Raw genomic sequence first — 115343 nt, forward strand, 5'->3', positions numbered from 1 at the left:
TACTATATTCGAACAACATATTTCACAAGATGCTAATGTAGTTACAGATAAATGGAGAGGGTACAATCCTTTGAAAAAGAAATATAATATTACTCAAAAAGAAAGTGATAAAGGAGCTAATTTTAAAGAATTACATGTAATAATTCACCAACTTAAGTCGTGGATTAGGACAGTACCTTCACATATCAATAAGAAATATATCCAAGCTTATTTTAATGAGTTCGTATATAGATTAAATAGATCCGTATTTAAGGAAACAATTTTTCATAACACAATTGTTAAGATGGTTAAGGCAAAACCAACTTCTTTAAATATGATTAACGGAAGCTAAACAGATAACTCAATACTTCTTAATACCCTTCTCCAAAACTCCAATCATTCTCCCCGTCTTTCACAGCCTGACAAGAACTACAATAATCATCATATCGTTCTTTACTTCCTCCACAAGAAGGACATACTTTCTTTTTCATTTCATAAATACAGTCATCACAGTAATCATCCCAACTATACTTTCTCCCCCTACACTCAGGACAAACTTCTTTTGTTTTTTTATAAGTACAGTCAGGGCAATACTCATCCCATTTATCCTTATCACCACCACAGTCAGGGCAAGTAGATTCCTCTATATCCGCATTGACATCGCGCTGTAAAGCATGACCACTGCCACAACCTCCCCCTTCACTTAATAAAGTCACAGTGTACTCCACTCCTCTATCACTACTAAAACTACAGCTACCAGAAGTTATATCTTCTGATGTAAAGTGCGTCTCGTCTAACCACCCACCATTAGGCCAGTTAATCTGTACTAAGTTACCATCCTCTACTTCTACATCTAACTCATATGTGCTTGAAGTACCTGTCCTTGGATTATAATATTCTACCTCAGCACAATAGGTACCATCACTATATCCATCTGTATAACTGCCATAATAAGAACCACTGTTCCTACTGCCTTTATTACATGAAACACCTATTATACTAATGAAAATCAACAATACTAATCTGCGAACTAAACTTTCCATAAAACAGCTTTTAAACTACTTACAAAAGTACAACCAACAACATCAAGAGTGTTACGGAAATCCGTAAACCACAGCATTATGTGAGTGAACAACCACACCTCCTTAAGAGAAACAACCACCCCGCCCTTTCCCCTATCGTAGTAAAGTGACTAAAGGATGAAGAGTCATCCTAAGTAAAAACAACCACCCCGCCCTACGGGCACCCCTCCTTAGGAGGGGAATTAAAAGCGGGATGTTCTTCTAGGTAGCACATCACCTGATGTAGTTCAGTCTTCACCTGTATATCTGTAAATCGAATGACAGTCAATCCAAGGTTCTCGAGATATAGCTGACGCCTAGCATCATATTCCTCCTTGCCAACATGGCTATTGCCATCTATCTCAATTACAACTTGATAATTAGCATTATAGAAATCAACGATATAATTACCTATTATCTTCTGACGATCAAAGTCTAAACCTAAAAACTGCTTATTGCGCACTTGCTTCCAAAATAGCACCTCAGCATAGTTACCTGCCTTGCGCAACTCTTTCGCACGCTGTTTTAACTTCGGGTTATATGGTAACCTCATATACCCCCTCGTATCTCTCACATTCCCCTCCTCTGGAGGGGTGCCTGAAAGGCGGGGTGGTTCTACCTCCTCTGGAGGGGTGCCCAACACCCCGTTTTCCGGCCACCCCTCTGAAAGATGGGAATGGCGGGGTGGTTCTACCTCCTTATTAATAGCTGAATCATCAGATACTTGTTCTTCCTCATTTCCCCTTTTACTATACAACTTCTCACGCTCTTTGTCCATATAACCTAGCTTAGTAATTACCCTCCTTAAGTTAGAGACAATAACGCGCTTAGTCTTACACATATCAAACACCAAAAGCTAAACAATAAACACCCCTAATTTTCTATCTTCCACTCCTTGATTCCTACTTTTTATTCCTTAGTGGCATTGAGTTTTGTTCGAGTCTTGTTCGAGTCTTGTTCGCAAATCGCTCCCGGAGGCTTCGCAAATACAGAGATTTTGGGAACAACTCGGGAACAAAAACCAAAGATGAGTGAAACAAAACTAATATTACACATTGTAAATTAGATACTTAAGTGTTTTTAAAAGCATTAACGATACTCTCTATATAGGTCATTTATGGTCATTTGCTCTTGTTTACTCCTATTCCTTCCCCTTTGTTCCTTTTTTTGATGGATAGGGGAACGGAGGACTTTAGAATGTGGAATGTAGAATGAACAATCAGGAATAGTTTGCCTCTAAACAGTTTCTTGTATGTGACATAATGGACTTGGATTGTAGATCTATAGAATGGGATCCTTCCTGTCATCAAGATGACAATGTTTGCGTACAAAAAAAGCATACACGCGAGGGCTTTAGAATGTGGAATGTAAAATGAACAATGAGGAATAGTTTACCGTAAACAGTTTCTTGTATGTGACATAATGGACTTGGATTGTAGATCTATAGAATGGGATCCTTCCTGTCATCAAGATGACAATGTTTGCGTACAAAAAAAGCATACACGCGAGGACTTTAGAATGTGGAATGTAGAATGAACAATGAAGAATAGTTGCCTCTAAACAGTTTCTTGTATGTGACATAATGGACTTGGATTGTAGACCTATAGGATGCGATCATTCCTTTCATCAGGACAACGTTTGTATACAACAGACAAAATCACAGAAGACAAAAAACAAAATCACAAACAGCAAAATCACAACAAACCTACCTATGAAAGTACCACTGATAGAAATCAGTATTATACGTATCGATCTTACAATTTGGAATAATCTGTTTTAACACCCCTTCTTGGTGTTGTTTACGAAGGAAACGATTAAATAGTACTGGATGAGGAAAACGTTCCTTCAGCGCCTTATTTTTGCGTATTTCGTCATATAGATCTGTTGAGCGCAGTTCTACTTTCGTAGGTTGGTCAGCAAAATATTGATTTAACTGGTCGCGGATGGTTACCAAAAGCTTAATATCACTAGGCATTCTAGTAAATACCGTAGGACGAGTGTGACTCTGACTCTCTTCAGTCTCTTCTTCCTCTTCATCGTGCTCATCCTCTATCTCGTCTAATGCATCATACACAGGCTCATACACAATAGTTTCGATAGCCTCAGCAGGCTCTTCTACTACATCTAATGCAGCTTCTTCTACAGTGTTTAACGCAGGTTGGTCTGCATTGTCTAATACTACCTCAATTTCTTTGACATAGTGTTCATCTATAAGGTTGTGTAATTTATACTGTAGTTCTTCTAAGTAAGCTCTATACACCTCATCGATTTGAAGATTAGGTTGTAACAAGATTGCCGCTCCTATCTCTCTACATTCTACTAGTTGAGGATATTTCTTGTAATTAGCAACATACTCAAAGGTTAGTTTATGACGTTGCATTTGCACAGCAAAGCGCATCCACAAGTCAACGTTCAATGGTGGCTCCCCATCAGCCTTTAGCCAATCGTTATACTTCCAGTTTAGCACCCAACCTTTCTCAAAGGTATTCTTTACATACTTGGAAGTCACATAAATCGTTACCTCTGCCCCTACTTTGATCTGCTCTAACCCATTGACAATAGCCATTAACGAAATACGAGACTGCGAGTTCTCAACAAACCCTTCTGCGAAGGTCTTACACTGATCATCTATACACAGCATATTAGCGTACGCCTTAGCATCGCTAGAAGTGTCTATCTTAACTCGAGTATATAAGTCTATCTTGTATTTCATCGTTTTAATGGGGATTTATGGATTAAAAACATTTGACTACTTAAAGATAAGTACTTTTTGAGAATTATCAATGAAGAATGTTTTACAGCTAACGGTTAATAGTTTTTGTCTTCGCCATTAGGAACTTTGATAGCATATCTTCTGAATAATGTAGTTGTGTTTCACAAAAAACAATCTTACTTCTTAGTATACTGCATCAACCAATTATAAAGGTCGATATGACGGTATAAGTCTTCTACACTACCATGTGTACCACCTTTAACTACTTCTAGTTCTACAGGGGCGTTCTTATCACAGTTCTGTATAGCAGTCATAATCTTCTTAGATTCTTTTAAAGGAACGATATGGTCTTTATCTCCGTGGATTAGTTTAATAGGAACTGTAGTTGAGGCACAAGCATCGCGGTCTTCTCCACCACCACAGATAGCAATAGCTGCAGCTACACGATTAGGATATTTACCTACATACTTCATCGTACCATATCCACCTAAGCTCATTCCAGTAACATAGATACGGCTTTCATCGATATTGTAATTCTCAATCATATAACTTACGATTTCGTCTATCTTATCCGCATTCCAAGGGCCTGATGGCAACTGTGGAGCTACTAAATAACCTGGAATATTAATTCCCTTCTCAACTCCCTTAAGAGCACCATAACGCTTTACTCTATCGATATTAGTTCCTGATAGGCTTCTCCCATGTAAGAAAATAAACAAAGGGTTCTTCTCCTCAACAGATTTAGGCTCATTAAGCCAAAATTGGTAAGTCGTTTTGTCCAAAATAGCTTTGGGTTGGGCAAATGAGGTTAGGGATACTAAACAGATTAAAACAGTAAGTAATTTCATAGCTTTTTTTGAAAGTAAAAGTAGTTGAATTATGTTAAAATCAAAACAAAAAAATGCGGTAAGTACTGTCAATACTATACTTTTTGGAAATAAAAAAACACTGAACTCTCATTCAGTGTTTTGCAAAATCTTTATTTATTTAATATCTCCACAACATTAGTCCTGCTTGATATCCTGCTCCTAGTGTCCACATCAAAAAGTAGTCTCCTTCTTTTAAAGGTTTTACCTCTTTTTGATACTGGTGCAATGCCAGAAATGGACTAGACGCTCCTGAATATCCTAACTCTTTAGAATAAAAAGGAACTTTCTCCTCTGGCAATCCATAATGTCCTTTAATTGCCTTGATATTCTTTAACGATAGTTGAGAGAATAAGAACAAGCTTATATCTGCTATCGAAAGTCCATTTTTAGCGAGAAAATCATCTATCTTGTCTAAGGCAAACTCCACGCTACCGCTCCCGTCAAAGGAAGTATCCCACATGGTTAATTCCTCTGGTAATGAGCACGAATGCCCTTGAGGTGGAAATAATACGGTATCACAAAAACTACTATCTGTGTGGTAAAGCACATCTACTAGTCCTGATGTAGTCTGGTCTTTCTCAACTATAAAGGCAAAAGCTGAGTCTGAAAAACAAAAGGCTGTAACAGGATTTTTACTATCTAAAATACGCGATAATTGATCAGAACAAATAACCAGTGCTTTCTGAGCTGTAGCACTACTGTTTAAGTAATGTGTCACTTGATCTAATGCCACAAAGGCTCCAATACAGTTAGCATTGATATCATAACACATAGTATCGCGCTTTCCTTTTAACGCTTGATGGATAAAGATAGAATCACATGGTATCTGATGCTCTGGTGTACAAGTAACAAAAGCAATAATATCAATGCTATCCATAGATATACCACTCTGCTTTAAAACTCCTTTAGCCGCCTCTATTCCCATCGACACTGTTGTCTCCTTAGAATCTTTTGGAATAACAAAACGGTTATTTCTACCTAGCGCTTCTTGTATTTTTCTCATTGACACCCCTTGGCTCTCAAATTGTTCAATTACACTTTCATTGCTTTCAACATGAGTTGGGTGATAAAAATAAGTGTGTTTTAATTTCATTTTTTTTGGACTGTTTTTATGGTTAATAATAGTCGCTTATTGCGAACCTAAAATAAAAACAAATCCTCTTTTTTCAATATTAAAAAACGGATCAAAAAATCTAAAACAAAAACTTTAACAATTAATAATCAACCATTTATAAAAACAAAAAAGTGTAATAAATATAAATTACACACTAAATAACCAGAACATTATTTAATACAAATCATTCATTTAGATTTTTAAGAAATATTCTTTAAAAAATAACCAATTCTCTTTTTATCCAAAAACGACTAGTACAAAGAAGGTCTAGGTGACACTAACTGTCCTTTTTTAACAATTATTGCTCTTATCCTACATCAAATCTACATACGAATTACTCGCTTTTTATCATTCTACTTAATACTATCTAACTTACAATAGCTCTCTCTACAAATAAAAAACCCAATATCTAATGACATTGGGCTTAACTTATATTACTCTTGAATAGTATCTAATTTATAACTGTCTTCTAAGAAGTGATATTTAGTAATCTTTCCATTGATTACTTTAAAAACTCCGACAAAAGAAGAGTTGAATATCTTATCGCTCTTCAGTATTTTAGAAGACAAATATCCTGTGGCAGTCGCATTCACTCCGTTTATGGCGATAAACTCTACTTCGAACTTGATAGGCTCTACATACTGTGGATGAAGATCAAAGAATCCTTCTTTTACTTGTTGTTTAGTAGTCTTCTTCCCTAGCCAAGGAAACTTGGTTTCATTACCTGGTAGATCCCAGTCTACCTCTTCGGCAAATAGATCCATTATATCACCTTGTACTTTACCTAAAAGTAAATCATAGAACTGATTAACTACCTGTTCTGTCTGTTGATCTACAGTAAGAAGAGATTGATTATCTAAGTCTTCTTTAAACAATCTTGTGACCATCTTATCTTGACCTGCTAAATCTGGATCTACATAACAGTGCATTCTCTTTATCTGTCCATTCTCTACATCAAAAACAGAAACAAACTTCCCAAAGGAAGTCGTGTGATTAGGAAAGTCTACTCCATTGCTAGTTTGTCCAAATTCATGTCCTTCGACTGTGACATAATTATCCTTTGCAATAAAGTTAAACTTGTCCATCTCGAAGGTCAGCGCATTAATTACCTGCTTAATTTGCTTAGTGAAGCGTTTGATGCCTTCTCTGCCTTTATCATACCCAAACTTGGGATAGAAAAGCTCTACATCCTCTGCAAACAACTTGTAATAAGTATCTTCACCGAAATCTCCTTTATTTACGAATTCATAGTACTTCTTTACTATATCTAAACTGCTATTAGTCATTGTGCTTTTTTACTTTTTATCATCCGAAGTTATACCTTATCCTTCTATGATTAGTTATTTTATACTTTATTTAACCCCAGAGAAAGCCCACCTAGTTCTGAGCTAATACAAGGCCTAGATCATATCCGTAAAAAAGAAAAAGCCCAGCACCTACAGGTACTGGACTTAATCATACACTTAATCTAAAATTTATAGAGACTACACTCTATTTACTCTTTTCAATTCTATAGGTTTGCTTTTTAGTATGCGATCGACCAAACATATCAGTCACCTTAATCTCTACTGTGTGCTGACCTAAACCAATATTAAAAGGCAATTTACCACTCCATAAATGAGAGGATACTATAGGATTAGACGGTTTTCTACCTGTTAGTAAAGTTTCTGTCAAATCATACTTCTGAACCGATGCATAAAAAGCAGGATCTATACTCTGTTCCTTCTTCATTTTCTTCCACTCTCCAGTGTCTATTCTATACTCGACTACATCTAGCTCTGTTCCCATAAATACATTTGCGTATACGCTATAATTACTAGCTCTTTTATCCCCTATTACTTTAGGCATAAACAGCTCCATCTTATACTCTTCTGATTCTCCAGACACCTTATAATCCAGTTCGTATTTATTACCTTTTACCACTAAAGTAGCATATCCTCTAGGTGTACCATCGCGCATTGTCGAATTAGGCACGCCTAATTGGTTAAACTCTCCAGAGTACCAGTCTCCAGAAGTAGTACCTACATTGTACTCATGAATAGGCTTTATACCTGACCAGCCCTGTTCTTTAGTATAGAACTGATGCATCTGATAATGCGTATGAGCAGACAACAATAGGATATTCTCATGTTCACTTAATAGATCTAATAACTGTCCTCTAGACGCCTTGTCAAAGTGTTTTTCATTTCCTACAAATAAGGGAATATGGAAAGAAACAACTATCAACTGATCTTTAGATACATGTTTTAAGTCGTTTTTGACAAAGTCTAATTGATCTTGTCTTAACCCACCTAAATACCCTTTACCTGTAATAGGGTGTGGATATAAGATATTATCTAATACAATAAAGTGAGCCTTCCCATAGTTAAAAGCATAGTTGGCAGGTCCAAAGTTCTTTTCGAAGGTTTCATCTGAGTAAATATCCTGTTTTGCTTCATAGTTCATATCGTGGTTCCCCATAACATTATACCACGGCAAACCTATCTGACTCATCACTTCTTTATACGGTGTGTGTAAGTCTAACTTATCTCCTACTAAATCCCCTAAACTAATTCCAAAAGAAATACCTTCTTTATTGTTTTTTACCTCATCTACTACTGCCTTCTTAAAGTAATCTAACTCTTCTAAACTATAAGGTTGTGGATCTCCGAAGATAAATGCTTTAAAATCGTCTGATTCATTCTGTTTTATCAATGCGAAGTTGACCTCTTTAGGCAATTTACCTGTAGGTGCTACTCCTTCATATTGTGTTCCCTTAGGCGAACCATTAGGCTTATGAGTTACATATGTTTTAGGTAAATTATACTGATCTAAAATAGCTGTGTATCCGCTAGGTTTAATTACAAATATCTGGTTATCCCCTGTCAGAGGTAATTCATACTCTCCCTGCGTATTGGTTAATACCACATCTACTCCATTAGATACAGATACTCCTATTAATCCTTTCTCTGTTTTATCTTTTTTACCATTTTTATTAGCGTCTTCAAATACGTATCCTTTCACGCTATTTTGTCCAAAAACAACAGCGGCTGTTAATAAAAAGGTTACTGTAAAAAGTCTTTTTTTCATGAGTTCTTTACTTATTTGTGATGGTTATTATCTGGTACTGGTCTAGATACTCCTAATTTATAATTAAGGAGAGAGCATCCTAACTCTCTCCCTATTTATGATCTACTCTAAAGAGAAGTCTGCTATGATCATATTGTGATCAGATAAACTCTCTAAGGAGTAAACAGATTGTCTGTGAAATAAAATAGCACTGTTTAAAGCTTTGACTATAAAGTCAATTTTCTTTGTGCTAGTCTGCGTCGGTATTGTGAGTTGATTTTTAAATCTACTGTCAAATTCAAACCCTTGCTTTAATACCTGTATTGGTTCTTCTTTTTCAGTTGCATTAAAATCCCCTGTTAGAAGATCTATCTTATTCTCTTTAGCTAACTGAATAACCTCTTTAGCTTGTAAAACTCTACTTGCATTACTTTGGCTTGCTAAATGAGTAGTAGCCACTGTCAGCTCTCTCTCATGGCCTAGATCTAAAGTACATACTAATAGTCCTCTTTTTTCTTCTTGTTCACTACTGCTTGAGAGTGGATAAAAAGCGCTTTTCACAATAGGATATTTAGACAATATACCTATGCCGTAATCACCTCCTGCATAATCTATAGTCTTGCCAAACTTATAAGACATCTTAGTGCGTTTAGCTAATTCTGCTAGTTGATCTAGAGCAATACCTGAACGTCTGGTATTTACATCTAGTTCTTGAAGTGTCACAATATCTACTTCTTGATTATTAATCAAGCTCGCTAAGGAATTAATATCCACAAAATGATTTACATCATTAGCTCCTACAAAGTGATGAACGTTATAATTAAGTAGTCTTATCTCTTCTTTTTTTTTTGAACTAAGTCTACCTTACTCACCCATCTAAATTCTGTCATTACAGGATAGTGGTCTGAAGCAAATCTCGCACCTCGTTGAATATCTAATTCTTGGTATTTCCAAACAGCTAAATCACTTCCCTTGCTAAAGATGTAATCTATTCTATTTGTCGGCTTAGCTTCTATATCCCAAGAGTTAAATGTATATCCTAATTCAGCTCTATTAGTAGCTACTTCTCTAGTATCTAAGAATCCTAGATCAACGATTTTCTGATAAGGAGTATCTGTAGGTGGTAGATTTAAATCCCCTGTTAAGATTACAGTCTCGCCTTTTACTATATTCTTTAATTGAGTCTGAATTACCTCAACACTTTTCTCTCTCGCTAGCTTTCCTCTATGATCAAAATGAGTGTTGATAAAGACAAAGGTTCTCTTAGTATTCTTATCTTCAAGTCTAGCCCAAGTAGCGATGCGAGGCAGAGACGAATCCCACGAAATCATTCCTTTCTCAGCCGGATTCTCTGCTAACCAAAACGTTCCACTCTCTAGAAGTTTAAAACGCTCTTTCACATAGAATATCGGGCTAAACTCTCCTTTATTACCTGATTCTCTACCCTCTCCCACATAATCATAGTTAGGCATTAACCCCTGTAAATCTACTAGTTGTCCATAGGTTACTTCTTGCATACCTACTACATCTACATCGTTAAAACGGACAATCTCAGCTACCCATTCTTTGCGGTTACTCCATTGGTTAATACCGTCTTTAGGGGTATCCATTCTCACATTAAAAGTCATCGCTTTTAAGGTTTCTGGTTTTTGCACTTGTGCAAAGAGGTTGCATGTAAACAATACAAACAACAAGGCTATATTTCTTACCATCCTGGGTTCTGTTTTAAATTAGGGTTTAACTGTAATTCTTGAATCGGAATAGGATATAGATAATCCTTTTCTTCTTTAAACACACGTGTTCTAAATGTAGGGTGGGGTTCTACTAAGCTATTTGTACTTAAGTTTAAGTCTCTACCTAACTTCACATAGTATACTCCTTTTTGATTCTCATTTGGCTTCTGTCCGTCATAGATATGAATATCTACTGTACCATTTTGGTCTAAGTCATAAGACCCTGTATTAGGAAAATACATTCCTTCTATAGGTTGAGTTAGCTTCTGACCTTCTTTCCAACGAACGATGTCTTCCCATCTGTGATCTTCCATATACAATTCGATACGACGCTCACGTCTAATCTCTAAAATAACACCTTTATTAGTATTCTGTACATTTCTATACTGATTAGCTAAATATTGATCAGGAGTAGCGTTAGCGGCTGATAATACCAAAGCAGGCATAGCCACACGGGCGCGAATTACATTGATAGATTTGTCTAAATCTTCCTGAGTTAGTGTGCCTAACTCTGCCTTAGCCTCAGCATAGTTTAACAATACTTCTGCATATCTAAACAAAGGCAAATCTACAATAGAGGCACTATTTGTATCATATTGAGCCTCGGTTACATATTTAATCAACTGGTAACCAGTCACACTCGCTGACAAATCTGGAGCTAATTCAATATTTCCTCCAATACGGGTATACTTAGGTGTTCGAATAGTCTGAGATAAACGCAAATCACGATCCTTAGTCTCCTCTGCAAACTGTATCTTGTTATAATTAGGTTTGTCCGTAAAACGACTACCGTCCTTCATCAAATAGCTGTTCACTAAATCCTTAGGCATACCTGGACGTCCGTATGAAGAAGTAATGGTATAGTAATTAACGTTGTGCTTAATATTTAACTCTGTAGAGTACTCTCTAGCTAAGATTACCTCCTGCTCTACTGCACTATGAGAAGCGAATAAATTAAGGTAGTCTTTCTCAGGTTTACCTGTTGAATACACTTTATATCCCGATTCTTTCATCAATAAATCAGCAGCTTCTACAGCCTGTGTTAGGTATTTCTCATAACCTTTTAACCCTCTGTATTTCATGTAGGTTCCCTCGAATAACCCTACTCTTGCCTTTAGAGCTAGTGCCGTCCACTTAGAGATTCTGTAAGCAGACTTAGTAGGCTTCATATTCTCAATAGCAAAGTCTAAGTCTTTCATAATATTATCTACCACTACACTGCGCGGATCTCTAGGTTTCTCTAAAGAAGCGGTATCATTGGGGTCTATCACATAATCATACCACGGCACATCTCCAAAGCGCTTAACCTTCTCAAAATAAAAATAGGCTCTAAAAAACTTAGCTAATCCCCCATAATGTTTGGTTACATTCTTATCTGGTACACGTTCATAGTTCGCTAGAAAGTAGTTAATATTACGCAAGTCTGTCCAGCTCCAACCTCCTCCTGTAGTAGGTACTGTACGAGCGCCTCTCATCTCTTCTGAAAGTGTATTCTGTATAATATTATCACTGCTACTATCCCCGTTATAAATAGAGGTAGAAGGAAACATGCGGTAAAAAGAATTAGAAAACAGAATTAAATCACTCTCCTTCTGAAAGAAGTTTTCATCTGTTACTTCTGAAAGAGGTGTTCTATCTAAGAAGTCCTCACTACATGAAGTAAGTGTAGTAGCTAATACAGCCAAAAAAAGTATACTATATTTTTTCATTATATGATCTTAAAAATTTAATTGTACTCCAAAAGAAAGAATCTTAGAGAATGGATAATTTTGAGCACTCGATCTAGTTCTAGCTGAGCTAGGGCTATTAAAGTTAAAGCTGTTACTAGCTGCTTCTGGATCGATATAATCAGTTAAAGAAGTGAAAGTAAATAAGTTCTCTCCAGATAGGTATACTCTTATTTTCTCGATGTTAGCTCTCTTAGTTAATGACTCTGGTAGCGTATATCCTATAGTTAGGTTCTTTAATCTTAGGTAAGCTAAACTCTGTAAATAACGATCATTATTCACACCTAATTGGCGGTTAGAACCTAGAGCTGTATAACCTACTAAACGAGGATAATATGCATCTGTGTTCTCTGGTGTCCAAATATCATAAGCCAAATCTTTACGGATAAACGAGTCATAAGGTCTGTTATACATTCCCCAGAATACTCTACTCTCTTCGTTAGGATACCAATCTTGTTTACCTACTCCTTGGAAAAAAGCAGAGAAGTCTATTCCTTTCCATTCTCCTCTTAGCGTAAAGCTATACAAGTATCTCGGCGTAGTATTTCCTATTTTCTTTAAGTCTCCATGATTTGCCAAAGTATTCTCTCCATTGTCTACTTTACCATCTCCATTGCGATCAATAAACATTACATCTCCAGGCTTTAATCCTCCTAATGAATAGATATAAGAAGATACTTTAGACTGATCTGCGTGGTTTTTAATTTGTTCTTCACTTTGAAATAATCCACCTACTTCATATCCCCATATTTCTCCTAATTCCATTCCTTCGTAATAATCTGTCAAGATACCTTTAGGGTTAGAGAATCTAGTAATATGTGTTTTAGAATCAGCAAGTGTACCTGTGATAGAGAAATTAAAATCACTTCCTGCTAATTTAAATGAGTCAGCATAAGTAGCGCTTAGTTCAAAACCTTTAGTTCTTAAGTCTGCTGCATTTTCTTTAGGAGATCCTGTTCCTAATACAGCCGAAAGAGTACGCCCATTAGTTAGCATTCCATTAATATCGCGTTGGAAGTAATCAAAACTCATCTTAAGTCTATTGTCAAAGAAGGCTACATCTGCTCCTATATCATAAGTCTCTACTCTCTCCCATGTGATATCCTTTGGGTTTAACCCAGGAGCTGTCATATAGTCAAGCTTAGCCCCATCTAAGGCATATCCATTATCAATCGCTTTATTTAAAGTAGGTATATATTCATAAGCACCAATATTTTGATTTCCTAACTCTCCGTAAGACGCTCTAATCTTAAACTGATTCCAGAAGCTTAGATTATCTTTAAAGAAAGGTTCATTTGCTACATTCCATCCAACTGAATACGACGGGAAGAATCCCCATCTTTGTTCTTTAGGAAAACGTGAAGTGGCATCGTAACGTCCATTAAGCTCTACTAAGTACTTACCTGCATAATCATAAGATAATCGATAGAAATAACCTCTTAAAGCCCAATCATAAGCACTACCTGTAACCTCAGGATTAGAAGAACCTAAACCAACGTCATTAAGATCATCAGAAATAAGGTTTTGTACACTCGCTAGAATGCTTTGACTCTTAAAGCTCTCTTGGTTAAAACCTCCCATTACCTCAAAGTTGTGATGATTCAAAGAGAACTTATAATTACCATAGATATTAACCGAGTTGTATTCTTCAGTACGATTATTGGTGCTTAATTGATTTACACCAAAATAGTCAACCTGATCAGGGAATATCGTATAAGGAACTTTAGTAGAGCGTTCGCTTATTCCTCTTGTTCCTTTGCGATAAGCATAACTTGCATACACATCTAAATCCTCAACAGGTTTAAAGTGAAAAGTATTAGCTGTAGAGAATTCATCTTTTCGAGCCTCTCTCTGTGACTTACCATGTAATAAAGCAGCAAAGAAACCGTCTCCTACAGTATAATTATTTAACTCTGTACGCCATAGTGCTCCTCCATCAGGATTCACAGGCATATAAGCAGGTAAAGCGTGTACAAGCATTAAGTTACCCCATGGATCTCTCCATCCGTACTGACTACCTCCATGGGCTAAATCATAGGATTTAAAATATTGATTATTGGTTGTAAAATCAATCCAATCATTAATCTTAATATCAAATTTAGCTCTAAAGTTATCTTTCTTGTAAAGATCCTCTTGTACTTTTAATAGTCCATCTTCTTTATAATTTCGATAAGAGAAAAATCCCTTTATCTTATCTGATCCTCCAGATATACTTACGTCATTTATATACGAAAAACGTTGGTCTTTCCAGAAGTAATCCCACCAATCTGTATTTCCATAATGAACGTACTGATCTCTACCATTTCTGTTTTGTATTTCAACTCTAGCTAGTGAAGGGTTTTGAGCTACAAGTTTTAATTGCTCATAATCCTCATCATTATACCCTGTATAACGCTTACCTGTAGCGGCTAAAAAGGAATCATCAACTAACTTAGTAGATAAGTAAGGGTCAGTTAAGAAATCTGTGTTTTGAGTTAGACTCATAGCATTCACAGTAGAGCTGATATTGACCTTTACCTTGCCTATCTCTGGGTTTTTAGTAGTGACAAGCACTACTCCAAAGGCTCCTCTAGCTCCGTAAATAGCTGCTGCTCCAGCATCTTTTAACACACTAATATTCTCTATATCTGCTGGGTTAAGGGTGTTTAAATTTCCCTCTACTCCATCAATTAATACCAAAGGGCTTCCTCCATTAATGGACGTAAAACCACGAATATTAATGTTGACATCTGAATCAGACTTACCTGTACTATTGATAATATTTAATCCTGGTGTACTCCCTTGTAAAGCAGAAACAGCATTAGAACTCGGTCTATCTTGCAGCACTCGTTTATCAACTTCGGCAACTGCTGTTGTTATTTTTTGTTTTTTCTTATCTCCATATCCAATTGCTACAACAGTAATATCATCTAACTGAGTGCTAAATTCACTATTACTAACATGAATAACATTATTTCGATATTCTAGAGTAAGCCCAGTTTGCATAGCTATAGAAGCTAATACATCCTGAATATTCATACTCTTTACATTCCACTGGATAAGAGGAATGTCTTTCTGTGTTATGTCTTGATAACTAAGTTTAGCACCAACTTTAGCTGATAATTCAATTAATACTTTGTCTAATGGTGCGTCTTGTTGAATATTTATAGTTACCAAAGGACTTGTGACCTTAGGTAAGCTTTCTTGAGCCGAAAGTAAACCTGAGCTCAATAGGAATGCTACATAACAACATACCCGAAATTTTTTCATGTCTGTTTGTTTTAAAATTAGTTCTGATAAAACTACTGATAACCAAACACCTAGACATTCTGTGATTTTTTAAATAATCATTAACAAATCATACATTCACAACTTGTACTTAAAATTACATTAACTCTAAATTAACAAACCAGTCGCGTACAAAACGCGTATTACTTGAACGTAACAACCGGGTTATATATTCGCAAAAAGAACTAATTAAACATTTCACGTAGAAAGACATAAAATTTCAAAACACCTATTTTCAGCACAATACACAAACAAAAAAAGCAACCCCTAAGGATTGCTTTTCTATATATTTCTTTTGTATTTATTCTATTGTGGTCTTACAGACTTATTAACGATGTATCCTATGATGTAACCAACATAATTAATAAACCCTTCTAATCTGTGATTATCCTCTACGTAGATCACTGTACTATTAGGCGCATCTTGTTTTACATTGAACTGACTAAAATCAATAGCTTCATCTTCTTTAGCTAGAATAACTAAGGCATCTTCTACCTTGTTTATTTTCATCAAACTATTTTGAAGGTTTTCTGCGAATTGCAATTCTGTATTAAGCCTTTTATCATAATCTAATAATGGACTTGTCAATACTAAGATAGTGCTTAAGCCTAAAGATTTACGAGTCTCTCTAATCTGATAAGCTATATTAGCACCTGTAGAATCTCCTACTAATACGATTTGTTCTATTTCGTTTGTTTGCTCTATAGCTGTCTTTAATAATAATTCGAAATCTGTATGCTCATCCCACTCAAAAACTGCTGCTGGAAAATCTGGTAAAGATTCTTTTAAATTAAAAAACTTACGAGATTCACGATTAGATCCATATCCATGGATATATAATAAAAAAAGGTCCTTCATCATCTATATTTAATTAGGTAGAAGTATATATGTATACTATCTGAGGCTAAATGTACACTAATATCATACATATCCAATCTTTTTTTTGAAAAAATCCCCCTATTTATCCCTATTGAGTATACTTTCAATAATTTGAGATACAACTATATTCGCATTCTTAACATTTCTTACATAAATTAATTTGTATCTTGTATTCAGATTTTCTTATACCACTTAAGCTAACGATAATGTCAACCACAAAACAAAACCATTATGAAAAAAGCTAATCAACAAGTACTACATGCATTACTATCTGGTAAAGAACTCTCTCATGTCTTAGAAGATACTAAAGACACTATACCAGAAGGAGAAATGTTTAACTTCTTAGTCAAAAACAACATTCTTTTTAAAGTAGATGCTAATGCTGCTCATCTAGATAGTGAGGCTATTTCCTTTATCGTCAAAAGGACTAATGCCTTAGGAGAAGAACTCGTATTAGATGAGAAAAAACTAGACAAAAAAGTATCCAAGGCTATTAAAAAAGACAAAATTCACTCTAGTGAGGCTCTTGCTTATATGATTAATCAAATTCGCAAAAAACTACCTAAGAGTTATACTATTTGCAATCTAGAACGTGGTGATGAGGCATACTACATTGGGGTAATCAAGAAAAAAGAACTCAAGAAAATAAATAAGTTAAGTTTAGATTTTGGAATATTTCACAAATTCTCCATTAGTGAAGATCAAGATCCATTTTATGTGATAGAGTGCTCATGTGGAGCTACCTATATTTGGGAAACTCAAGAAGAAGGAGAAAACCACAATACTGGAGTTTGTCACAACTGTGGAAAGAGTTTTTCTGATCTAGCTAATGATGTAACCGTCTAATAAAACGTTTTATATACACAAAGGGAGCTCCATGAGCTCCTTTTTTTATGCTTCACTAAAAAAGACACTCTCTGTCAAATAAAACCTTATAAAAGTAACAAACAAGTATTTAAGCAAATATAAAACTATAAAAAACAAAGTATTTTATATAATTATCACATATAAACACATAATTATTTTGTTAACGTTAACAAAATAAACTACTTTAGGGTTCTATTAAACAATTAGAAACTATGATACGCACCACCATTAAATTATTATGCTTATGCTTTTCTATAGGAATTATTACTACAGCATGTAGTAACGATGACAGTTCTCCTGCCAAACCCCCTATAGTTGACCCTGAGAAACCCGAACCAGAAAAACCCGAACCAGCCAAATCATTGGTTTTTGATTTTAGCAATACTACTACTGTAAAGCAAATCTCTTTTGTAGACAATGCTACTACTGAATTAGGTACTACTATCAGCAAAGAATGGGAACCTACTATTGGTTACTTAAAACCTATGTCTTTAACTTTAGATAAAGAGAAACTTACTGTTACTTACTCAGAAGATAGAAAACAAGAATACACAATCAAGATGAATAATAACGATATCGTTATAGAGTCTAAAGATCATCCATCTTATACATTTGCTACTTTATCTGCTGATAAGAAAGGTTTGGTAATTAATTCTTCATTCTTCCGTATTAAAGGTGCTCATAAAGCGTTAAATGTAAATAATACTGCATCATTACAAGAATATGGAGCAGTTGATCTTACAACGTTTAAAAACAAGTATAATCACTTAAAAAACACTAGTGGTAAATACTTACAAATTACTTTTGAATACAAACTAAAAAACTAAGACATTATGAAGAAAATAATTTATACTCTAGTTGCCTTAGCTTTTAGTAGTGCAACTTTTGCTCAATTTTCTAAGGGGAATGCTGTAAAATCAGATGAATTTTACCCTGGTGCTATCTTTAATGAGAAATCTCTAAAAGGACTTGAGCCACAAAAATTACTTACCGCAACAGAAACAAGTGTAGTAATGCTTCCTAGTTCCCTACTTGAAGATTCTTTTGAAATAAGTGATTACTCAAAAGAGAATTGGCATGCTATTATAGATAAATACTACGCGAAGTTATCTAAAGCAACACAAAACGAAAGCTTTTCTTTCTCGACACCTTCTCAAGTTTACTCTTTAAAATATTTAGATAAGGATTACAACACTTATGAAAGTATAAAAAACTACTTTGGTGTTGATGCTATTACTTCAAAAAATCTATTCTTTGGAAGAAGCGAACAAATTCTTTTTTCTTTTCTAGTTATTGATCCAATAAACAAAGAAGACAGATATATTAGTAAAGAAGCTTTAGAGAAGATAAAAGAACAAGATCCTATCCTAATTCAAAGTGTAAGCTTTGGAAAAAGAGCTGATATCTTAATTGCTTCTAATAAACTAGATACAGAAATAAGAACAGCTTTTAATATCTATAGAAGTAAAGAAACACAACGATACAAAGAAGCTGACCAGATATTAGCTGACGCATCAGTACACATCATCCTTTTTGGAAAGAACAATATAGACACCTCTAATCTTACAAATCAAGAGATAATCTTAGCTTATATCGATTTTATAACTAAGCCTGCTGTAAAAGAAGATTACTACTATCCTATTAAATATGAAGGTCTTCACCTGAATAATAGAAAGATTTATCAAAGTGATATAATGCAAGATAGTTACAAATAACAAGCAAAAGGAGCTCATTGAGCTCCTTTTTTCTATAATATAAATTGCAAACTATAACCCTAGTACACCTTTCTCCATATGGATGATAAGAGAACTCGTGTACAGACAGGTTAACTCTTAAAATCTAATTGACACAACTGAGCATTAATAGCTCGCCCAGCTGCTGATCCTGTAGCTATGGCTGTAGCAACAGATCTAAATGAGGTCATATCTCCACAAGCATACACTCTCGGTATAGTACTCTCTTGTTGATTATCTACTTTTAGCAGCCCCTGTTCAGTAAGTTCACATCCTAATTGGCTTGGAATATTACTTTTCTGAATAACGGCAGGTCGAGAGTATATTACCTCAACTTGTAAATTAGAGTTATCTCTAAAAACAACCTCTGATACTTGTCCTTGTTTGTGTTTAAGCTCAGTAATTGGAGTTTCTATAATCTTAATTCCCTTTCTGTTTATTATGTTTTGTTGTTCTAAGGTAAAATTAGCTTGTCCATTTGTTAATATACTTAGTTTCGTTGTTAATGGAGAAGCCAGCATTAACAGGTGAAAAGCTAAATCACCATTGGCTAAAATAGCTGTTGTTCTATTTATTTGCTCATATCCATGGCAATAGGTACAGTGAATGACACTTTTACCCCAGCAATCTGCATACCCCTTAATTGGCAATAACATATCCTTTAATCCAGTAGCAAACAATACAAACTTAGCTTTATACTTCTTCTGCTCTACGCTGTGAACTAAAAAGGTTTGATTAGCTGTTTTATCTACTTTCTCAACCTGGGTTGAATAATAAAGAACTGTTTCATATTTCAATACCTGTTCTTTGGCTTTTGCGCTAATCTGACCAGGAGCAACACCATCTTGTGTCAAGAAATTATGTGAGTGTGGAGTCATTCTATTACAAGGTTCATTGCTATCTAATATCAAGACCTTGCACATAGAACGCCCTAATGTCAATGCAGCAGATAATCCTGCATAACTACCTCCAATAATAATCACATCAAACAATTCGTCTTCATCTACACTATCTATCACAACAAAAGACTCAAGTGAGTTTGCTACCAATATAGTAGAACTTGCTAAAGTACTTTTCTGTATAAATTCTCGACGAGATACCATAGGCGTTTATTTAGATATTTGAGTGATTAAATCTCTTATTTCCATTATCCCTGTGTGTTTCCACAGTACTTCCCCTGCTTTATTTACCAATACCATTGTTGGGACAGCTCTTATTTGAAACTGTGCAGATAGCGCAGGTTCTTGATCCACATCTATGCGTTTTAATTCTACGTGCTGCGTTACTTCTTCTACTGACTCATCTATAATTCTGGTTAACATCTTACACGGTCCACACCATTCTGCAAAAAATTGAAGTAATACAGGTTTCTCAGCTTGGTTTAAAATTTCCGTTATATTCATATCTATTCTTGTTTTAATTTGAATAAGACAAAGCTAATAAGCCTACAACCAAGAGGTATTATACGAATGGGAGACAAAATAGCACAAAGTACATTAAGCAATATCGAAGAATAACATTCTACTGACACTACATTGTTTATTGAAATAATTTGGCTTAATTTACTTTCACTATTACTATTAACTAACGATCACAAAGTGGAAAACACAATTAACACCACATCAGAACCAACTAAACCGATAGGTTTTGAGAACTATACAATGGAGCAGAAAACCATTGACTTAGGTAAAGCTAATGGATATGCTTTACTTAGTATTATCCCTATAGCGCTAATTAATATCATTCCTTATTACTTCATATGGGGTGAATTAGCTAGCATTTCTAAGCTCAAAGAAACCAATCCTTTATTTATGATAAGTGGTTCGTTTTCGATAATACTAATTATGTTAATTGGTATCGTTATACACGAATTAATTCACGGGCTTACTTGGGCTATTTATGCAAAGAAAGGTTTTAAGTCAATGAAGTTTGGGGTATTATGGAAGATGATAACTCCTTATTGTCACTGTAAAGAGCCTTTAAAGGTTAGAGCTTACAGTATAGGTGCTATCATGCCTGCTATCATATTGGGATTTATTCCTTCTATCATAGCCATCATCATTGGTCACTTTGGTTTGCTATTATTTGGTATATTCTTCACTGTAGCTGCCATGGGGGACTTTATGATTATCTACCTAATCTATAAAGAAGACAAAGATACATGGGTACAAGATCATCCTTCTGAAGCAGGGTATTACCTATTAAAAGAACAGAAATAAGGCAAAAAAGACAGCTAATTAGCTGTCTTTTTCATTTATGAATTAGAGTAAACTGTTGTTATTCCTGAACTCACTATTGTGTTATTCTCCTTGCCCCATTCTACTAAATTAGTATGTCCACTCTCTATCCAAGCAATATAATTGTGTACCAATAACAGTGCTTCTTCTAACTCTTTACGCCAATACTCCCTTCTAGCGTCATCAATAAACTCAGTGATATGGATATATACTTCTTTAGCTTTATCTACTACCTCATTAGGCTCTCCAATAAAGTAATCAGGCAAGTGATGTGTAGAGAACTCAATATGACCTATACTGTCAGATACAATACGTCCTCTAGCTCTATCATCCGTAGCATCAACTTCTAGAGCTTTATAGAGATACTCTAGACGGTAAAAGTAAATACCTAACCAGCGAAATGGTGTACTATCTTCTAACTCTAATTCACACCAGGTCTCTAATGTAGGAACTACCACTTGCTGAGCTAATGGCGTTGGTAGTGGTCCATAATCTGCATCTGGAACTGTCTCACAAAACTGCATTAAGCAAATTACAAAGCTTTTTTTCTGTTCATAAGTCCATTGCCTCACTTCTACTAGAAATTCGTTTAAAACAGTAAAAGAAGCCTTGCGCAAGCCTTTTTCTCTTAGCGTACAATACTCTGCATATTTACGCCATTCTTCTACCTGCCTTGTTTTCTCTGCAACTAATAACAACGCTTTATTTTGACCTTCACTAATCATTAGTGTCTATTTTAATAAAAATCATAGTAGATACTCCAATCTCCTGTTGTGGCATTGCGAGCAAACATAAAACTACCATTATCCACGACGTTTAGATTGACTTTCTCGTTAGTAGATATCTGGAATACAAACTCATATCCTTCTCCATACTCCTCATCTACTCCTATCCCTGACTGGCAATACGAAGGATACCCTCCAAGTTTAGTGTCATAACAATGCGAATCAAATACATCATAATAATCTTCTATTTCGCCTGTATCCTCCATCTCACAGATGCGATCTTCTTGCTCTAGAGTCAATCCTCCTCCATCCCAAATAGGGTAATCTACTTCTTCTAATCTAGGTTTTAACGGAAAGGCTTTTAAGATAGAGTCTTTATTAGTCAGGTCTTTTTGTACAATTCCCTCTAATGACGTGTATTCTCTAATTATCCATTTACTCCCCATAGGTTCTAATTGTTCTGGATATTCATAAGACATAAACACCGTCAATAACTCAATACCCTCTAATGCTTTAGGCACAAAAGGCAAATTAGGTAAATACAGCTGTAATAGAGGAATCATCTCTCTTCCCTTATCATCTAAGGGAATTTGTTCTTCTTCTTTATAAGCTGTTACGCGTGCTATCCAAGACTCTTCTATAGTATCTAATGGACGAAAACCTCCTACTTCAAAAGCAGTAACCTTACGTCCTATTTCTTGTTTTAATTCTTCTAATGTTTTCATTGTATTTAAGAATAAGCATTAAAGCAAATCACTGTATCATCGCTCTCATTGTAATAAAGTACACAATCATTGCCATCTGTAAAGAACTCACATCCTATGGTCATACCTATTGGTGCGTAATTCGTCAAATCTAATGAAGAGTCAAAATCTCCCTGATAGAGCGCTACATCAAAGTCTTCATCTCCTTGACTATACACATAAGGACTTGGATCTGCTTTAGCAAAGCCATCTATTAACTGTCTATACTTAGAGAACTGCCCTGTTCGTTGATACACTAATTTATTAAGTGAATAGGCATAAAAGAATTCAATATACGTATCTAGATCAAAGTCTGCATCTATTTCAGGTAATAGAGCCTTCACTTTATCTGTGTATTCATCTAAAGTTAACTTCGCTTTAAAATAGTGATCCTCATTAGTTTTAAAGTCAGATTCTAGTGTTTTGTGTATCTGCCCAACTACTTCATAGCCTTGATAGATACTTATATCACCGCTAAACGTATATTTATTATCAATTAGCTTAAAGCGATAGTAGTCACTTGTGTTTTGATCAGAATTACTCTCATCAGTAGTCCAAACACCATTATGTGAAACGAAATGAACGAGTTGACCTGATGGTAATACAACAGAGCATAACGGATAAAAAATCCCCTCTAAAGTACTGTCAGAGAACACCTCTTCATATCTAGGATATAGTTTTAACTCCATTACTTTTAATTGTGATAGTAAAAGACGAAAATACTGCTTTTAGTGTAGTTCTGCCCTAATGAATGCAGCTATTTTTGAGCTGCGAGATAAAGCTCTTCTACTAAGGCATCTGTAGGTAATACATCTCCATAATTCGTTAAGATAACGATTACTGTTCCGTCTTCTAAGTCTCGCCATAAGATAGATTTGAAGCCATTTAGTCCGCCTTTGTGATAGACTGTTTTATGATTGTGCTTCGTCACTACTCTCCATCCATATCCATAATTTGCCTCTTTACCTGAGGTAAGTTGAACAGGTGTGTACATCAATACCCGCTGATTATATGGCAACACCTCTTCCTTAGAAAGGCTTTTAGCATAACGATACAAATCAGATGCTGTCATTAGTAACCCTGTGTCTCCATAAGAGATAAGTGTAAAATCATCTACATTGCCATTCTTATCATATCCCACTGCTACCTCTTTTCCTTTTTGATGTTTATCTGTGTATAGCTTCGTATTTTGAATACCTGATTTAGAGAATATATGCTGAGTCAAATACTGTTCATAGCTTACGCCACTTATACGTTCAATAATCTTAGCTAGTAGAATATATCCTGTATTACAGTATTTATGCTGACTTCCTGGAGTAAAATTAAGTCGGTTTTCTCTTTCTAACCATTGAAGAATAATAGCGGTATCAACATCATCAGAAACAGGCATTTCAACTTCATAATCAGGCAATCCCGAAGTATGAGTTAGCAGTTGATGAATCGTTAGGTTATCTGCATAAGCTCCTAGCTCTGGTAGATATGTCTTAATCTTATCTGTATAAGTTAATTGACCTTGAGATACTAACTGAGCCACACTTACGGCTGTAAAGGTTTTGGTAATAGAAGCGCCATAAAAAAGTGTTTGATTAGTATTTAAGATCTTTTGTTCTTTATCACTCCACCCTACTACAGTATCACATAGTACCTCATCTCTATTTCCTACTAGTACAGCTCCATTTATTTTACCTGCTAAAGTATAGCGATTAATAACCTCCATGACTTTTCTCTTTCCTGCCCATAGTGTTATGCTATTTATTAGGCAAAAACCTATAATCACTTTATAAAGTAATCTCATCTTTTTTCTTATTAGAAAGGCAAATTAAAAGAGTTTCCCTAATATGAATATTAAGACAATGTAAAGGATAGACTAGAGAAACGATTAAATTTCTTCTTAGTAATATACCTGTCTTAACCAGTTTCTGCAGACTGCTGAGAATGATATAATGAAAAAAGCCGTAGTCTTTAATAAGGCTACGGCTTTTTATGCGAACTAATAATAAACTTTCTTTGTCTTTTTAACATTTACTAATATAGATAAATATTTTAACATTTCACAAGTTATTATTATTTATTTTTATCCAAAAACCATTTAATTGCTTTAGCTTCTTCTGTTTTTATAAAACTATCCTTTCCACTGTTATAATGATTACCATCCTTCCAATCCATTTGGCTTAACTCTTGTTTTAATTCTTGATAGGCTTGTTTAATTAAAGGATGTGCTCTTAAGTAATCCCTGAAAGCAATATGTCTAGTCCAATTCTCATCATCAGTAGCGATAGCATGTATATTAGCTATTCTGATACCGTGATTATGTAATCCATCTGGTACTGTCTCTCCTATAACTATCTGAGTAGGGAAACCATATTCTTCTGGAGCTTTATCTAACTTGACAAAAAACCTTCTATACGGCATATCTTCATTGTAAATCTCATAATAGATGTACCCTCTCTGTTTCATCAAAACAGGAAGTTTATCTAAGTCCTGCTCAGACTTTAACCCTATCATAATATCTATAATTGGCTTAGCAGATAGCCCTTCTACTGACGTACTTCCGATATGCTCTACTTGTACATCTAAATGGCCTAATACTGAGTCTAGTTCTTGTTTTAAGATTAAAAACTGTTCTTTCCAATCTGGGTTATATGAGGTAAAAGCGACTTTCATGTTACTAAATCTAGGGTTAAGAATAATAGACAAAGATACCTCTAGCCTTGTATTTACTTGCTTTTTAAACCCAAAAAAACGCCAATACACAATATTGACGTTTCAAATAACTTATTCAGAGTATGGAAATGACTCTTCCATTTTCTCATAAGGTATATACTGTTTTAGAATCTGTTGATACTCTATATCTGTAAGTACTCCTCTGCTATCCTCTGACCAACCTTTAATGCGGTAATCAATTAAAGGGCGTTCTATTAACTCTTCTAACAGAGTTACCTTATCTTCTGACAAGTATCTACTGTGAGTCTTTAATGTCGCTCTTAAGTAAGTAATAAACTCCTTATCTGATTGTTTGTTATAAGTATCTAATTGACTCATATCTAATACAATGCGTTTAAAGATAAAGTCTCTTAGATTCTTCGCCTCATAAGTAGCCTCTATATCATCATGCCATACAAATACGATAGGATAATCCCCTTCGACCTCTTCACTCATCAAAAAACAGTACATATCTCCTGCTCCATTTTTAGCAAAGGGAATAAAGTTATACTCCTCTTTTATCTCCATATAATTATCAGGATCTCTTAGCCAAGAGATTTCTTCATCCACATCTTTCAAAGGGCATAACTCAAAATCATCGCTAAAGAGCAATAAGGTTGGATTGTCCTTTAGTTTAGGGAAAGTCTCAGCATACCACGTAGCGCCATACTGTCCTACCTCTAACATCTTATCTAAGGCTAACTGCTTATATAATTCAGGGTACTTAATATTGTATTTCTGTTCTAATTCTTGTATTGTCATCTTTAAAAATCTCTGTATTGGTCAAACCATTTACCTGCTGTTTCTTCCTCTATACTGAAAGTACTAAACGAAACTAATTGCATCACAGCTTCCCAGGTATCTTCTCGTTCTATTGTTTCAATATTAGGCAAGTCATTAATTACCTCCACAAGTATTTTGATTGCCCCTTGAACATCTTCTATACTACTAGCCTTCTTAATTACCTTTAAAGCATCTTTATAAGCCTTTACAGCCACTTTATTATTCTTTGTAGGCCAAACTCCAAATGGAATACCAAACTCTGTTACAAACCATTCTGGCTTCTTTAGATTAGATACTGAAGCATATTTAAAGGTTCTTTCCTTCTCTAAAGTAGCTAATTGCTTCTTTAACACCTTACCTGTTTGTTCTTCTATATTCCAACCGATAAAGTAGTTCAGATTAGCCCAAGTATTTAAAGCAGGTAAAGTGCTCAAGTCTGAAATATATCTTAACTCTAAGGCTTCTAAGGCTGTACAAGATTCAAGCGAACTTAGATTACACATATTACCTGATAGAGCAACAGCTGTTAGATTAGAAAACTGTAATAAACTAGTACAGTCAAAAGGTTGTCCTTTCACCTTAGTTACAATATTGATATCCTTAATATGAGCCGTTTTAGTAAACAATGGAAGGCTAATAGGTGTTGTACTATTAATATCTGGTATAAACGAAAAAGACAAGGCTTCTAAATGATCATAGTTCTCTAAAGTTAGATTGCTGATATTACCTCTAAAGAAAACACTCTTTACTTTCTGTCCTAGAATAATCCGAATTGGCTTATTGATAGTTATGGTAAGTTGACCGATGTGAGCTGTTGTAAAGTCGGCTTCTGTAGTATCTAATGGTGTCCACTCCATCGCTTCCATTTCACGAGTAGCACTCCAAGTGATAAAGGAAGTATCATCTCCGTGATATTCCATCACACGAGGCCAATTACCTCCTGCAGGCACTTGAAATTCGTTAAACACATTCCAATTGATTTGATCTCCAGCATCAACCATCGCATCGCACTTAGATGTAGTCACACCTTTAGTACCAATCGAAAAACGACCTTGACCTGCCGATATCTTTACCTTGTGACTATTCTCTTTAGTCAAGGACATATAAAATGGGGTATCTCTCTGCATAATTACCTATTTAAACCAAACTTCATATCCAAAGCGGCATATCGCCACAAACATGATAAACAAGAAGATATAACGCACCCATACTTGCCCTTTTAAGATTGCCATCTTAGCTCCACAGTATCCTCCTAAACCGTTACATACAGCCATAGGTAAGGCTACTTTCCAGATAATAGCCCCTTTAAGCAAGAACAAACAGATACTTCCAAAGTTAGTCACTAGGTTAATCATCTTAGCATAAGCGGATGCCTTAAAGAAGTCAAATCCCATTAAGAACACAAACCCCATAATAAAGAACGTCCCTGTAGCTGGACCTATAAATCCATCGTAGAAGCCTACAACGATTGAGATGACAACTCCCCAGATATACTTCTGTCTATCTGTAATATTACTTATGGCTTTTCTAGAAAAGTCTTTCTTGATATAGGTAAACACCCATAGTGCTATTAGAATAATAAATAGCAAGGGTTTCATAAAGTCGTTATTGACAATGGTCAGTGTATATGAACCTGCAAATGCACTTGCAAAAGAAAGCAAGGCAAGTAAAGCGAAAAACATCCAGTTAATTTTTGTCTTTTTCATATACTGCCCTACAGCCATCGCTGTTCCTGAAAAGGCAGGTATCTTAAGTGTTCCTATAACTGTTGACACAGGTATTTGAGGTAATAGGGCTAATCCTAGTGGTGTTTGTATAAGGCCTCCTCCTCCTGCAATGGCATCAATAAAGCCAGCGCAAAAAGCTACTATTCCTAAATACAATAAGATGTCTAATTCCATTTGTTTTATATAAGTTCACAAATGTAGAAGTATTACTTAATCTTCTAAAAACATTTCCTGTTTTTTACACTAAAATAGTCCTCTTCAGGCACAAAAAAACCACTGACTCTCATCAGTGGTTTCATTCAAAATTGCTCTAGGCATTTTATAGTTTAATCTTATTCATTTTCTAAGTGTAAATACCCTGTTCTCTTGATCATTTCAGTTCCCTTAGAATCAGTGTATTCGTACATTACTACGTAGTAATAAGTACCAGTTGGTAATTTAGCGTTTTTATTAACTGTTCCGCTTCCTTCAGAGTATCCTTTAAATACGTTTCCATTACTATCATAGTTACTTGTCTCATATACCTTAGCCCCCCATCTATTAAAGATTTGAACTTTATTGTTCGGGTATCTCGTAATATTATCAATGATAAAGTAATCATTCTTACCATCTCCGTTTGGAGAAACCGCATTATAGATAACAACATCTCCTTTATTAATGATATCATTCTTTACAGTTGCTAAAGTAAAGAATCCATATCCGTTAACTGTAGTTGCTGTAGTAACTTCTTTATTCTCTACATCTACCACTCCTCCTTCATCTACCCAGATCTGATTATACTCATCCCAACGAATAATATGTAAGTTCTTCTCTGGATTACCTAATACATCTTTCAATGTAGTCTTATCACTCCAACTAAGGGTTAATAAAACATCTCCTTCCGTATTATTTCCCTTATCAACTAACCAAAACTCATTGGTATTAATAATTTCGATTACACCTGTCTTATTTTTATGAGCTTCAAAGAACTGCTTATCATCATAGATATATCTACTTACATAAGTTGATTTATCACTCTTAGGAGCAGAGATCTTAGCATATCTAAAATTACCTTTATGCCCTTGTGGGAACATAAACGCATCATTACCTATCTTTTCTATTTCTCCATCTGCAAAACTCCTATCACTTGCATTTATTGATTTTGCTCCTTTCTGGAAAGTAAGCATTCCTTGTGACAATCCTGTTTTAGGGTTAATTGTAGAATCAATCTTTACTATACCATCTTGGAAATCCATTGTTCCTAGTATATCAACATTAGCTTTTAAGTCAAAAGCTCCTGATTTTTGAGGATTGTTCAAGACTACATCATAAAATTCTGTAAATGAATTCCCCGAGATAGTCTGTACTCCGCTCTCCTCTTCGTGTCTACTAAATATTACCTTACCTGTCTTAGCATTCTTACTAATACTATAGATACCATCATTTCTAAAATTATTAAAGAAATAAACTGTACCATCGTTAGTAAAATCTCCAGACTCAACATTTATAAACTCCGCTACTGTTCCCATCTCAGTACCTGGCATGACTGAGAATATCCCTTCATTTACTGTCTGTGCTGAAGCTACAAACGGAACTGCAGATAGAACTATTAACCCAATATTCTTCTTTTTCATAACTATTTTATTCATTACAGTAATCAACATCAAAAATACATCTGATAATCAACTACATTATACTTTTATAAAATTCTAAAAACCAAAAACCGCACCAAAGATTATTTCAATACCAAAAAGGTTCTAAAAATATTCCATTACATATAAAACCATCCCTTAAATAGACCCATCTATTGTTTAACAAATAACTAATAAACTTGTATGTATCTCCGTTTAGTGTCATACTACTCATTTAGTGGGAAAACTATAGCTCTTTAAAAAACATAACTAACTAATATACAATATTTATAAAAAGTCGTTGTATGTTATTTTGTTGAATAAATAGTCACCTATCTTCCTTTATTACATCAAACGGACATACGTTTCATGTTTTATTAAATTATAATTTTTCTAACATAAGATTAGAATTATCTAATTGAGGTACTTCTTCAGATAAAATATAACTGGAGACATATCCTCCTCCATAATCATCTATTACAGAAAAATATCCATTTAGATAAAAATAATACATAACTGAATAAAATTCAGAAGAATCCTTCCTCAATAAATTTTCAATTGTGTATACTTTTCCTTACCATCTGGTTATTGAATATTTTGTAAAAACAAAATAATTCCAATAATAACAATTATTATTCCTCCCGCAAATCCCCGCAAATTCATTGATGTATCCCAAGAGTTAGAATCTTCTTTTTTCCTTTTTAATAAATAAATTATATAAACGCTACCACCTAATATACATAATAGCGAATAAATTAATTCCATCAGTTATTTTCTTTTGTTTGATTGTTTAATTTATTAACCTCATTTTCAATTATTTTCAACTTAATTCCAGCTCCTTGTTTAATAATTTCTTTTCCTAAATCATTCTTAGGTCCAGGTAAACTTGTCTTAAATCTTTGTATCACAAAAATAACAAACAATACAATATCTTAAACACTAAACAAAAACTTATACATAAATATCAAAAAACAACTCTAATATCGAGATAAAAAATCAAAATATAACAATTAAACCTTTCTATTAATAATACCTATCCATTCACTTATAGTAAGAACTATACACAAAAAAACAATATACAAACACATCTAGTGATTAATACCTAATTAACAATATCGTTCGTTAACGAATAATGACTAAATGTGATTATTTAATCATTATTTTATTTTATCATTTTTACAGTTAATGCTTATTCTATATTCTCTCATAACTACCTAAAATACTAAGTAAAAATCCACAAATGAGTATTCAATACAATAAACAAGAGGTAATTATATCAGATAACTCTATAAGGTATGAATAAACCATAGGATAATATAATCTTTAATGAAGTGAAAGAAAGAAAAGATAGAACAACGTATTACAACTATTTTGAATCTCGGCGATTGGAGACTACGTGATGTATACATGAAGTATTGGTGGAGAAAAGGCATTTCTAGTCCAGTAAACACGGCGTATTGTCCACCATTAGTCCAACAACTAGTATATCGGACAGTATCTACATAGGGTAAGAGGAGTAACTATCATATTCACATTAGACACAAATAACTTAAACACATAGTATTCAGTGATTTGAAATTGAAATAGCAAATTTTAAAGAATTTAGTTTAAAATAATGTTTGTGAAAGAAAACCAATAAAACTAAATAGGTATGATTATGACATAAATATCATTTTAAAATTATACTTGGCAAGTATTGGTTTGAGGCTCTTTTCAACCCTCCTTAGTTCTAGAAACGAACTTTTCAAGAAACAAACTATGAGCTTTACAAGAAAGTAATATTCCTCCTTCACATCTTACTTTTGCCTTAAACAAATAGAAATGAAAACAACCAAAAACATCAAGCGCTTTCTTAAGATATCAACAAGAATAGCCCTGATTATTTCGGTACTAATAGTTATAATAGCACTTTATATGATGCACCCACAATTTGGCAAAAGACCCTCTGGTATTAGATTAGAAAACATAAAACAATCCGCCCAATTTAGAGATGGAAAGTTTCAAAATACAAACCACACTCCCCAAGTTACACAGAGTCTTGGTGTTGCCTTGTACGATTACCTATTTAATAAATCAAAAGATAGCAAACCGAAAGATAGTATCCCTTCTGTGCCTATCCAGTGGGAAGAAATACTAAAAAAGGATAACCAAATGGTTTGGTTAGGTCACTCTTCTTACTTTCTGCGCATAGACGGTAAGAACATTCTAGTAGATCCTGTACTTAGTGGAAGTGCTTCTCCTATACCAGGAGGAACTAAGGCTTTTAATGGAAGTGATATCACCGCTGTAGAATGGCTACCAAAGATAGACTATCTATTTATCTCACACGATCACTATGATCATATGGATTATAAAACACTAAAGTTCTTACAACCTACTGTATCTAAGATAATCGTAGGATTAGGTGTTGGTGCTCATTTAGAACACTGGGGATATACTACAGACCAAATAATAGAAAAAGACTGGTGGGATCAGGTAGATTTAGGTGATGGGTTTCAAACTATTGTAACTCCTGCAAGGCACTTTTCAGGTAGAAGTATATGGAGTGCTAATACACTTTGGGCTTCTTATGTACTTAAAACTCCTTCTTTTACACTATATTTAGGTGGTGATAGTGGATATGACACTCACTTTAAGGTAATTGGTGAGAAACATGGTCCATTTGACCTAGCTATATTAGAGAATGGTCAATATGACCTTAGTTGGAAATATATACATATGATGCCTGAAGAGGTAGTACAAGCTACAAAAGATCTAAATGCTAAAGTGCTTTTACCAGTCCATTCTTCTAAATTTGTGTTGGCTAACCACTCTTGGTATGAACCACTAGATAGAGTATCGGCTGAAGCCATAAAACAGAATCAAGCGATAACTACACCATTAATTGGTCAGATAATTGATCTAAACAATCTGGATACAGAACCAACTTATTGGTGGAAAAAGTAAATTTATGACTGTACACGACGACTTATATGGAATACAGAAGTCTTGCTATTCACAGAATACTAAGACAGGAGAATACTTTGTCAAAGAGAACGGTATTTCATATATCGTTTCTGGAGAGTTAGAGGCTTTTGATGGGAAAACAGTACATCGCTATAAAAAAGGAGACATTGTATTGTATAAGAAAAATACACTAATACGCTTTGTCAAATATGCTCAACCTACTCATGTCTTCGAAGCAATCTCTGTTGTATTTGACGACACCCTTCTTCAAGAGTATGCACAGAGGTATCATATCTCCTCTGCTAAATTACCAGAACAAAGTCTATATAAAGTAAAGTCAGATGTACTATTAAACGCTTATTTTACAAGTTTAAAGAGTTATTTCTCTAGAGAGATAACACCAGCACTAGCCCAATTAAAGAAAGAAGAGGCTATACACCTATTACTCTTACACAATGAAACATATAGAAATGTCTTGTTTCACTTTGCTACACCTGGTAAGATAGACCTTGAGGCATTTATGAATAACAACTTCAGATTTAATGTTCCACTGAGTCAACTTGCTTTCTTAACAGGTAGAAGTTTAGCTACATTTAAACGAGACTTTGAAAAGGTATTTAAGACATCTCCTAATAAATGGATACAACAAAAGCGCTTAGAAGAGGCCTATTATTTATTAGAAAACAAAAAAATGAAGACAAAGGATGTGTACCTAGAAGTGGGATTTGAGACCTTATCTCATTTCTCTTATGCTTTTAAAAAACACTTTGGTATCCCACCTTCGAATGTATAAAAAGATAAGGGGCAGTATCTCACAGATAACTGCCCCTTATTATTTAATTCTCTTTTTCATTTCTTGTCTTAGTTAAAACATATAATGTCTTAGCGAATGTCTTTAGCATTTTTTTAATCCCTTTTCCGCTAAAAGGGATTAAAAAAACAAAGGTTCTAGTCAGAACAAAGATCTAACTAGAAACCTCTAACAAACAACGTATCAATAATTCGGATAGAACTATATAATTTATCTTTGGGGTTATAAATTTGCTTATTACAATAAATAAGATATGATCTCTTTAATAAGAGAATACATAACTACCACAATAGCTAACATCCATTTGATCATAATACCTTTTTTATAACACTTACATTTCTTCTTACTAAATCAAAACAGTATGCCCATACTTATTACCATCATTTATTGTGTCTAGTTTTTAAGATCTTGAAGAAATTAACAGCGATAGTAATTAGGTCATCTCCAACGTTCTTAAACAATAAATAGGGCATTCTATTCTAATTGATTTACCACAATTATTACGTTTATATTAAATTCAATAAAAACAATAATAATCAATCATTCAATAACAAAACAAACACCAACAAGGCAAATCATCAACCATTATTCAATATAACCAACATTATCTCATCAATTGAATTGTTTTGACAGAGCAAATATATAACAAATCACTAAGCAGTGACTTATAATTTTGTATTTTTGATAAAAATAATTTTCTTAGTTATTATGACAGAAAAAACAGGAAGAACTAGAGAGAGAAACAAAGAAAAAAGCAAAGAAGAATTACTTCAAGCAGTCGGAACTATATTAAAAGAAAAAGGTTACTCAGCCCTTAAAGTAAATGACATTGCTGCCACGGCAGGATTGGACAAAAAACTTATCTATAACTACTTTGGTGGTACTGAGCAACTACTAGATGAATATATCAATTCTCAATACTTCTGGAACAACATAGAACCTAATAAAGTATTAGAAGTAGCTAACAATGATGGTGGAAAAGAAATGGGTAAACAACTATTAGCAGAACAATATGATTTTGTCCAAAAAAACAAAGAATTCCAAAAGCTAATGTTATGGCAATTATCTGAAGACCGTGATTCACTTCGCAATATTGTAGAAAAACAAGAAGAAGTAGGTGAAGTTCTTTTTAAGAATGTATCAGACATACACTTTGGCGATAAAGCTACTGACTATCGTGCATTAATGGCTATCCTAGTTTCGGGTGCATACTACCTTAACCTATTCGCAGAACACAACGGCAGACACTTCTGTGGTATAGACTTACACAGCGAAGAGGGAAGACAACAGATTAAAGATGCGATGAACGCTGCTATAGATAAAATCTACGAAAAATAGTACCCTTTATAAAATAAAGAATGGGAGTAGAACTAATGTTTTACTCCCATTCTTTATTTATGGTAAATCATCTTTTTATTCTATACCCCTCTCCATTTCTAATTGAACAACTGTATCTACAAGTCCGAAACTCTTTAGTAAAGCATTTAGTTCTATAGAGCGCTCATCTACATTATTAACTGAGATTTCTTCTCCATTAAATACTTGAGCGACCTCTCCTATCAAAGCTTTTGCGTATCCCTTATTTCTGTAATTAGAATCAACAGCAAGTTGATATATACGATGTCTTAGTTGATTAAATACAATATAACCTACTAATTTATCTTCTACATATAAACCTAAACTATTGACCTCATCAAGTACTTGCTCAATAAGGGACTCACTACATTGATACGCTGGGGTAATATTCCAAAAAGGCTTTACTTCTGCCCATTTAATCAGGGATAGTGGCCTTATATCAAACGTTTCGCTTGATTGGATATCTTGTCTTAATATTCCGTCATAGCAGTTAAATCGTCTGGATACAGTAAATCCTAAACGTTGGTAAGAACTTATAGCGGCAATATTCTCCTCTATTACTTCTAATATAATTCTCTTGACTTTTCGCTGTTGAAAAACGGGCTCTAAAAAAGCGTACATTTTTTGAACTAATCCCTGCTTTCTATACCCTGGAATAACACCAGTACCTCCATTATAAGCTAATAGATGGTTATTTTCTAACTGAATACCATGTAGTATAAAGGCAACTAATCTTCCATTATTCTGTACTCCCACAGATAAGGACAGATCTACTTGTTCTGCATAGATCTTAAACTCCAGTTGTTCTAAGGTAAGTGAAAAAGGTTCTATATAATCCGCAAAGGAGTCATTGATGACATGATGAATTAAAGCTTTATCAATGTTTTCTAATGTAATAATCTGCATAATATCTTAGCTATATAAGCTAAAATATAGAAAACTTGTTGATCTATGATGTAGCAATCCCCTTTAAATGACTAATGCCATTGGTCAGAAACTATATCTATAAGATAAACTTATGTTTGCGATAATCACTTGGTGAATACCCTGTCACCTTTTTAAACAAACGAGTAAAGTAAGAAGGTGAATTATACTTTAATTCAAAAGCAATACCTGCTATATCTCGTGTTTTATCTTGAAGTAATATTTGACTATGCAAGATACTAATCTCATTAATCCACTGTTTAGGAGGCTTAGTAGTAGCCTCTTTTACACATTTATTGAGGTAGTTCTCCGAGATGTGAAGTAAGTTAGCATAAAACAGTACATTCTTGTGATCTATATGAAACTTCTGCACCAACTCTCTAAAGCGAAAGGCAATATCTAATTGTCTACTCATCGGTGTTTTCTTCTCCATATCCGCTCGTATCACCTTCATTAAGACAGTTTCTAACAAGGTCACACAAATCTCTACATCTCCTGTATCACTTAATGATTCTTCTTCTAATAAATCTAAGATTCTACTAACCCAGTTAGCATTGATATCATTCAGCTTCACATAAGGATTCATGGTAAAGAACTTCAAATCATTCGTTCCCAAAGAAATATCCGTTATAACTTCATTCTCATATACAATAAAATACCCTTTGATATCATCAGATATAGATAAAGTAGCTGTGATATTACCATTTTTTACATTGATGATTTCATTTTTAGTCAATGTATATGCACCACTATCTAAATACTGCATCATCTCCCCTTTTGTCAACATTATCATAAAGTTAAACGTTGTACGATAAGGGATTACAGGCATTAAAATACCTCTTAGATAGTCTTCTAAACGATAAACTTGTATTTTGCTTTCGTTTTTTAAATAACTATCGTCTAAATGAGGTAAAAACAACTTCTTATACTGATAGTTGTTTAATATTTCAATAGATGGTTTTGACATATTATAACCCTAATATTTTAAAGCAAATTTTACAAAATAGTTTCTTAATAATCAAGAAGATATAGCTAATATCTTGCCAATATTTCTTACTCTTTATTTTCTACCCCTTGCTCTGTTTCACTGTAAAACATTTTATTGATAAATTGATTGACACCCAACTCTTCTAACTTGAGTACAATCCACTTATCTAAACGCTTAATCGGATACATAACCCACATCGCAAATACAAACGGGAAAGTCAAGGTAGTCCATCCATACTTAATCATAAAGATATCAAAGTAAGTAGAAATAATCACACTGATTAGCACATACATACCTGCTCTTACTTTATCTTCTCCCATGGCTATACCACATAGTACAGCGTTAAAACTGAAGACTCCTTCATTAATCAAGGCGTTAGATGCATGACTACTGTGTGAAATATAAACACTCACAATAACTGCAACAAAGCCATACAGTGCCTGAATAGGACGACTGATAAATACTCCTAAAAAGAAGACTACCCCTGCAACAAAACTTCCTTGAAATAGAACTTGTCCAAAAGCATGTCCTTGAATTAAGAAGTCATCTAACTCTTCGATATCTACAAAGTGTTCAGGTACAGAGCGAATAGCCAAATCAGGAATACTCAAAATAAACAAGGATACCCATGTAAAGATCACAAATGGGAACGTATAGGCTGGTAACTCTCTCTTAATTGCCCAGTTCATAATTATTGTAGAAACAACAGAAGAAAGTAACATTAATACATATACCCAAATACTTGGTTCGAAGTAAAACATAAGGGCTACTCCAATCAAACAAGCATTAAAACCATATAGTCCATTCTCAATGTTCTGCCTATCAAAATTTAGAAGTTTAGCTGTTAGAATAGCCACTATATTACTCAGAGAGGCAGCTAATGCCATTTCTGTCGAATCGTAATAAATCGCTGCTAAAAACAGTATTCCTGTTATGGCATTTGCTTGTAACATAATTTGCCCAAAACCTCTAAAGAAAGCTTTAAAACAATGAACTATAAGTTCTTTCATAGTATTTTTTCTTTTGAATGTGTAAATGTGAACTAAAGGCGTTGTTCTAAAAACAACTCACCCCATAGTTTCTCTTGAATTTGTTGAAATATTGTATATAGCTTCTCAGCTCCCTGTCCTAATATTCTAATCATAAAGCCATCGCCTTCTAACTGGCTTATACCGAATTGGATATTTTCTCTCTCTCCGTACTGCTTATAGAAATACTCGATATACTCAAGTACAGACATCTTAGCTGTATTGTAATAAATCAAAGTCCCCTGATGTGTAAAGCCTTCTAATATTCCAATGCCTTGTATAGGCATCAAATCAGGTTGTAACAAGACGTTGTCTTTTACCTCTAATCTGCCGTTGACAAAAAGCTCTGTCAAGTTCTGAAAGTGATTATACTCAAATTCTTCTCCTGAGAGCTTTCTTCCACAAGTAATGATATCTGATAACAGAAAGTGACAATCCTCTTTCATTTCGACCTTATTATGGCTAATAAAGGTAGATGAGCTCTGAGGCACTACTGGATGTGGAACATAGGCAAATACACTTGTTCTTTCCATATTGATTAGTGTAGTCTGTGAAGACTTATTCTTCATATGGAATAAGCGTTGATAGGCCTGTGTCTGTAATTGAAGCTTGGTACCTTCTGCCAGGTTAATAGAGATGCGGTGATCATCGTTATCTAACAGCCCTGGAGAAGAACTCATAATCATCAAATAAGCTGCCTTATCGCGTTTATATTGCCCTACTGGTACTATTCGAAAAGGTTGAGTAACATAAGCATCTTTTAAATAAGATACTCCCTCACGTTGCTCAACTTTTATATCTAATGACGAAATCATATTATCTCAATAAATTAGGTTCTTCGATATCTTCTAATAAGGCGTATTTCTTAATCCAACCTACGATATCTTCTAATCCTTCTCCTGTTTTTAGGTTAGAGAATAAGAATGGAGCTCCTTTTCTCACACGTCTTGCATCAGTTTCCATCACATTTAAATCTGCACCTACATAAGGGGCTAAGTCCTTCTTATTGATAAGCAATAAATCTGAACGCGTAATAGCTGGTCCTCCTTTACTTGGCATTTTCTCTCCTTCTGCTACGTCTAGTACGAAGATGGTAATATCTGCCAAATCAGGGCTAAATGTAGACGATAGATTATCTCCTCCACTTTCGATAAAGATTAGCTCTAAATCAGGAAAGCGATCTGCTAATTCTTCCACTGCCTCTAAGTTCATACTTGCATCCTCGCGTATTGCAGTGTGAGGGCATCCTCCTGTTTCTACCCCGATAATTCTATCTTTAGGTAATAAACTATTCTTAGCCATAAACTCTGCATCTACACGTGTGTAAATATCATTAGTGATTACCGCTAAGTCATATTCGTTTAACAATCGACGACTCAATCGTTCTAACAGAGCTGTTTTACCTGATCCTACAGGTCCACCTACTCCTATTTTGATATATTTTCTATTTTCCATATTGTTGTGTTTACTTATGATAAATAAAGTCTTGAATAAAGGCGTTCGTGTTGCATACATCTGATATCAAAACCAATATTACACAGACCGATAAGATTTCTATCCATAACCAAAGACTCCTCACTTAGTTTAAGTAAGTCATCGTGTAGATAATACAGAATGTCTTGTCCATCTAATTGTCCTAATGGCACAAGCTTTACTGCATTAGTTACCATCCCTATAGCTGCATTATAGTAATAAGCGTGCATAGCCTCTACTAAAGGAATATTCATCACTGCAGCAAAAAGACCATACATAATACAATAGTGATTATAGGTTTGCTTTTGCTTAATCAGTTGTTCCCATTGCTCTACTACTGTATGCTCCTTGCTATATCTACTAAATATTTTGTACAAGCGAAGTCCTAATTTCTGACTCCCTTGTCTTATCTCCATTGGCCCTTTTAGCGCATTACATTCTTGATCTAATAAGATAAGCTCTGCAATATTCTCCTGTGCTGTAGCATCATAAGCCAGCTTCATCAATGCCGCATCATTATACTTGAGATTATACCACAGATTATGTCTTACATATTGATCTGCTGAGGCCTTATCACACACCATTCCATTTTGTACATAAGTCTCTAAACCATTAGAGTGAGTATATCCCCCTATTGGTAATGCAGGATCTGCTAAATGCAATAACCTTCCTAAAAATGCTTCTTGCATACTTTATAATTTTAATGATAAACCACCTTTAGGTGGGGTAAACGTGAACTTCTTATGCTGATTAAAATCAACATTTGCATTTAAAGGATTACACAACTGTTTTTGTACTATCTCTGCTTTGTAACCATTCTTTAAAAACCAATCATACATCGCTCTTTCATAAGGCATAAACACACTATTCCCCTCTGCAAAAAGTGGAGTGTGTTTATTCCCTACTTCATAAGCCACTAAACTTAAAACACTCAAGTCAGTAGTAGTAAAAGCAATAGCTTCACAAGGTAAAATAGAGACCATCACCACCTTGTGCCTATCTTCATATAGAATATCTCCATGCTTTAGATCTTGTCCCTTGCCTAAAAAGCGAATAGCGATATCCTCTCCATCTGCCGTCACAAGACGCTGGATGCGCTTAGAAGTCTGATACCATTCTATGTACAGATAATCTATATGCTGTTCTATTTCCTGAGCAGTACTATTTCGAATTGCCTGTGTTACTACCATTTTTACTAAAAGGTGAGAATACAAGTAGTTTTACTTTCTTGTATTCTCGGTTTGGTTTGTTTGCTTGTTGTTTATTGTTGTTGTTCCTATTATAGACTTAAAACAAGAAGTATCTCTGACCTAAAGCTACCTCATCAATTGGTTGACAAGTAATCTTTTTACCATCTATACTTACCTCGTAATTCTCTGGATTAACTGTAATCTCCGGAGTAGCACTATTGTGTATCATATTCTCTTTAGAGATATTACGACAGTTCTTTACAGGAAGTAGTGTACGAGCTACTCCATATTCCTCTTGAATACCTTTCTCTAATGACACCTGAGATACAAAGTTGAAACAAGTCTGAGTCACTGCTTTTCCTAATCCTCCATACATTGTTCTCAAAATAATAGGTTGAGGAGTTGGAATAGATGCATTAGCATCTCCCATTTTAGAAGCAGCAATCATACCTCCTTTGATAATCATCTCTGGTTTTGCTCCAAATAATGCTGGTTTCCAAATTACTAAGTCAGCTATCTTACCTGGCTCGATAGAACCGATATAGTTAGATACTCCATGAGCGATAGCAGGATTGATTGTATATTTAGCTACATAACGTTTAGCGCGGAAGTTATCATTTCCAGTTCCTTCATCTTCTGTTAGACTACCGATTTGTTTTTTCATCTTATCAGCAGTCTGCCAAGTTCTGGTAACTACCTCACCCACACGTCCCATCGCTTGTGAGTCAGAACTCATAATACTAAACACTCCTTGATCTTGTAAGATGTCCTCCGCTGCAATCGTCTCAGGACGAATACGTGAATCAGCAAAAGCTACGTCTTCAGGAATATCCTTGCTCAAGTGGTGACATACCATAAGCATGTCTAAGTGCTCATCGATAGTATTCTTTGTAAATGGACGAGTTGGGTTAGTTGACGCAGGTAACACATTAGGATACATTGCTGATTTGATAATATCTGGTGCATGTCCTCCTCCAGCTCCTTCTGTGTGGAAAGTATGGATAACACGTCCATTAATCGCTTGCATTGTATCTTCTAAGAAACCTCCTTCATTTAAAGTATCTGTATGTATAGCTACTTGTACATCATATTTATCTGCTACAGATAAAGCTCTATCAATAGTAGCTGGTGTAGCTCCCCAGTCTTCGTGAATCTTCACTCCTAATGCACCTGCCTCTATTTGCTCGATAATAGGTTCTTCTGATCCTACATTTCCTTTCCCAAAGAAACCAAAGTTCATTGGCAAGTGATCTACTGCCTGCATCATGCGCTTCATGCTCCATTTACCAGGTGTTACAGTAGTAGCATTCGTTCCATCTGCAGGACCTGTACCACCACCAATCATTGTAGTTACACCGCTGTATAGTGCTGTTTCTATCTGTGTTGGGCTGATATAGTGAATGTGAGTATCTATACCCCCTGCTGTAACGATAAATCCTGCTCCTCCGTGTACCTCTGTAGATGCACCGATAATCATATTAGGAGATACACCATCCATTGTATCTGGATTACCTGCTCTACCTACTCCTACTATTTTACCATCTTTAATACCGATATCTCCTTTTACGATTCCCCAGTGATCAATGATGATTGCACCTGTGATAACCATATCTAATACACCTTCTTCACTTAAGTGATTAGAAGACTGCATCATTCCATCGCGTACTGTTTTTCCTCCACCGAACTTGCTCTCATCTCCATAACTTGCGAAGTCTTTCTCTACTTCGATAATAATCTCTGTATCTCCTAAGCGCACTCTATCTCCTACTGTAGGTCCGAAGATTGCACTGTAATTTGCTCTACTAACTTTTAAACTCATTATGATCTGTTTTTAAAGTATTGTTTCTCCACTTTTTTCATTGCCTTAGCTTTAGCCTCTTCTGAGATTGTCTCTCCATTAGCAAGGTCGTTGTGTCCGTATATCTTGCGCTCTCCAGCATAAGGTACTAAGTCAACTTCTTTCTCTTCTCCTGGCTCAAAACGAACAGCTGTACTGGCAATAATGTTTAGGCGTTTACCAAATGCTGCTGCACGGTCAAACTCCATCATCTTATTCACTTCAAAAAAGTGATAGTGAGAACCTACCTGTATCGGTCTATCTCCTTTATTTACAACTGTAATAGTGGTAATCTCTCTACCTTCATTACAGATAACATCTTCCTCTTTAATAAAATATTCTCCTGGAACCATTGTTTACTGAATTAAATTAACGAATAGGATTATGTACAGTCACAAGTTTAGTCCCATCAGGGAAAGTAGCCTCTATCTGAACATCGTGAATCATCTCTGCAATACCTTCCATCACATCCTCACGTGTTAATAATGTAGCACCATACTGCATTAAATCTGCTACTGTTCTACCATCTCTTGCAGCCTCTAAAAGCTCACTACTGATATAAGCTATCGACTCAGGGTAATTTAATTTTAACCCTCTTGCCTTGCGCTTCTTAGCTAATTCACCAGCTAAGTGCAAAAGCAACTTTTCCGTTTCTCTCGGTAATAAATGCATATATTTTTTAATTAAAATTGAACAATAGATTAGTTCCCGACACAACTGTATCAGTTCTATAGATTGAATAAATTTGCAACTAAGACCATACCACAATTGACTGTGGTACAAAAAAGATTAGACTAAACCGTGAGGAATCTTAAAGGATTGATACAATAAGTATTTTGCTCTATGCTGTTGCAGATAAGCAGAAGTTTGTTGTTTCCCAAAAAATGGTGTGGTTATGTCTAAATCAAAAACTGATGTTAGAAGAAAGCTAAATACATCACCCAGCTCTATTCTGTCTGAATTATTGTCTTGAGCATCGACAGAACTCATTAGCTCTACCTCTACTTCTGTTTGACAATATACTTTGCACGAGTCCTTCTTACATACTTGATCAGATACTGAAGTTTTATCTGATGTAGTATAACCCAACTTTACTTCTCCCTTTTGACTTGCAAATGTCAAGCCAAATTGAGATAGGAAAAAACACAAAACGATAAGACGAAATAATGCTTTCATAAAAGAGTTATACCTTATTTTTAATTACACAACAAAGATAACTCCTATCTCTTGTTCTGAATAGCACAAATCTTGACTATACTACCATTAAATAGGTAATCAGTATCGCATTTACTGATTAGGAAACGCTATTTTTCTGTTTGTTTTAATATTTTTGAAGCAAACACAATTAAATTATGAAAACACACAACTACAAAGCTACTATTGAATGGACAGGTAACAAGGGTACAGGGACTGATAACTACAAGAACTACGAAAGAGATCACACTATTTCAATTGAGCATAAACCTACTATATTAGGTTCATCTGATCCTGCCTTTAGAGGAGATAAGACCAGACATAATCCAAAAGATATGTTTGTTTCTTCCCTATCTTCTTGTCATATGTTGTGGTACTTACATTTTTGTTCTGTCAATAATATTATTGTGGAAGAATACACAGATACTGTTACAGGTATTATGGCGGAAGAAAAAGATGGCAAAGGGTACTTTACAGAGGTTACTTTAAACCCAAGAGTTGTTGTATCTGATATAAGTATGATAGAGAAAGCTATAGAACTTCACCACCAGGCAAATAAATACTGCTTTATCGCTAATTCAGTTAACTTCTCTGTTAAACACAACCCTATAGTTGTTATTAAAGAGTAAACTAAGAAATACGAAGTTAACAAAAACCCCGTTAGGATTATAAACAAGTCCTTATGAAACCTTACTCAACATTATATTTAAAGTACTTTTTATTTACATTATTTAGTCTTTTTATTTCAGCTATAAACTATGCACAAGACTCAATACTAATCAATGATATAAAAGATAAGCAAATAGTAGCATTAGGTGACGCTAGTCATTCAGACTACACTTCTAGTTTACTAAGAGTAGAGTTAATTAAAAAATTAATAGAAGAACATAATTTTAAATCTATCGTTTTAGAATCTAACCTATTTGAAGTTTACCAAGCTTTTGAACAGTATAAGATAACAAATAGCATCGAAACAATTAACGATGCTATTTTTCTTGTTATGAGAAATGAGGCCCTTAATGACTTGTTTATGTATCTAAAAGAACAAAATGATTTAGGCAATCCTATAAAAGTATTTGGATTTGACTCTTCATTTTCAGCTACAGACTCTAATACAGTATTTATCAATGCTATAAAAGAAAACACTAATTATAATAATCTGAACTGTTCTGATATTTCTGATTCTGAGTTTGCAAAACACTTTAAAATGTTAACTCATACTAATTTGAAAGCCCTTCTAAGAAGTAAAAAAGATTACAATGTAGTTTATAACTATCTAATGTGTCAGCTACAGAAAAACAACAGTCATTCTATAATAAACCAAGCTTTATCTAATATTACTAAAACAATACAAGCGCGATATGACAAAGTTGATTCAGATAATTTTAGAGATCAATTAATGTATGAAAACATTGTATTTTTAAAAAAACTATACCCTAATGAAAAGATGATACTATTTGGGTCATCTACTCATTTTATAAAGACTCCTAAGGCTATTGAGTCATCCTTTATGCAAAACAATAGAATTACTTTAGGAGCATTATTAACTAAGCATTTCAGCGATCAATATTCATTTATTGCTTATACAGCAATTAATGGTAACTCTTTAGGTTTTTATAAGAAGAAATATAAATTAAAACAAGCACCTCAAGGTTCAATTGAAAATACCGTTGCACTAAGTCCTAATACTATTTATTTAAACAAACAAAGTACTCTTCTACAAACAGCTAAGTCTTCTCGACTACTAGGAAACACGTTTATAAATATGAATATTAACGAAGTTGTAGATGGGTTAGTTCTAATTAAAGATAACAACCTTTAATTAGAGTTAGATCTGGAACAAACACTAAGCCTAAAGGTTTTCAACTTATCTTGTCTAATTATAACTATACAGTAATAATAGAATTAAAAGATAATTAAGCACAACAGTAATGAGAACTCAGACATATTGCATCACTTGAATTAGTCTATTTCTCTATCAAAAAACCTCAACAGAGATAAGCTCCATTGAGGTTTTATATATTAGAGAAAGAACACTGAGTTCAGTTCCTTGTTTCCTGTTTTCTAAAAATTATATCCTAAAGACACCATCACATTACGAGGTGCTCCTGCAAATACCCTTGTATAATCAAATCCTCCAAGGAAATAGTATTTGTCAAAGATATTATTCACATTCACAGATAGTTTAAACTTGTCTAAGTGGTAATATAACGCTGCATTAGCTGTAGTATAAGCTGGTAAATATCCCCATTGCGCATTACCTTGTGCATCTTTACCTACACTCTCACTTAATCTTCTCTGATCTACATAATATACACCAGCCCCAAATCCTAATCCCTTAAGTGCCGTATCTGAAAATACATACTTAAGCCATACACTTGCAGAGTTTTTAGGTGCTCCAGGTAACAACTGTCCTTCTTCTGATGCGATAGCAGACTCTTTTACTTGTGTATCATTATAAGTATAGTTCGCCATAATCTGGAACTCTTTAGTAATCTGCCCTCTCATATCAAGTTCTACTCCTTGAGAAATCACTCTTCCTGATTGTCTATAGACTGGTAAACCAGCTTCTGTCAACTGCCCTGTTCCGATTAGCATATCTCTTCTCTCAATTCTAAACAAAGACAAGTCCATTTGCAATTGATTATCTAAAAAACCTGTTTTTAGTCCAGTCTCCACTTGGAAGCTCTTCTCTGATTTAAAAGCACTATCTGCCCCATAATCTTTATAGTTAGCAACAAAGTTCGCAGATACAGGTACATACCCTTGAGAGTAGCTTGCGAAATAGTTAATCTTATCATTGATTAAGTATGTTAACCCAACTCTTGGCAACCACACATTCTGAGTAGCTGTAAAAGGTGTTTTAGCATCTGTACTCTCTGATTTATAACTCTCATGTCTTAATCCCAACACCATTTTTAGTCTCTCACCTACAGAGATTTGATCTTGTACATAGATACCCGTACTCTTATATGGACTCATAAAAGGATATTGAGTATTTGATCTCCATACGTAATTATTGATATCAGCTCCTTGATATACAGGGTTGTTCATATCAAATGTTAGTGGCACCACTTCTCCATTTTCTTTCTTGCTACGTGCCTCTCTTTGGTAACTGTTTTTATCGCCTTTATACTGCGCATAATCAACACCTACTACAATATGATGGTCTATATTCTTACCATATTTATCCCATTTTAAATACGATACAAAGTTATCCGTGTACTCCTTCCCGTGACGGTCAAAGAAGCGCAAGTTAACAATAGTATTCTGTGGTGGGTTAGCATATGTATTTAGCGTTCTATGCTCGTTTAAGTCTTCCTCATAGATAGACTTCATGTAGTTTACATGTAAGTTTAGGTTATCTGTAATACGTTGAGTTAAACGCCCACTTAGTGTTGTTGTCTTAGTTTTAAAGTAATCAGAAGGTTGACTTAATGTAAAAGTACGTGGCAAAGCATATAAGTTTCCTCCTTTTGTACTCATTCCTCGATCCAAATATCCGTTGAACTGATCAAATACTAAATCCACATCAAAAGTAGTTCCCTCTATAGGTTTAAACGTAAATGATGGAGCTACCGCAAAGTTCTTGCGATTATTGATATCTCTAAAAGTTTTAGAACTCTCATACCCCGCATTTAAACGGTATAAAATCTTTTTATCCTTATCGATAGGACCACCTACATCTACTGTTGTTCTTAAAGTCTCAAAACTACCTGCCGAAAAGTTAACTAATCCTCTGTGGTTTTCTAAAGGTTTTTTAGTCACCATATTGATAGTTCCTCCTGGTGCAATATCTCCAAATAAAGAAGCTCCTGGTCCTTTTAGTACTTCGATACTCTCAAAGTTAATCGTCATAGGAGAACGGTAATAACTCTCTCCAAAACCATAAGCAGAGCGCATTCCATTGATTAATCTGATACCGTTGTCATAACCACTTTTAAAACCGCGAATAACAAACTCGTCATATACAGAAGCCTGTGTCACACCTGCCAAATCAGGGATTACATCAGCAACTTGAAACACTTGCTTGTCTTCCATTAACTCACTCGAAACAATAGAAATAGACTGAGGCAAGTCTTTAATTCTTCCATTGTACTTTCCTCCTAAAACTGTTGAATTAGTCAAATAAGAGTTATTTCTTCTCGAAGTAACTACAATCTCATCCAATTGACTGGCATCCTCTTCTAATTTTATTACAAATCCTGCTTTATAGCTTTCTTCTGTAAGCGCTATCTCCTTTGATTTATATCCCATAGCATTAATCTGTAATACTAATGGAAACTGTACTTGATCTATAGTAGCAAATTCACCTTTAGCATCAGTTTGCTCTATTTGATTACCAATGCTAACAGTAGCATAAGCTACAGGATTATTCTTTTCTCCTACAAGACGCCCAAATACTCGCTGAGAAGTTTGAGCAATAGTTAGGTAAGGAAGTAATAGCGAAGCTGCTATAATTCCTGATTTGTATAAATATGTTTTCATTTATAATGTGTTATTTAATTTGGGGGAATGAATTGGTTAACTGATAAACTGTAAAATCGTAAACTGTTCACGGTTAACTGTAAACTGTAAACCGTTAACTGTAAACCATTAAACCACCCTATCCATATGAAGTGTTTCAAACTCTCCATACATCGTAGTGGTCACTAACTCAAAGCCCTGTTTTTGCCAATACTCAAAAGCACCAGTCAAAAAAGGGTGTGTATGTAAGTAAAGTACTTCTATCCCTTTTTGGCCTGCCTGTTCTAAAAGAGCCTGAAATAACTTTGTTGCTAATCCAGATCTTCTATACGCTGGCTCTACAAAAAGACGGGCCACCTCTACTGTACGTTTATCTTTATAATCTAAATAATCAAATCGGTAATCATAAGGCATCATTCCTATCACACCAATTAGCTTATTATGCTGATCTCTTGCTTGTAGAAAACAACCATCAGGATGTAAAAGATATGTCTGTTCAAAATCCAGAAGGTCTCGGGGGACTATAGTACTGTCTAACATAGGAAAAAGACCTATTCTGAATGCTTTGACATATTCTTTTATATACTCAGCTTGGTTAAGCTCTACTGCGCTAATCTGAATGTTCATCATACCAATTAAATTAAGGGCATAAACATTGTTTTACCTTGATTATCTATACGGTGTAAGGGCAATTGATACGTTGTTTCTAACAATTGGTGTAATTCCTCCCCTTGTACCTCTTGTATATCGATTAACTGTTTCTCTTGCATTAAGTAAAAGCGCTCTCCATACATAAAGGCAAGATTAGGATCATGCATGACACACAGCACCGTTGTTCCCTCTTCAGCCAACTGCTTAATACACTTAAGTACTGCTACTTGATAATGTAAGTCTAAGTGATTGGTTGGTTCATCTAACATTAATACCTCTGGCTTTTGTACCAATACGCGACAAAGCAAAACAAGTTGACGCTCTCCTCCTGACAATGAAGTATAGGGTTTGTTTATCAAATGAGACAACCCAAAGCGAGATAAGATTCCTTCTACTTCTTCAAAATCTTGTTCTGAAGGAGAGAATTTGGCAAACGAAGCTCTACCTGTCAAAATCACCTCTTTTACAGTAAAGGGGAAAGTAGTCTGGTGAAACTGATTTAAGAAACCAATACGGATGTGTTGTTCCTTACCTGGTTTAATCATTCTGCGCTCTTGTCCATCAAAGGACACTGAACCTTCATACTTTTTCTCTAAACCCGCTAAGATGTTAAACATCGTAGACTTCCCACTTCCATTTCGCCCTAATATGATAGATAGTTTTCCTTGTTCAAATGAAGCGTTTACTCTATCCAACACAATCTCTTTCCCATAAGAAAAGGATAGATCATTAATGTGAATTAACTGTTTCATACACTCCAACTGGTTAAACTTTTCTTCATCAAGTAAATAAATATTGGCGCACCAATAATCATCGTAAACACTCCTACTGGTATTTCAAACGGCATTACAGCACGTGAGAAATCATCAATCAACAATAAGAATGATCCTCCAATGCTAATATTCGCCCAAACACCAATATTGTTATTTGGCCCAAATATCATTCTACTCATATGAGGGACAATAAGTCCAAATAAACTAATCACCCCTACTGCAGCTACAGAAGAAGCTGTAATCATCGTAGCCACACAGATAAGCACTAACTTTAGATACTTAGGGTTTACCCCTACTGCTAAAGCTTCGTTATCTCCAAGAGATAGTAGATTTAGCTTCCATCGCAATAGTACAATAATGAACAAACCAATCAGTATGGGTGCAAATGCTGTATTTACTTTTGACCAAGATGCGGTGTGTAAATTACCCATGGTCCACTGCACTATAGCCTGTAACTTATAAGGATCGCTCATATACTGCAACAAGGTTAAAAGTGCGGTAAACACCCCTGATACAATAATTCCGGACAGAACCATACTTACTATAGAAGTACGACTCCCTACATAGGATACTGTATAGGTTAATACTACTGCGCATATACCAAAGGCAAAAGCAGATAAATTAATCGATATAAAAGGAAATAACATAGCTAAGGCTGCTCCAAAGGCTGCTCCTGAAGAAATCCCTAAAGTAAAGGGGTCAACGATAGGATTGCGAAAAATAGCTTGTAACACTCCTCCTGACACGGCAAGAGAAGCTCCTACTAAGAAGGTCAAGATAATACGTGGCAAACGCACTTTCCACAAAATAGTCTCTATGGGATCTGTTGAAAGTTCAGTGCTATTAATCAACTTGACAATATGACTAAACAATTCTGCAGGTGATAAATTACCTGTAGTCCCAAGCATTAGAGAACCTATTAGTAACCAAATAGGAATAATCCACAATAACCCAACTTTAATGCTATATCTCATATATACGCTTACTTCTGACTTTTTGTATTGTATAATATATTCATCGCTTCATCCAAATCTGCTTTTAAAGCATCTTCTGTGTACTCTGGATAACTCCATTGGCGTACTTGCTTAGCGAATAACAAGAACTTCACTGTATGTGGGTCATACAAGAATGAAGGCTTCATTACTTTTACTTGTTTATTCACTACCGCTGGTAGATTAGCTAATTCGCTTAGTCCATATACATCGCTTTCATTAGAATTCCAAAGAAGGATAATATCAGGATTCCACTTATACAACATCTCTGCTCCAATATTAGGTGCCTGCATTTCTAAAGGGCAAGCATTTAAAGCTCCAGATAAAGTGATAGCCTTATCCATAAGTGTACCTTTACCTGAAGTAGATAATACACGTCCTTTAGACCATGCGTAGTACACTTTCTTTTGATTTTCAATCTTAGTAGCTTTCATTTCGGCTACTTCTTTCTCTATATAATCTGCTATAGTATTAGCGCGCTCTGATTGACCAAGTAGTGCTCCTATTCCTTTAAGTTCTTTGATAATTCCCTCTTGGTCTTCACTTGCAATTGTATACACTGCTATTCCCAAGTCTTCTAACTGAGCTACAGCCTCAGCATCTTGATCAAAAGTAATCACAAGATCTGGCTGTAAGCCTATGATAGCTTCTACATTAGACGACCCTCCACCAAAAGTAGGTGTTGCAATCTCCTTCTTAGCCATACGGTTATCTAAGGTAGACAGGAACTCAAAGGTATCTTCGTTTAAATAGATCTGTTGAGGAATTCCTACAAGCTTCTCTTGAGCATCTAACATAAATACGTCATCTACCAAGGCTTCATATAGCGCTACCACACGAGTAGCTGGTTTTGATAATTTCACTTCTTTACCACGGCTATCAATAGCAGATACAGCAGTATCCGTTGATTCTGCAGTAGGTGTAGTTGTACTTTGTTTACAAGATTGTAATAATCCTACCACAACTAATAGTGATAATAAATATCTTAGTTTCATAAATAATATTATAGTTTACGGTGTACGGTTCACGGTTGACAGTTGACGGTGTACAGTTGACAGTTGACGGTATACGGTGTACAGTTTACCTGTGAACTGTGAACTGTTAACCTCTATCTCCTCTTTTTAAGTAAATTCTTTGCAAGTAGTTGTTTCTTTACTAATACAATTCGAGTAGTGAACTTAGCAACTAATTGCTCATAGAGGTTTCCGTCATAAGGCACTAAGAATGTATTGTCTTTTTCAATAAATACAGGCAAATGTCTATTGCCTATATAAAAAGAAAAGTCAGCTACTTCTTCTGCTTTATCAGAAATGAACTGTATAGTTTGCGTAGGTTTAATTGCCAATTGAGCTATCAATACCCCTTCGCTATACAACTTATCTCCCTGACTCCACTCTCTATTTTCTTCCTTTAGTAAATGAAGTTCAACCCCATTTGTTGTCAATCGATGAAATAGATGCTTCTGTGTTTCGAACCATTCGATTTCGAATACATCTATTCCTTGAGTGATTTCCTCACACGGCTGAACATCATCTATATAAATAGTTTGTTGCATTAGCTGTTTACTCTGCTTCGTTTGCTTTTTTAGCTTTCACGCGTTCTTTTAACCACTCACACCATTGATCAATTCCTTCACCATTAGTAGTACTGATAGTCAATACTTCAATGTTAGGGTTTACCTCTCTGGCATCTTTAGTTACATTCTCTACTGTAAAAGGAACATAAGGAAGTAAGTCAGCTTTAGACACCAACATTAATTCGCTGGTTAAGAACATACGTGGATACTTCTTAGGTTTATCATCTCCCTCTGTAGTCGCTAACAACGTTACTCTATAATCCTCTCCTAAGTCAAAAGCTGATGGACATAGTAAGTTACCTACGTTCTCTATAAACAATAAGTCTGTATCTTCTAAGTCGATGTGATCTAATGCTTGAAGAATCATTTGTGCTTCGATATGACACATACCACCTGTAACGATTTGAAGAGCATTTAACCCTACTTCTTTCATACGCACAGCATCTCTATCTGTCTCTGGGTCTCCCACTAATACAGATATTTTAAGGTCTTTACCTAAGCGCTTACCTGTTTCTTGCATTAAGGTAGTTTTACCAGATCCAGGAGAAGAACAAACATTAATAACACAAACGTTTTTTAAGCGTTCTCTAATAGCATTTGCAACAAAGTCATTTGCTTTTAATAAGTGTAAGGTAGTATTATCACATTGTAATGATCCTACGCGGTTTCCTAAACTTTTTGGATTAGATGCCATAAATAATGATTTATAATGATTGTTTAAATATTACTTTAGAAATATATAGTTCGTTGCCTTGCACAATATCTGTTGATGGGGTACCACACTCACAGACAAATCGGTGATACTCTACCTTAAAATCCTTATCGCAACTATGACAGTGCGCAATGATATCATTTACCACTACTTCTAATTCCATATCTCTGTAAATTAGATTGTCTGCGATAAACGCATCAAAAGCATTCTGTATCAACACAGGTTGTACATTAGATAACAACCCTGCTGTAACCTGTATTTTCTGGATATCCTCTACCTTAGCCTCATAATGCTCTTCAAGGGTAGAAAAGATATCTTTCACGATTGACAATTCATGCATCGCTTAACGTTTTTAATTCTATATAAAACTCTACTATATCAGATAAAAAAGTATCTACAATTTTTAGACCCTTTTTTTGCTTGACTATCAACTGGAAGTAATTCGCCTTAGTCAAAACCTTTTATTAGTGTGGATTCTCGCTGATCAAGTCAGTACTATTCTTTTCGGTTTGAATAGACACTAATTACACTTTTCTGTACTAAACACTCTTAAGTAGCATTCTCAAGAAAAGTGCTTGATAATAATCTCAAATCAGCTATACATTAGCTATTTCTGCATTATTAACGGGGCAAATGTAGTAAGTGTTTCTCTACAAGAATAGCACAAATCTTGACTATACTACCATAAAATAGGCATTTACATTTCTTTAAGAATCCCTATATCCTCAAAGAAAATACTCTTATACAAACAAATAAAAAGAAGTCAAAAGTTTCCTTTTCTTCTTAATTTTGCTTTTTAACTAAATGAAATAGCATGAAGGTCAAAGACAAAGTAGTCGATATAGAAACAAATGAAGAATATATCATCAAGGATATCATAGAGAAAAACAAGTTTATACCTGAGGATTTATATAAGCTTACTTCTATAACTACTAAGAAAGAAATTCAAGTATTTAAAAGTACTTTCGAAAGTAGTTTTAAATAGTCTCTAAGGTATCTTACGTCTATAAATCAAAACAAGGATATCGCATCTCTGCAATATCCTTGTTTTGATTTCAAATACCACTAATGACAGTTGACTTCTATTTTATTCTTTCTTATTCCCTTTAATTCTTCTGTTGTAATCTCGAAATGCAAAAACGAGTAGTAAGATATAACCTCCATAGATTAAATACTTCTTATCGCCAATTTGTTCTAAAAATTCCTTTGTTCGATTTCTTTGTAATTCAGGAATGACTTCATTTGTCAAAGGATCGATAATTTCAATATTATCAAAAAACTCTAAATGTTTATTATGATATATTTCATTGATAAAGAGTATTTCATCACTAAACAATAACGTCTCTCCACGTTTTGTCAAAAGCAATTCTAATATCCTAATATAACTCGAGTACTCCATATTTTTACCTAATACAATCTTTACCCCTTCTTTCTGATTTTCTAATTTATCTATCGTTTCCACAATATTTTGTACAACAGCAGCATCTCCAATAAGAGTGCTATTCAACTCGAATACTGTAAAATTAATTTCATCAAATGGAACTTCTGAATAAAGTGTACAAGGACCAATTTCTGGGAAGTAAACATTAATTGCTCCATAAGTTTTATAAGCATTTATATACCCAAAATACCACATACACATCATCGGCAACAATATGATGCTAAACATTCCTGGTATATAATACTTTTTCATCATAATCTTTATAATTTACCCAAACTGAGCTTCTAATAGTTCTTCTTCTGTGAGTCCTACTAAATCTGCAATAAAGGAGATAACCATCTTTCTAAATTCTTGTTCATTTATGGTATTAGGATCTCTTCTACTCTTAAAATAGTTATTCATCACCATTTGTTTTACCAATTCGCCCACAGTCTCTACCTTAAACTCTTTTGCATTTGAATAAATAATCCAGTAAGACAACAACCAAATAAAACCTATTAGCATTGCAAAATACATAGAGATAAAAACAGAAACTACTGTCCCTAAAAAAACAAGCCACAAGAAAAGGCTTAACTCTGCTGTTGGCTTTAATACTTTCAGTTCAAATCCTAGCTCACTCTCTATACTCCCAATTGTAGCTATGCGATTTTCACGACTTATAAGGTTTTCTAATTGACTAGAAGGTGTTATGACAGCTCCATCTGCATACTTTTGGAGAACTGATTTTAGTTTATAAAAAGCTTGTTGAGAAGTACAATCTTCTTTGTTCTCTTTTGAAATAGGAGCACAAATAACATCTATCAGCTCAGCAATACTTTTTACATTTGTAAAAGCATCATTAGCATAAGTAAAGCCATAATCTTTTTCAAAATGCATAATAGCTAACTCTAAATCCTCATATCCTTCTCCTTCAAAAACATATGGTCCCTTATCTTTCCCCATAACAAACTGTAATTTAAACAACTAAATTACTAATTAATTATCTAACTACGACGTTCCTCTTCTTAAACACCAGAGATGCTGTCCTGCATCAAAATTATTGGACAGTTCTTAGACAATAACCAATGTTTACTTGAGTAGAGCTATTGTTTGCCCAACAATTGTCTAATTATTGACCTGTTACTCTCCAACAAAACAATTTGAGTTTATACCTTAATCTGCTCGATAGTATTTATCATCGAAAATAGAATCGTTATTGTTCATTAAGCATTGAACATTCTTTCTGAACAATTATAACCTTATCACTATTCTTAGCAATCTCTCTTCCAAAAGCAGAGATAGTATCTAACAGAGGAATTAGTGTTTGTCCAAACTTAGACAATTCATACTCAACACGCAATGGTGGTTTATCAGTTAGCACCGTACGAATAACTACTCCATCTGCTTCCAATTCTTTCAACTGCAAGCTTAGAGTTCGCTCTGTGATATTGCCCAACTCTTTTCGAAGTTCGCTATATCTCTTTTTATCTCTTAGGTGTATCAGGATTGCTGCTTTCCATTTACCACCTATAAATCTCATAGCAACACTTGTGCTACAAGGATAATCTTTATCGTCTATACTATACATCAGTTACTATACATTTTGACCGTTATTGCAAAGATAAAATACTATACTTAAGTTTGCAACTATACAAATGATAGTTTAATTTAATACATTAAAAAATGAGTTTTTTAGAAATTGCAAAGAGTAGATACACCACTAAAAAATATGATCCTACTAAAAAAGTAAGCGGAGACAAAGTAGAACAGTTAAAAGAAATCTTACAACTAAGCCCTTCTTCAATCAATAGTCAACCTTGGAAATTTACCATTGTAACTAGTTCTGAAGTAAAAGATCTACTAGCTACTAAATCAGCTTTTAACGAGCAAAAGATAAAAGAGGCAAGTCATCTTGTCGTTTTTCACGTTATCAGCACAAAAGAAGGTTTTGAACAATTGCGTATGGCAAATGCAGCTGAAGGTTCTAAGATGTATTACAACAATTTCTTAAAACCTAGATCAGAAGAAGAGGTTACAGCTTGGTTAAAAAATCAAGTTTATATTTCTCTAGGTTTTTTCTTAGCTGCTTGTGGAACCATGGGAATTGATGCAACTCCGATGGAAGGGATTGACAATTTAGAGTTTGACAAAATCCTTAATCAAGACGGGACTTACAAAAGCACTTTTGCAGTAGCAATCGGTTACAGAGATACAGAAGATACTAATCAACCTTCTCACACACCAAAAACTAGAGCAGAACAAAAAGCTATTATCGAAATCAGATAATCAACTCATAAATGCTATTTTTGGACAAAACTTATTCTATGTCTAAAAAGATTATCACACTGTTTATTTCACTTTTTTGCTTACTTAGTTTTGCTCAAAAGAACCCGGAAGGAAAAATGACAGTTTTTGAAATAACCTATAAAAATGGAAAGGCTGCAGAAAAACAAAAGCTAATGCAAAAAGCGACCTTACTCTATGAACCGTCTGAAGATTATTATTACATAGATGGATCAAGAGAAGATGGATTAAAAACAGGTTTACCTCTGTTCTATCAAAAAACAGTCAAAGGCAAAAAGTATTACAGTCACAATGATATTGCTTTTACTAAAACTAATGAAACAGCAAAGTTGATTATTTTTAAATCAGAGCAACTTAAAAATAGCGATGATCAAGAATATATCGAAATCAAATTAGAGCTTACTAAATAAGAAAAGCCAAGGTTGTGAACCTTGGCTTTTCTTATTTACATTTCTTTCAATACTGATTATCCAATCAAAACCACATTCAATCTCAATACTCAACACACCCTTAAACACACTTTATATGCATTTTAAGAGATTTTGTTTTACTTAAAATACATTTTATCATTCTCGGAAAACAAAGTGCTTAAATCGCTTTATTTTACCTAAAGTATAAAATTAGTCCTCACACCCTCATCTTTTTCTTTCTACTCACTTCTTCCTATACCCTATTTCCCTACTCCATCATTATGCGTATCGAATAAAGTTTTTAGATTAATATCCACGATAGGTCGATAAGGTCCTAAGGTATCAAAAAAAGCATTGTCGACTTCGCCAACAACTTTGAGGGCTCTTTGTAAAAGTTCTTCTCCAGATGAAGTCAAACTAATCACTTTTGCCCTTGTATCCACAGGGTGATCTTTACGCTTAATCACCTTCTTATCTTCAAGAGTTCGAAGCACCTTGGACACCATCATACGATCTGTATTACTGTGATTAGCTATATCTATTTGAGTAACATTACCACCCTCTTTTGACAACCAACCAAGAGCAGCCATCAAAACAAACTGAGTATGCGTAATGTCTAATTTATCCAATTCTCTTTTCATTGCTCTTTGCCAAAGCATCGTAACTTGCCACAATAAATATCCTGAACTCTCTTCAGGTGCCTTAAACGGAAACTCAACTGACTCACTCATATCTCAAAACTAAATTTATAATTATAACAATTAAAATGATTTCATAAATCTTAAACACTAAGTTACTTAAATCACTCCTTATCGCGATCTCTTTTTTGTCTTAAATGATGTTGCCAATGCATAGGTATTAATGCAAACCATTCTTGAGCATTCAGAAAACCAAAACCAGGATGTGGTGTTTTTCCTCCTAAATCATTATTCAATAAATCCTTCCATATTTTCATCTTTCTCAAGGCTTCTTCCAATCCTAATTCGACTTCACTTTTAGACATTGGTGCATTAGGAGTATAATCACTCGAAGCTGGAACTTTAATCTTAACAGGAGGAAATTTTCCCAATATATTATAGACCATAAATCCTTTAAAATTCTTCTTACAATTACCTTCATTTTTAGCCATCACACACAACTCAATTTGTTTACCATGGAAAGCAATCGTAGAATTAATTAGGTGCAAATATATTTGTCCAATAGACCAGTAATTATCTGTTCCTTTTTTTGTAATTTCGGCCTCTGAATACGCATTTAATGCTTCAAACCATACTTTTTGGATCTTCTCAAAGTCTTTAAAACTCTCTTCTATAGCTTTCATCTTTATTATTTTGTTGTTACAAATATAGTAATCTCGACAACAAAAACAAACAACAAGCAACAAAATATATTAATATAAAAATAAAATTACTAATATTCAGATACTTACATTGATTATATAAAGTTTAAATTCACTATACTTTAAGTGGTTTAGTTTTTATAAATATAAAAACTAGTTTCTTTCAAGATGGCTTAAATTAAGTAAAAACCACCTAAAAAACAACACACTAAAAGTATGACATTTTGTCAAAACACCACTACTCCAAACAAACAACTATTCTGACAACGCTGTCACAAGCATTTTTTAACTCCATCACAAACAACTTAAAGTAAAACTTTATATAATCCTTATAATTAAAAACAACAATCAACTTATAAACATTAAAAACACTCCTCTTAAACCATAAACAAGATCAACTACTTGCTACCTAAAACCCCCACTAAAAAAACTCAAAACAATCCTCCTAAAAACCTATCTTCTATCCAACCTCCACTCCTTCCTTAAAACTATCTTCACCCTCCTTAACTATTTTTCCTAGACAAGAGAAGCAATAAGAATATCTCCCTCAAACCCTCCTTATATATATGTACAACACACTGCTATTAATAGCACTTTTTACAACAATAAGCATCTATAAAATTTCAGTCAAAAAACCATCCTAACTCTCCATGACCCAGCTTATTTTTAAACCACCCTCACACTTAAGCGACAAATAGGCTATAAATAAAAGAGAACAAACAAAGCTATAAATGATAAAAAAACAGAAAATGAACAGATCAAAACAAACTAAATTATTTATAATTATTACACTTTTATAATAAAGCTAATATAATCACCTTACACTTCCATTAAAGAATATCATTGGTAAAAAAACTATAGAAAGGAAATAATACTCAAACAAAAAACTAAAAACATAAAAAACAAAATGTCTATATATTACTATTTTACAAAAAGCATATTAAGCATACATGCCAAACAAGTAAGTTAACAAAAAGACTTTATAAAAAACACAGATTAGGAATGACATAAAAGAACAGTGACAACATAAAAAAAGACAAGATGCTCTAGTCTGAAAACTACCTTTAAAACAAACTATAAGAAAAACCCAATGGCCTTTTCACAATCTTTCTTTTGTATAAATCTTGTCTTCACGTTTACTGTTTATCCCCAGAAATAACTCCCTAGATGTAGTACAGAAAGCTATATTTATAGGTCAGTTATATACATAACTATTTTAAGGCGATATAAAGAACAATATCGCTCTCATATAACCCAACCCTTCTAAAAACAGAGTAAATACCTATACTGGTCTAAAACAAGGCAAAAGTGTACTAGAACGTACACATACGAAAATCAAAACAATTAACTAATACTAAACAGGTTAGCCTTAAAAAGGGTAATAAATTGAAAGAATACAAGAAAAACAGATTAATTCCAGTAATGGCACACAAGACTTCTATTTACTCTCTTTTATCTTATATCCCAGCCAAAAAAGTACGTGAGTAAGTATTGCTCCACTTACTCCATACATCCAAAAAAATAGAAATACACCTAAGTCTACCATACCACATCTAGTACTATCAAGCCCATCTTTTGGTCGGTATAATCTGATAAAATAATCAGGTAAAACTAGTATACAAAGGAATAATAATATTACAAACAATACGTACCTCCACCCTTTTATTCCCTTGCTATAAAAGAAAATATACCCTATAATTTGGGTTATAAAAACAAGGATTAAAGAAATAAGTGGAGTCATAAATAAGTTATTTAAGAGATACAAAGTAAAGAAATACGCAGCAATAATAGCTACCTATTTACAGTGATTTTGATTTTTTGTCCTATAAATAAACAAGTAACTCAGTAAACAAAATAGGCTACCCATACTAGGTAGCCTATTCTATATATTGCTTTTGATATTACTTATTTTGAAAAGTATGTCGTAGGATATAGCTTTTGAAATGCGTTATTTACCGCTTGGTGAATCACTGTAGAGTGTATCTCATTTGGCAGATAATCAAAATGAGACTTGATATTCTTATTCTTTTGCAAGTTGTCATACAGCTGTTTTCCTTGCTCATACATCATTACATCCTCCTCCTTACTCGGTAGACCTACATATACATTTACCTTTTGTTTAATCTTTTCTAATAGACAAGTATGCGTCTTATCTAATAACTTACCATCACCCCACCATAGACTAGGACTGATAATGATATAATTAGTAAATAAGTATGGATGATTCATCAATACATAAGTAGAATATAGTCCCGCTAGAGACTCCCCTATTACTGTTCTAGTAGCATCAGCCTTGTAGTTTTTCTCTATAAAAGGAATAAGTTCCGACTCTAAAAACGCAGTATAAGCCTCCGCTCTACCGTATTTAGGAAACATATCTTTGCTAAAACCTGCCTTCTCCACAAAGTCAAGATTAGGCACAGCGAAAGTCATATCTTGTCTTCTATTAATAGTCTCTATACCTACTATGATAGAGTTGGGAAAGCGTGCAATCCAAGGTTGAGAATTAAAGCGCACTAGACCCGCTAAGTGGATGAAGTCTTCCTCTACACCTCCGTCTAAAATGTATACAACAGGGTATTTTACAGTATCATTAGCATTGTAATCAGGTGGTAATACAACGTTGATTATCCTATTCTCATTTAATATAGTAGAGTGCAACTCCTCAGTTGTCCCCAGTACTAGTGGCTTACTCTTTATTTGACTTATACCAGAGAATCCCAGTAAAAGCACAGTCATTAATAATAATGATCTAATGTTCATAATAATATGGTTTGTTTTTCCAAAGATAGAAAAATGGCCTAACCACCAAAGTTTTTTTATACCAAAACACTACTTTTAAGTATAAAAAAAACAATATTATCAAGGTACAGTTCAACTATTTGTACTATTTACGCACCCACTTGTATTATTATCGCATTGTATTTACTCGATAACCTACTTTACATCACTTGCTCTAGTATAAAACTGGTCACCTTCAGTAATAGAGCGATAGTAGAATGTACCCATATCTAACCCCGTATCTTTAAATAAAGCATTAATATCTACCTCAGCCTCCCCTCTATAGAAAGCATCCGAATCCACAAATCCCACCGTAGCTGTGTTTAGATTTAGAACGATAAGATCTTCATTAGCTCCAGTTCCGATGATATAATATCCCTGCTTATAGATTTCTCTATTGTGTTTTTTGTAGTTTTCTCCGTGTAATAAATACATTTGATAAAAAGAATTCGAACCAAATCTCCAGCCCGAACGATAAGAATGAGTGATAAAAAACTCCCCTATTTCATCTCCGAAATTACGTCTAAAGTTCCCTTCTGCTGTCTTGGTCAATTGCCACTTTACAATCTCAAATTCTTGACTTAATATCTCTATTGCCTTGTCAAAAAGCACAGTATTCACCTTATTTTCTCTTTCCATACCCTTTTATTTACAGCTTCTACCGATTTCTCTTATTAGAAACATATTTTACAAAATTATAGTTTTATCTCTATCTATATGACACTATTGTCTAAATATCTTTTTCATATACGGCATTACACCTTATAAGTCCTCAACCCAAGACAGTAAAAGACATCGCTAAATCACTCTAAATTCAAGGGTTAACAAATATTCATCAACACTTATATTCTATATTTGCCGCACAAAACAACACTTATTTATGAAGCGAATATTACTAATACTAACAGCGCCTTGTTATTTAGTATCGTATGCACAACAGCCAGATTCTCTAGTGAATCAAAAAATCAATGAAATTGTAATCACTGCAACTCAACATCACAAAGAGTATTCTTCTAAAATGCCACTTACCTTTTTAGAAACACCTCAATCCGCAGATGTAATAACAGATCGTACCTTTAAAGAACAAGTATCTACTAATATCAAAGATGTTCTACAGAATGCTACGGGACTAGTCAGACTTTGGGAATCTACTAGTGTAGGTGTTACAGGTGGTGAATACTACTCTATGAGAGGGTTTGCCTTTCAGCCTAACCTATTAAATGGAATGGCTAGTTATAACAACGGCTCTCTAGATATCGCTAATATAGAACAAGTAGAAGTGATCAAAGGGCCTAACGGAACACTATACGGAGGAACTGTAATCTCTTATGGAGGATTAATCAATGTCATTACGAAAAAACCTTATGAAACATTCGGTGGGGATATCAACTACATAACAGGATCTAATGGTCTTCACCGTGCTAGTATAGACATCAACACCCCTATTTCAAAGAAACTATTCTTTCGATTAAACACAGCCTATCACAAGCAGAACTCTTTTAAAGACGCAGGATACAACGAGTCATTCTTCGTTGCTCCATCTATTCAGTACAACGCTAGTGACAAGGTAAAACTATACCTTGACCTACAATATAAAGAAGCAGAAGTTGCTAATGTACCCATGTTTTTCTTAAACAGAACTGTACCACTGACTTTCGATTCAATGGATTTGTTTGAACAGAACTATAAGAAATCATATACTTCTAATGAGCTAACAGCCAAGAACCCTACCCTAAATATACAAGGTAGAATAGAGTATAAACTAGCAGATAACTGGGTATCTAATACTATCATTGCTAAGAATACAACTCGTAGTAGTGGATATGATCAGTTCTTAAATGATATGGCTAATGGAGATGAGTTTGTCCGTTATATCTCAACATTAGACTCTAAAACAGACATTCTTAATATACAACATAACCTTACTGGTGAGTTTAAGATAGGCTCTTTTGACAATAAGTTTGTATGGGGATTAGACTACCTATCTAAGAAATTGTCTAACACAGATAGCGATTATATCGACCATGGAATCATATCTCTAGTACATCAAACTGATAGTGGTATTTTAACTAGAGAGGCTGTAGACAACACTTTAAAAGGGGCCAATAAATCACATAGAACAGCCAAGACAGAGACCTTTAGTTCATACCTATCTAACGTCACTAACTTCCTACCTAACTTATCATTAATGATGAGCCTTAGAGTAGATCACCTTAAAGGGCAGACTTCTTCTTTTACAGAAGAAAAGAACTATGAGACAAGTTTCTCCCCTAAGTTTGGATTAGTTTACCAACCTATACAAGATAAATTAGCGGTATTTGCTAACTATCTAAATGGTTTTGTATTCCTAGATCCTGCCATTGTATCTGATCCTGATGGCACTAATAAAGCCATACAACCTTTTGATCCAGAACAAGCTAATCAGTTTGAAATCGGTTCTAAAGCAAACCTTCTAAATGGGCGTTTAACAGCTGCTGTAAGTTATTACCATATTAATGTGAGTAATAAACTGATGAGTGATATGGAGAATATGAATGGATTCTCACAGGGTGGAAAAGTAAAGAGTAAAGGAGTGGAACTAACTCTATCAGGTAGCCCTTTAATAGGTTGGAATATCATCACAGGATTTAGTCACAACTATAATAAGGTAACTAAATCTCTTCCTGAAGACGGTAACCTGGGTACAAGACCTGAAGAAGCAGGTCCTGCTAATACATTTAACTTCTGGACGAATTACCAAGTACAATCAGGCACATTCAAAAACCTAAGTCTTGGATTCGGAATCAACTCTCTAAGCAGCCTTAGAGTGATGAATCGCACCACTATAGGAGTATTCGAAATACCGAGTTATACCATTATGAACGCTGCAGTATCTTACTCTTATAAGAACGCCACTGCTAGTTTAAAACTAGATAACTTAACAAATAAAAAGTATTTCTCAGGTAACTCTACTGTCAATGCACAAGGGGAAAGAGCAATATCTCTATCTGTCAACTATAGATTATAAGTAGCTTATATTACAAAAGGGAGGTCTTCTACTAAGAAATCCTCCCTTTTGTATAATTACTATTTAGTAGGTGATATTACTTTCTCATAGTGTACAGCATTAAAAATACCGATACCTAATGATTCTATTTCTCCATCTGCATTGCCAAAATATACTTCCTTATCGAAGCTTTCGAAATAACTTTTTTCAATATAAGCAAACAACTTATACTTTACCTTCTTCTCTACAGTTCCCGTATTACTCAACTGATCTACTGCTTTACTAGCAACAGATACACCAAAAAAATTATCTCCATTTACAGCTGATCTATTTTCATAATTAGTTACTTTTCTAGATCCTTGGTCAAGTTCTACTATCACATTACTGTGTTCCACCTTAGTTAATGTAACTCCTACATATCCAACTTTCACGCGATTGTCCTCTTTATTGTTATAAATAAAAATAGGCATATCGTACTCCAAAAAAATAATATTCTCTGTATTAGGTGATAAGGTTATTACCAAGTCTACATCTAAACTAACTTGCTTCTTAGAGACATCCATTACATTAGCACTTTTCTCAGTATGGATCGTTTTCTTACTTTTGGCATATTTAATTGTTTTCAGATTAAAACTATTTGCATCGTAGTCCATTGTAGCCACATCCCCTTTTTGATTAAGTACTATTTTACGGAGATAGTCAGGTTTTTTCTCTAATCCTTCTAAGCGAATATAACGGTCTTCTGATTTCTCTACTTCGATACCTTTAGGGTCTATATCTAAACCTGCTGTTGGCTCTTCTGTTCCCACTCCCACTTGTCCAAACATAGATATACTAAGCAAAGTGAGAAACAATATACTAAACTTCTTCATCGCTTCTATTTTATTAATTCATTAATAGTCACTAAGATCACTCCTTTTCCCCAGTTATAATTTGTTCCTGAATTAGTATAACTTCCAAATCTAACCTCATAATTGTTAAGATCAATAAACTCTGTAAATCCATATAAATCGTATTGTAGCTCTAAAGGTTGATTAGTCTCATTACTCACTGTATCTATATAAGTATAACCAATAGCTCTACCTTTAGCAGAAGTAGTAGTTGCAGATGCTAATGGTGATGAAAAAACATTCACAGATTGATTGATTTTTTCAAATGGTTTGACACCAAGTTTCCTTTTTATGAATACACCAAATTCCCCTTTTGGATTATCAGATCCAGCATATACAGATGGAATACTATAGCTAATCTCAAGTACATAAGTTTTATGAGCAGGTACTGTGAGAGTCGTATTCAAATCTAAAGATTTCTCAGTGTACTCTGAATACTTATTATCTTTTACGTCGTTTCTATCAATCTTTACATATTGCTCCATTTTTTTTGTGAGTACATTTTTGAATATCAAATCTGTTGGCAATCCTGTAAATACAGCCAAATTACCTTTCTCATCTGCAATTAAATGTTGAGGATAATCAGTCATTGCTCCCTCTACATTACGTACATCTTTTAGTTTTGCCTCTTTTGCAATGTGTACAGCAGCTTTAGGATCTTCTAGTCCTATTCCTACTTGAGCAATAGCACCAAAACTATAAAACAGCATTAAAACACTTATAACTCTTCTCATCTTTTTAGTTTTTAGTTGTTTCACCATAATAAGGTTTGTGATACACTTTAACCAAAATCATCCCAATACCTTCTCCATTGTCGGAATTAAACTTAAGTAATCCTTCATTCGCTTTACTATAACTCATCATCTTATAAGTTATTTTTTTAATCGTTTTACTCGTGTTAACTACTTCTTGAATAGTCATTCCTTCTACAAAAGCTCTTCTAGAATTCAAACGAGGGTATGTATTTTCATATTCACTCACTATAGATAGCGCTCTATTCCCCTCTCGAACATTGACATAATTACTATCCTTTCCTTCTTCTTTTTTCATTAATCGAGCACCTACCTCATTGACTAATGGCCAATCAATATACCTCCCATCATTTACTACTTCAAAACTAAAAGGTACATTATAGTGAATCTCAAATACAGAAATAGTATTGGGTAATAATTCTAACTCAACTTCTAACTGAAGGTCCTTACTCTGATCTGTTTTATCAACAATGACTTGCTCCTTCATTTGATTAGAGACCATCTTAACAAAATAAGAACGATCACTTTCAATATCTTGATAGCCTAAATTACCTTCCTTATCCATAAGCACCTCTCTGTTAAACACTTTAAGATCTCCTTCTTCCAAATTGCGAAATCGAACACTTCCTTCTATCTCAATACCATTTGTTGGATTTTCTGTTCCTACTCCTATTTGTGCCATCCCTAAACAATTGGTAAACAAGCCTATTAGTATAAATATCTTTTGTTTCATTGTCTTCTAATTTTAATTTTTAGAGTTATACAGCATACTCAGAAATGAATATACTGTATAGAACTTATTTCTTCACATACTCTAGGATAAGATAGTATTTCCCTTTCGGATGTTTAACAGTTATAGTTCCTGGTGTCCCAAGTGTCAGAACAGTCTTACCACTAACTACCTCTTTCTTAATCAGACCACGTGTAGCAGAATTTGTTGTTTGGTTAATTAACCTTGCATCCAAAATAACAGATGCAAAATCTCCATCAATAGTAATCTTATTCTCTGCTTTAGTCAGTTCTATTTCGAAGACTCTCTGAGCAACCTTTTTATCAGTATCTAACCACTTCACATCTTTGATCTGTTCTTGTTTGCTATAATCAACCTCTGCTTTAGTTCCTTTTTTAAAAGAAGCTCCACCGTTTCCATCTGCGGTTAATACATCTCCTTCAGTTGCTTTTTCAGACGAAACCTTAGCCGCAGTAATTCCTTTATCTAATACTACTGTTCCATAAACTGAACCGGCTTTTAATTTTGCAAATGTCACAGCATCATTTTTAATCTTACTTGTCGTTACCGCATTATCCGTTATGTGTTTTTCTTTTACACCATTCGTCTCGATATCTAAATTAACTCCTTGTAAAACCGCCTTATCTCCATTACCTATAGCAATACTACTTTCTTTACTGGTAAGTGCTTTTCCTTGTGTTTTAGACAATTCATTAAAACTCTTATAAAGAACTTTACCATCTCCAGTAGCACTAAGAACATATCCTTCAGGGTAGCTTTTTTCTATTTCTTCACCTTTAAATATGTCACCCGAGTTTAGTTTGTACTTACTAACAGTTTCATTTTTAATTTTACTTGTAGTAACTGCATCAGTTGCTATTTTAGCCGTTTTCACTGCATTATCAGCTAACTTTTCTGTTGTAATACCTCCATTTTTGACATCAACTGAGGCTGTAGACAATAGAGCATATTCTCCATTTTTCACTTCTATTGCTCCTGTTCCTTCTAATTCTTGGCCTTCAATACTTACATGACTATTCACATCTTCATACTTCACTCCGCCATCACCATCAGCTACTAATACAAAACCTTTGGTAGCACCCTCAGAACCAATCTTTACACTTGTCACTTGATTATTAGCAATATGAGCAGTCTTAATCCCATCTTTTTTAACCTTTAGAGTCATCGCTTGTAAAGCTGCTTTATCACCATTAGTAACTTCTAAAGATTCATCTGAACTAACCTTAGCACCTTTAGTAAAAACTAGCTCGTCCATGCTCTTATAAGCTACTTTTCCCTCGCCGATGGCTGTTAAGACTGTATTATTAGCTGCTTTCTCTGCGTTTATCTTAGTTGCAGTTACACTTGCATCAGCTATATGACTTGTTTGAATCCCTTGATTTGCTACAGCAATTGAAGTCTCTTTTAATAGAGCTTTATTTCCTGAGGCAACAGTAATTGATTTATCTGTTTTCAGATCTTTTCCCTCATTAAACACAAGGTCATTCATACTTTTATAAGCTACTTTACCTTCTCCAATAGCCGTTAATACAGTATTAGCTGTTGCTTCTTCTGCATTGATCTTATTGATAGTTACCGTAGCATCATCTAAGTGTTCTGTTTTTATTCCTTTATTAGCTACACCAATAGTCATAGGTGCTAATACCGCATTTAGACCACTTCCTGTTATAAATGTTAGTGCTGAATCTAAGTTCAAATCTACTCCACCTGCTTGCACAGCTTCTTTCTCCACATAATCAAAACCACCTTCACCATCAGTTACTAGTAACATATCTATACCTTGGTTCTCTGAATTAAGCTTGGCTTTAGTAATCGAGTTATTCTTAATACCAATCTTTGTATCAGTTAGCACAGCATTTTCTCCTCCTTCTAGCACTTCTATCACCCCATCTGTAGTCAAATCAAAAGCTTGACTTTGTAATTGTGCTACAGTTGCATACTTAAATCCTCCTTCTCCATCAGTAGTAATAATGCTATTTGCTTCTTCTTCTCCAGAGCCAAGTTTATCAATAGTAACTTGTTTTGCAGCAATCTTATTCATGGTAACTGCATTATCTTGTAGATGAGTATTGGTAACACTATTGTTAGCTAACCCTAGAGTTACATTGTTCAATACCTTACCTTTTCCATTGTCTACAGTTACCACGCCATCTGTTATAATATCTCCTGCTCCTGTAAGAATAGATGTAGTAATTGGTTTATAAGCTACATTTCCATCCGCATCAGCTGTTGCTACAGCGTTTACCTCTGCTCCTTCAGCAGTTAGCTTACTAGCTGGGATTGAAGTATCATTAATACTTAGACTCACATCGCCTAGTGTCTTATTGATACCATCTTTCACATAGATAATATCATCTGTAGAAATAGATCCTACTCCTTCTATCACACTAGCATCGATAGTTTGGTATGTTACCTTTCCTGATTTATCTGCAATAGCCACACGATTATCAATACCTTCCCCTGCTGTTAGCTTCTTATCTGTAATATTAGCATCAGCTACTTTTTCTGTAGTTACTGCTCCTTTTTGCAGTTTAGTAGTACTTACACTAGTTGCTGCCAAGTGAATTTCTTTTACTCCACCCGTCTTTAAACCTAATGTTACTTTCTTATCTTCACCTCCAAAGATTGCGTCAATACCTCCTTCTACAGCAATACTTTCATTACCTTCTATATTCCCTTTACTTACAGATTCTACGAGGGTACTCATATCTTTAAATTCAGCTCCCCCAATACCATTTGTAGTTAATACTTTGTCATCAGTAGAAATTCCTTCACTACTAATTTTACCTGCTGTTACTGCTTTATCGTGAATATGCATAGTGTTTACACCACTTTCAGCAATAGCAATACTTGCTTCATTTAATAGTGCTTTATCTCCTTTTGTCACAACTATAGATCTATCAGATGATAAGTCTTTTGCATTTGCCTCTATAGTTACATATAGATTGTTTTGTACATCTTTATTTTCAATAATATCCTCAAAGTTGTTGATTACATCTCCTACTACATCAATAGTTACCTCAGCAAGCTCCTCATTCTTATACACATACTTACCTGTATTTTTACCCTCTACTTGTTCTGCAGTAATCGTAGTTACAGTCTCAAATGACTTCACTATCTCTGAAATATCTATAGTTTGATTATCTCCTTTTTCATCTAAGTATTTGAACACATAGCTATCACCCTCTTTTACATACGTTACGTTTCCTAGGGGTAGAGCATTGTTGAAATACTGATTTAATGTATTCTGTACATCTTCATTAGTAATGATATCCTCAAAGTTGTTGATTACATCTCCTATAACGTCAATCGTTACCTCAGCAAGTTCCTCATTTTTGTACACATACTTACCTGTGTTTTTACCATCTACTTGCTCTGGGGTAATCGTAGTTACAGTCTCAAATGACTTCACTATCTCTGAAATATCTATAGTTTGATTATCTCCTTTTTCATCCAAATATTTGAACACATAGCTATCACCCTCTTTTACATACGTTACGTTTCCTAGAGGTAAAGCATTGTTGAAATACTGATTTAATGTATTCTGTACATCTTCATTGCTGATAATCTCATCAAAGTTATTGATCACATCTCCGACTACATCAATCGTTACCTCTGCAAGCTCCTCATTTTTGTACACATACTTACCTGTGTTTTTACCCTCTACTTGTTCTGGAGTAATCGTAGTTACAGTCTCAAATGACTTCACTATCTCTGAAATATCTATAGTTTGATTGTCTCCTTTTTCATCTAAGTATTTGAACACATAGCTATCACCCTCTTTTACATACGTTACGTTTCCTAGAGGTAGGCTTGTATTAAAATACTGATTTAAAACATTCTGTACATCTTCATTAGTAATAATATCCTCAAAGTTGTTGATTACATCTCCTACTACATCAAGAGATGTTTGGCTCTTATCTTCTGAAGTATATACATACTTACCTTTACCTTTATTTTCTAGAGTACTAAGGATATTAATATCTGATAAAGGAACAGAGACTATATTCTCATCTGTATCTTTTAGGTATAAGGTTTGTTCTTCGAAGTTTACAGCAAACTCATCATTTTTAGGTATATCTCTAGAAATATTATCTTGATCTGTCATTAAGCGTATCCAAGTACTTTCAAACCAATAATAATATCCTATACTTAGTTCTGTATTTTGTGTGGTATTAAACACTAATAAGCTATTAGCCGTTTTCCCATTATTAATATTACTATTGTCTGTTAATGCTTTTAAAGGAACCCTTGGAATTAAAACTCCTTTAAGGTTGTTAGATGTTGCTTGTATATCAAGAAGAGCTGATTTATCAGGGCTTTTAGTACCTATTCCCACTTGTGCCATAGCGAAACTTGACACAAAAAGAAGAGCGATTGGTAATATATTTCTTTTCATTTGATTTGTCTTTTTAAATTATTGGATATTCTCTTTCTTAGTTTATTCCAACTAATGGAGGACTATTTCCTTCTTGTAAAGACAGAAAAAATGGGAATTGTACGGGTCTCATTTGGCCTAGAAAAGTACCACATGCGTTTTTTATTAATCTTTCAACAAACATCATCATAACCTACACATTACTTTAAATTTCAAATTCAGTGATTGCTTTCATTACATTATTAATAATTAAAAGCTATTATTTAATTATTATGAAAAATTCAAACACTATGCCAAAAACAATGAAAACTTGACAATAACTGACATATTGAGAATATACATATCTCAATATTGACACCAGTTTATATACAAACAAGAACTATTCATCAACACATTAGGACAGAATCAAACTATTTTGAGTTAAAAATCCCATGATACTAACTATTTTTTATTTCTAAATAATGCGAAAAAAAGTTCATTATGAGAGATTTCTTTTCTCATATATTACCACTAAAGCCTTATTTTTCCATATCTCAGAGATGGGATAACAAAAAAAGAGGCTATCCATAAGGATAACCTCTTCTTATACTTTTTATAAATTTAAAGTCGATATGTAATGTTCAGATAAACCTAATTATGTAGTGTGAAATTAGAAGTAAAATCTCTTCTTTTTGTCAAGGTAAAGAAAAAGATAGCTCTAGTAATGTTATTTCTCTTATTTAACCATCATCGCTAAAGTACCAAAGAAATTACTAGCATTATGAGCAAGAATAGGAAACACTATACTTCTACTCTTAATAGCAATCCAGCCATATACATAACCCGCAAAAGCAGTTTGTATAAAATAAATAGTATTAAACCCTACTTCATACTCCTTAGACAGCGTAAAGGCATGTACAAAACCAAAGAGTACAGCTATAAGCAAATTACTAGGGTTACCTATATATTTAACCTTAGTCTTTAACGAAGACAATAATAACCCCATAAGCACACCTCTAAACATAATCTCCTCATCTAGCCCAGGTAAGGTTAATTGAAAGGCAAGCGTCTCTATGTTCCACTCTCCTCCACTACCTGCAAAGAACCAAGCTAATACAGCTAACACCGTAATACCTATCGTAGCAATCCAGACAGGTTGCTTACTCCCTTCTGCCTGCTTAAGAGTAAAGAAGTCATACTCTTTAAAATACTTGCGAAACACATAATAACAAAGGATCCCACACAGTACCCCATATATCTTTCCACTCCAATTCCAATTGCCATTGATAATATGAAAAGCATCATACACTCTCCCTAACATGATAGCACAACTATACACTACAAATACGAGACAGAAGACACCAATACGAATAAAGTACTCTTTAGTTCTTTCCTTCATCAACAAAATCATAAAAGGAAGCAATACTATGAGATAGATAATAGCTTCTAAAACAACAATATTCATAATCAATGAGTTAGTTATTCTAAAGTAGCATTTTATTATTAAAAGACAATACAGGTTTTCGGTTAACCGTTAACTACCCTGTGTCAAATGTTTAACAATCTCCTTTATAGAATACTCAAAATATTCTCCTTTTTCATTCTTGTTTCTGTTAAACAATTTTGGGCTATAATTAGAGCAATTCAACTTTAAAAAGGAATAGTAATACTCATCTAAATACATGTCAAACTCCTCCTCAAAAGTCATTTTCGTTGTATAATCAACCTCCACAAAGGTCTTAAGCTTAGTCACTACGAATGTCAATTCCTCCTCAGTTACATCTTTAACAGGTAAAGGATCAGGTAGAGCAATTCTAAAGGCAAATACCTCAGCGCTTTCTCCTTCCCAATATTCCCATAAGTCATAATTAGACATATCTTTATCTGTAAGCTCATGCAATGCCTGCTCTACTCTTTTATACTCTATATTGTCCTCATCTCCATATTCATCACAATAGTCCGTATACCCCAAAACTACCTTTAGTATCACAGGATATCGCTCTTCTGCTACCTTCATAAGAGGCATTATCTCTTTTCTTATATTCATTTATAATGGTTTATAGGTTACAGTCTACAGTTTGTCTACAGTTTACAGTTTATCCTGTCCACCGTTAACTAATTCGTTCCGTATTTACAATTGGGCGAAAAGTATTTCGCCCCTACTCTTGTGTGTCGACAATTGTAATACATACTTTAAAATCCTTATCCACACAGTACTCCCATAATCAAAGTACCTAATGCCGTAGGCATACACTGTAAACAGTGAACTGTCAACCGTTAACTATTTAAATTCTTAATTAAAACCGCCGCCTTCTTCGTTGTACTAACCTTACTCCAAGCCTCTACCAACTCCATAACTCTTTCATTCGTTACCTTAGTTTGATTAGTACTCAGCGCCTCAACATACTGTTCTAATAAAGACTTAAATCCTTTAATTGGAGTTTCATTCATCTCACATAAAATACCTTCTATCAATTCTTGCAATGCCTGGTTATGTTGTACACTCACATTCATCATAAACCCTTGAATAGAATCTGTCAAACGCTTAATGGTTACATATTCTTTAGACAATGCTTTTCCGATTACATGACCTAAGCGCTTTTGATCTAAATGCAATGCCTCTTTTATCCAATACTCCGCTGCAAAAGAACGCGTAACCTTGTCATCCGCCATCATTCCCAATCCATAGAATAAATAGAACTGATCCGTGAACATTACCTTATTCATTTGCAACAAATAAGTAAACACCTCTTGTAGCGCTTTCTTCTCAGCAACCTCAAACGTAGCGCTACCTCCATAATGCAAACATCTCTCTACAATCGCCATTAGTACTGCATCTAAATGCTTTGGTGTGATTGTCATTAAATCTGCCAGTTCACTAATACTTACATCCATAATCTGATACTTGATCAGTCCCATCAGATTCACAGACCCCATGCGATCACCTACTGCCGTCTTAGGCATTCCTTTGTTCACACGGCTAAATAATACAGACGTATTGATATCATAAGGTATCTGTTCTAACTTTAGTTTCTTATGTGTAAATACCTTTTCTACCTTCTTCTTAGTCTTATAATCCCAATCCTCATATGTATGAGAGTCTTCTATTACTTCCCAATTGCCAAGCCATCCCGCACAATACAATTGTTGCTCTTTAGTGTATCTATCATTAGCCAAGCTCTCTACTGCCTCATGGGGATACTTTAAAGCAGCAGCCAATCTCCATACATCATAATATGTCTCTGAATCCTCTTTTATCTCTCCCTCTCCTAAGTAGAACTCCAATATCGCTAATAACTCTCCTTTTAAAACCTTCTTAGCATGTGCTAAACCTTCTGCTAAAGTGGTTGTATTTAGACGAGCCAAAGCTATCTGAAGGTCTAAAGCATCGATAAGCTCACCTTGTTTTTGATATACCGCTAACCTATCTACAAGTACCACTGCATCTATATAAAATGGTTCGTGTGTAGGTAAGCTCAAAATAGGGAATTGGCGTTTCTCTTTTAACAACTGTAAACTATAGAAATAGATAGTCAAATAAGGACGCATAGCCGAGTAGTAATACTTAAATCTATTACTTGGCTCTAACTTCACATCCGCTAAAGAAGTCTGACTATGAGAGTACAACTCCTCTTTACTGTGTTTCTTATATATCTTTTCTAAGGCTGTGGTATCTAATGTTGTATCCTCCATCAGCATACGCGACCATTCTAACATCCAGAATGCTATTACATTCTGCTTAGGAGTACCACTCCAAATATCTTTTATCTTCTTATATGCCTTGTCAAAAGCTGGTAACAACTGATCTATATGCTCCACTGTAATCTCTGGTGATAATCGCACTACTGCATCTACTGTTTGATCAAAGATATAGTGATTATCTGTACTCCAAATTGAACTACAATGGAAGATCAAATCTTCTACTGTATCGATAGGTGTGATAGGTATTAACTCTATTTCTCCTTCTTCTACCATCTCTCCAAGAACTATCGTTTCAGCTGTAATATAATCTGCTAAAAACGTCTTTGTCTCACTCATCATCATATCTTGATAAGCAGCTAACTGAGCGTTTAAGTCCTCATTAGGTTTTGCATACTTAATGATTTGCTTCGCTATCTTCGTTTGCAAAGCTTGGTCTTGTATGTGGAATGCCCCTACTAATGCCTCCGCACTACTCTCTTTATAGGTAGGGTGCGACTTATCGAAAGTAGCCACAATACGCATTACTTTATTAATAGTCGCTTTCACTGTACTACTCATCAATATTGGCAAGTGAGTGATGAAAGTCTCTGCATAAAATGTTTTCTCCTTTGCTATTTTAAACAAAGTATCTAATGCCTCATTAACCACTTTAGACAATGGGCTGTTTAACAGCTGAAAGATATCTTCTTGAAACGTTACTATATCCTGATCTGTCAGTCCTATCTTTCCCAATAGATTAGCATTCCATCCACTTAGAGCCTGGTTAGTATGAGTCAACGCACTTTGTACAGCAGTCTGCACAATACGATGCTTATCTAATCGCCCTTGTGCTATTAAAGTAGCAATAACCTCATCCCAAGAATGATAATTAATACTCACCTCATGATCAAATAGATACCAAAACTGCTTCTCTAACAAAGCTGGATATTTATCAAATAACTCCACATTGCTAAAACTCACCATTATAGTTGCCCAGGTACGCTCTGTCAGTGGAGTCTTAAACACTCCTTTTTCATTTAATTCATACACATAACCTATCTCGCTAAAAGGTGCACGTATCCATCCTTCAGCAGCTCTATCATTGACATATTCTCCTAACCAATCTGGGATATACCACTCTAATATATCATTAAACTCACTCTCTGCTATAAACCATATTCCCGTAAAGTCTTTATAAGTACACGACGCCAATACAGCTAAACTAACCGCTGATCGCTGCTCACCATTCCCTCTATATCCATACGAATTGCGGTTACCCTCCTCTGGTACATACTCTTGATAGTACTTCCCTAACTTAGAGATCTTCTTTGTGTATTTTAATCGTTCTTCTGTTGGTGTATTTTTCAGTAGTGCAAGTACTTCTGTAGTATTCCCCGCCTCTACTAACTGTTCTAATTGGGTATAAAATATGTCTTTACTCATAGTGGTAGTTTGTTGTTGTTTTGTTTTTTTGGTTTCTCGTGATTTCGCACTTTTCCGAAAGCCGAAAGATACTATTTTAAAGTAAATAGAATGTAATGGAAATGAGGGATATTCTTAAATATTGTTCTATTTACAACCCATCTTAATTCAGTATTTATCCCCCACTTATCCTCGATTAAATATGTCCTCACTGACTAAGTAGTGAATACGTTATGACTCCGTTGTTTTTATTGATTTAACGGACTCACTACGGACTCATAACGCAGTTACAACGGAGTCTTTTGTTACAGAGGGACATAAAAATAGAAAGCTACCTAATACTGGGTAGCTTTTATATACTTAATAATTTACTGATATTTATTTTTTAGACTGAGAGATACCGATGATGACACCGAAGTCTCCATCTGTCTGCGTCCATCCTTTAGAAGGAAGGTATGCTCTTGATACAAAGCCATCCAAATACAGTGCATTTACGCATCCCATATCTTGGAACAACTTAGCAAAGTCATAGAAGTTTACTTTCTCTTTAGACATCGCGAATACCACCTCTCCAGTTGCCTTTATTCCTACTCCATTGCGGATATTGAGGTTAGTTGAACCTTGGGTAAACACCTTGTTTATCTGCCTATCTACTAATAGCATTGGCCCTGATTGGGTAGCATACTTTATAGTTGGATGTGGTTTAAATGCAGAGGTTACTACTATGTCCGCTTTATGGTCTTCTGTCAAATAGAACACCCCATTCGGTGGTAAATAGAAATTCCCCTTGCCTCCTACTAAAGTATCTAAAGCTTGTAGTTGCTGTCCATCTTCTATGTACAATCCTTTAGGTATGTTATTCGGTTCAAACATCCCACCATTCATCGCAAATATTAGTTCTTTATTTCTAAGAGCTAAGAACTCTTTTAGGTTTCCCAAACTGCGGATAGGTACTGACTTTTCGTTGTGATAATACATCTCTATAGCCTCCTGTTTAGGATCTACCTCATAAATGACATAGTCTTGCTCATAAGCCTTGTCTTGACAAGAGAACAAGGATAAGAGTAAGCAACCTAAAATCACGAAGTGTAACTGCATAGAATACATTGGATTAATGAAGTATAAATGTAGTGCTATTTTTTGTTGTTTTGACCTCTGCACTTGTGGACGTAAAGTATTACGTCCCTACTGTCTTGCTAATAACACTTATCCCTTCATATTGAGGTAATACAAAAAGAAAACTACAACTCATTTTCAAGGCATTGTATATACTTCTCTTTTTCTGAATAGCTTATAACTGTCAGGTACTCTCTTACTTCTGATAACCATTCTTCATTAGACTTGATCTTTACCCTTGCCACTGTTTTCTGTTGAAAGTAAGGTCTATCATCAAAAGCTTGCATTAAGTGTCTATTCATTGACTCCTGTGTCTGTTCACTTGGAGGTGTTTTACTTAAGCTTGCTTTCTCTAAAGAGTGTAATATCCCTCTTTGATAATCAGGGTTCATAATAGCTTCTTTATACTCTCCTGAATACGCTAATACCACTGGGATATCTTTTTTCTCTAAGATAGCTGCGCGCAATCTATAGTTACCATCAATAATCCAATATCCTCCCAAAGATGGAATATACCAAGCAAATACAGGTGGTAGTGATCCTTCTATCGCTTTCTTTCTCCACCACTTTAAACGCCCTGAGTACTCATCTACTTTGCGTGAGTACAACAATTCTCTATCCCAACACGCATAGGTAAATGGGTCAAAGTCATCCTCAGCCGCTATCGTTGTTCCGTAATTAGGTGGTGAAGCAAAGTCTTTATAACCTTCGAAAAGCCATATAGAATCATAGAAGAAGTGTTTGTCTGCTTGCACCATCTCTTCTGCAAAATAGCGAGACCATGACTTTAAACGCTCTTCTGTAGAAAGTCCTTTGCGCTTCTCTACTTCTTCAGAGTTAATATTCTTTATTAATCTACTGTCTTCTTCAAATGTGCGCACTAACCCAATATCACAGAAATCTCTACTGATAAGTCCCCACATTACAGGCTTGTCTTCACAAACTAACGTCATCTTCCAATTAGAGCCGCTCAACAACTGCATGGTTGGTGCTGTTAGTCCTTCTACGGTTAATTCTAAAGCTTTCCATTGTTGGTCTTGATCTAAGATGTCTTTCCAGTAGTATTTCATTTGCTTGTTTTTTTTTGGGGTTTTGTAGTTTGTTTTTGTGTTTGCTAACAAAATTAAGAATATGCTTCCTCTGATATTAAAAAAACATTACTCATTATTTAATCTCTTATCACTAATTCAAACCTCCTTTTGCCTTCCACATCATAGTCTGCTATCTCTGTAAACCCGATATTCTGCATCATCTTTATAGACTTTTCGTTTCCACTACGAGCAATACCTATTATAGTAGTCACTCCTGATTCGTGTGCCTTTACATACTCTATTAAGCCTTCTGTGCCCTCTTGTCCAAAGCCGTATTTCCAGAAATCTCTTCCTATAGAAAAACCTATTTCTACAGCTGTAAGTGACTCAAAGAAGTACATTGCTGTTCCGATTAATACTTCAGTATCTTTTTGTATTACAGCCATTCTTATCTTAGTTTTATTCTCCCATTCTTGATGCGCTTGTAGTACCATTCGCTCTGCATCTTCTATTGTCTCTAGAGGTTTGCTACCTCTATACTGCATCGCATCCTTATCAGAATAGATATGTAATAATTGTTCTTTATCTTCTATGACTAATGGCCTAAAATATAATCTTTCCATATTTAGTTTGCTTGTTGTTTGCTTTCTTTATACTCGCGTTTCTCTACTAAACTAGCTCCTGCCTCTGCACTCAATCTTGCAAATACACGACTAGATAAAATAGTAATTACTCCCATCACTAAGAATGTATATCTAAACACGTCTACTCCTTGATCATTGGTACCTATACTACTGTTTTGGAACATCATTAAAATCATGGCTGAAATAGATATTCCTAAACTAATAGCCAATTGTTGGGTTACAGATAATAGAGTATTTCCTTCGCTAGAAGTATCACTGTCAAGATCTGCTAGTGCAATAGTGTTCATTGAAGTGAATTGAATAGCATTAAAGGCTCCGTTGCAAATCATCAATAATACTAATATCCACATTGGGGTATTCTTATTGATAAAAAAGAAACACGAGATTATAATTCCTGTCAATATCGTATTGACAATTAAGGTGTTTCTATATCCGAATTTGCGAACTATAGGGATGACAAAGTTTCTAAACACAAGATTGGCTCCTGCCTGTGGTATCATCATTAATCCTGCAAAGAATGCTGAGTATCCATAACCTACTTGTAATAACAACGGTACCATTAATGGCATACCTCCTACTCCAAAACGAGTAACTAAATTACCGATAAGTCCTACTCTAAGTGTTTTTATCTTTAATAAGCTTAGTCTGATTAAGGCTTTTGCATTGTCCTTAGCATATCTAGTATATCCAACTACACAAATAATAGTCAATACACCTAATAACCCTAGTGTAACAGCTGTAAACTGAGGAGAGTTCCATCGCTCTATAATTAGTGTGATAGTGGTTAATCCACCACTAATTAAAAGCCAACCTTTTAGATCAAACTTACCTACTGTATTAGTAAAGTTAGGAACGACCTTTCTCGCCCAAACCATAGCGACAATACCTACAGGTAGATTAATCAGGAATATCCAATGCCAGGAGAACTTCTCTACTAGAAAACCTCCTGCTGTAGGACCTAACATAGGACCGATAAGCGCTGGTATGGTGATGAAGTTGATAATACCTAGTAGTTGATCTTTTGGGTAGGCATATATCAAGATAAGACGAGCGACAGGTACTAACATAGATCCCCCTATAGCCTGAAATATACGTGCTAATACAAGTTGATCTAAGGTATTGGCTATCGAACAAAATAACGAACCTAAAGTAAATGTACCAATGGCAACCATCAGCATATTACGCGTCCCAAAACGATCTGCAAGCCATCCACTAAGTGGTATAAGTAAGGCTACTGTCAAAGTATAAGATACGATAACGCTCTGCATCTCTAAAGGTGACTCTCCTAAACTCTTAGCGATAGAAGGTAATCCTGTGTTAAGGATAGTCCCATCTAATGCCTGCATAAATATGGCTAACGCAGCAAGCCAAGGCAAATACTTCTTCACCTTTGGGTCCTGAACGATCCCTATTTCCATAATGTTGTTGTACTTAGGTTATTTAATAGTCATCGCCTCTCTGAAGTGTCTATAAGGTTTGCTGAGATGGTATAGTAAAATAATTAGTGCTTTACTCCTAGTTTACACATCTTTACAAACGGTATTGCGATGATACACAAATATAAATAATCCTATAGTTTCTTTATTTTGTCCAATCGCTTTACCCTGTCAATGAAATTCCAAAAAGGCTTCAACTCTTCTAATAAAATCACAACATCATATCAATAAATATACCGAATGATTCTATATGCTGTTTTTTAAACAAGATTCAGGCAATATAGTACATTCGAATAATTTAGTAAAACTTTAAGGAATGGGGAATTTTGTTTTTTTGTGGTTTTGTCTTTTTGTGATTTGTTTTTGCCATTCGGCATTAATAGACTTTGATTGCGGAGTTACGTGTGGGTTTTGTTGGTTAGTGTCTTTATGATTTGTGGTTTGTTGGAGCGGATTTGTAATCCGTTCCTTATCACAAAGCAGCCTACTAATCCATAAATCATTTATATCCTAATTCAGACAATAAAGTAATCTATAACTGTTGTGTACATAATGCCGCTAAGCAAACCTGTTCCCTGTTTCCTATTTCCCTTTCCTTCATTAAAAATTCTTAATTAAAAACGGTTGCCAATCAAATGATGTCTCGTGTAGTGCAAAGAAACGTGTAGGCAAGTGTAAGCCTATTTCTTTTAATCCTTGTTGTAATGCAGTTGTCTCTTCTAATTCCTTAATCTCTGTACCTATCATCTGTTTATACTCACCATTCATATCATCGAAGTAGTACACTCTCATCTCTCCATCAAAGACTACGACTATTTCTTCGTCAATATCTCCACCCCACATTTCACATTTATAATAAACAAATGGTTGTTTAAACTCTTCATTTAATCGTTTTAGGAAGGCCAATAGTTTACACTGTTCTGGAGTTAGGCTAAGAGAAATAATTATAGGTTCTATCTCGATATCTTTAAGGAAGTTCCATTTATTCTCCTTATAAACTTGATAGTTTTCATAGAAAGAATTGTCCTTATCATCATAACTCACTCTATACATAGAGGGATTGATAACTAACAGACCTCCTTCAGGTAAACTGTGTACACTACCTCTTCGTTCGTGTTGTTCGTTTTCAAAGAATATCTCTCTAGTCCATTCACTTCTTATTCCTTTCTCTAGTTTATCTACCTTAAACAATCCAGGTCTTAAGCTCTCTATTTGCGCCAAGTGATTTATAAGTTCTGTATTAGCTACAGTGTATACTTGCTCTGCTCTCCAACTCATCCTTTTCTTTTTTTTGCTAAGATAGGATTGTTTTTCTCTTTTGTTGTTTTGTGATTTTGGTTTTTAGTGATTTTGTTGCTCCCTATACCGCAAGGCTTCAGTTTTCGGTTCCCCGTTCCCCACTCCAAGCTCCCTTTCACAGACAAACATTCTTAATTCTTCATTACTATTCCCTTGCGTATCCTTTTCATTATTTGTAACTTGCTGTAATACAACTTTAACTATTGATATGATACAATCTCAATACAGCTCTAGGATTATAGGTTTACTATTATTCTTACTTGTTATCGCTTTAATCCTGTTTACGATATTCTATTTTGTAGCCACTGATGTTCAGTCTGGACATGTAAGCTTCAAGACACACTATGGCTTTATGGGAGGTATTACTGTAGGAATGGTATTGTTTATATTTAGTTTTACACTGACTATGGTTATGGTAAAAGAGGTACGTATATCAGATAAAGAGATTGTAGTGAGAAACATGATTGGCTCTAAAAAGAAATTCTATAAGCCTAATACTGTATGTGTATTGGGTCATACTAAAAGAGTATTCTTAGGAACTACTCAATACGTAGTAATACAAGAAGGAGAAAGAAGTTCCAAGATATTCGAGTTTACTTATAAAAACTTTGAAGAGTTAAGACAACATATGAAGATAGATATAGAAGGCAAAAAAAGAGCTTAGTGTGTACACTAAGCTCTTTTTGATTAGATTATTTATTACTTATTTCTGTAATTTAAAGGTGATTGGCCTAAGTGCTGTTTAAAGAAACGGTTAAAGTAAGATATGTTATCAAACCCTAGTTCATAGGCGCACTCCTTAACTGTGAGGTGACTGTGTCTTAGCAAGTACTGAGCTTCTAGCAATAGTCGCTCATGTATTAATTGCAGAGCAGTCATACCTGTTTCTTCTTTGATCACCTCAGTTAGATGCTTAGGTGTTATTCCCATTAATTCGGCGTATTGCTGCACCGTCTTAAGCTCTTTAAACTTCTCTTCCAAATGCTGTTTAAAGGTATAAGTAAGCTGATACTGTCTATTCATTCCCTTGCGGAACCCTAACAAACAATACTCACAAGCTCTATTGTAATCGTATAAAATCTCTATTAATTTTAAGCGAATAATATTCAGGTGATATGGTCCTTTAGTCTCTAACTCCCAACCTAGGTTATTGAAGTTGTGTCTCACATGATCAAAAGCTTCTTCTAACTTATACATTGGAGGATAGTCTGCATTTAAGTACAACAACTCATCAACAATCATTTCTTTGACATAGTTCTTGTATAAAAAAGACTTTCTAAAGAATACTTGTACCACTTCAAAGTCTTTAGACATTTCTCCACCTAGGTAAATGACCTCTGGAGAGATAATTGACATAGAGCCCTGAGCAATAGTGAATTTATGATAGCCTACCTTTAGGTTAATTTGTCCTTTTGTACAGAGAATAAGTGTATAATAATCTTGCTTCTGTGGCGTAGCTACCTGCAAGTTATCTATACCTGTATAAACATCTACTTCTCTATTTAATTCTAATCCTACTGACTTCATCTTCCATTCTATTTAGAGTACAAAATAAAACTAATAAAAAATAACAGCTCTTAATATTCCCTTAAATCCGTGTTTTGTGCTATATGTTCCGACTAATTTTACTGGTCTACGGTAAATAACATATATCTATCTTCTCTAGCAGCACGCTCCCATACTGGTAGAGAAGAGTTAAACCACTCCCACGTATATAAGAAGTCTTCTTCATCCACATCATGTCCATAATCATAAGGGTCAATCTGAAAATAGCGTTCTCTAAACCATGACTCTGTAATTATCTTAAGAGCATTCCAAATAGCTTTGACTTGTTCAGGAGTTTTGAGTATCATGTAGTAATCATTTTTATGATATAAGGATTCACCTCCCATAATGACATGATTTAAAGGAAACGTTCCATTATCAAAACCAAAACTTCCATCTGTCATTACTCTGTGTATAGCATCCCAACTCTTATCTAACTCTGCGGCATACTTTAATATGGGGCTATCAAAATCTAGATAGTCTTCTTCTATACCATGTTGAAGATATTCTAACCTATCTTCATCGTATTTGCTCACTAACAAAGCGTCAACATCTTTTTTAGGCATTGCAAATAATACTCCTAAACAGCTCATAATTATCTCTTTGTTAAATAAACCATTGCTTTGGCTAAACTATCCATGTCTAGACTAAAATCAGGTAAGCTATATGCTTCTGGCAAAAAATATGTTTCTCCATTATTTAGAACAAACATTCTGTCTCTTTTCTCATTCCATTTTCCTACAATAAAGAAACTTTTGGTAGTATTATCATAAAAATAGATATCATACACTACATTCATTCCTCCACTATCTTTATATCTTTTAATCTTCCCATAAACAACAAATTTCCCGTTCTCATCCTTACCAAACTCTCCAAAATCATTAAACTTCCACTTCTGTTCTTTAAATTCCTTCGCATATCCTTCTAAATCAGCATATGCTTGGTTATTTTTTTTAAGCTTTTCTCTAAAGGCCGAGTCATCATAAGTCATAATTGCTTTAGCTGCTTCTTTATCAATACCCTGTGGAGTAAATATCTTATATGTCCCGAAAGTAAATTCATCTATAACAATCTTAGCCTTAGACATACTAAATTTCTTATGCGTTGGAGGAACTAGAAGAACCTTTTCGTTGTCTTCTGGTAGATTGACTCTAACGTAGAACAATCTCTCGTTTGTGATACGAGGATCAGCTATTATCACAGGTTCATTCTCTAAAGTCGAAATAGTATATACTCCTTTTTTATCATCTACATTAGCGATAGGAACTTTATCATAAAGTACTTTTCCTTTTTTAAACACTACTTTTTGTGCTACTGCAATAGAAGTCACACTTAATAACATACAAACTAAAAACTTTTTCATAATATTTAATTTTTAAACAAAATTAACATTTATATACCGTAACTAAAACAAAATAAGATATATAAATCTATAAAAAACATTAGTTAAATATTTTACATTTACTAGTCCTATCCGTTTTATAATCATTATATTTATCTACATCAGACTAGTTTAATAAATTTTATAAGACCACAATGCCTATGAAACCAATAAGAACGGAGGAAGATTATCACATGGCTTTAGTGAGATTACAACTCCTAAAGGATGCAAAGCCAAATACGCCTGAAGCAGATGAATACGAGGTTATAAATATTTTACTAGAGCATTATGAACGAGAAAATGCTCCTATGGGGATGCCAGATCCTATAGATAGTATCAAAATATTTACAGAATATTTTAACGATGAAGAACAAGATTCTAACGAAGAAGAATAAATAATTAAAGCCTACATACTGTAGGCTTTTTTTGGGCTTATAACCAAAAAAAAAATCCCCCTATCTATAACCAAAAGGGGGACTTCAATGCTAAATTAATTAAAATAACCTTACTATAAACCTTACTAACTTTTATAGTATTATGAACATAAAAACTTCCTTACTAAACAAATATTCTATGTTTCGCTTTATCTCTAATTATCACTTCTAATAATTAGGTCTTTCTTCTACTTTTTTGTTGGAATTGAATATCTCAACCCTATCTGTGCATTAAAATTAAAGGGCTTTTCCTTGTAAATAGTACTTATAGAACTATTATCATCAAAATAGTAACGCACACCAGGCTCTACAAATAAACCAACTCCCTTACCTAACTTATACTCCATTCCTACACTCATATTAACAGAAGCTTGGATTGATTTAGTATTAATATTCTCTTTAGGTTCTTCTTTTATTTTATCTCCTATCTTATACTTGGTTGTTAGTGTACCTGAAATTGCCTTTTCCACTAATGCACCACCATTTACATAAGCTGAGAAATTACCTTTTTGCCATATATTGTAATTTACTTGCACAGGTATTCCTATATAATGCAATGTTTGGTTCATCATTATCTTATTATCTAAGCTACCTGAATTAAGATCAGAAGATAATTTAGTATAAGTAATCCCCGAATTAAGGCCCCATTTATCTCCTAAAGCATAAGATACTGACAATCCAAATCTCAAAGGTTGTTTATGATTAATCTTAGTATTTACCTCTTTATCCAAATTAGCTGTATAAATCTCTGCTAAAGCTGTATTGGCGATTTCTATATTAGGATTCTTTGAATCAAATCTCACTGCACCATTCATTGAAGCGTATCCTGTTTGAGCCTGAGAAGAATTGGAAGTCATATTACTCGATAATAAACCAAGTGAAAGACCTTTTCTCTTTTGGGGTTCAATCTGAGTAACCAGTTTTTCCTTTATTTGTCCTTCTTTTAAGACATCAGTATGCTTATCTTGAATTAATGCTATAGATAACTCCTCTATTTTATCAGTATTTATAATAGGGTTTAATACCAATTCTTGACCAATATTTAAGCTTTCTACTACAGCTCTATCTACTTTGTTTTCATTTGTACCAATACCCTTTGGTTTATTTAAATCATTGTCCTTTAGCTCTTGAGTATAATTACTTACAATTGCTTTTTCATCTCCTTGTAACTCTTTTGTTTCTTCTATATGTTCTTTAGAATCAACTATATTTTTTCTTTCCCCCTCTTTAATCACGTTAATATTTGGCAACAATTCTCCCTCTTGTTTAAGAAATTGAATACCAATAGTAGTCACTGCTATAATACAAGCAGCAATAGCTAATAATCGTTTAACCCAATTACGTCTATTGACTAATTTTGCTTTATTTATTTGTTCTACAGTATCTGCGTATAATGGAATGACTTTACCTTTTTCTTGTGCAAAAAGCTTCTGTTCTAAATCCTCCCATAAACCCTCAGGACCTACTTCTGTATGCCCCTTCATCTTCTGCTCTAGATCATTTATCCATTTATCGTTCATAAAGCATTTATTCTAAGTGTATTATACGTCTTAATCTTTTGCATCAATATCTTCTTCGCTCTGTGAAATTGTGAAGCAGAAGAACTCTCTCCTATTGCTAAAAGTACTCCAATCTCTCTGTGACTTTTCTTTTCAAACACATAAAGGTTAAATACCATTCTATAACCATCAGGCAACGAACGAATCATATCTAAAATCTCTGATTCTGGTATATCATCAAATAGAGGTTCTTCTATCTCATCCTCTATACTAGGTAATTCATCCGAACTAACGGAAGACTCTAATGTAGCTGTATCCCTTAAGAATTTTAATGATTCGTTTATTAATAAACGAGTGATCCAGGCCTTAAGTGACCCCGCTCCTTTATATTCAAACTTATTAATAGAGTGATATATCTTAATAAAACTATTTTGTAATATATCCCTTACATCCTCTTGTCCTTTAATGTATCTCATACAGACATAGGTAAGATGACTCGAATAGAATTCGTAGAACTCTTTCCAAGCAGCTTGTTCTTTGTTTCGAAGTCTCTCAACAAGCTTTTTTTCGATCATATCTTTCTTTGTCTTCTGTTGTATAAACATTATGGTTCTAGAGTCTAATAACCTATATAAATAGGTTGTACACTTTTGTACAACCTATTTCTTCCTTATTTTGATTTTTTTGCAAATGGGTGAAAAACATATTTTATTTTCACAAACTCGCCTTTTTCTGTTCCGTCAACAGTAATTTTGTCAACGTCTACTTGGAAGCTTAACACACTTATTCCTTGTTTTACAAAAGCTCCTTGTACTGGTGCTACTACATTAGCTACAACTTTTTTTACAGCTTCTCCTTCAGGAACATTTAATTCTAAAGCTTTAGGTGTAAAATCAAATATAACAGCTGTTTTAGTATTATTTAAAGTTGCTTTAAAGTCAATCTTATATTCAACCTTACCTATTTTAGCAACTGTTTCATCAACCTTAGATTTATCTTCTATCACTGACCCCACAATTTCCTTGATTGGAAATTCTTCAAATGACAATACATTCTCTTTTACCAAAAATGCTGCATTAACTTCATTTACTACATTTCCTTGCCCTATCTTAGCTTTACCTGTATAAGCCCCGTTAATTTCTTCTAAAGTTACAGACTCATTAACTGGCATATTACTATTATCATCGCTACTACAAGAAGCAAAACTAATACCAACTAAACTAAATAATAGCATAAATGATTTTGTTCTAATTACTTTATTCATTTTTATAAATCTTTTTTATTAAACATTATTTGTAGTGAGTACTCATCTATATAAACCCTGATTTTTAAAAACCTTGCATAAGTAACTGAAAAAAATCAAACATTTTTTTCATTCAAAACAAAAAAAACTCAGTAAAAAACAAACAAACCACTAATAACAAACCACTTACAATCTTACAACATATTTAAAACAAGTCTTTATTTTTTTGTTTTTTTTAACCCATAATCAGCTATAAGTAGATAAACGGGAGGTCTATAAAGTAAAATTAACTCCTACTACTGCGCTAGATTTTAATACTTATAAGACATAAAAAAAACCTATTACTGCATAAAATGCGGTAATAGGTTCTTCTATTTTTGACACATCAAGCCTTTAGAAACTATCTAGTATTCCTTCTATTAAAGTATATCCTTCTAAGTATATCGTTCTATCATCTCTGTCTAAAGCTACTACTTGTAAGCGAATATTCTGTCCCTGTTTGATTAATAAGGTAACCTTCTTTGTTAGTATTTGATCCTCTTGTTCAGACAATCCCTTAAACAATTCCATTGTCTTGTGATCTTCGTCTATCAGTAGTTGATTATATTTCATCATAACTCTTAATTTTACAGTTTAAACAAAGGTACCATCCATCTTACCCCTACAGCTATCTGATGCTCGTTTTTATCTGATTTAGCTTCTTTGTAGTTCTTATAGTCATAATTTAAAAAGTTGTAAGCAGCATAAAGACGTAAATCTTTAAACGCTTTCTCAGAGAATGGATTGTATTCTATAGCAGTTGAAATCCCTTTTAGTGCATAAGAAACATTATTATCTAAGTCATTTCGATAATTATACATCGCCTTTACATAAGGAGTTACCTTATTAAACTTATACTTAATAGATGCAGTAGTTACATTATCCTTTACATAAGCCACTCCAGCTGTTGTAGTATTTAAATCTGTAAATGCAACATCCTTTAGATTTCTAAATCCATACATCCAGTCTACCTCAGCCATAAAGTTATTAAAAGTAAGTCTATTACCAATGGTTACCCAACTGTAATATTTCTTTGCATCGTGTTGAAACAGCGCATATCCATAGCGAGTTTTTAAGTGTTTCTTAAATAGCTCTCCTTCCCATAAAAACAACCCTCCATAAGCTTTATTCTTATAAGCTTCTGAGGCAAACTGTTCCCCTTGAGAGACCATCTGTAATTTAAATGACTGTCCTTTTACCTTATAAGCTACACTAGCTCCAGGGCTAAATAATTCGATAGAACCTATGATATTCGTGAACATATAAAGATCTGCACTATTATAAGATAACTCAGTAGACCCCCAAGCTGTAAATTGCTTTCCCATTCCTACTGTCCAGTGATCATCAATATTGTATTCTAAAAAAGCAAATTCTAATGCATTAGATGACACAGATTCATTTAATCGGTATCTAAGTGAGTATGTAAGTTTATTGTTATAATTACCTTTTAAATACACCCTTGATTGCACTAAGCGAAACTTGCTATCCGATGTTCCTTCGCCACTAAACTTGGTTAAGTTCTCATATTTAGTATCCAAATAAACATCTAGGGTATTTACTTTTTTTTCAGAATCCCCTTTTATACTTGATGCCACAACACCCAGTAAGGTAGACTCTTCTTTTTTATCATCTTGTGCCATCATATTTAGAGAACCTAAAGCGATTGCACAGACTACATATTTCATATTCATAATGTGGTAGGTTTTTAAAAAGTTCAATATAATCCTTTTTTATATACCATATCCAAATTTAAATCAAAATATTACAAACAATACAGTTGCTATTTTATCATTATTAGTACACTTTAACACTATCATACCCATATAAACAGATATGCCTCTACAAAAGATTCTACACATAAAGTATCTGTTATCAATTCTAAAAATAGAAGTAATTAATTTGGTCTTTTAAGAAAACTTTATGTATCTTTATAATGTTGTGTATTAGTATGAATTTAATGAAGAATCACTTTTTATGCCCAAGGGGGTGTATTAAGTGATTTTTTTATTTAGCATATCTCATAAAAAAACCGCTAGTTAATACTAACGGTTTATCTATTATTTCTTCTTTCTCTTTTTATTATACCATATTATAAAACCTGTAATGGGTAAACTTGCACATATCAGTGACCCTAAAAAGGCCATTATCTTAGTTGGGTATCCCCATATAGTCCCTACATGTAAGTCAAAGTTAAGCGAACTTACCTTACTCCCTAATGCCAAAGACTGATACGTGTGATCTGTCCTAGAAGTGATTCCTCCAGAGGCCTTATCAAAATATATCCATTCGAACTTACTAGTCTTATCCTTTTCTAATCTGATCTGAATACTATGTGGTTCGCTCACATCCTTAGACAAGCGAATAGACATCATATCTGCTTGACCAAAGTTGTTTAAAGCATAGTAAATAGCATTGTCTAATGTATTAGTGCTAACCTGAGGTACACTGTCAAAAGCAACGGGTTCCATTACCTCAAACTTCTTATCATCTACCATATTTAGTGTAATCTCTGTTGCCAATCTAAACTTAGGAAAAGCAAACATCACTCCTGTCAATCCGATGATTATGGCTAAGATAAAGCTGTACATTCCTAATATATTGTGTATATCATGATTAATACGCTTCCACTTTACTTTAAAATCAAAGATAAAACTCCTTCTAAAAGCCTTTCCTTTCCATTTTTTAGGCCACCATAAAACTAATCCTGTTATAGTAATTATAATGAACAGAACAGTACTACCTCCTACTATCCATCCTCCGTACTTACTACCTAACATTAAGTTGCGGTGAAGCTGTAATACAATATAGAAAAACTCCTTATCTGTATTTTCTACTTTTTGTACTTCACCAGTATATGGATTGATAAATATGCGTTTATAATACGTTAGCTCATTCCAGTATCCAAAAGCTTCTTTATTAGTTTTTAAAGCCCTAAACACCCAAGTTCTATCCTTAGCAGGGTATAGGTCTACTCTATTAATAGGATACTCTTGTCCAACTGCTTTCTGAGCAATCTCTTGAAGAGTTGAATAGGCTAAAGCCTCTCTTTGTATTGTATCTCCTTTATCACTTACATAAAAATTATCAGGATAGACAATCTTTTTTAAGTCATCGTGAAAGACATAAATACAACCAGTCAAACTAACTATTACCACAACAATTCCTGTGATTAATCCCAACCACTTATGTAACCACAAAAGATACTTCTTCATGTATTAAAAATTGTATTGCATCGTTAAATTAGCTTGCATTCCATTACCACGAATATAATCAGCATCTAAAGCACGATATTGGCTTACCACAGGATAGTATGTTTTATTAAACAGGTTTTCTATACCTACACTGAACTTCCATGACTTATTTAAAGTGTAAGTAGAAGCAATATTAAACAAACTTATGTCCTTTACTGGTCCTTCACTATTCTTGTATTTCCCTTGTGCATTAGCATCAAAACGATCTCTACTTCCTGAGTACAACCAATACAATTGTAAATTTAGTTTATCATTAGGAGTATAGTACACAAAAGCTGTTGCTTTAGGAGGCGAAATACGTCCTCCATTTAAATACACTTTACTTCCATCGTCAAACTCTGCCTTTCCTTCTACATAAGCATACGATCCTCCTACTGTCCACTGAGGAGATAATATTGCCTCACCTGTAATTTCAAATCCATGAACACGCTCTGGTTCTCTCTGTGCTACTAAATAACCTCCTACATCCACTAAATTAGCTCCTAATTTAGAAGTACTCACATAATAAGATCCTGTGAAGCTAAAAATAGAGAATCTACTAGAGAATCCCACTTCATAATTATTAGTAATGATTGGTTCAGTCTCTAATTGATCTAAAGTACTTTCTTTAGCACGTCGTAAGATACGTCCTAACTCATTAATAGCAAATCCTTGCGAGAAACTAACAAATGGATTAAATACCTCGTATTTATTATAACGCAGCCCTGCATTGAACAACGTAGTCTTGTATGGAATCTTTCCTCCTTGAACAAAAATACTTCCCTCATTATTTGGGCCTGTTGCTATAGTATTAAAGTCATTTACCTTCACATTAGCATTCTCATATCGAATACCTGCTTTAAAGATTAAGTTATCGATAATATCAACTTTTAATTGAGCATAAGGTGCTATATTGATCATATCCATTTTAGGAATATACACTCTAGCGTCTGTTAGATCTTGGTCTGTCACATCATTTAACCAATCAACCCCGTAAGTAATTTCACTTGGCATATCAAATACTACAAATGGGGTATTTAGGTTAACTCGAAGTCCTTTTTTATTAGAGTTAATTCTAGTCTGTCCTGGTCCATACCACGCAGTTCCTTTTTCGACATAACGATTCATTGATCTAAATGAATTCATATAAAAAGTAACATCTAGTTGTGTTCCTAAAAACAAATCACTATTTGTATACCCTAACATCATATTGTGATTATGTGGAGTTCCTGCATGCTCTCCCGGATCTGTTCCAGCAATACCGATAGTAGGAGTCTGCCCATACTTACCTGTTTTACTTATATAACGTGCATGCTGTACACTACTATATCCATTGTAAAACGCACGTATAGAAGAATAATCATTAATGTCATAAGTAATTTGAGCGAATAAGTTCTTTTGATAAGTATTAGACAATCCATCTGTCTGTCCTAATATCAATCCTTCTCCATCGCGTTGTACTCCATTATAATCTAACGATGCCCCTACAGAGTAATTCCATTTTTTATATTTACCTGCAAAAGATTGAGATACTTTATACCCCATCGTTCCACTACTATTAGCTGGATTAAAAGAAGTCCCTAACACAGTAGTTCCTCCGAAGCTTTGTTCGCCTTTATTCTTTTTTGTGATATAGTTAATAATACCTCCTGTAGATCCATTACCATAGATAGCAGTAGCTCCCTTAATAACTTCGACGCGCTCTATGGCAGAAGGAGCTATCGAACGAATATCTCTAGCACCATTCATTAGTGGAGTAGATTGTGGTATCCCATCTATCAATACTAATAGAGGCCTCCCTCTTAAGGTCTGTCCTGATGAAGTCCCTTTATTAGTAGCATTACCTAACCCTGGTACTAGATTGCTTAATATCGTAGATATATCTGTAGTGACATTCATCTGCTTTTCCATTTCCTTCTGACCTATTATAGTCACAGACGAAGGAATAGTAGCAATATTCTCAGCTTTACGACCAGCAGTAATAACAATCTCGTCTAAAGACTGTTCTAATGGCTTTAATTCTACAACTAATGAACTAGACAATTCACTTTTAACTACAGTTAGCATCTGTTCTTCATATCCATCAGCAACAACTAAAAGTGTAGCATCCCCTAAAGTTGTCCAATCTATACTAAAACCTCCTTCTTTGTCAGTCACTCCTTTTTGATCTCCATTAATATAAATCTGAGCCCCTTTTACAGCTTTAAGATTTGGGTTATTTACTTTCACTATGACGTTTTGTGAAAGCATTGTAGTTGTAAATAGCAATAAAATAAAGCTAAACAACTTTGCGGTTAAGTTTGAATAGTTTGTAGATAGTGACATGAGTTTTTGCTTATACCTTATTTAGAATAAATTAATTTAAAGGCACAAATGTAAAGATTAATTGATTTTATAGTATATCATTATTGACGTTTTTTTACACTTCTAATCATTTTTTTTAATTTAAATCAAATAATTGTTTTTCAATATCTTACAAATAAAAAACGACAATACAGCCTAAACCATATTGTCGTTATTATCATTTACTTGATATCTCTATCTATTCGGATTCTGTTTGATGTAAATCTGTGTAGCGCCTAATCCATACTTTTGGTAATTAGCATCCTCTGCCACTACCTCAGCGTATCTACTAAACAAGAACTCTAATTCTGCTTTAAGCACTCCCTCTCCTACTCCGTGAATAAACACAATACGAGGAATGCGATTGCGTATAGCGAACTCCAATTGCCCTCTAGCAGTATCTAATTGTAGGTTTAGCATATCGTGCTTCTCCATACGTCTATAATCATTAGTTAGCTTCTCTATATGTAAATCTACCTCTAAGATAAACTCATCCTTACGAGAACGTTTCTCTTTTGTAAAAGAGCGCTTCTTTGGGTCCGCCTTATCTTGTAACGCTTCACTTACTGAACTACGTGTACTAGCAGAGCGAATATCTACCTCATCCTCTTTGTCTATTTTCAAAAGCTCATTAGGTTTATAAGTTAACACAAAACCATCTTTAGACTCTATTGTTACCTCATCACCTATAATATTGATGACAACTCCTTCTTCGTTCTCATCTAATACCTGTACATAATCTCCTTTACTTAACATCGTTCTCTTCTTCTTTAGCTTGGTTGATTAAATCTTTCTTTATACCTGCATCAAATTCACGTTCAGCAGGCCCTTGTTGACGTGTATTACTAGGTGTCTTTTGCATTAACATAGCCATACCATAAAAGAATAAGGCCACACCTATTACTTGCACCCAAATATTAGGTTCATCTTTAGAGCTTTCCACTAAAGCCCACCCCATAAAGAACAGGGTAACGATGTTCAATATTATCTTCGCTATCTTCATATACTATGGTGCTAGTCTTTCTATTTTCCAGTCTAATCCATCCTCTGTAAGCGTATATCTTATACGATCGTGAAGGCGATTAGCTCTTCCTTGCCAAAATTCAATAGACACAGGCTTTACTACAAAACCTCCCCAATTATCAGGGCGTTTTACACTATCTTCTGTTACTTCTTTTTCTAGCTTATTAATTGCCTGCTCTAGCACTTCGTGATTGGGAATTACCTCACTTTGATTAGACACTATAGCTCCTAATCTACTACCTAGTGGGCGACTATCAAAATAGTTATCTGACTGCGTAGCACTAGCCTTAGTAGCTATCCCTTTTATAATCACTTGACGCTCTGCTGAAGGCCAAAAGAATGATAAACACAAATGTGGGTTAGCTAATATAGCCTTCCCTTTTTCTGAATTATAGTTAGTATAAAAGACAAAACCTTCTTCGTCATAAGATTTTAAAAGAACTACTCTAGACTTCGGAAAACCATCTAGACCTATCGTAGACACAGTCATAGCATTTACCTCATCTACTCCTCCGAAATCTTCTACTTCATAAAACCACTTTCTGAACTGCATCATTGGGTTTTCATCCACATTGCCTTCTAAGAGTACACTCTTCTCATAAGACTTTCTGTAATCGCTTAAATCACTCATATCTAAATCTATTATAAGTCAAACACTTTACCATCATCTCCATTCAGGATCTTACCACTAAACACTTCCTCTGCTTCTTTTTTAAACAAAGTAATATCGTTATATCTAGTAGAGTAATGTCCTAGTATCAACGTCTTTGCATTAGCTAATTTAGCAATACTAGCTGCCTGTTTAGCTGTACAGTGCTTCGTACGCTCTGTATAATGCTCTTCACTCTCTAAGAAAGTACTCTCGTGATATAGCACATCTACATCTTGAATAACAGGTACGATTGCTTCTGAATAATACGTATCTGAGCAGAATGCATAGCTCTCTGTAGGTTCTGGATTATAAGTAATATCTTTATTTAAAACCACTGTTCCATCATCTAGCGTTACATTCCCTCCACTTTTAATCTTCTGATAGTAACATCTATCTATTCCTAAATCCTCTATCGCCCCGATACGTAGTTTACGATCACCTGGCTTAGTCTCAAATTTATATCCATTGGTATATACTCTGTGATCTAGAGGAATGGTACGTACTATTACTTTATCATCTTCAAAGACTACTCTACTTTCTTTACTAGTCTGTTCGTGGAAAAACAGCTTATATCCAGAGTAAGAGTTAGACAACTTTAACTGTAGCAAAGTTACCTCCTTAATCCCCTTAGGTCCATAGATGTGTAAATCTGCCTGGCGATTAAGTAGCATATAAGTAGAAATAAGTCCAATCAATCCATAGAAGTGATCTCCGTGCAAGTGAGAGATAAAGATATGGTTAATACGTTGGAACTTCAGTTTATGTCTTCTTAACTGTACCTGTGTTCCCTCTCCTGCATCGATAAGGAACATATGTCCTCCTATCTCTAATACTTGAGATGTTGGGTTAGTTATAGTACGTGGTGTAGCTGCATAACAGCCTAATATGGTAAGTTTCAATCTTGTTTTGTTTTAATTTTTGAGAGTGTAATTTACAAAAACGACACTTCAAGTCAAAATAAAAGGCTTAAATTACTTTAAGCCTTTCTCTATATTTGATCTAAAATCCTAAGTCTCTTTGGATTTCGTCCATCTCTATTAAATCGTGTGCTTCTTGTAACGTAGGAGCGATAATCAAATCTCCATCAAACTCGTTAAAGTCTATAGACTCTATCACAATGATAAAAGACTTATTAGCCTCTTCCATATGCTGTATCGCTAAGGATTCAAACTGCTCTATCTCCTCTTCTGTAACTGTATAACTAGCTGTAGTCAGATCTATTACTAGATTAGCATCTACTAAGCTACTCTCATACTGCTGTTCTAATTTCTCGATAAACTCTACTAGAGTCCCCTCGTTACTTGTAATAATAAGTGTATGCCCTTTTTCTTTTACTTTCATTGTATACGCTTTTATTTGATTAAGCGAATATAAAACGAATATAAATAGTATCATATACTTTTTTTGAAAGTTGTGATTTTGTTGTTTTGTGGTTCTGCGATTTTATTTTTTTATTCTTGCCATTTGGCATTAGTTGCCTTTGATGATGGAGTTTAGGGAGGGTATAGTCTATTTATAATTATGTCTTTCTATTACTTCCCTGTTCCCTGCTCCCCGTTTCCTATCTAATTTTCAACAACCAATTAATCAATTCTTGGTTATCAACTATACTCCACGAATGAGGATGGCGAGTTTTGCTTTTTTTTCTATACCCTTTATTCACTGTAGTAATCAGTTCTGCATTCGTATTACCTAGTCTCTTCAGTTCATTAATTAGCGCTGATGCTTCCGTTGCATTCATACTCGTTAAGTCCTCTCCTCTTTCTTTAATCCACCAGTTAACATCTGGTTCAGTATATAATCTTATTGGTAGATTACCTAATTTCTTTACTGCGGTTTGGTTTATATCTGTAAACGAATAAGGTGATGTAGCATAATAAGCATCAATAGCAACACTAGGTGTACCACCCATCTCTTTCTGTATTCTATCAATCATATATAAACTCTCTTCACTAGCATTATCTGCACCAGATAACCTAATGTCTCTTATGCTTGAGTTATAGAAGCGTTCAAAATCTAAAGGTGCATCAATAGCAAAGACTGCTTTAGGTTTGTCTATAGCCTCTTGTGCATACTTAATCGCTGTACTTCCTCCCATAGAAAAACCTCCAATAAAGAAACGTTGATCCATAAGTTTATGCTTGCTTCTTGCATCTTCTAGTATCTTGGCTAATGTCTCTTGGCTTGTCTTATCTATCCCAAAAGAGAGTACTCCATCTTGAAGATTTGGAATAATAACAAGCATGCCACTCTTAGCTGCTAACATAGGCAATTCTGTCTCTTGCATCACACTCTCCGCTGTCTCTCCAAAGCCTGGAAGTAATACCAAATATCCTAACCAATGCGATTTAGGAGGGTAAACTGCTGTATAAAAACCCCTTGTTTTATCGCCTTCGTCTAGGTAAATCTTATTTATAGACTGAGCTTTAATTCCTAAAGAATTTAATAGCAATAAAATTAATAAAGTATATCTTTTCATTAGTGATTAACATTGATGTTAAGAATGATAAATCTAAGGTTTTTTTTGAGATGTGATGTTGTTTGGAAGATAGGACTGAAAAAAGAATATCTAGTAGACATTCGGAATGATTAGCCAGAAGAAGGAAAGGTGATTATATCTCTACATTGATACACTGAATGTATTTAATTACTAAGGCTAAACAAAATCACAAAATCACAAATGGCAAAAAAACAAAAAGGATGCTCTTTATAGAAAAACATCCTTTTTATGGGTATAAAATAAGCCAACAAAAATGGCTGGCTTGGTTTATTTAATTTTTGAAGCTAATAGGTAGATAACAGCCATACGAACTGCTACTCCATTCTCCACTTGATCTAAGATCACTGACTGCTGTGAATCAGCTACATCTGAAGTAATTTCTACTCCTCTATTAATAGGTCCTGGGTGCATTACCACAATCTCTTTGTCTAACGAATCTAAGATCTCTTTAGTTAATCCAAACTGTTGAGAATACTCTCTCGTGTTAGGGAAATAGCTAAAATCTAAACGCTCGTTCTGAACGCGTAGCATATTAGCTGCATCACACCACTCTAAAGCTTTTCTCAAGTTTGGTTCTACCTTTACTCCAAGACTCTCGATATACTTAGGGATTAAAGTTTTTGGTCCACATACTTTTACCTCTGCCCCTTGCATTTGCAAAGCAAAGATATTAGATAGAGCTACACGTGAGTGTAAGATATCTCCTACGATAACTACCTTCTTACCTGCTACATCTCCTAATTTCTCGCGAATAGAATAACTGTCTAACAATGCCTGTGTAGGGTGCTCATGGGCTCCATCTCCAGCATTAACGATACTCGCTTTTACATTCTTAGATAAGAAATGAGCAGCTCCAGCATCACTGTGACGCATCACTACCATATCCACTTTCATCGCTAAAATATTATTTACAGTATCGATTAGTGTTTCTCCTTTCTTAACAGAAGACTGTGCAGCCGAAAAACTGATAACGTCTGCTGATAAACGCTTTTGAGCTAATTCGAAAGATAGTTTAGTACGAGTACTGTTTTCAAAGAAGATATTAGCTATAGTAATATCTCTAAGAGAAGGAACTTTCTTAATCGGACGATTAATTACTTCTTTAAAGTGATCAGCTGTTTCGAAAATTAAATCTATATCATTCTTGTTGATATACTTAATTCCTAAAAGGTGATTTACGCTTAATTCTTTCATTGTACTTCTATGAGTAGATTTAGGTAGTTAGTTTTTTTCAGTTTCTTCTAGAAAGACTGCATCTTCCTGTTCATGCTCAGACCAATGTACGCGGATAGTCTCCTCGTCAAAGGCATCTACTTGTCTTCCTCTATAATCAGGCTGTATAGGTAGATGACGACTAAAACGACGGTCTATTAATACTAATAGCTCTATCTCGGCTGGACGACCAAATGATTGTATAGCTGTGAGTGCGGCACGTATACTGCGTCCTGTATAAAGCACATCGTCTATAAATACGACTTTCTTATCTTCTACTAAGAAGTCTATTTGTGTTTTATTTGCTTCAAGAGTCTTTTGATTTCTTCTAAAGTCATCGCGAAAGAATGTGATATCTAAGAAACCTAAAGGAACCTCTGATATACCATATTCTGTCTTTAAGATGCTTTTAATTCGCTCTGCTAAAAATTTACCTCTTGGCTGAATACCAATAAGTAAGGTGTTAGAAAAATCAAGATGTTTTTCTACTAATTGACAAGCCAAACGGTGTAGAATGATATCAATCTCTTTTGAAGTAAGTAATACTTTTGGATTCATATATAAAAGAGTTGTGTTTGGGGGGTAAATTTACAATTAATTATCATTTACCACCAATTTATTGAAGATATATCTTATAAAAAATTACATCTCTACAGATAGCATTCTAAATCATATTGGTATCTTTGAGTAAAGATTAAAAACTACATTGCTTATGCTTAAGTCTAAATTCATACTACTGTTCACTTTCTTTTTCTCTTTACTAATACAGGCTCAACGTATAGAAGATCCTAAGATTTTAAGCAGTAAAGAAATACAAAAAGAACAATGGGTTCTTCAGGATAAAGAGAAAAACTTAACGCTACAATGGACTTCTACGGCTTTAGAAATCTCTTTGGCAAATAAAGGAGTCAATCAAGACCTACAAAAAACAGTCTATGCGAAAATACCAATCAAAAAATTGCACGATGAAACTGATGAGTATGTAATCCTAACAGATGCTGTACAATTCTTACCTACATTCGTAAAGGTAGAATGGTCTCAAGATGATTTAGAGTTTTTACGTGTGTTAGAAAACAGTGCTATTACTTTACATGCTGAGGGCGATGTACTAGAAGTACAGAAAGGAAAAGGAACTTCTTATAAGTTTTATAGCACAGCCTTTGATCGTATGTGTAAGTTCGTTACGCGTTTTGATTGGGGACTAATTGCTTTAAATAGAAACTCTGACAACTTACCTAAAATGATTACTTCTTTTGACTTTGAGAACAAAGTAATGAGAGGGACTGTAAATGACATCCCTTTTGAAGTAAAGTTTGATGTATATTACGATCAAGATATATTCTCTTTTCACAGCTTTGAACTAGTACATGCCAAGAAAAATAAGAGTAGTCGAAAGGTAAAAGACAAGTTCTCTAAGTACTTCAATTCTACAGTTTACAGATACGATATCGCAGAACAAACACTTAATTTCTACAAGAATGATAAGCTTGTATTAATGTTTGGTTTTATACTTAAATAATACCAAAGGCATTTAGCCTTTTTAAAAATAAAAAGGAGGTAATATTTGATTTGATTAACTTATTGATAATATATGTATTATAAATTGTGATATTAAATAGGAATTACTATCTTTTCACAATCATTATATAGTGACAACATTTTTAAACACATATCTATATATCAGATATTTACGTTTTAAAAAATACAAATACAAGTATAGGATTACTATTTAATTTTAGAATTATTTTAATATTTATTATGAAAAAATACGCTACAAGTTTATTTCTTTGTTTAACAAGCTTAGTAACTTTTGCGCAAGAAGGTTCTTCGGATACTCAAGAAAGACATCCTCTAGCTCCAGACGGAATATGGAATGTTAGATGGGTATTACAAGACAGCAGTACACCTGGATCATTAAATCCTACTGATAAACACATCATGCTTAACCGTGAGTATGGCTCTTCTATCACTGGATATTCTGGATGTAATGTATTTGAATTACCAGTAACTAGAACTACGGTTGATTCTAAAGGAATACACATGACGACTCGTTTTGCTACTCAATCTAAGAGAGAGTGTTCTACACAAGATACTTATGCTGAAAACAAATTCTTAAAGCGTATCTCTAATGGAACTATCACATTTAATGAAGTGGATGGAAATCTTTATTTATTAACTAAAGATAAAATTCAATATGTATTTGCTGATGAGAAATTAGACAAACTAGCTAAAGATCTTCGTCGTTATGACTGGAAACTAGTACAACTAGATGGTGAAACGGGTAACTTTAGACAATGGATCACTTTTAACTTCCACAACTATTTAGTAGAAGGAAATACTGGATGTACTAAATTCAGTGCTCCTTTCGCAGTAGATGCTAAGAATAGTACAATTACTTTATTTGCTGTTGATGACGCTGCTGCTAAATCATGTGGTTCTAGTAAAGACAATGCTACTAAAGATCACTTCTTAAAATATTTCGACAATTCGACTTACCAATTCAGTATTGCTGATCAGACTTTAATTATCTATCAAAATGATAAGATCGTTATGAAGTTCGATTTAGCTAAAAAGAATTCACTATAATATGAAAGCCTGTCTCGGACAGGCTTTTTTTTATGGTTTGTTGTTTTTTATCGGGCGAATTGTAATTCGCCTCTATATTGACGTGCTGTATGTTATTTAATACCGTAGGCAAACCTGTTACCTATTTTCAGTTACCCTTTCCTTGCCGAAGGCACACATTGCTCATTCCTCATTATTCATTGTTCATTCCTAATTCTCCCCCATCTTTTCTTCGTTAAATAAAAATTAACTTGAGAGAGGACACTCATTTTGAACAATAAATATCCTACCTTAGTACACTAAATTACAATTTAGTTTTATGAAAGCTTTAATTTTCAATGGTTCTTTAGATGAAGAAGCATTCCGTACATCGCGACGCATTGCACAATATTATGCAGATCAGTTCATAAATTCTAATATTGAAGTTCGACAGATTCACTTATCCGATTTTCAGATTCCTATATTTCAAGCTAAACTAATGGATAACGTCCCTGCTGATGTTATTGAATTTGCTAACGCTTTTAGAGAAGCTGATGTGATGATTTGGTTAACACCATTATATCACGGTAGCTTAACAGGAGTAATGAAAAATGCTATAGATTGGTTAGAAATAACCGCAAAAGATCAACCAGCTTATCTTACTAATAAAATAGTAGGTTTTACTTGCTGGTCAGCTGGTAATCAAGCTATGCAAGGTATCCAATCCTTAGACAACATTGCCAAAGCACTTAGAGCATGGTCTTTGCCTTATTCTATCCCAATAAGCAATTCGGATTTATACGAAAACAATGACCTTTCTGAGGTTTATAAAAAGAAAATGTCGATGCTGACAGATCTATTAATAGAGAGTCAATCGCGATAAAAATAAAAGCCTATTTGTGATACAAATAGGCTTTTTACTTACACATCACTTACTTTACAAATATTAATCTTTCTACTCTAATCCCATACTACAATAAGTCTAAAGACTAGGAACTATTATATTAAGTCTATATTTTTTTATTGATAAAGACTATAATTTACACTAGTTTTTATAATCCTCATTTATATACTTTCAAATAAAAGGAAAGAGAGGCACCACTACCTCTCTTTTCTTATAAAACAATTGAAAAACACCTTATTCAGGCCCCACTAAAAGCCCTCATTTTTTTAATTAACACTCTAAACTAGGGTACAAATAACAATCCCTCACTCCGCCTAATACTAGTTTTCTTTTTCGTAAGCAATAATAAAAAATTAAGCTTAGGAGGGATTGATTATACTTTTAAAATCATTGACATTTATAAACCACTTTTAAGTGGAGATGACTTAATGCAACTGATTTTCTTTTATTGATACTACTCAAGATTAAGTAAGTGAATAAAACCTGGCTAGAGTTGACATTCTCGCTTGACTATGAAAAATACTACCATACGTAATAATTCTTAAGAATGTCAGTAATTCAACCTCTTATACAACCTTTTTTGTATCAATAAACTGTTGTTTTGTTTCTTGTACAGGACAAATGTACCAATGTTTTTAAACCTTACAAACCCTAGTAAAATTAGGGCTTACACCCTTGTTCACTGATTGTGGTTTTTTAAAAAACTTTATTCACCATTATAAAAAAATGCTACTCTAAAACAAGTCAATACCTCTCTTTACACCTCCTTTGTCTTTGTTTTATAAACATAAAAGAGCCTGATATATTCAATAACTTCATTAATTATTTACATATCTCCTTCATTAATTCACAACTATACCCTGAACTACTAAGTACATCTCAATCACTTATTGTGACTTTAAAAACAATAATAATTAACATTTATTTAACTTAAAGAAGACAACACAAAATAACCAAATCAAGAGAATAATTATTTTATAAGTCAAAAACATTATAAAAAGGAACTCTATCGAGGCATATTTAATTAATCCTATATTAAACCAGATAGTAATCCCAAAACAAAAAGGCTGTAAACTTTAATAATTTACAGCCTTTTTGTTTTCTATTTATTCTATATTTTACCTCTGCAGAATAATAAACTCTGAACGTCTATTCTGAGCATCATCCCACTCAGTACAAGGTTCACACTGAATTTTTAATTCCTGAGAGCCATACCCTTGAGATTCTAATCTATTCTCTTCTATACCTTGAGATACAATATACTCCAAAGTAGCTTTAGCACGTTCATTAGATAGCTTTAAGTTATAAGCAGGACTACCTTTACTATCAGAGTGAGAATTGATCTTCACTCTCATATTCGGATAACGCTTCATTACTTTAACTAGTTTATTTAATTCTGCTTTACTATTCTCTGTAATTTCAGTTTGATTAAACGCAAACTGAATATCACCTAATTCTATCTTGTCCTTACCGATTACCAACTCTTCTAAAGGACGCATAAATACTTCTAGTTCTTGTACTCCTTCTTCTGCTTGAACAGTGATATCTATTAGTTCATCTAAATAATCTGGATGGGATATCTTAATCTTATAAGTCTCTTTACACTTAATCTCTCCTCTAGCCATCCCACTTCTACTAGATACTCCATGGTCTTCTACTTGTCTTCTAGTATTGATAAACTCAACTTTAGCATCAGCAATAGGAGTGTTAAACCCTTTGCTTTTAAGCATCGTTCTAAACTCTACAAAACACAGTTCAAAAGCTTTATAAACATCTGTTCGACCAATACGATCAGAAGAAAATAATCCCATCTGTTTATCTGGATAAAAACTAAATGCAAAGTCATTCTTAGCTGTATTTATAGGTTCACCTAAATTAGCAGGTGTCGCTGTAGGGGTATTCATATCCATTACATAGACATCCATACCTCCATATCCACCCCAACGATCTGAACTAAAATACAGTTTATTATCTGCTGATAAGAAAGGATAATCATTACGAGTACCTGAGTTAATTACTGGTCCTAAATTCTCAGGAGTACCGAACTCATCATCTTCTAGTATAGCTACTCTCCATATATCTAACTCTCCGTGACTACCAGGCATATTCGAGGCAAAATAAAGAAACTTGCCATCTGGTGATACAGAAGGATTAGTGTACATAAACCCTGCTCTAGTAAATCGCATTGGTTTTACCTTCTTCCACTTATCTTTATTTTTCTTAGCATAAAACAAGCTCATTAAGTGGTCTCTGTGTTTAACATTGTCATTTCGTCTAAACTTGCGATTGCGATAAGCCTCTGATGCAAAGTACATACGTTTACCATCTTTAGACAACACTGCAGTACCATCATTAAAACGTCTATTAACACGGCTCTTAATCCGTGCCACACCTTTTATAGGTTCATATTTTCCTTTAAACTCTGCGGTATATAAATCGTAATTAGGTTTGCGTTCCCACTTATCTCTAACTTCGAACACCTTACGCATCCACTTCTTCTCCTCTTTTGTTCTATTGGATACAAAGTACAATGTATCCCCAGGGCTTAACCACGCTCCATAATCATCATACTGTCTATCATTTAATCCTGATTCCTGAAACATATAAGTAGGATATCTATCCTTTAAGGCCTTATGTGCATCTGGTTTGGCTAAGAAGTCTTTCGCTCTAGAATCATCTGTAGGAGCTTTAGCAGCAAACTCTTGCATGATCTGTTTTGCTACCTCATATCGGCCATTCTTCTCCATCACCTTAGCATATTTATAATATATCTCTGGCTTTAGAGTAGAGTCATTCTGAGCAATAGCTTTGCCATAATATCTAGAAGCTTCTATATCTTGATTTAATCGGTCATAGCAATCTGCTAATTGCAAATGGATATAGTTAGGGGTACGTTTACCTGAAAGTAATCGTTTATACTCTTCTGCTGCTTTAGTATATTCTGTATTTTTATAATACTTATCTGCTCTTTTTAAGCTTGGTTTCTTTTTTGCCTGTACAGTTATACTTAAACTACACAATAAAACCATTAGAAAAATTCTCATATCACTCTCTTATATAGTCGAATAGATATAAAGTTACACTATTCGAACCTTTCATTAATCAAAAATACTATTTTAATAACGCATTTTATGTAAATTAGTTGTTCAAATCAGATAAAAAATCCCCTAAAACTTATGGATATTCAATTAAAAAAAGCCTTCCTAGCCTTATACGATACTTTCAAAAGTGAGGATGCTCAAAAAACAGATAGATTAGACAAATGGAGAAATATAGAGCCTGAATCAGCTGAGTTTCTTTCTCTTCTAATCAAGACTAAAAATGCAAAGAAAATATTAGAATTAGGAACCTCTAATGGATTCTCTACTCTATGGTTAGCAGAAGCTGTCTCTCATAATCAAGGAGAAATCATCTCGATTGATATCGAAAGAGATAGAACAAATAAGGCATTTGAAAACTTAAAGCAATTTGAGCTTCAATCTTATGTAGAGCTGTTAACTTATGACGCTGGACAATATCTAGCAGATACTACACTTGACTTTGACCTAATCTTATTAGATGCAGAGCGTAGCTATTATACTGGATATTGGAAGGATTTAGAACGCCTTTTAGACCAATCTGAGTCTAGTATATTAGTTGTAGATAACGTTATCTCTCACGAGGCTGATGTAGAAGAATTCATTGCTATGATAGATGAACGAAAGTTTAAGAAAGTAGTCCTACCTATCGGCGCTGGTTTACTATTAGTGTGTAAAGAGTAAATTATAAAAAAAATAGCGTGAGGCAACTAGACACCTCACGCTTTTTTCACTAATTATCTACTAAAACTAATTATATTCTTATTCTGGTATGACTAGTTTATCTTGTTTGTACTCACCTAGTACTTTTAAATATCTAGTCGCTTTAGCCACTTCTTCTATCGCTTTATAGTATTTATCATAATCCTCGTTTACTAGTACTACACCAGCGTGAAATGAATATTGAAACACACTTCCTGACAGCGGTACAGACTGTATCTTACTTAAGTTTAGATCATGAGAAGCCAGTATTTCTAATACTTTACTCAAGCTTCCTTTTTGGTGATCTGTATAGAAATACAATGATGCTTTATTAAACCCCTCTACCTTCTTAGGCTCTCTGCTTAACAGAAAAAATCGAGTATAGTTGTCATATACATCGTGGATATTCTCTGCTAAGATTTCTAAATCATACATCTGAGCAGCTAGTGAAGATCCGATAGATGCTACTCCCTTATACTGTTTCTCTTGGATATTACGCGCACAAGTGGCTGTATCATCCATCGCTAGACGCTTCCAATCGGTGTATTGATCTAGGAAGTTCTCACACTGTAATAGTGCCATCGGATGTGTACGCACCTCTGTAATATCAGCTAATGACTGCCCTCTTAAGGCTAGTAAATGATGTCTAATGGGTAGTGCTATTTCTCCCCAAATATACAGGTCATTCTTAGTCATTAGTGAGTAATTAGGCAAGATAGATCCTGCTATAGAATTCTCTATAGCCATCATTCCATAATCTACTTCTTTGTTTACTACTTGTTTTACTAATGAGTTAAAAGTAGGACTATCTACTATTTCAACTGGTTCTGTTTTAAAGAACTTCTCTACCGCCTCATGGTGGAAAGAACCTTTAATTCCTTGAATGACAACTGATTTCATATATTATAATTTATTGGCGTGGTAATCTCACTAATGGAGAACTACCAAAGTTATAAGTTTTTAGCATTAACAGAAGGTTTAAGTAAGCTTATTTTCAGAAGTTTCTTACTTTTATATTCTAATAACCACACTATGAATATTGAAATTAGACCTTATCAAAACTCAGATAAACAAGAATTACTAGATATCTTACGACTCAATATCCCTACTTACTTTGCTCAAGAGGAAGCAAATGACTTAGCAGAATACCTAGACCATCACTTAGACTTATACTACGTTGCCCTAGATGGGAGTAGAATTATAGGAGCTGCGGGTGTTAACCGCAACTTTGACACAGAATCTGCAGCCTTAAGTTGGGGATTTTTACACCCTGACTATCACAGAAAGGGAGCTGGTTCTCTACTGCTTAAACACAGATTAAGTATTCTAACTAATGATAGTAGAATCAAACATATACAAGTACGTACTTCTCAGGTCGTGTATCGCTTCTTTGAGAAACACAACTTTACACTAACTGAAGTCCAAAAAGATTATTGGGCAGAGGGATTAGATATGTATGTTATGAGATATCAATTATAATTAAGCGTTAAAACGATAAGTTGTTTACAAATCGTTTTGTACTTTCACATCAATTTAAAACTCACACCATTATGAAAAAGATATTAGCTATAGCAACTCTGTTAGCTATCACACCCTCATTTGCAAATAAAAACCTTATTAATACCAATAAAGAAACACAAATGACACAAGCCCCAAAAGACAAAAAAAGTATCTATCAGTTTAAAGTAACTGATCTGTACGGAGAAGAATTTGACTTCGCATCCCTAAAAGGAAAGAAGATTATGATTGTAAACACTGCTTCTGAATGTGGACTTACTCCTCAGTATAAACAATTACAGAGCATGTACAACGAATTTGGTGGAGATAACTTCGTAATCGTTGGTTTCCCAGCAAACAACTTCGGTTCTCAAGAACCTGGTACTAACGAAGAGATTGCTACATTCTGTGAGCAAAACTACGGTGTATCGTTCCCTATGATGAACAAAATATCAGTAAAAGGAAAAGACATAGCTCCTATCTATGAATTCCTTACTAAAAAGTCTAAAAACGGATTAGAGGACAGCGAAGTACAGTGGAACTTCCAAAAATACCTAATCGATGAAGAAGGTCACTTAGTGAAAGTAATCAACCCTAGAACGCTACCTGACGATCCAGAAATCAAAGCTTGGGTTAAAGGAAAATAAGTCGTTTTGCATATCTAATACATAGCGTTTGTTCGTATCTTTGGGTTTTACTTTTAAATTATGAACTATCCACAAATAGAACTAGCGCAAAGTATTATTGAAATTTGTAAAGCAAAGAATATTCAACATATAATCATATCACCAGGATCACGCAATGCCCCATTAACTATAGGGTTTGCTAGTGATCCTTTTTTTACATGTTACAGTCTAGCTGATGAGCGATGTGCTGCTTTCTTCGGTATGGGTATTGCTCAACAGAACGAATTCCCAGTAGCCCTAGTATGTACATCAGGTTCAGCATTACTAAACTACTACCCTGCCGTAGCTGAGGCTTTCTATAGCCAGATTCCTATGGTGATTATCTCGGCTGACAGACCTACTTCTAAGATAGATATCGGTGATGGACAGACTATCAGACAACGCAATGTATATGATAACCATATCATGTACAATGCCAATCTTACAGAAGAGGCTAATCAAGAGAATGATATCTTAATCAATACAGCGATTAATACAGCGATAGCTCAGAAAGGTCCTGTACATATCAACGCTCCTTTTGAAGAACCTCTATACAATACGTTAGATGCCTTAACAGTTAATCCTACTATTATTGATATAGAAGAACTTCCTCAACAATATATAGAGTACGATCAGTATATAGAAGACTACAAAAAAGTGGCTAAAAAACTAGTACTAGTAGGAGTTAATAACCCTGGTGTTCTAGATAATAGCATTATAGAGTGGCTAGCTAATGATCCTTCTGTTATCGTGATGACAGAAACTACATCTAACTTGCACCACCCTACTTATGTAGAACATATCGATAGAATTATCACTACCTTCTCTGAAGAGGATTTCTTAGCCTTTCAGCCTGATATCTTAATTACTTTTGGTGGTATGGTGGTGAGCAAACGTATCAAAGCGTTCTTGCGCAAATACAAACCTACTCAACACTGGCATATAGATACGCTAAGACACTATGATACTTATAGTGCTCTAAACAAAGCTGTGGTAGATACCCCACAAAACTTCTTTCAAGCAATAAAAGAGAATGTAGAAGAATTCGGTGCATCGACTTACAAGCAATGGATGCAAGATATCGTAACTGCTAGAATAGAAAAGCATAACGCTTACCTAACAAGTATCCCATTTAGCGATCTAAAGGTATTCGAAGTACTATTTAAAGAACTTCCACACAACACTCAATTACAAATCAGTAATAGCTCTGCTATTCGCTATGCTCAATTAATCAAAATAGACGCTTCTAACGACGTATTTTGTAACAGGGGGACTAGTGGGATAGACGGAAGCACTTCTACTGCTATAGGTGCTGCAGTGGCTTCTGATAAACCTACTCTATTAATTACTGGAGACATTGGTTTCTTATATGACAGCAACGGACTGTGGAACAACTATATTCCTAAGAACTTTAAAATACTACTGCTAAACAATGGTGGAGGTGGTATCTTTAGAATCTTACCTGGACATAAAGAAACTCCAGTTTTCAATACATACTTTGAAACAAGTCATCACTTAACAGCTGAGCACTTAGCCAAGATGTATCAATTTGATTACTTAACTGCGCATAATGAGGAAGATTTATATAAGACATGTCAAGCATTCTTTAGCTCTAATGATACCCCAAGTATCTTAGAAGTCTTTACTCCTACTGAGGTTAATAATACTGTTTTGAGTAACTATTTTCGCAATATGTAATTTTAACAAACAATAATGTACGCGTAATGAAATTTTATGTATCTTGTACTCAATAAAAAAGAAAATTATGAGTAAAAGAGACGAATTAATTCAAAAGTACGCTGCTGATTTAAAAGACAAGTGTGGTGTAACAGCTAATATGGATTTATTAACTGCTGTAACTATCGGATGTGGGCCTTCTATCTACAACCAAGATTCATCTACTGTAGCTGGTTCTTCAGAATCTGAATTAGCAACTGTAAAGAATAATTTCTTAATTAAGAAACTTGGTCTTAAAGATGGTCCTGAATTAGATAAAGGTATCCAAGCTGTGATGGACAAATATGGTCAATCAAACAGAAACAAATACAGAGCAGTAGTTTACTATCTATTAACTGTTCACTTCAAGAAAGAAAGTGTTTACAAGAAATAATATAACGTAAATATATAATGTACTTTAAAAGGAGTTGTTTTTATCACAACTCCTTTTTTTGTGTTTTATAATTCCAAAATTAGTATGCATAAAAAAACTAGAGACTCGTCAGAAGACAAATCTCTAGTAGGGGTTAAATCCAGATTATAGGCTATCTCAATGCAAACGAATTAAGTTCTTATCAATAACTCTATTGGGCAATCTGGGATAAAAAACCGAAATATATGTACACATATTTCGAACTAAAAAAATATAAAATTGGGCTATGAAAAATTATTCAAGTTGAATGTACTGTTTAGTGAGCTAAACATTTCCTCTAGAATAAACCTTTTTTCCTTTATAGAATGTTGCTTCTCTATCTGGTGTTCTCGCTACAGCTTCAGCTGAGCAACTCGCCTTGACAAATACGAAGTCTGCTGATTCTCCTACTTTAGGCCATTGGCGTTCACCTTTCTCATTTAGAGGCAATACTTGATCTTTAGTAGCTATCTGCAAAGCTCTACTTAACCTAAACTCATCTGTCCAGCCATAAAGCTCTGCGCAGTGCTTAGCCTTCTCTAGCATATCGCAAGAACCAAAAGGTTGCCAATGATCGATAATACTATCTGTACCTGTCATCACACTTACATTGTGCTTATAAAAAGTAGGTATAGGCATCATAGAGCGTCCTAATGGCACTGTAGAGATTACTCCTACTCCATTAGCACTCATCTGTTCTGATAGTTCGTCTAATTCCTTTGGTTCGATTTGACCTAAGGCAAAACCGTGACTTATAAAGGTGCGCCCTTGAAGAGCTTTATTTGCTTCTACGTGTTTTAAAATATGTTTGATAGCAGGAATACCTGTCTTAGCTCCTTCGTGTAGATGGATATCTATCCCTTTGTTATAATCTAAAGCAATCTGAATCATCACGTCTAAAGACTTCTCCATATTAGCATCTACTGTAGTAGGATCAAGACCTCCGATATAATCTATCCCCATCTGTGCAGCTTCTCTTAAAAGCCCTTCACTGTCTGAATATAAAATACCGTGCTGTGGAAAAGCAACAATTTCACTTCCCATCACATCCTTCTTATTCTCTAAAGCTATTTTGAGGTTTTCTAAACTCTTTAGACCACTTGTAGGATCTATATTAGTCTGACATCTAGCAAAATATGTTCCTTGGCTATTCATCAAGTCGATAGCCATTTCGGCCTTTTCTACTGATCTAACTAATAAGTCTGGTAATATTCTGCGTTCTAGATCAATCATATCTTTCACAGATCTCCCTGGTTTAGGGTCTCCGTACCAACGTTCTCCATAAAAAGTCTTATCGATATGAATGTGCATATCTCTAAAACCTGGTAGCATAAGCATACCTCTCATATCTACCCTAAGCACATTCTCTGCCTTAGTATTACCACTCTTCTCTATAGAAACGATTACACCATTGGCTATATATATCTCGAATAACTCTGTCTTAGTACGCCATACTTGCCCTTGGGCGTTGTAATCAAAACCAGTTTCTAATAATACATTTGTAAGTACTAGTTCATTTATCTTGCCGTAAGTTCTCGTATTACTAGCTTTAGCTTCTGAACTTATAGATGGTAAGAACAATCCTCCTGCAGCTGCAGCAGTCATTCCTAAAAATTGCTTCCTATTTATCATTGTTGTTGTTTCCTATTATTAGTTGTTGTTCTACTGTAATGTATGAGTTTATTTGGCTCCAGCAGCGTTTAAAAGCTTAATCATACCTTGATAATTTCGCTTCTGTGCGTGTTGCAATGGAGTTATATCATCAGCGTCAGGAATATTCACATTCACTCCGCCTTTAATTAATTCATCAACTATATTGGTATGTAGAAGTCCGCCATCACTGAGAACTATGGCTTCCATAAGTGCAGTCCAGCCCAACCTATTTACGTGATCGATAGGGTAACCTGGATAGTTAACTAATAATTTAACAACATCGATATGTCCTTTTTCTGCAGCAGGAATTAAAGCACTACCGTTATAGCGATTAAAAACTGTAAAATCAGCTCCATGCTTTAACGCTAATTGTACTATTTCTAAATTCCCCTCTGCACTAGCATAAAGAAAAGGGCTGTTTAATATTTTATCTTGCGCATTTACATTAGCGCCAGCTTCAATTAAAGCTATAGCAATACTATTATACTTTAGATACACAGCATACATCAAAGGAGTTTCTCCTTTAACATTCTGTATTTCTAAATTTACTCCACGCTCCACTAACTGCTTAACAGCAGTGAGATCATTTTTCTTAATAGCATCAAATAAAACATCCTCCTTCATATCTACTACTTCATTATCTGAATTAGTCAAATTATTATCTGTAGAGTTACAAGCAATCGTTGTACCTGTTACTAGACTAATAAAAAGCAATAATGTTATTCTTCTTATCATAGAATTAATTACTTAATAACTTCTCTTACAAAGATAAAAGTACTGATAAGAAGGAGGTTGTAATACACTTATAGATTATTGGAGTTTTTATAACTCAACCTAAATTCACCAGGAGTCATTCCTAATTGTTTCTTGAAAAAGTTATTAAAATAACTTGTATCATTAAACGACAATGAGAACGCTATCTCTTTAATTGAGATATTGGTTGTCGTTAATAATCGTTTTGCCTCTAATAATAGCCTATTTTGGATTAAAGACCCTGCATTAGTACCAAGTACTTTCTTACAAAGAATATTCAAATAATTAGGCGTTATCTTTAGTTGTTCTGCATAGAATGCAACGCTACTTTGTTCTTTAAAGTGCACTTCTAAAAGTTCTTCGAACTGAAGTATGTTCTTATCCATACTCTGAGGGTTTACCCCTTCGTGATATTGAATAAAGTCTTTATGTAGATGTTTTAACAACAAATGGAAGGATAATAAAGAAATTTCTCTATCGATAACCTGCCCTTTTGTTAATCTATTTTCCAACTCCTCTAAATCAGCTTTGTATTTATTAAATACTTCTGAAGATAACACCATTTGATTAGGTGCCCCTAATTGAAAATATGCCAATGGACTATAAGTCGTATTTAACGACTGTAAAATAGTAGGCGAAAACATTAATTGGAAGCCTATAGTATGGTTCTCTAGCAGCCAATAATGTACCTGTTGTGGTCTTAAAAAGAACACTTGATAATCTACTACATCGATTCTTTCAAAATCAATGTCGTGATATCCTCCTCCTTTTTCAACAAAGAAAATAAAGTAAAAATCATGCTTGTGGGGAGCTAATAGATCGTTTCTTCCTTTTTCGATGTGCTTAAATAAAGTAATGTCTGCTGTTTCTTCTCCTAATATATTAGCAGTCGAAAGCGTCTGTATTTTATTATTCGTATTCACTTATTGCGTAAGGTTAATTAGTTTGATTGACATTTTAAGTCGCTAAAAATAAAGCAAATCATGCTTATGATAAACTATTTTTAGTTAAAACATCCAAAACTTCACGTATTGAGAATTATTTATACAGAATATAAGTTTGTTTTTACCCTTTTTAATGCAGAATATAATAGATATCTATTCCTTTTTATAAACATGCCAAAAAAAGTCAAAGTAAAATCATAAATATTAATCCTCTATTTTAACGTTTTTCTCTTTTACTCACCAGTATAATAATCACATAATATACTCCTATAAAAAAGAAAAGCTCATCCCGAAAGATAAGCTTTAACTGTGATATTAATTTAGTAGATGAATTAATTATTCTAATTTAAAATGGTAACATATTGGTTTGATCTTCTCCGTTAAAAACTACTCCAAAACCAAGCATTTATAGCTTAAAAAGCTGATTATTTCCTATTTACCGAGGCCAAAGAAAACAATTAAATATTACACTACCAAATTAAAAGGCACTTTTTGCTCCAAAACATCTACTTTTTAAGCTTTCTTTAAAGGTTTATTGCTATGAAATGTCGCTAGCGGGAAGATTTTTATTCTATTCATTAGTATAAGAACCTTAACTTCTATTGGCTAATTTTAGAAATTATTATAGCTTTGGAAATTAACCTTAAAACAACCGTTATACTACTCATAAATATTGTGTATAACTAGACGCTACTTAACCTTATAAATGAAAAAAAACACTACAGCATCTTCAGTCGCTGCCGCTCTTACCTCTATGATGTGTGTACAAGGGGGCGCTTCTGTAGCCAAGCAATTATTCCCAGTAGTAGGCGCTACTGGAACTACAGCACTGAGAATAGGAATATCAGCAATCCTATTAAATATTATTAATCGCCCTAAGATTTCTAAATTTTCTAAAAAAGAATGGATGTACTGTGGGTTATTTGGAGGGTCAATTGCACTTATGAATATGATCTTCTATCTAGCGATACAGCGTATCCCTCTAGGGTTAGGAGTTACTATAGAATTCATTGGTCCCTTGTTCTTAGCCTTATTCTTGTCGCGTAAAGTATTGGATATTGTATGGGCATTATTTGCCTGTGCAGGTATATTGCTTATCGTGCCTTGGCAAACAAACAACGTTGATATTATAGGACTAGGTTTAGCCGCTACGGCTGGTATATTCTGGGCGTGCTATATCGTGATGGGAAGTAAAGTATCTAAAGAGATGAATACCAATCACGCTGTATCAGTAGGATTAGTATTCGCTACCCTTATCGTAGTACCTGTAGCCTTGTTTATGGGAGGATTAGAAAAACTAACATGGAGTAGCTTAGGATTAGGAGTACTAGTGGCAATCTTATCTAGTGCCTTACCCTTCTCTCTTGACCTTGTGGCACTAAAGAGATTACCAGCAAAGACCTTCAGTATCTTAACGAGTTTACAACCTGCCTTTGCCGCTATGTCAGGGTTGTTATTCCTAAAAGAACATTTAACTCTTATGCAGTGGATATCTATAGCATGTGTAATTACAGCAAGTGTAGGTTCTACTATATTTAGTACTAAAAAAGAAGCTTAAACAAGCTAAATGATAAAAGTAAAGGCGATTCTGATGATTCAGAATCGCCTTTACTTTTATCATTATCTCTGTTTTAAGATTGCCTTTGTATTTAGGTAGATATTATCTACGAGCTCTGTTAAGTCATCCATCATAAAATAATTATGACCAATATTGATTAGTTGATTGTACAGTGTTTCTTCATTTTTAAAAAATGCTTGCTCTGCAGCTTCTACTAATCCTTCTGTGTACTTTTGTCCAGCACCTAAAGCAACTAATCGTTCTACAACAGCCTTATTCACGTCCTCTTGTTCTAGCATAAAAACTATTTTTTGGCCTAAACAATAGCCATAAAACGTCATTCCTGTAACAACAAATAAGGTCTCGCTATCTAAATCCCATCTACTATCATCTACAATCTGTTGCAATAGTACATCTATCTTCTTATGAAATGCTTCTATCATGCTTTTTTTATATTATAAAGGCTAAAATACAAAAAGGGAATCAATCTCTTGACTCCCTTATATAGTATATAATACTTTATTTCATTTCTTTATACGTAATGGTAGCTTTACCTTTAGTTATATCAGTTACCCATTTATATTTCACTTCTTGTTTTATAGGATCCCAACCATAAGAAGTTCTATAATAGTCTTTTATTTCAAATTCAAATGATGTTGGATATTGATTATTATCATACTGATACGTAATCTTTGATTCTGAATACGCTTTATCTCCTACATAAGCATGCTTTAAGTATGTTGGATTATTCATTGGTAATAA

Annotated in this window: 112 protein-coding genes (1 of these 112 running past the window's edge); 25 read left to right on the forward strand and 87 right to left on the reverse strand. The window is 34.3% G+C overall.

The window, feature by feature from the left end; translation table 11 throughout:
- On the forward strand, positions 1–331 hold a 331-nt coding region (locus BMX53_RS09685; RefSeq protein WP_143061417.1), incomplete at its 5' end, for a transposase.
- A gap of 19 nt (positions 332–350) precedes the next feature.
- Here the strand turns inward: BMX53_RS09685 and BMX53_RS09690 are convergent.
- From BMX53_RS09690 to BMX53_RS09745, 12 genes are all read right to left on the reverse strand, one after another.
- Positions 351–1022, reverse strand: coding sequence for a hypothetical protein (locus BMX53_RS09690; protein ID WP_074746020.1), 672 nt, complete (start codon positions 1020–1022; stop codon positions 351–353).
- Between the two features lie 193 nt (positions 1023–1215).
- Positions 1216–1818: an endonuclease domain-containing protein gene (locus tag BMX53_RS19255; RefSeq protein ID WP_244154494.1), complete on the reverse strand. Its 603-nt coding sequence runs from the start codon at positions 1816–1818 to the stop codon at positions 1216–1218.
- A gap of 927 nt (positions 1819–2745) precedes the next feature.
- Complete coding sequence (locus BMX53_RS09700) at positions 2746–3753, reverse strand: RNase H family protein (protein WP_074746022.1); 1008 nt, start codon at positions 3751–3753, stop codon at positions 2746–2748.
- 176 nt (positions 3754–3929) lie between these two features.
- Complete coding sequence (locus tag BMX53_RS09705) at positions 3930–4601, reverse strand: carboxylesterase family protein (RefSeq protein WP_074746024.1); 672 nt, start codon at positions 4599–4601, stop codon at positions 3930–3932.
- 139 nt (positions 4602–4740) lie between these two features.
- Positions 4741–5715, reverse strand: coding sequence for a 3-oxoacyl-ACP synthase III family protein (locus tag BMX53_RS09710; RefSeq protein ID WP_074746026.1), 975 nt, complete (start codon positions 5713–5715; stop codon positions 4741–4743).
- A 455-nt stretch (positions 5716–6170) separates the two neighbouring features.
- Positions 6171–7022, reverse strand: coding sequence for a nuclear transport factor 2 family protein (locus BMX53_RS09715; RefSeq protein ID WP_074746028.1), 852 nt, complete (start codon positions 7020–7022; stop codon positions 6171–6173).
- Positions 7023–7227: 205 nt separating this feature from the next.
- Positions 7228–8805, reverse strand: a complete 1578-nt coding sequence (locus BMX53_RS09720) for a calcineurin-like phosphoesterase C-terminal domain-containing protein (protein ID WP_074746030.1) — start codon at positions 8803–8805, stop codon at positions 7228–7230.
- A gap of 102 nt (positions 8806–8907) precedes the next feature.
- Positions 8908–9618, reverse strand: coding sequence for an endonuclease/exonuclease/phosphatase family protein (locus BMX53_RS09725; RefSeq protein ID WP_083394409.1), 711 nt, complete (start codon positions 9616–9618; stop codon positions 8908–8910).
- Positions 9615–10496 (reverse strand): endonuclease/exonuclease/phosphatase family protein, encoded by an 882-nt coding sequence (locus BMX53_RS09730; protein WP_074746034.1) that lies wholly within the window; start codon positions 10494–10496, stop codon positions 9615–9617. Before BMX53_RS09730 ends, BMX53_RS09725 begins: the two co-directional genes overlap by 4 nt.
- On the reverse strand, positions 10490–12226 hold the full coding sequence (locus tag BMX53_RS09735) for a RagB/SusD family nutrient uptake outer membrane protein (protein WP_074746036.1): 1737 nt from the start codon (positions 12224–12226) through the stop codon (positions 10490–10492). The genes BMX53_RS09730 and BMX53_RS09735 overlap by 7 nt, the downstream gene beginning before the upstream one ends.
- A gap of 9 nt (positions 12227–12235) precedes the next feature.
- Positions 12236–15493 carry a SusC/RagA family TonB-linked outer membrane protein gene (locus tag BMX53_RS09740; protein ID WP_074746037.1) on the reverse strand — a complete coding sequence of 1086 codons (3258 nt, stop codon included), beginning with the start codon at positions 15491–15493 and terminating at the stop codon, positions 12236–12238.
- 324 nt (positions 15494–15817) lie between these two features.
- On the reverse strand, positions 15818–16372 hold the full coding sequence (locus BMX53_RS09745) for a YqiA/YcfP family alpha/beta fold hydrolase (RefSeq protein ID WP_244154495.1): 555 nt from the start codon (positions 16370–16372) through the stop codon (positions 15818–15820).
- Between the two features lie 249 nt (positions 16373–16621).
- On the opposite strand from BMX53_RS09745, the gene BMX53_RS09750 reads away from it, so the two are divergent.
- From BMX53_RS09750 to BMX53_RS09760, 3 genes are all read left to right on the forward strand, one after another.
- Positions 16622–17236, forward strand: coding sequence for a hypothetical protein (locus BMX53_RS09750; protein WP_038985760.1), 615 nt, complete (start codon positions 16622–16624; stop codon positions 17234–17236).
- A gap of 233 nt (positions 17237–17469) precedes the next feature.
- The gene (locus BMX53_RS09755; RefSeq protein ID WP_038988128.1) at positions 17470–18084 is read left to right on the forward strand and encodes a hypothetical protein; all 615 of its coding nucleotides are present in this window, start codon (positions 17470–17472) and stop codon (positions 18082–18084) included.
- Positions 18085–18090: 6 nt separating this feature from the next.
- Entirely contained in the window at positions 18091–18972 is an 882-nt protein-coding gene (locus BMX53_RS09760) for a hypothetical protein (RefSeq protein ID WP_074746038.1), read from the forward strand.
- Between the two features lie 110 nt (positions 18973–19082).
- Here the strand turns inward: BMX53_RS09760 and BMX53_RS09765 are convergent, their stop codons facing one another.
- Complete coding sequence (locus tag BMX53_RS09765) at positions 19083–20093, reverse strand: NAD(P)/FAD-dependent oxidoreductase (RefSeq protein WP_074746040.1); 1011 nt, start codon at positions 20091–20093, stop codon at positions 19083–19085.
- Between the two features lie 6 nt (positions 20094–20099).
- Entirely contained in the window at positions 20100–20393 is a 294-nt protein-coding gene (locus BMX53_RS09770; RefSeq protein ID WP_038988124.1) for a thioredoxin family protein, read from the reverse strand.
- 195 nt (positions 20394–20588) lie between these two features.
- On the opposite strand from BMX53_RS09770, the gene BMX53_RS09775 reads away from it, so the two are divergent.
- Complete coding sequence (locus BMX53_RS09775) at positions 20589–21209, forward strand: DUF3267 domain-containing protein (protein ID WP_074746042.1); 621 nt, start codon at positions 20589–20591, stop codon at positions 21207–21209.
- Positions 21210–21244: 35 nt separating this feature from the next.
- Here BMX53_RS09775 and BMX53_RS09780 read toward each other — a convergent pair whose 3' ends face one another.
- From BMX53_RS09780 to BMX53_RS09825, 10 genes are all read right to left on the reverse strand, one after another.
- The gene (locus BMX53_RS09780; RefSeq protein WP_074746044.1) at positions 21245–21952 is read right to left on the reverse strand and encodes a hypothetical protein; all 708 of its coding nucleotides are present in this window, start codon (positions 21950–21952) and stop codon (positions 21245–21247) included.
- Between the two features lie 11 nt (positions 21953–21963).
- Positions 21964–22677, reverse strand: coding sequence for a YwqG family protein (locus BMX53_RS09785; protein ID WP_074746046.1), 714 nt, complete (start codon positions 22675–22677; stop codon positions 21964–21966).
- A 5-nt stretch (positions 22678–22682) separates the two neighbouring features.
- Complete coding sequence (locus BMX53_RS09790; protein WP_074746048.1) at positions 22683–23384, reverse strand: hypothetical protein; 702 nt, start codon at positions 23382–23384, stop codon at positions 22683–22685.
- Positions 23385–23452: 68 nt separating this feature from the next.
- On the reverse strand, positions 23453–24490 hold the full coding sequence (locus BMX53_RS09795) for a serine hydrolase domain-containing protein (protein ID WP_074746050.1): 1038 nt from the start codon (positions 24488–24490) through the stop codon (positions 23453–23455).
- A gap of 269 nt (positions 24491–24759) precedes the next feature.
- Positions 24760–25359, reverse strand: coding sequence for a GrpB family protein (locus BMX53_RS09800; RefSeq protein ID WP_074746052.1), 600 nt, complete (start codon positions 25357–25359; stop codon positions 24760–24762).
- Positions 25360–25470: 111 nt separating this feature from the next.
- Positions 25471–26160, reverse strand: a complete 690-nt coding sequence (locus BMX53_RS09805; RefSeq protein WP_074746054.1) for an SMI1/KNR4 family protein — start codon at positions 26158–26160, stop codon at positions 25471–25473.
- Between the two features lie 2 nt (positions 26161–26162).
- Complete coding sequence (locus BMX53_RS09810; protein WP_074746056.1) at positions 26163–27308, reverse strand: hypothetical protein; 1146 nt, start codon at positions 27306–27308, stop codon at positions 26163–26165.
- Positions 27309–27314: 6 nt separating this feature from the next.
- Positions 27315–28082: a sulfite exporter TauE/SafE family protein gene (locus BMX53_RS09815; RefSeq protein ID WP_038988117.1), complete on the reverse strand. Its 768-nt coding sequence runs from the start codon at positions 28080–28082 to the stop codon at positions 27315–27317.
- A gap of 158 nt (positions 28083–28240) precedes the next feature.
- Complete coding sequence (locus BMX53_RS09820; RefSeq protein ID WP_074746155.1) at positions 28241–29521, reverse strand: T9SS type B sorting domain-containing protein; 1281 nt, start codon at positions 29519–29521, stop codon at positions 28241–28243.
- Between the two features lie 582 nt (positions 29522–30103).
- Positions 30104–30283, reverse strand: coding sequence for a hypothetical protein (locus BMX53_RS09825; protein ID WP_074746058.1), 180 nt, complete (start codon positions 30281–30283; stop codon positions 30104–30106).
- A 1056-nt stretch (positions 30284–31339) separates the two neighbouring features.
- Here BMX53_RS09825 and BMX53_RS09830 point away from each other — a divergent pair.
- The 3 genes from BMX53_RS09830 (at position 31340) to BMX53_RS09840 (ending at position 34613) form a co-directional block, all read left to right on the forward strand.
- Positions 31340–32464: an MBL fold metallo-hydrolase gene (locus tag BMX53_RS09830; protein ID WP_074746060.1), complete on the forward strand. Its 1125-nt coding sequence runs from the start codon at positions 31340–31342 to the stop codon at positions 32462–32464.
- Between the two features lie 4 nt (positions 32465–32468).
- The gene (locus BMX53_RS09835) at positions 32469–33257 is read left to right on the forward strand and encodes a helix-turn-helix domain-containing protein (protein ID WP_074746062.1); all 789 of its coding nucleotides are present in this window, start codon (positions 32469–32471) and stop codon (positions 33255–33257) included.
- Positions 33258–33983: 726 nt separating this feature from the next.
- Positions 33984–34613: a TetR/AcrR family transcriptional regulator gene (locus BMX53_RS09840; protein ID WP_074746064.1), complete on the forward strand. Its 630-nt coding sequence runs from the start codon at positions 33984–33986 to the stop codon at positions 34611–34613.
- A 75-nt stretch (positions 34614–34688) separates the two neighbouring features.
- Here BMX53_RS09840 and BMX53_RS09845 read toward each other — a convergent pair whose 3' ends face one another.
- The 11 genes from BMX53_RS09845 to BMX53_RS09895 form a co-directional block, all read right to left on the reverse strand.
- Positions 34689–35537 (reverse strand): GNAT family N-acetyltransferase, encoded by an 849-nt coding sequence (locus BMX53_RS09845; RefSeq protein ID WP_074746065.1) that lies wholly within the window; start codon positions 35535–35537, stop codon positions 34689–34691.
- Between the two features lie 97 nt (positions 35538–35634).
- Positions 35635–36522 carry a helix-turn-helix domain-containing protein gene (locus tag BMX53_RS09850; RefSeq protein ID WP_074746067.1) on the reverse strand — a complete coding sequence of 296 codons (888 nt, stop codon included), beginning with the start codon at positions 36520–36522 and terminating at the stop codon, positions 35635–35637.
- 86 nt (positions 36523–36608) lie between these two features.
- Positions 36609–37553 (reverse strand): urea transporter, encoded by a 945-nt coding sequence (locus BMX53_RS09855; RefSeq protein ID WP_074746069.1) that lies wholly within the window; start codon positions 37551–37553, stop codon positions 36609–36611.
- Between the two features lie 32 nt (positions 37554–37585).
- A complete protein-coding gene (locus tag BMX53_RS09860; protein WP_074746071.1) occupies positions 37586–38386 on the reverse strand; it encodes an urease accessory protein UreD in 801 nt (266 codons plus the stop codon).
- 1 nt (position 38387) lies between these two features.
- Positions 38388–39026 (reverse strand): urease accessory protein UreG, encoded by a 639-nt coding sequence (gene ureG / locus BMX53_RS09865; RefSeq protein WP_038988108.1) that lies wholly within the window; start codon positions 39024–39026, stop codon positions 38388–38390.
- Between the two features lie 14 nt (positions 39027–39040).
- Positions 39041–39733 (reverse strand): urease accessory protein UreF, encoded by a 693-nt coding sequence (locus tag BMX53_RS09870; RefSeq protein ID WP_074746073.1) that lies wholly within the window; start codon positions 39731–39733, stop codon positions 39041–39043.
- Positions 39734–39736: 3 nt separating this feature from the next.
- Positions 39737–40234, reverse strand: a complete 498-nt coding sequence (locus tag BMX53_RS09875) for an urease accessory protein UreE (protein ID WP_074746075.1) — start codon at positions 40232–40234, stop codon at positions 39737–39739.
- Between the two features lie 97 nt (positions 40235–40331).
- Complete coding sequence (gene ureC / locus BMX53_RS09880) at positions 40332–42053, reverse strand: urease subunit alpha (protein ID WP_074746077.1); 1722 nt, start codon at positions 42051–42053, stop codon at positions 40332–40334.
- Positions 42053–42424, reverse strand: a complete 372-nt coding sequence (gene ureB, locus BMX53_RS09885; RefSeq protein WP_038988104.1) for an urease subunit beta — start codon at positions 42422–42424, stop codon at positions 42053–42055. The genes ureC and ureB overlap by 1 nt, the downstream gene beginning before the upstream one ends.
- Positions 42425–42440: 16 nt before the next feature.
- Positions 42441–42743, reverse strand: a complete 303-nt coding sequence (gene ureA, locus BMX53_RS09890; RefSeq protein WP_038988103.1) for an urease subunit gamma — start codon at positions 42741–42743, stop codon at positions 42441–42443.
- A gap of 117 nt (positions 42744–42860) precedes the next feature.
- Positions 42861–43247: a hypothetical protein gene (locus tag BMX53_RS09895; protein ID WP_074746079.1), complete on the reverse strand. Its 387-nt coding sequence runs from the start codon at positions 43245–43247 to the stop codon at positions 42861–42863.
- Between the two features lie 176 nt (positions 43248–43423).
- On the opposite strand from BMX53_RS09895, the gene BMX53_RS09900 reads away from it, so the two are divergent.
- Together BMX53_RS09900 and BMX53_RS09905 are read left to right on the forward strand one after the other, a co-directional pair.
- On the forward strand, positions 43424–43894 hold the full coding sequence (locus BMX53_RS09900) for an OsmC family protein (RefSeq protein ID WP_074746081.1): 471 nt from the start codon (positions 43424–43426) through the stop codon (positions 43892–43894).
- Positions 43895–43947: 53 nt separating this feature from the next.
- Positions 43948–45087 (forward strand): erythromycin esterase family protein, encoded by a 1140-nt coding sequence (locus BMX53_RS09905; protein WP_074746082.1) that lies wholly within the window; start codon positions 43948–43950, stop codon positions 45085–45087.
- 242 nt (positions 45088–45329) lie between these two features.
- Here BMX53_RS09905 and BMX53_RS09910 read toward each other — a convergent pair whose 3' ends face one another.
- From BMX53_RS09910 to BMX53_RS09945, 8 genes are all read right to left on the reverse strand, one after another.
- On the reverse strand, positions 45330–47753 hold the full coding sequence (locus BMX53_RS09910; protein ID WP_074746084.1) for a TonB-dependent receptor: 2424 nt from the start codon (positions 47751–47753) through the stop codon (positions 45330–45332).
- Between the two features lie 108 nt (positions 47754–47861).
- The gene (locus tag BMX53_RS09915) at positions 47862–48362 is read right to left on the reverse strand and encodes a GNAT family N-acetyltransferase (protein ID WP_244154496.1); all 501 of its coding nucleotides are present in this window, start codon (positions 48360–48362) and stop codon (positions 47862–47864) included.
- Positions 48363–48367: 5 nt separating this feature from the next.
- Positions 48368–49135, reverse strand: coding sequence for an ABC transporter ATP-binding protein (locus BMX53_RS09920; RefSeq protein ID WP_063175206.1), 768 nt, complete (start codon positions 49133–49135; stop codon positions 48368–48370).
- On the reverse strand, positions 49132–50130 hold the full coding sequence (locus tag BMX53_RS09925) for a FecCD family ABC transporter permease (RefSeq protein ID WP_038988096.1): 999 nt from the start codon (positions 50128–50130) through the stop codon (positions 49132–49134). The genes BMX53_RS09920 and BMX53_RS09925 overlap by 4 nt, the downstream gene beginning before the upstream one ends.
- An 8-nt stretch (positions 50131–50138) precedes the next feature.
- Complete coding sequence (locus BMX53_RS09930) at positions 50139–51143, reverse strand: ABC transporter substrate-binding protein (RefSeq protein ID WP_063175205.1); 1005 nt, start codon at positions 51141–51143, stop codon at positions 50139–50141.
- A gap of 113 nt (positions 51144–51256) precedes the next feature.
- Positions 51257–51703, reverse strand: coding sequence for an urease accessory protein UreE (locus BMX53_RS09935; RefSeq protein WP_063175204.1), 447 nt, complete (start codon positions 51701–51703; stop codon positions 51257–51259).
- A gap of 7 nt (positions 51704–51710) precedes the next feature.
- On the reverse strand, positions 51711–52418 hold the full coding sequence (hypB, locus tag BMX53_RS09940; RefSeq protein WP_063175203.1) for a hydrogenase nickel incorporation protein HypB: 708 nt from the start codon (positions 52416–52418) through the stop codon (positions 51711–51713).
- Positions 52419–52428: 10 nt separating this feature from the next.
- A complete protein-coding gene (locus tag BMX53_RS09945; RefSeq protein ID WP_038988093.1) occupies positions 52429–52776 on the reverse strand; it encodes a hydrogenase maturation nickel metallochaperone HypA/HybF in 348 nt (115 codons plus the stop codon).
- 474 nt (positions 52777–53250) lie between these two features.
- Here BMX53_RS09945 and BMX53_RS19105 point away from each other — a divergent pair, with 474 nt between their 5' ends.
- Positions 53251–53421, forward strand: coding sequence for a hypothetical protein (locus BMX53_RS19105; RefSeq protein WP_165589531.1), 171 nt, complete (start codon positions 53251–53253; stop codon positions 53419–53421).
- 102 nt (positions 53422–53523) lie between these two features.
- Here BMX53_RS19105 and BMX53_RS09950 read toward each other — a convergent pair whose 3' ends face one another.
- From BMX53_RS09950 to BMX53_RS09960, 3 genes are all read right to left on the reverse strand, one after another.
- Positions 53524–54132, reverse strand: a complete 609-nt coding sequence (locus BMX53_RS09950) for a hypothetical protein (protein WP_063175202.1) — start codon at positions 54130–54132, stop codon at positions 53524–53526.
- Positions 54133–54144: 12 nt separating this feature from the next.
- Positions 54145–54819 carry a hypothetical protein gene (locus BMX53_RS09955; RefSeq protein ID WP_063175201.1) on the reverse strand — a complete coding sequence of 225 codons (675 nt, stop codon included), beginning with the start codon at positions 54817–54819 and terminating at the stop codon, positions 54145–54147.
- A gap of 250 nt (positions 54820–55069) precedes the next feature.
- Positions 55070–55444 (reverse strand): winged helix-turn-helix transcriptional regulator, encoded by a 375-nt coding sequence (locus tag BMX53_RS09960; RefSeq protein WP_063175200.1) that lies wholly within the window; start codon positions 55442–55444, stop codon positions 55070–55072.
- Between the two features lie 95 nt (positions 55445–55539).
- Between BMX53_RS09960 and BMX53_RS09965 the strand changes: the two genes are divergently transcribed.
- Positions 55540–56142, forward strand: coding sequence for a nitroreductase family protein (locus BMX53_RS09965; RefSeq protein ID WP_074746088.1), 603 nt, complete (start codon positions 55540–55542; stop codon positions 56140–56142).
- A gap of 38 nt (positions 56143–56180) precedes the next feature.
- Positions 56181–56570, forward strand: a complete 390-nt coding sequence (locus BMX53_RS09970; RefSeq protein WP_063175198.1) for a hypothetical protein — start codon at positions 56181–56183, stop codon at positions 56568–56570.
- Positions 56571–56830: 260 nt separating this feature from the next.
- Here the strand turns inward: BMX53_RS09970 and BMX53_RS09975 are convergent, their stop codons facing one another.
- The 4 genes from BMX53_RS09975 to BMX53_RS09995 all read right to left on the reverse strand — a co-directional run bounded on the left by BMX53_RS09975 (position 56831) and on the right by BMX53_RS09995 (position 61329).
- The gene (locus tag BMX53_RS09975) at positions 56831–57301 is read right to left on the reverse strand and encodes a MarR family winged helix-turn-helix transcriptional regulator (RefSeq protein WP_063175197.1); all 471 of its coding nucleotides are present in this window, start codon (positions 57299–57301) and stop codon (positions 56831–56833) included.
- A gap of 71 nt (positions 57302–57372) precedes the next feature.
- Positions 57373–57891, reverse strand: coding sequence for a DinB family protein (locus tag BMX53_RS09980; protein WP_063175196.1), 519 nt, complete (start codon positions 57889–57891; stop codon positions 57373–57375).
- 1923 nt (positions 57892–59814) lie between these two features.
- Positions 59815–60675, reverse strand: coding sequence for an alpha/beta hydrolase (locus BMX53_RS09990; protein WP_063175607.1), 861 nt, complete (start codon positions 60673–60675; stop codon positions 59815–59817).
- Positions 60676–60846: 171 nt separating this feature from the next.
- Positions 60847–61329: a hypothetical protein gene (locus tag BMX53_RS09995; protein ID WP_063175608.1), complete on the reverse strand. Its 483-nt coding sequence runs from the start codon at positions 61327–61329 to the stop codon at positions 60847–60849.
- Positions 61330–61570: 241 nt separating this feature from the next.
- On the opposite strand from BMX53_RS09995, the gene BMX53_RS10000 reads away from it, so the two are divergent.
- The gene (locus BMX53_RS10000) at positions 61571–63697 is read left to right on the forward strand and encodes a TonB-dependent siderophore receptor (protein ID WP_063175609.1); all 2127 of its coding nucleotides are present in this window, start codon (positions 61571–61573) and stop codon (positions 63695–63697) included.
- Positions 63698–63756: 59 nt separating this feature from the next.
- On the opposite strand, the gene BMX53_RS10005 is transcribed toward BMX53_RS10000, so the two are convergent.
- The 12 genes from BMX53_RS10005 to BMX53_RS10060 all read right to left on the reverse strand — a co-directional run bounded on the left by BMX53_RS10005 (position 63757) and on the right by BMX53_RS10060 (position 81034).
- Positions 63757–64548, reverse strand: a complete 792-nt coding sequence (locus tag BMX53_RS10005; RefSeq protein ID WP_133145889.1) for a hypothetical protein — start codon at positions 64546–64548, stop codon at positions 63757–63759.
- Positions 64549–64553: 5 nt separating this feature from the next.
- Positions 64554–65300 (reverse strand): hypothetical protein, encoded by a 747-nt coding sequence (locus tag BMX53_RS10010; RefSeq protein ID WP_133145890.1) that lies wholly within the window; start codon positions 65298–65300, stop codon positions 64554–64556.
- Between the two features lie 4 nt (positions 65301–65304).
- Positions 65305–66051 (reverse strand): hypothetical protein, encoded by a 747-nt coding sequence (locus BMX53_RS10015; protein WP_133145891.1) that lies wholly within the window; start codon positions 66049–66051, stop codon positions 65305–65307.
- A gap of 64 nt (positions 66052–66115) precedes the next feature.
- Positions 66116–70468, reverse strand: coding sequence for a hypothetical protein (locus tag BMX53_RS10020; RefSeq protein ID WP_143061418.1), 4353 nt, complete (start codon positions 70466–70468; stop codon positions 66116–66118).
- Positions 70469–71162: 694 nt separating this feature from the next.
- Positions 71163–71891 carry a CPBP family intramembrane glutamic endopeptidase gene (locus tag BMX53_RS10025; RefSeq protein WP_063175614.1) on the reverse strand — a complete coding sequence of 243 codons (729 nt, stop codon included), beginning with the start codon at positions 71889–71891 and terminating at the stop codon, positions 71163–71165.
- Between the two features lie 69 nt (positions 71892–71960).
- On the reverse strand, positions 71961–72473 hold the full coding sequence (locus BMX53_RS10030; protein ID WP_063175615.1) for a hypothetical protein: 513 nt from the start codon (positions 72471–72473) through the stop codon (positions 71961–71963).
- A gap of 230 nt (positions 72474–72703) precedes the next feature.
- Positions 72704–75550: a DUF6493 family protein gene (locus tag BMX53_RS10035; protein WP_074746092.1), complete on the reverse strand. Its 2847-nt coding sequence runs from the start codon at positions 75548–75550 to the stop codon at positions 72704–72706.
- Between the two features lie 357 nt (positions 75551–75907).
- A complete protein-coding gene (locus BMX53_RS10040) occupies positions 75908–76690 on the reverse strand; it encodes a phosphodiester glycosidase family protein (protein WP_244154497.1) in 783 nt (260 codons plus the stop codon).
- 80 nt (positions 76691–76770) lie between these two features.
- Entirely contained in the window at positions 76771–77715 is a 945-nt protein-coding gene (locus BMX53_RS10045) for a ParB/Srx family N-terminal domain-containing protein (RefSeq protein ID WP_074746159.1), read from the reverse strand.
- A 98-nt stretch (positions 77716–77813) separates the two neighbouring features.
- Positions 77814–78299, reverse strand: coding sequence for a GNAT family N-acetyltransferase (locus BMX53_RS10050; protein ID WP_074746096.1), 486 nt, complete (start codon positions 78297–78299; stop codon positions 77814–77816).
- 2 nt (positions 78300–78301) lie between these two features.
- Complete coding sequence (gene mdtD, locus BMX53_RS10055; protein WP_074746097.1) at positions 78302–79738, reverse strand: multidrug transporter subunit MdtD; 1437 nt, start codon at positions 79736–79738, stop codon at positions 78302–78304.
- 618 nt (positions 79739–80356) lie between these two features.
- On the reverse strand, positions 80357–81034 hold the full coding sequence (locus tag BMX53_RS10060) for a hypothetical protein (RefSeq protein WP_063175619.1): 678 nt from the start codon (positions 81032–81034) through the stop codon (positions 80357–80359).
- Positions 81035–81263: 229 nt separating this feature from the next.
- On the opposite strand from BMX53_RS10060, the gene BMX53_RS10065 reads away from it, so the two are divergent.
- The gene (locus BMX53_RS10065) at positions 81264–81719 is read left to right on the forward strand and encodes a hypothetical protein (protein ID WP_063175620.1); all 456 of its coding nucleotides are present in this window, start codon (positions 81264–81266) and stop codon (positions 81717–81719) included.
- 35 nt (positions 81720–81754) lie between these two features.
- Here the strand turns inward: BMX53_RS10065 and BMX53_RS10070 are convergent, their stop codons facing one another.
- The 3 genes from BMX53_RS10070 to BMX53_RS10080 form a co-directional block, all read right to left on the reverse strand.
- Entirely contained in the window at positions 81755–82582 is an 828-nt protein-coding gene (locus BMX53_RS10070) for a helix-turn-helix domain-containing protein (RefSeq protein WP_038986879.1), read from the reverse strand.
- A 98-nt stretch (positions 82583–82680) separates the two neighbouring features.
- Positions 82681–83193 carry a YfbM family protein gene (locus BMX53_RS10075; protein ID WP_063175621.1) on the reverse strand — a complete coding sequence of 171 codons (513 nt, stop codon included), beginning with the start codon at positions 83191–83193 and terminating at the stop codon, positions 82681–82683.
- Between the two features lie 2 nt (positions 83194–83195).
- On the reverse strand, positions 83196–83963 hold the full coding sequence (locus tag BMX53_RS10080; RefSeq protein WP_063175622.1) for a hypothetical protein: 768 nt from the start codon (positions 83961–83963) through the stop codon (positions 83196–83198).
- A gap of 179 nt (positions 83964–84142) precedes the next feature.
- Here BMX53_RS10080 and BMX53_RS10085 point away from each other — a divergent pair, with 179 nt between their 5' ends.
- Positions 84143–84376, forward strand: coding sequence for a hypothetical protein (locus BMX53_RS10085; protein ID WP_240485437.1), 234 nt, complete (start codon positions 84143–84145; stop codon positions 84374–84376).
- Positions 84377–84603: 227 nt separating this feature from the next.
- On the opposite strand, the gene BMX53_RS10090 is transcribed toward BMX53_RS10085, so the two are convergent.
- The 15 genes from BMX53_RS10090 to pyrR all read right to left on the reverse strand — a co-directional run bounded on the left by BMX53_RS10090 (position 84604) and on the right by pyrR (position 98714).
- The gene (locus BMX53_RS10090) at positions 84604–85935 is read right to left on the reverse strand and encodes an outer membrane beta-barrel protein (RefSeq protein ID WP_063175623.1); all 1332 of its coding nucleotides are present in this window, start codon (positions 85933–85935) and stop codon (positions 84604–84606) included.
- Positions 85932–86489 (reverse strand): RNA polymerase sigma factor, encoded by a 558-nt coding sequence (locus BMX53_RS10095; protein ID WP_242651255.1) that lies wholly within the window; start codon positions 86487–86489, stop codon positions 85932–85934. The genes BMX53_RS10090 and BMX53_RS10095 overlap by 4 nt, the downstream gene beginning before the upstream one ends.
- A gap of 95 nt (positions 86490–86584) precedes the next feature.
- The gene (locus BMX53_RS10100; RefSeq protein WP_074746099.1) at positions 86585–87178 is read right to left on the reverse strand and encodes a DUF4840 domain-containing protein; all 594 of its coding nucleotides are present in this window, start codon (positions 87176–87178) and stop codon (positions 86585–86587) included.
- Positions 87179–87550: 372 nt separating this feature from the next.
- Positions 87551–87772 (reverse strand): hypothetical protein, encoded by a 222-nt coding sequence (locus tag BMX53_RS10105; RefSeq protein ID WP_074746101.1) that lies wholly within the window; start codon positions 87770–87772, stop codon positions 87551–87553.
- Between the two features lie 11 nt (positions 87773–87783).
- Positions 87784–88887, reverse strand: a complete 1104-nt coding sequence (locus BMX53_RS10110; protein ID WP_074746103.1) for a porin — start codon at positions 88885–88887, stop codon at positions 87784–87786.
- Between the two features lie 366 nt (positions 88888–89253).
- Positions 89254–90408: a PepSY-associated TM helix domain-containing protein gene (locus tag BMX53_RS10115; protein WP_074746105.1), complete on the reverse strand. Its 1155-nt coding sequence runs from the start codon at positions 90406–90408 to the stop codon at positions 89254–89256.
- A gap of 3 nt (positions 90409–90411) precedes the next feature.
- Positions 90412–92751, reverse strand: coding sequence for a TonB-dependent receptor (locus BMX53_RS10120; RefSeq protein ID WP_074746106.1), 2340 nt, complete (start codon positions 92749–92751; stop codon positions 90412–90414).
- 213 nt (positions 92752–92964) lie between these two features.
- A complete protein-coding gene (locus tag BMX53_RS10125) occupies positions 92965–93525 on the reverse strand; it encodes a Smr/MutS family protein (RefSeq protein WP_074746108.1) in 561 nt (186 codons plus the stop codon).
- Positions 93515–93772 carry a hypothetical protein gene (locus BMX53_RS10130; RefSeq protein WP_063175631.1) on the reverse strand — a complete coding sequence of 86 codons (258 nt, stop codon included), beginning with the start codon at positions 93770–93772 and terminating at the stop codon, positions 93515–93517. Before BMX53_RS10130 ends, BMX53_RS10125 begins: the two co-directional genes overlap by 11 nt.
- Before the next feature lie 3 nt (positions 93773–93775).
- A complete protein-coding gene (pdxH, locus tag BMX53_RS10135; protein WP_063175632.1) occupies positions 93776–94423 on the reverse strand; it encodes a pyridoxamine 5'-phosphate oxidase in 648 nt (215 codons plus the stop codon).
- Between the two features lie 11 nt (positions 94424–94434).
- The gene (locus BMX53_RS10140) at positions 94435–95343 is read right to left on the reverse strand and encodes a ribonuclease Z (RefSeq protein WP_074746110.1); all 909 of its coding nucleotides are present in this window, start codon (positions 95341–95343) and stop codon (positions 94435–94437) included.
- Between the two features lie 100 nt (positions 95344–95443).
- On the reverse strand, positions 95444–95785 hold the full coding sequence (locus BMX53_RS10145; protein ID WP_063175634.1) for a hypothetical protein: 342 nt from the start codon (positions 95783–95785) through the stop codon (positions 95444–95446).
- 220 nt (positions 95786–96005) lie between these two features.
- Positions 96006–96923: an alpha/beta hydrolase family protein gene (locus BMX53_RS10150; RefSeq protein WP_074746112.1), complete on the reverse strand. Its 918-nt coding sequence runs from the start codon at positions 96921–96923 to the stop codon at positions 96006–96008.
- Positions 96924–97211: 288 nt separating this feature from the next.
- On the reverse strand, positions 97212–98138 hold the full coding sequence (locus tag BMX53_RS10155; RefSeq protein WP_038986895.1) for an aspartate carbamoyltransferase catalytic subunit: 927 nt from the start codon (positions 98136–98138) through the stop codon (positions 97212–97214).
- Between the two features lie 27 nt (positions 98139–98165).
- Positions 98166–98714, reverse strand: a complete 549-nt coding sequence (pyrR, locus tag BMX53_RS10160; RefSeq protein ID WP_063175636.1) for a bifunctional pyr operon transcriptional regulator/uracil phosphoribosyltransferase PyrR — start codon at positions 98712–98714, stop codon at positions 98166–98168.
- A 154-nt stretch (positions 98715–98868) separates the two neighbouring features.
- On the opposite strand from pyrR, the gene BMX53_RS10165 reads away from it, so the two are divergent.
- The 3 genes from BMX53_RS10165 (at position 98869) to BMX53_RS10175 (ending at position 101583) form a co-directional block, all read left to right on the forward strand.
- Entirely contained in the window at positions 98869–99675 is an 807-nt protein-coding gene (locus tag BMX53_RS10165; RefSeq protein ID WP_074746114.1) for a hypothetical protein, read from the forward strand.
- A 239-nt stretch (positions 99676–99914) separates the two neighbouring features.
- Positions 99915–100742: an META domain-containing protein gene (locus BMX53_RS10170; RefSeq protein WP_063175638.1), complete on the forward strand. Its 828-nt coding sequence runs from the start codon at positions 99915–99917 to the stop codon at positions 100740–100742.
- Positions 100743–101040: 298 nt separating this feature from the next.
- Entirely contained in the window at positions 101041–101583 is a 543-nt protein-coding gene (locus tag BMX53_RS10175; RefSeq protein ID WP_038986900.1) for an NADPH-dependent FMN reductase, read from the forward strand.
- Positions 101584–102722: 1139 nt separating this feature from the next.
- On the opposite strand, the gene BMX53_RS10180 is transcribed toward BMX53_RS10175, so the two are convergent.
- On the reverse strand, positions 102723–104648 hold the full coding sequence (locus tag BMX53_RS10180) for an OmpA family protein (RefSeq protein WP_074746116.1): 1926 nt from the start codon (positions 104646–104648) through the stop codon (positions 102723–102725).
- Positions 104649–104780: 132 nt separating this feature from the next.
- On the opposite strand from BMX53_RS10180, the gene BMX53_RS10185 reads away from it, so the two are divergent.
- A complete protein-coding gene (locus BMX53_RS10185; protein WP_063175640.1) occupies positions 104781–105365 on the forward strand; it encodes an O-methyltransferase in 585 nt (194 codons plus the stop codon).
- Positions 105366–105443: 78 nt separating this feature from the next.
- Here the strand turns inward: BMX53_RS10185 and BMX53_RS10190 are convergent, their stop codons facing one another.
- Complete coding sequence (locus BMX53_RS10190; RefSeq protein WP_038987779.1) at positions 105444–106283, reverse strand: prephenate dehydratase; 840 nt, start codon at positions 106281–106283, stop codon at positions 105444–105446.
- A 132-nt stretch (positions 106284–106415) separates the two neighbouring features.
- On the opposite strand from BMX53_RS10190, the gene BMX53_RS10195 reads away from it, so the two are divergent.
- The 4 genes from BMX53_RS10195 to BMX53_RS10210 all read left to right on the forward strand — a co-directional run bounded on the left by BMX53_RS10195 (position 106416) and on the right by BMX53_RS10210 (position 109655).
- On the forward strand, positions 106416–106862 hold the full coding sequence (locus BMX53_RS10195; protein ID WP_074746161.1) for a GNAT family N-acetyltransferase: 447 nt from the start codon (positions 106416–106418) through the stop codon (positions 106860–106862).
- Between the two features lie 71 nt (positions 106863–106933).
- Complete coding sequence (locus BMX53_RS10200) at positions 106934–107527, forward strand: glutathione peroxidase (protein ID WP_038987778.1); 594 nt, start codon at positions 106934–106936, stop codon at positions 107525–107527.
- A 60-nt stretch (positions 107528–107587) separates the two neighbouring features.
- The gene (gene menD, locus BMX53_RS10205) at positions 107588–109243 is read left to right on the forward strand and encodes a 2-succinyl-5-enolpyruvyl-6-hydroxy-3-cyclohexene-1-carboxylic-acid synthase (RefSeq protein ID WP_074746118.1); all 1656 of its coding nucleotides are present in this window, start codon (positions 107588–107590) and stop codon (positions 109241–109243) included.
- 67 nt (positions 109244–109310) lie between these two features.
- Positions 109311–109655, forward strand: a complete 345-nt coding sequence (locus BMX53_RS10210; protein WP_006258306.1) for a DUF2853 family protein — start codon at positions 109311–109313, stop codon at positions 109653–109655.
- A 303-nt stretch (positions 109656–109958) separates the two neighbouring features.
- Here BMX53_RS10210 and BMX53_RS10215 read toward each other — a convergent pair whose 3' ends face one another.
- The 3 genes from BMX53_RS10215 to BMX53_RS10225 form a co-directional block, all read right to left on the reverse strand.
- Positions 109959–111305, reverse strand: coding sequence for an amidohydrolase (locus BMX53_RS10215; protein WP_074746120.1), 1347 nt, complete (start codon positions 111303–111305; stop codon positions 109959–109961).
- A gap of 48 nt (positions 111306–111353) precedes the next feature.
- Complete coding sequence (locus BMX53_RS10220) at positions 111354–112061, reverse strand: ankyrin repeat domain-containing protein (RefSeq protein WP_074746122.1); 708 nt, start codon at positions 112059–112061, stop codon at positions 111354–111356.
- 68 nt (positions 112062–112129) lie between these two features.
- Positions 112130–113002: a helix-turn-helix domain-containing protein gene (locus BMX53_RS10225; RefSeq protein WP_063175645.1), complete on the reverse strand. Its 873-nt coding sequence runs from the start codon at positions 113000–113002 to the stop codon at positions 112130–112132.
- A 727-nt stretch (positions 113003–113729) separates the two neighbouring features.
- Between BMX53_RS10225 and BMX53_RS10230 the strand changes: the two genes are divergently transcribed.
- The gene (locus BMX53_RS10230) at positions 113730–114581 is read left to right on the forward strand and encodes an EamA family transporter (protein WP_074746124.1); all 852 of its coding nucleotides are present in this window, start codon (positions 113730–113732) and stop codon (positions 114579–114581) included.
- A 62-nt stretch (positions 114582–114643) separates the two neighbouring features.
- Here BMX53_RS10230 and BMX53_RS10235 read toward each other — a convergent pair whose 3' ends face one another.
- A complete protein-coding gene (locus tag BMX53_RS10235) occupies positions 114644–115024 on the reverse strand; it encodes a hypothetical protein (protein ID WP_038987772.1) in 381 nt (126 codons plus the stop codon).
- A gap of 76 nt (positions 115025–115100) precedes the next feature.
- Positions 115101–115343 carry the final stretch of a hypothetical protein gene (locus BMX53_RS10240; RefSeq protein WP_074746126.1) on the reverse strand. Its footprint extends 648 nt past the window's final position, so 243 of the gene's 891 nt are visible here — the last part of the coding sequence; its start codon lies beyond the right edge, outside the window — the gene reads right to left on this strand; it ends in the stop codon at positions 115101–115103.

This window comes from Myroides marinus (assembly GCF_900109075.1).
GTDB lineage: Bacteria > Bacteroidota > Bacteroidia > Flavobacteriales > Flavobacteriaceae > Flavobacterium > Flavobacterium marinum_A.

What these genes read in the sequence shown, in the direction of transcription:
- BMX53_RS09750 (WP_038985760.1), top strand. Translation starts at nt 16,622, where the DNA reads ATGAAAAAAGCTAATCAACAAGTACTACATGCATTACTATCTGGTAAA.
- BMX53_RS09975 (WP_063175197.1), bottom strand. Translation starts at nt 57,301, where the DNA reads ATGAGTGAGTCAGTTGAGTTTCCGTTTAAGGCACCTGAAGAGAGTTCA.
- BMX53_RS09720 (WP_074746030.1), bottom strand. Translation starts at nt 8,805, where the DNA reads ATGAAAAAAAGACTTTTTACAGTAACCTTTTTATTAACAGCCGCTGTT.
- BMX53_RS10200 (WP_038987778.1), top strand. Translation starts at nt 106,934, where the DNA reads ATGAAAAAGATATTAGCTATAGCAACTCTGTTAGCTATCACACCCTCA.
- BMX53_RS10035 (WP_074746092.1), bottom strand. Translation starts at nt 75,550, where the DNA reads ATGAGTAAAGACATATTTTATACCCAATTAGAACAGTTAGTAGAGGCG.
- BMX53_RS09900 (WP_074746081.1), top strand. Translation starts at nt 43,424, where the DNA reads ATGAAAACACACAACTACAAAGCTACTATTGAATGGACAGGTAACAAG.
- BMX53_RS10185 (WP_063175640.1), top strand. Translation starts at nt 104,781, where the DNA reads ATGGATATTCAATTAAAAAAAGCCTTCCTAGCCTTATACGATACTTTC.
- BMX53_RS09920 (WP_063175206.1), bottom strand. Translation starts at nt 49,135, where the DNA reads ATGAAACAGTTAATTCACATTAATGATCTATCCTTTTCTTATGGGAAA.
- BMX53_RS10180 (WP_074746116.1), bottom strand. Translation starts at nt 104,648, where the DNA reads ATGAGAATTTTTCTAATGGTTTTATTGTGTAGTTTAAGTATAACTGTA.
- BMX53_RS09790 (WP_074746048.1), bottom strand. Translation starts at nt 23,384, where the DNA reads ATGGAGTTAAAACTATATCCTAGATATGAAGAGGTGTTCTCTGACAGT.
- BMX53_RS10215 (WP_074746120.1), bottom strand. Translation starts at nt 111,305, where the DNA reads ATGATAAATAGGAAGCAATTTTTAGGAATGACTGCTGCAGCTGCAGGA.
- BMX53_RS09980 (WP_063175196.1), bottom strand. Translation starts at nt 57,891, where the DNA reads ATGAAAGCTATAGAAGAGAGTTTTAAAGACTTTGAGAAGATCCAAAAA.
- BMX53_RS09870 (WP_074746073.1), bottom strand. Translation starts at nt 39,733, where the DNA reads ATGCAAGAAGCATTTTTAGGAAGGTTATTGCATTTAGCAGATCCTGCA.
- BMX53_RS09765 (WP_074746040.1), bottom strand. Translation starts at nt 20,093, where the DNA reads ATGGTATCTCGTCGAGAATTTATACAGAAAAGTACTTTAGCAAGTTCT.
- BMX53_RS10115 (WP_074746105.1), bottom strand. Translation starts at nt 90,408, where the DNA reads ATGAAGAAGTATCTTTTGTGGTTACATAAGTGGTTGGGATTAATCACA.
- BMX53_RS09905 (WP_074746082.1), top strand. Translation starts at nt 43,948, where the DNA reads ATGAAACCTTACTCAACATTATATTTAAAGTACTTTTTATTTACATTA.
- BMX53_RS09860 (WP_074746071.1), bottom strand. Translation starts at nt 38,386, where the DNA reads ATGATTTCGTCATTAGATATAAAAGTTGAGCAACGTGAGGGAGTATCT.
- BMX53_RS09965 (WP_074746088.1), top strand. Translation starts at nt 55,540, where the DNA reads ATGAGTTTTTTAGAAATTGCAAAGAGTAGATACACCACTAAAAAATAT.
- BMX53_RS09875 (WP_074746075.1), bottom strand. Translation starts at nt 40,234, where the DNA reads ATGGTAGTAACACAGGCAATTCGAAATAGTACTGCTCAGGAAATAGAA.
- mdtD (WP_074746097.1), bottom strand. Translation starts at nt 79,738, where the DNA reads ATGGAAATAGGGATCGTTCAGGACCCAAAGGTGAAGAAGTATTTGCCT.
- BMX53_RS09820 (WP_074746155.1), bottom strand. Translation starts at nt 29,521, where the DNA reads ATGAAAAAGAAGAATATTGGGTTAATAGTTCTATCTGCAGTTCCGTTT.
- BMX53_RS09950 (WP_063175202.1), bottom strand. Translation starts at nt 54,132, where the DNA reads ATGATGAAAAAGTATTATATACCAGGAATGTTTAGCATCATATTGTTG.
- BMX53_RS10085 (WP_240485437.1), top strand. Translation starts at nt 84,143, where the DNA reads ATGAAACCAATAAGAACGGAGGAAGATTATCACATGGCTTTAGTGAGA.
- BMX53_RS10110 (WP_074746103.1), bottom strand. Translation starts at nt 88,887, where the DNA reads ATGAATATGAAATATGTAGTCTGTGCAATCGCTTTAGGTTCTCTAAAT.
- BMX53_RS10175 (WP_038986900.1), top strand. Translation starts at nt 101,041, where the DNA reads ATGAAAGCTTTAATTTTCAATGGTTCTTTAGATGAAGAAGCATTCCGT.
- BMX53_RS10230 (WP_074746124.1), top strand. Translation starts at nt 113,730, where the DNA reads ATGAAAAAAAACACTACAGCATCTTCAGTCGCTGCCGCTCTTACCTCT.
- BMX53_RS10060 (WP_063175619.1), bottom strand. Translation starts at nt 81,034, where the DNA reads ATGAGTTGGAGAGCAGAGCAAGTATACACTGTAGCTAATACAGAACTT.
- BMX53_RS09955 (WP_063175201.1), bottom strand. Translation starts at nt 54,819, where the DNA reads ATGGGGAAAGATAAGGGACCATATGTTTTTGAAGGAGAAGGATATGAG.
- pdxH (WP_063175632.1), bottom strand. Translation starts at nt 94,423, where the DNA reads ATGAGTGATTTAAGCGATTACAGAAAGTCTTATGAGAAGAGTGTACTC.
- BMX53_RS09780 (WP_074746044.1), bottom strand. Translation starts at nt 21,952, where the DNA reads ATGATTAGTGAAGGTCAAAATAAAGCGTTGTTATTAGTTGCAGAGAAA.
- BMX53_RS10220 (WP_074746122.1), bottom strand. Translation starts at nt 112,061, where the DNA reads ATGATAAGAAGAATAACATTATTGCTTTTTATTAGTCTAGTAACAGGT.
- BMX53_RS09705 (WP_074746024.1), bottom strand. Translation starts at nt 4,601, where the DNA reads ATGAAATTACTTACTGTTTTAATCTGTTTAGTATCCCTAACCTCATTT.
- BMX53_RS10080 (WP_063175622.1), bottom strand. Translation starts at nt 83,963, where the DNA reads ATGAAAAAGTTTTTAGTTTGTATGTTATTAAGTGTGACTTCTATTGCA.
- hypB (WP_063175203.1), bottom strand. Translation starts at nt 52,418, where the DNA reads ATGGCATCTAATCCAAAAAGTTTAGGAAACCGCGTAGGATCATTACAA.
- BMX53_RS09970 (WP_063175198.1), top strand. Translation starts at nt 56,181, where the DNA reads ATGTCTAAAAAGATTATCACACTGTTTATTTCACTTTTTTGCTTACTT.
- BMX53_RS10105 (WP_074746101.1), bottom strand. Translation starts at nt 87,772, where the DNA reads ATGATGAAATATAATCAACTACTGATAGACGAAGATCACAAGACAATG.
- BMX53_RS10150 (WP_074746112.1), bottom strand. Translation starts at nt 96,923, where the DNA reads ATGAAAAGATATACTTTATTAATTTTATTGCTATTAAATTCTTTAGGA.
- BMX53_RS10075 (WP_063175621.1), bottom strand. Translation starts at nt 83,193, where the DNA reads ATGAGCTGTTTAGGAGTATTATTTGCAATGCCTAAAAAAGATGTTGAC.
- BMX53_RS09745 (WP_244154495.1), bottom strand. Translation starts at nt 16,372, where the DNA reads ATGATGAAGGACCTTTTTTTATTATATATCCATGGATATGGATCTAAT.
- BMX53_RS09895 (WP_074746079.1), bottom strand. Translation starts at nt 43,247, where the DNA reads ATGAAAGCATTATTTCGTCTTATCGTTTTGTGTTTTTTCCTATCTCAA.
- BMX53_RS10190 (WP_038987779.1), bottom strand. Translation starts at nt 106,283, where the DNA reads ATGAAATCAGTTGTCATTCAAGGAATTAAAGGTTCTTTCCACCATGAG.
- BMX53_RS10155 (WP_038986895.1), bottom strand. Translation starts at nt 98,138, where the DNA reads ATGAAAGAATTAAGCGTAAATCACCTTTTAGGAATTAAGTATATCAAC.
- BMX53_RS09855 (WP_074746069.1), bottom strand. Translation starts at nt 37,553, where the DNA reads ATGAAAGAACTTATAGTTCATTGTTTTAAAGCTTTCTTTAGAGGTTTT.
- BMX53_RS09805 (WP_074746054.1), bottom strand. Translation starts at nt 26,160, where the DNA reads ATGACAATACAAGAATTAGAACAGAAATACAATATTAAGTACCCTGAA.
- BMX53_RS09935 (WP_063175204.1), bottom strand. Translation starts at nt 51,703, where the DNA reads ATGCAACAAACTATTTATATAGATGATGTTCAGCCGTGTGAGGAAATC.
- BMX53_RS10145 (WP_063175634.1), bottom strand. Translation starts at nt 95,785, where the DNA reads ATGAAAGTAAAAGAAAAAGGGCATACACTTATTATTACAAGTAACGAG.
- ureC (WP_074746077.1), bottom strand. Translation starts at nt 42,053, where the DNA reads ATGAGTTTAAAAGTTAGTAGAGCAAATTACAGTGCAATCTTCGGACCT.
- BMX53_RS09930 (WP_063175205.1), bottom strand. Translation starts at nt 51,143, where the DNA reads ATGAAACTAAGATATTTATTATCACTATTAGTTGTGGTAGGATTATTA.
- BMX53_RS10065 (WP_063175620.1), top strand. Translation starts at nt 81,264, where the DNA reads ATGATACAATCTCAATACAGCTCTAGGATTATAGGTTTACTATTATTC.
- BMX53_RS10090 (WP_063175623.1), bottom strand. Translation starts at nt 85,935, where the DNA reads ATGAACGATAAATGGATAAATGATCTAGAGCAGAAGATGAAGGGGCAT.
- BMX53_RS09735 (WP_074746036.1), bottom strand. Translation starts at nt 12,226, where the DNA reads ATGAAAAAATATAGTATACTTTTTTTGGCTGTATTAGCTACTACACTT.
- BMX53_RS10000 (WP_063175609.1), top strand. Translation starts at nt 61,571, where the DNA reads ATGAAGCGAATATTACTAATACTAACAGCGCCTTGTTATTTAGTATCG.
- BMX53_RS19255 (WP_244154494.1), bottom strand. Translation starts at nt 1,818, where the DNA reads ATGGACAAAGAGCGTGAGAAGTTGTATAGTAAAAGGGGAAATGAGGAA.
- pyrR (WP_063175636.1), bottom strand. Translation starts at nt 98,714, where the DNA reads ATGAATCCAAAAGTATTACTTACTTCAAAAGAGATTGATATCATTCTA.
- BMX53_RS09730 (WP_074746034.1), bottom strand. Translation starts at nt 10,496, where the DNA reads ATGGTAAGAAATATAGCCTTGTTGTTTGTATTGTTTACATGCAACCTC.
- BMX53_RS09845 (WP_074746065.1), bottom strand. Translation starts at nt 35,537, where the DNA reads ATGCAGATTATTACATTAGAAAACATTGATAAAGCTTTAATTCATCAT.
- BMX53_RS09915 (WP_244154496.1), bottom strand. Translation starts at nt 48,362, where the DNA reads ATGATGAACATTCAGATTAGCGCAGTAGAGCTTAACCAAGCTGAGTAT.
- BMX53_RS09925 (WP_038988096.1), bottom strand. Translation starts at nt 50,130, where the DNA reads ATGAGATATAGCATTAAAGTTGGGTTATTGTGGATTATTCCTATTTGG.
- BMX53_RS09770 (WP_038988124.1), bottom strand. Translation starts at nt 20,393, where the DNA reads ATGAATATAACGGAAATTTTAAACCAAGCTGAGAAACCTGTATTACTT.
- BMX53_RS10020 (WP_143061418.1), bottom strand. Translation starts at nt 70,468, where the DNA reads ATGAAAAGAAATATATTACCAATCGCTCTTCTTTTTGTGTCAAGTTTC.
- BMX53_RS10130 (WP_063175631.1), bottom strand. Translation starts at nt 93,772, where the DNA reads ATGAAGATAGCGAAGATAATATTGAACATCGTTACCCTGTTCTTTATG.
- BMX53_RS10015 (WP_133145891.1), bottom strand. Translation starts at nt 66,051, where the DNA reads ATGAAACAAAAGATATTTATACTAATAGGCTTGTTTACCAATTGTTTA.
- BMX53_RS09830 (WP_074746060.1), top strand. Translation starts at nt 31,340, where the DNA reads ATGAAAACAACCAAAAACATCAAGCGCTTTCTTAAGATATCAACAAGA.
- BMX53_RS09995 (WP_063175608.1), bottom strand. Translation starts at nt 61,329, where the DNA reads ATGGAAAGAGAAAATAAGGTGAATACTGTGCTTTTTGACAAGGCAATA.
- BMX53_RS10045 (WP_074746159.1), bottom strand. Translation starts at nt 77,715, where the DNA reads ATGAAATACTACTGGAAAGACATCTTAGATCAAGACCAACAATGGAAA.
- BMX53_RS19105 (WP_165589531.1), top strand. Translation starts at nt 53,251, where the DNA reads ATGAAGGTCAAAGACAAAGTAGTCGATATAGAAACAAATGAAGAATAT.
- BMX53_RS09710 (WP_074746026.1), bottom strand. Translation starts at nt 5,715, where the DNA reads ATGAAATTAAAACACACTTATTTTTATCACCCAACTCATGTTGAAAGC.
- BMX53_RS10010 (WP_133145890.1), bottom strand. Translation starts at nt 65,300, where the DNA reads ATGAGAAGAGTTATAAGTGTTTTAATGCTGTTTTATAGTTTTGGTGCT.
- BMX53_RS09835 (WP_074746062.1), top strand. Translation starts at nt 32,469, where the DNA reads ATGACTGTACACGACGACTTATATGGAATACAGAAGTCTTGCTATTCA.
- BMX53_RS10070 (WP_038986879.1), bottom strand. Translation starts at nt 82,582, where the DNA reads ATGAAGTCAGTAGGATTAGAATTAAATAGAGAAGTAGATGTTTATACA.
- BMX53_RS09690 (WP_074746020.1), bottom strand. Translation starts at nt 1,022, where the DNA reads ATGGAAAGTTTAGTTCGCAGATTAGTATTGTTGATTTTCATTAGTATA.
- BMX53_RS09740 (WP_074746037.1), bottom strand. Translation starts at nt 15,493, where the DNA reads ATGAAAAAATTTCGGGTATGTTGTTATGTAGCATTCCTATTGAGCTCA.
- BMX53_RS10005 (WP_133145889.1), bottom strand. Translation starts at nt 64,548, where the DNA reads ATGAAGAAGTTTAGTATATTGTTTCTCACTTTGCTTAGTATATCTATG.
- BMX53_RS09815 (WP_038988117.1), bottom strand. Translation starts at nt 28,082, where the DNA reads ATGGAATTAGACATCTTATTGTATTTAGGAATAGTAGCTTTTTGCGCT.
- BMX53_RS10030 (WP_063175615.1), bottom strand. Translation starts at nt 72,473, where the DNA reads ATGAATATAAGAAAAGAGATAATGCCTCTTATGAAGGTAGCAGAAGAG.
- BMX53_RS09960 (WP_063175200.1), bottom strand. Translation starts at nt 55,444, where the DNA reads ATGTATAGTATAGACGATAAAGATTATCCTTGTAGCACAAGTGTTGCT.
- BMX53_RS09840 (WP_074746064.1), top strand. Translation starts at nt 33,984, where the DNA reads ATGACAGAAAAAACAGGAAGAACTAGAGAGAGAAACAAAGAAAAAAGC.
- BMX53_RS10210 (WP_006258306.1), top strand. Translation starts at nt 109,311, where the DNA reads ATGAGTAAAAGAGACGAATTAATTCAAAAGTACGCTGCTGATTTAAAA.
- BMX53_RS09945 (WP_038988093.1), bottom strand. Translation starts at nt 52,776, where the DNA reads ATGCATGAATTGTCAATCGTGAAAGATATCTTTTCTACCCTTGAAGAG.
- BMX53_RS10125 (WP_074746108.1), bottom strand. Translation starts at nt 93,525, where the DNA reads ATGTTAAGTAAAGGAGATTATGTACAGGTATTAGATGAGAACGAAGAA.
- BMX53_RS10170 (WP_063175638.1), top strand. Translation starts at nt 99,915, where the DNA reads ATGAAAAAATACGCTACAAGTTTATTTCTTTGTTTAACAAGCTTAGTA.
- BMX53_RS10235 (WP_038987772.1), bottom strand. Translation starts at nt 115,024, where the DNA reads ATGATAGAAGCATTTCATAAGAAGATAGATGTACTATTGCAACAGATT.
- BMX53_RS09715 (WP_074746028.1), bottom strand. Translation starts at nt 7,022, where the DNA reads ATGACTAATAGCAGTTTAGATATAGTAAAGAAGTACTATGAATTCGTA.
- BMX53_RS09910 (WP_074746084.1), bottom strand. Translation starts at nt 47,753, where the DNA reads ATGAAAACATATTTATACAAATCAGGAATTATAGCAGCTTCGCTATTA.
- menD (WP_074746118.1), top strand. Translation starts at nt 107,588, where the DNA reads ATGAACTATCCACAAATAGAACTAGCGCAAAGTATTATTGAAATTTGT.
- BMX53_RS10195 (WP_074746161.1), top strand. Translation starts at nt 106,416, where the DNA reads ATGAATATTGAAATTAGACCTTATCAAAACTCAGATAAACAAGAATTA.
- BMX53_RS09760 (WP_074746038.1), top strand. Translation starts at nt 18,091, where the DNA reads ATGAAGAAAATAATTTATACTCTAGTTGCCTTAGCTTTTAGTAGTGCA.
- BMX53_RS09825 (WP_074746058.1), bottom strand. Translation starts at nt 30,283, where the DNA reads ATGGAATTAATTTATTCGCTATTATGTATATTAGGTGGTAGCGTTTAT.
- BMX53_RS09755 (WP_038988128.1), top strand. Translation starts at nt 17,470, where the DNA reads ATGATACGCACCACCATTAAATTATTATGCTTATGCTTTTCTATAGGA.
- BMX53_RS09785 (WP_074746046.1), bottom strand. Translation starts at nt 22,677, where the DNA reads ATGAAAACATTAGAAGAATTAAAACAAGAAATAGGACGTAAGGTTACT.
- BMX53_RS10050 (WP_074746096.1), bottom strand. Translation starts at nt 78,299, where the DNA reads ATGGAAAGATTATATTTTAGGCCATTAGTCATAGAAGATAAAGAACAA.
- BMX53_RS10120 (WP_074746106.1), bottom strand. Translation starts at nt 92,751, where the DNA reads ATGTCACTATCTACAAACTATTCAAACTTAACCGCAAAGTTGTTTAGC.
- ureB (WP_038988104.1), bottom strand. Translation starts at nt 42,424, where the DNA reads ATGGTTCCAGGAGAATATTTTATTAAAGAGGAAGATGTTATCTGTAAT.
- BMX53_RS09700 (WP_074746022.1), bottom strand. Translation starts at nt 3,753, where the DNA reads ATGAAATACAAGATAGACTTATATACTCGAGTTAAGATAGACACTTCT.
- BMX53_RS09800 (WP_074746052.1), bottom strand. Translation starts at nt 25,359, where the DNA reads ATGAAAGTCGCTTTTACCTCATATAACCCAGATTGGAAAGAACAGTTT.
- BMX53_RS10025 (WP_063175614.1), bottom strand. Translation starts at nt 71,891, where the DNA reads ATGAATATTGTTGTTTTAGAAGCTATTATCTATCTCATAGTATTGCTT.
- BMX53_RS10100 (WP_074746099.1), bottom strand. Translation starts at nt 87,178, where the DNA reads ATGAATAAAGTAATTAGAACAAAATCATTTATGCTATTATTTAGTTTA.
- BMX53_RS10165 (WP_074746114.1), top strand. Translation starts at nt 98,869, where the DNA reads ATGCTTAAGTCTAAATTCATACTACTGTTCACTTTCTTTTTCTCTTTA.
- ureG (WP_038988108.1), bottom strand. Translation starts at nt 39,026, where the DNA reads ATGGAAAATAGAAAATATATCAAAATAGGAGTAGGTGGACCTGTAGGA.
- BMX53_RS09850 (WP_074746067.1), bottom strand. Translation starts at nt 36,522, where the DNA reads ATGTCAAAACCATCTATTGAAATATTAAACAACTATCAGTATAAGAAG.
- BMX53_RS10095 (WP_242651255.1), bottom strand. Translation starts at nt 86,489, where the DNA reads ATGATCGAAAAAAAGCTTGTTGAGAGACTTCGAAACAAAGAACAAGCT.
- ureA (WP_038988103.1), bottom strand. Translation starts at nt 42,743, where the DNA reads ATGCATTTATTACCGAGAGAAACGGAAAAGTTGCTTTTGCACTTAGCT.
- BMX53_RS09810 (WP_074746056.1), bottom strand. Translation starts at nt 27,308, where the DNA reads ATGCAGAGAGATACCCCATTTTATATGTCCTTGACTAAAGAGAATAGT.
- BMX53_RS09795 (WP_074746050.1), bottom strand. Translation starts at nt 24,490, where the DNA reads ATGAGATTACTTTATAAAGTGATTATAGGTTTTTGCCTAATAAATAGC.